Origin of the sequence: Altererythrobacter sp. H2, from assembly GCF_035319885.1 — a bacterium.
Lineage (GTDB): Bacteria > Pseudomonadota > Alphaproteobacteria > Sphingomonadales > Sphingomonadaceae > 34-65-8.
On the sequence record NZ_CP141285.1, the window covers coordinates 2,914,902 to 3,026,668 of the forward strand.

Genomic DNA, 111,767 nt, shown 5'->3' on the forward strand with positions numbered 1-111,767 from the left:
GTCGGGCTGGGGCGCAAGAATGCCGAGGAGCGTCTCGCCAGTTTCTTCGTGGCGATGGCCCAGCGGATCGGACGGCCCGAAGGCAAAGGCCTGGTACTCGAACTGCCAATGTCACGGCGGGACATCGCAGACGCGCTCGGCCTCACCATAGAAACCGTCAGCCGCCAGCTCGGGCGGCTGCGCGAACTGGGGCTGATCGAAACCTCGGGGCGGTCGGGTGTGCGGCTGCTCCAGCCGTCGGCGCTGGAAGCCCGGGCAGCCCATTTTCAACTCACCGCATAAACGAACAGATTTGACTCAGGTCAAAGTGCGCCGCGCCGGGGGCGACTAGGTATCCGGCAAACGGAGGGACGAATCCCATGGAATCAGTACTGGGCCGGGTTGGCTTGTGGTTCGGGGTTCTGCTGCTGGCAGTCGTAGCGATTGCCACCACGCAGGACGCCGGTTTTGCCGTGCATGCGACAATTGTCGCGGTCGCGGCGTTTGGGCTCATCTGGGCGACGGCGGGCAGCTATGACCCGATGGCCCGGGCGCAGAGCCTGTTCCGGATGCCGGATACCCCGTCCCGCTATGACGACGAGGTGATCCGCTGGGGTGTGCTGGCAACGATCTTCTGGGGCATTGCTGGCCTGCTGGTCGGCGTGATTATCGCGCTCCAGCTCGTTTTTCCTGACCTCAACCTCGAACCCTGGCTCAACTTCGGGCGCCTCCGCCCGCTGCACACGTCTGCAGTGATCTTCGCCTTCGGCGGCAACGCCCTGATCGCGACGAGCTTCTATGTCGTGCAGCGCACCTGCCGTGCGCAGCTGGCCTTCCCGTCGCTCGCCCGGTTCGTGTTCTGGGGCTATCAGATGTTCATCGTGCTGGCGGCCACCGGCTACCTGCTCGGCATCACCCAGTCGCGGGAATATGCCGAACCCGAGTGGTACGTCGATCTGTGGCTGACGATCGTCTGGGTCGCCTATTTCGCCGTCTTCGTGGGCACACTGATCAAGCGCAACGAGCCGCACATCTATGTCGCCAACTGGTTCTACCTTGCCTTCATCGTCACGATTGCGATGCTGCATATCGTCAACAACCTTGCGATGCCGGTCAGCCTGGTCGGCACCAAGAGCTACAGCCTGTTTGCCGGGGTGCAGGATGCACTGACCCAGTGGTGGTATGGCCATAACGCGGTGGGTTTCTTCCTCACCGCAGGCTTCTTGGCCATGATGTACTACTTCGTGCCGAAGCAGGCGGAACGGCCGGTCTATTCCTACCGCCTGTCGATCATCCACTTCTGGAGCCTGATCTTCCTCTACATCTGGGCCGGCCCGCACCACCTGCACTACACTGCCCTGCCCGACTGGGCGCAGACGCTGGGGATGGTGTTCTCGATCATGCTGTGGATGCCCAGCTGGGGCGGGATGATCAACGGCCTGATGACGCTGAACGGGGCATGGGACAAGGTCCGGACTGATCCGATCATCCGGATGATGGTGCTGGCACTCGCCTTCTACGGCATGAGCACCTTCGAAGGCCCGATGATGAGCATCAAGGCCGTCAACAGCCTGAGCCACTACACCGACTGGACCATCGGCCACGTCCATTCCGGCGCGCTGGGGTGGAACGGCATGATTACCTTCGCCTGCCTCTACTTCCTGGTGCCCCGCCTGTGGCAGCGCGAGCGGATGTATTCCCTGCGGATGATCAACTGGCACTTCTGGCTCGCGACCATCGGCATCGTGTTCTACGCGGCCAGCATGTGGGTTGCCGGCGTGACCCAGGGCCTGATGTGGCGCGAGGTCGACCCTTCGACCGGCTACCTCGTCAACAGCTTCATCGACACCGTCGCCGCACTCAAGCCGATGTATCTGCTGCGCGCCTTTGGCGGCCTGCTCTACCTCGCCGGGGCACTGGTGCTGGTCTACAACGTCTGGATGACCATCGCGGGGCGCCTGCGTGACGAAGCGCCGATGACCGATGCCGCCTATGACGAGGCGTCCGACCGCCCGATCGCCGCAGTTCCTGCCGAGTAAGGGGCCAAACCGATGAGCATGACCCAACGCCACAAGAAACTCGAAAAGAACATCACCCTGCTTTCGGTGGGTGTGTTCGTGACCGTCGCCATCGGCGGGATCGTCGAGATTGCCCCGCTGTTCTGGATCGACAACACGATCGAGAAAGTCGAAGGGGTGCGGCCCTACACCCCGCTGGAGCAGGCCGGGCGCGACATCTACGTCCGCGAGGGCTGCTACCTCTGCCACAGCCAGATGGTCCGCCCGTTCCGGGACGAAGTGGAACGCTACGGCCACTACAGCCTGGCAGCCGAGTCGATGTACGACCACCCCTTCCAGTGGGGCTCCAAGCGGACCGGGCCGGACCTGGCCCGCGTCGGCAACCGCTATTCCGACAGCTGGCATGTCCAGCATCTCAAGGATCCGCGAAGCATGGTGCCGGACAGCATCATGCCGAGCTACAGCTTCCTGGCCGAAACCGACCTCAAGCTGGCGGACCCGGCGGCGAATCTTGTTGCCCTGCGCCGCGTCGGCGTGCCCTACACCGACGAGATGGTCGAAAAGGCGCCGGACGATCTCAAGCTACAGGCCGACCAGTTCGGCAACGTGGCCGATCTCAACGCCCGTTACCCCAAGGCGCAGGTCCGCGATTTCGATGGCGACCCGACCCGGATCACGGAAATGGATGCCCTGGTTGCCTACCTCCAGATGCTCGGCACGCTGGTCGATGTGAACAGCGCAGCCGCACAGCAGGAACTCGCGCAGGAGAAGGGGCGATGACCTTTTACGAAACCCTGCGCCACTTCGCTGACAGCTGGGGCCTGCTGGCCATGATGGTCATGTTCCTGACCCTGTGCGCCTGGCCGTTCCGGCCCGGATCGAAAGCCCGCAACCGGGCCGCTGCCAACCTGATCTTCAAGGATTCCGACGATGGCGAATAAACGGATCGATCAGCCGACCGGCACCGAGACTGTCGGCCATGAATGGGACGGGATCGAGGAACTCGACACGCCGATGCCGCGCTGGTGGCTGTGGACGTTCTACCTCACGATCGCGTGGGCGATTGCCTACGTGATCGCCTACCCCGCCTGGCCACTGATCAACAAGGGCACCGAAGGGATGCTCGGCTGGACCAGCCGCGGCCAGCTCGCGCAGGAAATGTCCGCCGCTGACGCAGCCCGGTCGGGTTTGCGGGAGCAGCTGGCCGTGACCGATATCGAGAAACTGCCGGGCCAGCCTGACCTGATGCAGCAGGCGGTTGCCGGCGGGGCAGCCGCATTCAAGATCCATTGCGCCCAGTGCCATGGTGCCGGTGGCGGCGGACTGCCTGGCGGGTTCCCCAACCTGGCGGACGACGAATGGCTGTGGGGCGGCGATCTGAAGGCCATCGAATACACACTGGTCCACGGCATCCGCCAGCATGATGATCCCGCCACCCGCCAGAGCGCGATGCCCGGCTATGACGGGGTGTTCGACCAGAACCAGCTCAACGCAGTGGTCGATCATGTCCTCTCGCTGAGCGGCAAGGGGCCGGCCAACCCGGCCGGTGCCGAAATCTTCACCACCAATTGCTCGGTCTGCCACGGCCCGGCCGGCCAGGGTGACCGCACCCAGGGTGCGCCGACGCTGTCGAACGCCATCTGGCTTTACGGCAGCAGCCGCGAGCAGATTTCCCAGCAGATCCTGCGCCCCCGGATGGGCGTGATGCCCCGCTGGGCAGACAAGCTCGACGCGCCGACGATCAAGATGCTGGCAGCCTATGTCCATTCGCTGGGCGGCGGCGAGGAAACGCCGGTGATGGAGGCAGTGACCGATGCTGCTGCCCCCGCCGCCGGACCTGTGACAGAGTAAGCTGGTGAACGCCCCCGAACCCAGCCTCTACGCAGCGAGCCGGACGGTCCACAACAAGCGGATCGACGGCCCCTTCCGCCGCTTCAAGTGGCTGGTCATGCTGGTCACGCTGGGCATCTATTACGTGACGCCGTGGCTGAGGTGGGATCGCGGCCCCTACGCGCCGGATCAGGCCGTGCTGGTCGATCTGGCCAACCGCCGGTTCTACATGTTCGGCATCGAGATCTGGCCGCACGAGTTCTATTTCGTTGCCGGACTGCTGATCATGGCCGGGGTTGGCCTGTTCCTGGTCACCAGCGCCGTCGGGCGCGCCTGGTGCGGCTACGCCTGCCCGCAGACGGTCTGGACCGATCTGTTCCAGCACATCGACCGCTTCGTGGACGGTGACCGCAACGCCCGGGTCCGGCTGGACAATGCGCCCTGGGGCCCGGCGAAGATCGCGCGGCGCCTGTTCAAGTGGTCGATCTACCTCGTCATCAGCCTGCTGACCGGCGGGGCCTGGATCCTGTACTTCGCCGATGCCCCCACCCTGCTGCGGGACTTTGTCACCTTCGAAGCCGCGCCGGTTGCCTACGCCACCGTGGCGGTGCTGACAGCCACCACCTTCGTGCTCGGCGGTTTCATGCGCGAACAGGTGTGCATCTACATGTGCCCCTGGCCGCGCATCCAGACCGCCATGCTCGACGAAAAGTCCCTGATCGTCACCTACAAGGACTGGCGCGGCGAACCGCGCGGCAGCGTCAAGAAGGCGGAAAAGAACCCCGGCCAGATCGGCGACTGCATCGACTGCATGCAATGCGTCCAGGTCTGCCCGACCGGCTGGGACATCCGCAACGGGCCGGACATTGCCTGCATCACCTGCGGCCTGTGCATCGACGCCTGTGACAAGGTGATGGCGGATATCGGCCGCCCGCGCGGGCTGATCGACTATGCCACCCAGGAAGACTGCGAGGCGGAAGCTGCCGGCCATGCGCCCCGGCCAGTGTGGAAGACCCTACTGCGGCCGCGCACTCTGGTCTATACCGGGATCTGGGCCGGCATCGGCTTCGCCCTGCTGTTTGCGCTGGGGGCCCGGACCCATACCGACCTCACCGTCTCTGCCGACCGCAATCCGCCCTACATGTTGATGGGCGATGGCTCCGTGCGCAATTCCTACACCCTGCGCCTGCGCAACATGGAAAGCCGCCCGCGCGACATGGAAATCGCCCTGAACGGCCTGCCCGCCGCGGTGATGTGGACTGACACGATCTCCCGCGAACAGGCGGCAGCGCGACACACTGTCAATGTCCCTGCCGACGCCATCCGCACCGTGCGCGCCTATGTAATCGTGCCGTCCGGCGCAACCGGCGGAGACTTCGCCTTCACGCTCACCTCGCTCGACGAGCAGCGCGAAAGCGATACCGTCGAAACCAGCTTCTCAACCCCCGGAGAGCCATGATGACCCGCGAATTCACCGGCAAGCGCTTCGCCCTGATCATGGTGATCGGCTTCGGCATCGTCATCGCGGTCAACTTCACCATGGCGGGCTATGCCACCAGCGGCTTCAGCGGGGTGGTGGTGGAGAACTCCTATGTCGCCAGCCAGAAATACAATGGCTGGCTGGAACAGGCCCGCGAACAGGACAAGCTTGGCTGGAGCGGGCCGGTCATCCGCACTGGCGAAGGCGCGCTGCTACTGGAAGCACCAGCCATTCCCGCAGGCGCCAAGGTGCGCGCGGAACTGCGCCGGCCGCTTGGCCAGCGTGAGGAAATCGCCTTCCCGCTCAACGCCGACGGTGCAGGCCGCTATGTCTCCGCCGCGGCTGTCGCCCCCGGCCGCTGGACCGTGCGGGTGAACGTGACCGCGAACGGGCAGTCCGTGCGGTTCGAAACCGAAGTCCAGTGAACGCGCTGGCCGACATTGCTGCCCCGGCCGGGACCGACGCACTGGTCGACAGCCGCTTTACCGTGCCGGGCATGCGCTGCGCCGGATGTATCGGCAAGGTCGAGCGCGGGCTTGGTGCGGTGCCCGGCGTGGAAGCAGCGCGGGTGAACTTCTCCGCCAAGCGGGTGGCCGTGCGCCACAGCGCCGAGATCGACCCGTTCGCCCTGATCGGTGAGCTTGAAAAACTTGGCTTCGAAGCGCAGCTCGCGTCGGACAACCCGCTGGCGCAGGACGACCGGGAAACCCGGATGCTGCTGCGGGCCACGGCGGTCGCCGGGTTCGGCATGATGAACGTGATGCTGCTCTCGGTCAGCGTCTGGTCGGGCGCGGGCGGGGTCACCAAAGACCTGTTCCACTGGCTCTCGGCCCTGATTGCCATTCCGGTGATCGCCTATGCCGGGCGGCCGTTCTTCTCCTCGGCACTGATGGCGCTCAGCCACCGGCGGACCAACATGGACGTGCCGATCTCGATCGGCGTCCTGCTGGCGACGGGACTCAGCCTCTACGAGACGGTCACCGGCGGCCAGCACGCCTATTTCGACGGCGCGACCATGCTGTTGTTCTTCCTGCTGTGCGGCCGCGCGCTCGACGCGATGATGCGGGGCCGCACCAGGGCCGGGATTGGCGCACTGCTGGGCCGGATGGGCCGCAGCGCCAGCGTGGTCCAGGCCGATGGCAGCACCCGGCGCCTGGCGACCGATCAGCTCTTTCCCGGGATGGTGATGATCGTCGCCGCCGGGGAGGCGCTGGCCGCCGATGGCGAGGTGATCGAAGGGCACGGCGCAATCGACAACGCCATGCTGACCGGGGAGAGCGAGCCCGAACCGGTCGGCCCCGGGCAGATGGTCCACGCCGGCAGCATGAACCTGACTGCGCCGCTGACCGTGCGCATTACCGCCACCGCCAGTGACACCGTGATTGCCGAGATTGCCCGCCTGATGGACGAGGCCGGCCAGTCGCGCAGCCGCTATGTCCGCATCGCCGACCGCGCCTCGCGGCTTTATGCGCCCGCTGTCCACACGCTTGCCCTTGCGGCGTTCGCCGGCTGGATGATTGCGGGAGCGGGCTGGTACCAGTCGCTGGTGATCGCCATTGCCGTGCTGATCATCACCTGCCCCTGCGCGCTCGGCCTCGCGGTGCCCGCCGCGCAAGTAACCGCCGCCAGCGCGCTGCTGAAGCAGGGGGTGCTGGTGAAGGACGGCAGTGCGCTGGAGCGGCTGGCGCAGGTCGACATGGTGCTGTTCGACAAGACCGGCACGCTGACCCTGGGCGAGCCAGTGCCTGATCTGTCGATGCTTGATGCGGGGCAGAAATCCGCCGCGCTGGCGCTGGCAGAGCGCAGCCGCCATCCGCTGAGCGTGGGCCTGGCCAAGGCCTTGCACGACGAAGGCGTGACTGCCGCACCGGTCAAGGAGGTGCTTGAAACCGCCGGGCATGGCCTAACCGGAATGATGGGCGGCCTGGCGGTGGCGCTGGAAAAGCCGGAGCAGGCCGGGACGAGCGTGGCCAGCGAGCTGCGCCTGGGTGACCGGACAGTGATGATCCCGTTCCGCGACCGGCTGCGCGAGGATGCCGCGGAGGTGGTCGCCAGCCTCAAGCAGCAGGGCATCCCCGTCTCGATGATGTCGGGCGACCGGTCTGACGCCGTGCGCGACGTGGCGAGCGAACTAGGCCTGTTCGGGCGCTGCGGGATGAAGCCGGAAGAGAAACTGGCGGAACTGGAACGGCTCAAGGCTCTGGGGCACCTGCCGCTGATGGTCGGCGACGGGCTCAATGACGGCCCTGCCCTGGCCGCTGCTCATGCATCGATTGCGCCCGGCAGTGCCAGCGATGCGAGCCAGCAGGCCGCCGACGCCGTGTTCCTCGGCACCCGGCTTGCTCCGGTGCTGGCGGCGCTGAAAATCTCGCGCCGCACCATGCAGATCGTGAAACAGAACTTCGGACTGGCGATCGGCTACAACGTGCTGGCCGTGCCGCTGGCGCTGGCAGGCTATGTCACCCCGCTGATTGCCGCGATTGCCATGTCGACCAGTTCGCTGATCGTGGTCGCCAATTCGCTGCGCCTGGCACGAAGCGGCCGGTGACCAGCCTCGTTTTCCTGATCCCGATTGCCCTGCTGCTCGGCCTTGGGGGGCTGGCGGCGTTCTTCTGGGCCATGCGCTCCGGCCAGTTCGACGATCTGGACGGCGCCGCCAACCGCATCCTGATCGACGAAGATGAGGACGGGGACGAAGCCTCAGAGGAGGACAAGCCATGAGCCTTGCCCCGCTTGCGCTGCTCGCGCTGGTCCCGCTTGCCATCGGCCCCCTGCCCCAGGATGAGCAGCAGGCGCTGGTCGCACGTCTGTGCGGCGGCGGCACGATCGAACTTCCGGTGGGTGGGAGCGATCCGGAACTGCCTGAAGGTTGCCCGTTCAAGGCGTGCCATGCCGGGGGATGCCGCAAGAAATTTGATCTGGCGCAATGACCGGTCGGCCCGGCCCTGCGAGGCAGGTGCGCATGTGGCCCTATCACCCCGATCTGCTCGCGACCCCGGTCCCCCGTTACACCAGCTACCCGACAGCGGCCGAGTTCGGCCCGATCGCGCCGGATGCCTATCGCTCCGCGCTGGAGGGCGTGACGGGCGAGATCTCGCTCTACCTGCACATCCCGTTCTGCGACACAATCTGCTATTACTGCGGCTGCAACACCGGGGTGGCGGCGCGGCGGCAGCGGCTCGAATCCTACCTTGGCGCGCTGGAGCGGGAAATCGCCCTGGTTGCGGCCACCCTGCGGCAAAGTACACGGGTCCGGCGGATCAGCTTTGGCGGGGGAAGCCCCAACGCCCTGTCGCCGGAGGAATTTCTGCGGCTGTTCAGCACGCTCGACCGGCATTTCCACCTTGCTTCCCCGGTCCTGTCGACCGAGCTTGATCCGCGCACCATGACGGCGGAATTTGCCGGGGCTGTGCGCGAGACGGGCATTACCCGCGCAAGCCTGGGGGTGCAGACTTTCGCTGCCCACTGCCAGCAGGCGATCGGCCGGGTCCAGCCCGAAGAGGTGATCGTGCGCACGGTCGACTGGCTGCGCGATGCCGGTGTCACCTCGCTCAATTTCGACCTCATGTACGGGCTGCCGGGCCAGACTGCGGACGACCTGCGTGACAGCCTGCAGCGCACCCGGGTGCTCGGCGCGGACCGGGTGGCCCTGTTCGGCTATGCCCACGTTCCCCACGTCGTGCCGCGCCAGAAGGCGGTGGACGCGCGCAACATGCCCGACGTGGCCAAGCGTTTCGCGATGGCCGCGCTGGGCTACGAGTATTTCTGCACCCACGGCTATGTGCCGGTGGGGTTTGACCATTTCGCCCGCGCAGGGGGCGACCCGCTGGCCCATGCCGCCGTGGCTGGCATGGTCCACCGCAATTTCCAGGGCTTTACCGACGATGACGCCGAGGTGCTGATCGGCCTCGGCAGTTCCTCGATCAGCAGCTTCCCGCACCTGCTGGTCCAGAATGAGAAGAACAGCGGCCGCTACCGAATGCTGCTGTCGCAGGATTGCCTCGCGCCGGAGCGCGGGATCGTCCGCTCGGCTGCCGACCAGGAGCGGGCGCGGGTCATCGAGCAGCTGCTCTGCTCCGGCCATGCCCGGCTCGGCCCGGCGCTTTTGGCCGCAGTTTCGGGCCGCCTCTGCCCGTTCACGGTGCGCGGCCTCGCCTCGCTCGAAGGCGATTGGCTGACGATCGAGGCGGACGGCCTGCCCTATGCCCGCACCATTGCCGCGCTGTTCGATCCCTACCGTGCCGCCTCGCAGGCCCGGTTCAGCACGGCCGTGTGAGGCAATACCGCTTTACCTCTTGCGGTCGCAATGCAACCTTGGGCGCGGAGGAACGGACATGCACTTGCGAACCCTGATGATGGCGACGGCGCTGGTCGCCACAGCGACCCCTGCGTCTGCCCGCGAGGATGGCCCCGCATCGGCGGAAGCCAGCGTGCTGGAACTGGCCAAGGCGAGCATAGCCATGCGCTCGGTCCGCGGCCCCGGTAACGAGACCGGCAAGGTGGCCGAGCTGTACGCCCGGGCCCTGCGCGACGGCGGCTGGGCGGCGGGCGAGGTCGAGGTGATCCCGTTCGATGATACTGCCTACCTGATCGCAACCTGGCCCGGCAGTGATCCCGCGCTCGGCCCGGTGGTGATCTCCGCCCACATGGACGTGGTCGAGGCCGACCCGGCCGACTGGGAGCGCGATCCCTTCACCCCGGTGGTGGAGAACGGCCTGCTCTACGGGCGCGGGGCGAGCGATACCAAGTTCGATGCCGTGCAGGCGATGGTCGCGGTGATCGGGCTGCGCCGGCAGGGGTTCCGGCCGAAACGGAGCATCGTGATCGCCTATTCGGGCGACGAGGAAACCACCATGCTTACCTCCAAGGTGATCGCGGATCGCCTCAAGCATGCCAAGCTGGTGCTCAATGTCGATGGCGCATCGGGCACGCTGGACGAGAAAACCGGCCTGCCGGCGTACTGGAGCTGGCAGGGCGCGGAAAAGATCTACGGCGACTTCAAGCTGGAAGTGACCAACCCCGGGGGCCACAGCTCCGCCCCGCGCGAGGACAACGCCATCGCCCAGCTGTCCGGCGCATTGGCACGGATCGGCGCGCACCGCTTCATGCCGGAACTCAACGACATCACCCGCGACTACTTCTCAAAGGCAGCCCAGTTCGAAAGCGACCCGCTGCTCGCCGCCGCGATGCGCGCCTTTGCCGCCAATCCGGCGGACAAGGCGGCGATTGCCGTGCTGCGCGGCAACCCGGCGATGATCGGCAGGATCGGCACCACCTGTGTCCCGACCATGGTCGAAGGTGGCCATGCCCTCAATGCCCTGCCCCAGCGCGCCACCGGGTTCGTCAATTGCCGGATCTTCCCCGGCCACCCGAAAGCCTCGATCATCGCCGAGCTGAAAGAGGTGGCGGACGAGCCGGCGCTGACGATCGAGGAGATCAATCCCGAATATGTCGTCGAAGCCCCGGCCTCACCCTATGACAAGGCGTTCGTCGATGCCGCGACCAGGGCGGTGCACACCGCGTTCGGCGAAGTGCCAATCATCGCCTCGCAATCGTCCGGCGCGACCGATTCGATGTGGTACCGCGCCCTGGGTGTGCCGAGCTATGGCGCCAGCGGCACCTTCACCCGCGACAGTGACGACTATTCGCACGGCCTCAACGAACGCGTGCCGATCGGCAATGTCGCGCGCAGCCTGAAGTACTACGACGTGCTGCTGCGCGAGCTGGCGTCGAAATGACGCGGGTCGCGGCAACCTACTGAGGAGCGCCCTGGGGTGTGATCAAGGACGGGGCGCGGCTGCTGCGCTGATCCACCCGGACCCACTGGTAGTCATACCTCGACGAACCGCCCGAACCCGCCGCGATCCGCGATCACCTCGCGTGCGCAGTTATGGCCCGGGGCGCCGGTCACGCCGCCGCCGGGGTGGGTGCCTGCGCCGCACATGTAGAGCCCCTTGACCGGCCCGCGATAGGCGCTGTGGCCCAGCACCGGCCGTGCGCTCCACAGCTGGTCGAGGCTCATATGGCCGTGCATGATATCGCCGCCGACCAGCCCGAACTTGTCATAGAGGCCCTTGGGGCTGAGCACCTGCCGCCCGAGGATTGAGGCGCGGAAGCCCGGCGCGTGGGCCTCGACCGTGTCGATGATCGTGTCCGCTGCGGCGCCTTCCTCGTCGTCCCATGAGCGGCCATCGGGTAGCTCGGGCGCGAACTGCTGGCAGAACAGGCTGGCGACGTGCTGGCCCGGTGGGGCGAGGCTATCGTCCACCGTGCTGGGGATCAGCATCTCGACAATCGGCGCCTTCGACCAGCCGAACTGCTTCGCGTCGAGGAAGGCCTTGTCCATATAGGCCAGCGTCGGCGCGAGGATGATCCCGCTCTGGTGATGCTCGCCCGGCTCCGGCAGGCAGGTGAACTTCGGCAGCTCGCTCAGCGCCACGTTCATGCGGAAAGTGCCGCCACCTGCCTTGAACCCGCGCATTCGGCGGCGGAAATCCTCCGGCTGGTGGCTCTCTTCCAGCATCTTGCCATAGAGCAGCTTCGGCCCGACATTGGCGATCACGCGGCTCGCGGCGATCTCCTCGCCGCTTTCGAGCCTGACGCCGACCGCGCGATTCCCGTCGACCATGACTTCAGCCACCGGTGCCTCAAGCGTGATCTCCACCCCGCACTGGCGGCACACGTCGGCCATGATCTGCGTAATCGTGCCCATCCCGCCGATCGAGTGGCCCCAGGCGCCCTTCTTGCCGTTGACCTCGCCGAACACGTGATGGAGCAGCACATAGGCGCTGCCCGGCGTATCAGGGCTGGCGTAATTGCCGACCACGGCGTCAAACCCGAACGCGGCCTTCACCGCCTCGCTCTCGAACCACTGGCCGAGGAAGCTGGTTGCCGACTTGGTGAACAGGTCGAGCACGTCACGCTTGGCCTCGAGGCTGAGCTTCGCCATGCCCCAGCCCTGCGAGGCACCGGCGAGCAGTGTGCGCAGCCCCTCGCCGACATTGGGCGGCGATCGCAGCGCGAGGCTGCGCAGCACTTCGGCTACCCCCTCCAGCGCGTCATAGTAGGCGGGCAGCGTTTCGGCATCGCGGGCGGAGAACTTGCTGAATTCGGCCTGGGTGCGTTCCAGCCCGCCGCCGAGTTTCAAATAGCCCCCGTCCTCCTGCGGCAGGAAGTTGGAGATCGGCCGCTCGATCACGCGGTAGCCGTGGTCTGCCAACCGCATGTCGCGGATCACCTTGGGCTGGAGCAGGCTCACGGTATAGCTTGCCACCGAATTGCGGAAACCGGGGTGGAATTCCTCCGTCACGGCCGCCCCGCCGACCACGTCGCGCCGCTCGACAATGCGGACCCTGAGCCCGGCCTGCGCGAGGTAGAAGGCGCAGACCAGCCCGTTGTGGCCTGCGCCGATGATCACGGCGTCGTATCGTTTGGTCATCGTCTGCGCTCCAGTGATTTCGTTTCGCCATCCGTCATGCTGAACTTGTTTCAGCATCCATCCATCTACTCGCGCCTCTGGTCGTGGTGGAGAAATGGACCCTGAAACAAGTTCAGGGTGACGGACCTGTGCTAATTTCCGTTAAGATGGCTCCATCCCGCCGCGGGCGCCTGTTCCAGCCGCGCCTCGGGGATCAGATCGCGCATACGCTTGCAGAAGTGCTTCAGGCACACCTCCTTGTCGCTGAGCGGCCCCATCGTGAAGGTCCGGCTCTGCATCCCCTCCTGCACCCGGGTGATCAGCACAGTATCCTCGGCATTGACCTGCCGGTTGATCCGCCAGTTGAGGTAACGCGCGGCGCGCATCTCCCTGCGCCATTTATAGTCAGGGGCGTCCGGGAGCACGTAACTGATCTCGCGGATCAGGCTCTCGGTCGGGCTGACCGGCAGCCACTGCATGAAATCGACCTGATCGGGGTAGATGTCGAACGCGACATTGGGCCAGAGCTTGAAATAGAGCCAGAACCGCTGGCGTTCGTCCGGCAGGTGCGGGACTGGCGGGAGCAGGTTCTGGTACAACCGCTCCGACCAGTTATCCGACGGCCGCTCCACCATTTCGCCCCACATGCGATCCACGAAGGGCTCCGCCTCTACGCCGTAACTCTTGCCGAACAGTCGTGTGAGGCCGGGATGGGCGACGGGGATGTGCAGGCCGTCGGAATAGTTGTCGCCGATGTTCTTCCAGTTGATGCTGCGCGGGCGCAGGGTCACGCGGCCAAGCGCGCGCAGGTCTTCGAAGCGGTAGGGTTGAACCATCGCTTCATAGGGCGCCATCATCTGCGCCACGCCCGGCCCGCCATCGTCCGCCAGCCGCACGAAGGCGAAACCGCGCCAGATTTCGAGGTCGACCGGCACCAGCCCCGCCTTGCTGCGGTCGAGCGTGGGGTAGCTGGCGCTGTCGGGCACCCCGGTAAGCCGCCCGTCAAGGTCATAGGTCCAGGCGTGGTAGGGGCAGACCAGCTTCCTTGCGCAGCCGCTGGAGCCATCGACCAGCCGCGATCCGCGGTGGCGGCAGACGTTGGTGAAGGCACGCAGCACCATGTCTTTCCCGCGCACCACGATTACGCTTTCGCCCAGGTAGTCGAGCGAGTGCCAGTCACCTTCGGCCGGCACGTCGCTTTCATGGCAGACCACCTGCCAGCTGGGGCGGAACACGCGCTCCTTCTCCGCTTCGAAGAAATCGGCATCGCGATAGGTCCAGGCGGGCAGGCTCCACCCGTCGAGCGGATCGCGGGTGATGTCGTTGGCCGGTTCGTTGGCGAGGTGCGTTGCCATGCGGGAATCCTTGCTATACGTTCGTATAACAAGCCGGCGATGACCATACAACCAGCCTTTTCCCGCGCCGATCCGGACGAGCGACGCCTTAGCCTGATCGAGGCCTGCGCCCGCGTACTGTCCGACAAGGGCGCGGCGGGGGTATCGGTGCGTGCCATCTGCACCGAGGCCGGGGTCTCACCTGGCCTGCTGCGGCACTATTTCGGCGGGATTTCGGAAGCGATGGCGGAGACCTATCGCTGGACCGGGGCCCGGATCGACGCGGCGCTGGCTGAAGCGGTTGCCGCGGCCGGAACGGAGCCCCGCGCGCGCCTGCTGGCCTATCTCACCGCCAACTTCCGCCCGCCGATCGCCTCACTCGACCTGCTCGCCAGCTATGTCGCGTTCTGGAGCCTGACCCGCAGCGATGCGGTGGTGGCCGGGGCGCGGGCCGAAGTCTACGGCGCGTTCCGCACCGGGCTGGAAGACCTGATCCGCGCCTACCGCCCTGACCTGCCCGACGCCCGCCTGCCCGCCATTGCGCTGACCGCGCTGATCGACGGGCTGTGGCTGGAGCTCTCGCTCGGCAATGCCCCGTTCTCGGCCGAGGAAGCCGAGGCGCTGGCGGAGCAGTGGCTAGACAGCCTGCTCTAGCACCAGCCGCTGCTCGCGCCGGGCCCACCACCAAAGCGGCAGACCTGCGAGCATCAGCACCACGCTGTAGCCGACCGCCTCGACGCCAGCGCCCCACAGCGCCCATACGGCATAAATGCTGCCGAGGAGCACGGTCGGCAGGGCCACCCGCGCCCGGGCTGCCGCTGCCGCGCAGGCGAGGTAGAGCCAAAGGGTGGCGCAGGTCGACAGCAGCGCCATGAAGGCGAACAGGCCGCCCATGCCGCGTCCGCCGTTGGCGATGATGAGCGCGCTGGCGAGCAGGCTCGATACCAGCAGCGCGCGGCGCGGGGTGCCCGCCGGGGTTGCCGCCGCCAGCCAGCGAGGCAACAGGCCGCCGCGCGCCATGTCACGCGGGGTCTCGCCCTGGACCAGCACCCAACCGTTGAGCGCACCGATCGCGCTGATCGCTGCGAACAGGGCCACGAACGCCGCCGGGCCGGGGGACCAGAACGTCGCCACGAACAGCTCGAACGGGGCATTGGAGGCCGCGACCTCGTCTGCGGGAAGCATCAGCGCCACGCCGGAGCACACCAGCAGGTAGAACAGCCCGACCAGCGTTGCGCCGATCATGGTCGCGCGCGGGATGGTGACGCCCGGATTGTCGATCTTGTCACCCGCGGCACAGGCCGCCTCGAACCCGACCATGGCCCACAGCGCCAGGGCGGCAGCGGCATTGACCAGCGGCAGCGAGAATCCCTCGTCCGGCAGCGGCGCCAGAGCCTCGCCCCCGCGCGCGGCCAGTTGCATCACGATCAGCGCGAACACCACCACCAGCGGCACCAGCTTGAGCAGCAGGGTGACAACCTGGAAGCCGCCCGCCGCGCGCACCCCGGCGAGGTTGATCGCGGTCACCAGCCAGATCAGCGACAGCGTCGCGACCTCCGGATAGTCCCCCAGCACCGGCACCAGCGCGGAAAGGTAGCTCACCCCGCCCACCGCGATGCTGCACACCCCGGTCCAGACCGAGACCCAGAATGAAAACCCGATCAGGAAACCGGCCAGCGGCCCGAGCTCGCACTGGACCAGGGCCGCCACGCCCACCGCGTGCGGGCGCGCAGCCGCCAGGCTGGCGAGCACGTGCGCAAGGCACAGCGCACCGCCAATGGTGACGATCCAGCCCAGCACCGCGTTCCACCCGAACGGAGCCAGCTGCGCCGGCAGGAGGAACACTCCGGTGCCGATCATGTTGCCCATGACCAGGGCCAGGGTGGCGAAAAGGCCGAGCTTGCGGCCCGGCCTTTCCGTTGTGCTTGGCGATGTGGCCACGAGGCTAGAAGTCCATGCCCACCTTCAGCCCGATGATCCGCGGCTTGATCACCGCATCATAGAACACCGGTCCGGTTCCACTGACGCCGTCGGGATCACCGCAGGTGGTTTCGAGGCACTGGACCCCGGTGTTGATCACCCCGTTGCTGTTGAACAGGTTGGTGGCGAACAGTTCGACCCGGTAAATGTCGTTCTTCACCCCCAGGCTGAAATCGGCCGTGGTATAGGCATCGAGCGTGCCCTTGATACCATTCTGGAACGGGCGAAGGTCGCTCCGCCGGCTTCCGACGTGGTTGACCGCCGCCTGCACACGGGCATTCCAGGCCCCGAGCGGGAATTCGTAGCGGGCAACCGCGTTGCCCTTGAACTTCGCGGTCACCGGCAGGCGTGTGCCCGATGGGGCGAGCAGGGCATTGGTGCGCCCGTCACCCGGATCGAGCGTGCAATCGAACTGCGGGTTGGCAATGCGGCAGAAATCGCGCTGGATCTTGGCATCGTTGTAGCTGCCCCCCAGGTTGAGCGAGAAACCGCCCGAACGGTAACCCAGGTCCATCTCCAGCCCGCGGATCCGGGCGATGCCCGCATTGCGGACTTCGGACAGGCCGTTTTCGCCCAGGAATGACAGCTGGATATTGTTCCAGTCGAGCTGGTAGATCGCACCATTGAAGCGCACCGGCCCGAAGGTCGTCTTCCAGCCCAGTTCGTAGTTGTCGAGCTTGTCCGGCGTATAGGGCGGCAGTGTGCCGCGCCGGTTGACCCCGCCCGGGCGGAAGCCCTGCGACCAGGTGGCATAGACCAGCGCATCGTCGGTGATCTTGTAGGTCGCATTGAGCTTGAAGATGGAATCGGTTTCCGCCGTGGTCTTGTCCACGTTGGTACAAGGCGTGCCGTCGATCTGCGCCGGCGCGAAGCAGGCCGCCACCCCGGTGCGGCTGGAGAACCCGGCGCTGTAGCCGAAGAACCCCTCCAGCGAGTTCTTGTACCGGTACACGCGCGCGCCTGCGAGCAGGGTGAGCTTGTCGGTCAGGTCATAACTCAGCTCACCGAAGGCGGCATAGTCGCGGTCGGTGCGCTGCTGCTTGGTCAGCCAGATGTTGCTGGCCGAGCCCGGCACGGTAATCGAATCGGCGATATCGTCGATGATGTAGTTCTGTTCGATGTTGTGGCTCTGGCGCTGGGCAAATACCCCGCCGATGAACCGCAGCGGCGCATCCTGAGGCGAGGACACGCGCAATTCACCGAACGACTTGCGATAGCGGTCCACACCCTGGATGTACTGGTTGGGGTTAACCAGCGTTCCGGCATTGTCGTAGAAATAGGCCCCGTATCCGTAGAGCGCGTCATAGAAATAGGCGTAATCGGAGTAGTCCGATTCCACCGTGGTCTTGCGGCGCAGGTGGCCGCCGGTGACAACCAGATCCCAGCTGCCGATCTTGCCTTCGATGGTCATGGCGGCCTGGACCCATTTGTCCTCGCTGCCTTCGGGGTTGTACTGCACCGTCTGATATTTGCCGTTTACCGCGCTGCTGCGCTCCTGCGCGAAGCTGCCGTCAGCCTTCTGGACCTGGCCCATCAGGGTGGGCTTGATCGTCCAGTTGTCGTTGAGGTCGATCCCCAGCGCGAGACGGGCGCCGTAGGTGTCAACGTCGTTGTAGTCTTCCTCCACCAGTTCGGCGTTGTTGTCGGTGATGCCCGAGGTCGGATAGGTCCGGCTGCCGGCGATGTTGTCGATATAGCCGCCATCGCGGCGATACCAGCCAACCAGGCGCATCGCGGCATTCTCGCCCAGCGGCAGGTTCACGAACCCTTCGCCGGTATAGCCCAGATCCCCGCTCTTGACGCTATTGAGCGTCAGGTCGACCGCGCCATAGGTGTCGCCGGTATCGGGCTGGTTGGTCACCAGCTTGATCGTGCCGGCCATCGAGCTGGCACCGTAAAGGGTGCCCTGCGGCCCGGCCAGTGCTTCCACCCGGGCCAGGTCATAGGCATGAATGTCGAGCGCGCCCTGGATCGTGGTGATCGGCATTTCGTCGAGATAGGTCCCGACCGTAGGCAGCGAGGTGGAGTGGTTAGCATTCTCGCCCGACGCCACCGCACGGAAGAAGATCTGCGCGAAACCCGGCGCGCCCTGCTGGATCGTGACTGAGGGGAGGAACTTGATCACATCCTGCAGCTCGTTGACCTGAAGCTGGTCAAGCGTTTCGGTGCCCAGCGCCTGGATCGCGATCGGCACGTCCTGCAGGTTCTGCTCGCGCTTGGAAGCCGTCACGATAATGACATTGCGATCTTCCGAGGCACCCGCTTCCTGTGCGACTACCGGAGTAACCGCCGCCATGGCCGTTCCGGTCAGCAGGATGGCCGCCAGCGTGCGATTGCCGGCACAATGTCTCTTGTTCATGCACTTCCCTCCAAAAATGACCCCACGGGAAAGCGCCACAATTGCGGGAAAATGACAAGCGTGTTGCGCTGCACAATCCACCGTGGCGACTGCGCTATAGCTTTTGGGCAACAGGCCGCTCAGCCTAGCTGCGCCGGTGGTATGTTTCCGGCAGATCGCCCAGCACCGCGAACAAGGGGCCCAGCCATTCCGCATAGGGCTGCCACTGGCCCACCCCATCACGATTGATCGGGCGGCGGACCTGCTCGCTCGAGGCGGTGCGCACGGCGCGGGTGTTGCGGTGGAACTCCAGGCACTCCGGCTCGAACGGCACACCGACGTAATCGAGCAGACGGCGCACCTGCCCTTCCGGATCATGGAGCAGTTCCTCATGCACCACCCGCAGCACCCGGCCGGGCAGAACCGCGTCGTAATGGTCCATCGCCCGGACATAGTCGGCATAATAGCGCCCGATGTGGTCGAGGCTGTAGGAGAAGCCCTGACCGCGCGCGAAGTGCTGCTTGAAATTGGAGAAGCAGCAATCGAGCGGATGGCGCCGCGCATCGATGATCTTCGCGTTGGGCAGGATCGCGGCGATGAACCCGGCATAGGCCCAGTTGTTGGGCAGCTTGTCGATGTAGAACGGCTTGTCCGTCTTGCGCTGGACCCTGGTCCGGTCGAGAAATTCCGCGCCCAGCTCGGCCATCCGCGCGGGGTCCACCGCACGCAGGGCATCGGGCCAGTGCCGCCATTTCGCCCCGGCCTTGTCCGCCTCGCGCATGGCCATGGCGGGGATGTCGGGCAGCTCCATCGTGCCTTCGACCTGGCTGTGGCTGGCAAGGATCTGTTCGATCAGGGTCGACCCGGCGCGGGGCAGGCCGAGGATGAAGACGGGGTCAGGCGCCGGGCAGCCGTGCCCGGCAAGGCTAGCGGCGAAGTCCGCCGTGAACCCGGCGATGGTTGCATCGACCAGCGCGGTCGTCTCCGCCGGATCGTACGCCAGCTCTTCGCTGCGCAGCGCGTTCCCCTTGGCGTAATGCCGGAACGAAGCCTCGGCTTCGCGCCGTTCCTCCAGCGCCTTGCCCAGCGCGAAGTGCAGATGGAAACGGTCCTCGTGGCCGAGGCTGTCGTCCTCCAGCGCGCGCTCCATCACGGCGACATCGGCATCCTCGAACCGCACGGTCTTGAGGTTGGCGAGGCTCCACCATACCTCCCCCAGCCCCGGCTCGATCGCCAGTGCACGGCGATAGGCAGCAACCGCTTCGTCCTGCCGGCCGACCGTCTTGAGGATATGCGCGCGGCTCATCCACAGCTTGGCGTGATCGGGGAAGCTTTCGAGCAGCTCGGCGTAGAGCGCCAGCGCCTCGTGATAGTCCCCGGTATGGCTGAGTGCGGCGGCCTTGAGGTTCTGGTTGGCAGGATTGGCCGGATCGGCCGCCAGCACCGCGTCGAGCACTTCGGCGGCCTCGGCAAAGCGCTTCTGCTTGTAGAGCACGGTGGCAAGGTTGCCGCGCGCGGCGGTGAAACCGGGGGCGAGTTCCAGCGCGCGGCGCAGCAGGTTCTCGGCATCGGGGAAGCGCCCCAGCCGCCCGGCCAGTTCCGCCATCATGCGGATCGCCGCGACATCGAGCGGCTGCTGGCTCAGCCGGGCACGCAGGCCCTGCTCTGCCGCCGGAAGGTCATTGGCCAGCAGCGCCTGCGCAATGGCGACCATTGCCGGATCGAAGGCGGTCGCGCGGATTGCAGCCATTTCGGCCTCGGCCGCCTGCTGGTCGAGCCCGAGGCGGCGCAATGCCTGCCCCAGCCGCCGGTGGGCCGCCGGACTGCGCGGGTCCTGCTGTGCGGCTGCACGCAGGCGGTCCAGCGTGGCAGCATCGACCGGCTGCGTCATTTGCGCTCCAGCGGGATCACCGCAACGGTCAGGCGCGAGATGCACACCAGCCGCTCGGCTTCGTCGCGGATGCGGATCGACCAGACCTGGGTGGTCCGCCCCAGCGATTCCGCCGTGGCGGTTGCGGTGACCCAGCCGGAGTAGGCCGGGCGGATGTGGTTGGCGTTGATCTCCATCCCCACCGCCACAAACTGGCTGCGGTCGACGCAATAGCTTGCCGCGACCGAGCCGACTGTCTCCGCCAGCGCGACCGAGGCCCCGCCATGGAGCCGCCCGAACGGCTGGTGGGTGCGCGCGTCGACCGGCATCCGCGCGGCAATCCAGTCATCGCCGCAGGCCACGAATTCGATGCCCAGCAGCCCCGGCATGGCGTTTTCGCCCAGCAGGGTCATGGGTTCGAGCGGCGGCCGTTCGCCGCCCCACCAGATGCTTGTTCCCGTCATGGCAGCGGTGATGGACCGGGAACGCGCCCCCTGTCCAGCCCTGCCGCCAATGCTAGAAGCGCAGCAGGGCCGCCACGACGAGCGCGCCGCCCAGCACCAGCGTGAGCAGCACCCAGCCGCGCATCATGTGGGCCAGGTTGCGCAGCCAGAAATGGAAGTAGAGGTCGGAGAAAGCAATTACGGCGAGTGCCTCGAACACCATCACCGCGCCGACGGTCTTCATGATGCAGGTCAGCAGGTCAGCCGGAATCCACGGGTTGGCGAGGTAGACCGCAATCCCCAGTGCCAGCTCGAGCAAGCCGCTCAGCAACTGGAGCGCAGGCGAGCGCTCGATTTCCTCGACCATGGTCTTCCAAACCCCAGGCTTGCGCAGCGCGCCGAGCGCGGCGGCGACCGAGAACAGCCCGAGAAACAGCGCCGACCAGGTGGTCGCGTCGATCATGTCCGGCATTTCAGGCAATTCCCCCTTGTGGTTATTCCGCTGCCTCGAGCGCCGGTTCGGTGGCGGCAAAGGCGCCCTCGGCATAGACGAATTCCGTCCCATCAAGGTCGATGTTCGGGATCTCGTCCTTCTCGCGCCAGTAATCCTGGTTGTGCCGCCATTCAGGCTTGTCCCCGGCGCGGGGCAGTTTGCCCAGCCCGCGCATCAGGTAGCCGGGGTTGAAGTTGTCCGCCTCGATCCATGGCTGAAGCGCCATCCCGGCATCTTCGGGCCGCAGGGCCACCTCGACCCGCGCCGCGCCCTTGTCCCGCATGTGGTTCAGCAGGCCGCAGACGAAATCGCCCAGCATGTCGACCCGCAGGGTCCAGCTGGCGCGGAAGTAGCCCATGACCCAGGCCATGTTGGGCACGCCGGTGAACATCATCCCGCGATAGGTCACGGTATCGTGCCAGTCGATCCGCTCGTCATCGACGAAGAACGGGATATTGCCCATCACCGAGAGGTGAAATCCCGTTGCGGCAACGATCAGGTCGGCCTCGATTTCCTCGCCCGAGGTTGTGACGACGCCGGTTTCGGTGAAGCGCGCGATCGTGTCGGTCACGACGGTCAGCTTGCCCGCCACTGCCGCGCGGAACACGTCGCCTTCCGGGCAGAACGCCAGCCGTTGCTGCCACGGGCGATACTTCGGGGCAAAATGCGGCTCGAATTCGAAGTCCGGCTGGCCGGTAAAGGCCCGGACCAGTTCGCGCAGGTCCTCGACCACGGCGTCCGGCTCTTCGATGCAGCGGCGGGTGGTCACGTCCTGGTCGTGCATGATCTGGGCGCGCACGACGCGGTGAACGGTCGGCTCGTCAATCCCGATCTCGCGCAACCGGTCCGCCAGTTCGTTCTTGTTCTCGCTGCAATAGAAATAGGTCGGGGACCGCTGGAGCATGGTCACATGGGCGGCCTTGTCGGCAAAGGCCGGGACCACGGTGGCGGCCGTTGCACCGGAGCCGATGACCAGCACCCGCTTGCCGGTGTAGTCGTACTCCGGGTCCCACAGCTGGGCGTGCACGAAGTCGCCCTTGTAGTCCGCCAGCCCGCAGCTCAGCCATTCGGGCGGGATGTAGGGCGTCTGGTGGTCGTAATAGCCCTGGCACATCCACAGGAAGCGGCAGGAAAAGGTCAGCGTGGCCTTGTCCGACAGGCGGGTCGCCTCGACCGTCCACAGGTTGGTGTCGCGGCTGAAGGCACAGCGGGTGATCCTGTGGCCGTAGCGGATGTGTTCGCCAATCCCGTTCTCGTTGATCACTTCGCCCATGTAGCGCAGGATTTCACCAGCGCTGGCAATCGGCGGGCCGATCCACGGCTTGAACCGGTAGCCGAAGGTGTAGAGATCGGAATCGGAACGTACGCCGGGATATTTGTGGGTCTCCCACGTCCCGCCGAAAGTCTCCTTCATTTCCAGGATGGCATAGCTGGCCCAGGGGCACTGGTCCTGCAGGTGATAGGCCGAGCCGATTCCCGAAATCCCCGCGCCTGCGATCAGCACATCCACATGGCAGACCTCCCGATCCGCCGTCACCTCGCCCAATGCATTCATTGCCGCACTCCTCTGCCCATGGTGGCGTCATTCCACGACCATGGACAGAGGGCTTTGACCGAGATCAAATCGGGTGAAAGCGGCTACTACCTGACAGCCGCGATCCAGCGGTCAATCTTGGCTTCCAGCACCGGCAGCGGGAGAGCGCCGGTGCTCAGCACCTGGGTATGGAATTCGCGCAGGTCGAACTTATCGCCCAGGGCAGTCTCGGCCTTCTGGCGCAATTCCTGGATCTTGAGCGCGCCGACCTTGTACGCCAGCGCCTGGCTCGGGATGGCGATGTAGCGTTCGACTTCGGCCACCACTTCGGTCTCGGTCATGCCGGAGTTTTCCATCATGAACGTGATCGCCTGTTCGCGGCTCCAGCCCTTGGAATGAAGGCCGGTATCGACCACCAGCCGCATCGCGCGCAGCTGCTCGTCCTGCAGGGTGCCGTAGCGGTTCCACGGGTCCTTGAAGAAGCCCATCTCGTAGCCGAGCGTTTCGGCATAGAGCGCCCAGCCTTCGACATAGGCGGTGTTGCCGCCGTACCGCATGAAATTGGGCAGCGCTTCGTTCTCCTGCGCCAGGCTGATCTGGAAATGGTGCCCCGGCGCACCTTCGTGCAGGTAGAGCGTGACGTTGCCGGTCGTCAGGCGGCTCGGCAGGTCATAGGCGTTGAAGTAGAACGTGCCCGGGCGCGAGCCGTCAGGTGCACCCTGCTGGTAGGAGCCACCGGCGCTGAACTGCTCGATCGACTCGTCGTAGGGTTTGATCACCAGCGGCGTCTTCGGCAGGACCGAGAAGTACTTGCCGATCTGCTTGTCGACCTGCTTGCCGATATCGTAATAGCTCTGCGTCAGCGCCGCACGGCTCTTGGGCTGGAACTTGGGATCGGTGCGGGCATAGTCGAAGAACTCGTTCAGCGAGCCCTTGAAGCGCACTTCGTTGCGGATTTTCTCCAGCTCGGCCTTGATCCGGGCAACTTCGCTCAGGCCAAGGTCGTGCAGGTAATCGGCGGTGAGCGGCAGCGTCGTCGTCTGCTCGATCATCATCGCGTAGAGCTTGTCCCCGCCCTTCATCTGGCTGAGGCCCACCTGCTCGCGCGCGGCCGGCAGATATTCGTTGCGCAGGAAATCGCGCACCCGGGTGTGGGCCGCATAGAGCTCAGCCGTCTTTGCGGCATAGGCCTCGGTCAGCCGCGCCTTGTCAGCGGCGGAGAAATCGGCCGGGAAATTCTTCACCGGCTTCATGAACATCGAATCCGCCTGCGGGATCGCCAGCATGGTGTCGAACTGCGTGATCACCCGGTCGATGGTCAGCCTGGTTTCGACCACTCCGCTTGCCATGCCTTCGCGCGAACGACCGATCGCGCGATCGTTGATGATGATGTAGTCATCGTGCCGCTTCAGGTTGTCCTCGTAGTGGGCCAGCGTCCTGAAACGGGCCGCGCTGTCACCGCTGGCGAAGGTGGGATAGAAGGTGTGGAAACCGGAGAAGTGGTTGATGGGGCGCACTTCGGTCAGCGCGCGGATTTCATCGGTCTGCCCGGCCAGCGCAGTCTCCTGCTGGTACTTGAACACGTCGTAGGCAAGCTGGTCGGTCGCATTCAGATGATCCCGGTCGATCTGGGCCAGCAGGGCCAGGTTCAGCTTGGTATCGGTGCGCGCCGCAATCCACTGGGAATCGGTCAGGAAATCGCCGAGCCGGTCCGCGTCCTTGTCATCGCCCCGGAACAGGCGGCCAAGCGGATTGAGCGCCAGTTCGCGGGCGTCGGCGTCGGCGAACAGGGCATGGAGCCGGTCATGCTCGGCCTGCGGCGAGATGATGGTCGCCCCGGCTCTGGCCGAAACGGTCTGCTGGGCCAGCGCGGGCACGGCGGGCAGGACAAGCGCGGCAGCAGTGGCCAGCAGCGCGAGACGGATTGTGGTCATGAGATTCCCCCGGTTCGAGTGCGAAGTGTATTATCTAATCGCTACACCTTGCACATGGCAATGCAAGGGGGCTAGCCCGCCCGCGATACCGCTGCCCACTCCGCTCGACCAACGGCTTGGTCGCATCGACCAGACGAAATCGGCTGGCGGCAAGGAACCGGGCCCTGCCGCTTGACACCTGCTTGACGAAGCTGACACCGTGTCAAGTTCGCTGAGGCGAGCTATCGCATTGTCTTTCAACCATTTTGTGCACGCCCGGGACAAAGAGGGTGCGGGCCGCCCCCCGCCCCCGTTCAGCCAGCCGCGCGCGGCAGAATACCTTCATGGCAGATCGGGGCGCTGTAGGAAAACGGTCAGGCCGCTTTGCCCCGGCCCGCGAACGACTGCCTGCGAAACTGGCCTGCACAAAAAGAGCGCCGGGCGAAGGAACTCCTGCTGGCGCAACCGGTTGATCGGGTGCGGGAGGCAGTGAGAGAGTACCCGATATGTCCGCTTCCGAACTCGTTCCCATCCTGGGGCTGGTGACCCTGATCATCGCGTTGATTGCTGCCGCGATCGCCTTGACCAAGTTCCTGCGCAAGCCGTCCAACCGCCATCCGATGGACCACCGAGAAGAACGCAACGTGGCCGCAGACATCGACGCTGGCCGCGCCCCGAAGAACCACTCCCCGCGTCGCTGACGCGAACTGTCAGCGGGGTCTCGGGCAGCGAGGTCTCGGGCAGCGGACTTTCGGTCGCCCTGCCGCTCAGTCCATCACCCGCCCGCGGGCCATGACCCACTCCACCTTTTCCAGCACGGTGGCGTCTTCCAGCGGGTTGCCCTCGACCGCGATGATGTCCGCCGAATAGCCCACCGCAATCCGCCCGATCTCGTTTTCCAGGCCGAGCACCTTGGCCGCAACCGTGGTCGCGGCGGCCACGGCTTCGCGGCTGGACATGCCCTGGGCCAGCATCAGGGCGAACTCCTCGGCATTGCGGCCGTGCGGAAACACGCCTGCATCCGTGCCGAACGCCACCGGCACGCCGTTCTTGCGGGCGCGGGAGACCAGCGTCGCCATGAACGGTTCAACCGCGCGGATCTTGGCTTCGACCACCGGAGTGTAGGTGCCCGTGCCCACGCCTTCGCTCACGCCCTTCAGGGCCATCAGTGTCGGCACCAGCACGGTGCCTTTCTCGCGCATGACCTTGGCCGCGGCTTCATCGAGATAGGTGCCATGCTCGATGCTGTGGACGCCTGCGCGCGCCGCTGCTTCGACTCCGCGCGCACCGTGGGCATGGGCAGCGACCTTGAGGCCGAGCAGTTCCGCCGTTTCGACGATGGCAGTCATTTCGGGATCGGAGAAGTGCGCCTCCAGCCCGCGTCCCTGCTGGCTGAGCACCCCGCCCGTGGCGGTAATCTTGATCAGGTCAGCGCCATATTTCGAGGCCTTGCGCACGGTTTCGGCGCATTCGACCGGGCCGGTGCAGGTGTAATCCGAACCGAGTGCATCGTTGACATGCTCGACGAAGCCATTGACGTCGCCATGCCCGCCGACAATCGAAATGGTCCGCGCGCTGGTGACGATGCGCGGGCCCGGCACCATGCCTTCCTCGGTAGCGCGGCGCAGCATCTGGGTCACCTGGTCCGTGCGCGAGCCCAGATCGCGCACCGTGGTGAACCCGGCCTTGGCGGTGATGCGCGCGTTCTTCGCCGCAATCAGGACGAAGTATTCGGGCGGCGTGGTGGCCGCGCGCCAGAACTCGCCCGAAGGGTCGCCGGACAAGTGGGTGTGGAGATCGATCAACCCGGGCACGAGCGTCTTGCCCGCCAGATGGACCATCTTCGCGCCTTCCGGGCCCGCGGTGAACCCATCCTCGATGGCGACGATGCGCCCGTCAGTCACGATCACGGTCGACTGTCCGCGCGGCGCGCTCTGCGCATCGACGATCACGGCATCGGCATGGATGATGGTGGTGTCCGCCAAAGCGGGTGCAGCGATCAGCGCGGCAGCGGCGCCAAGCAGTGTTTTCAGGTGCATCAGGTCTCTCCCCTTGTGCGGCGGGTCATGCCCGCTCGCTCCGTCGGGCGCAAGCGGGCACCGCCCGGCCTTCCCCCGGACCCCTTGCGCCGGCCGGTTGCCCTCTGCCGATGAAGCGTTATGAATGCGTCATCCCCCAGAATTTCGAAAGGACTGCCAGAACATGATCCGTGTCGCGCTGACCACCGCCACCCTGCTTGCCAGTGTTTCGCTTGCCGCCACCGCCACTGCCCGCCCGATGACGCCGGAAGACGTGGCGCGGCTGGAAGGGGTGGGCCAGGTGGCAATCGCCCCCGACGGCAGCCGCATTGCCTACACCACCAGCCGCCTGCCCGACATCACCGAAGGCGAGGAAAACGGCGCGACCAGGTCAGAACTGTCGGTCGCCTGGGCGCCGGACAATGCCCGCCAGTTCCTGCCGCTGGACGTGAACCCCGGCAGCGTGGAATTTTCCCCCGATGGCCGGATGATCAGCTTCCTCTGGGCCAAGGGCGAGGAAAAGCGCAGCGTCTGGGGCATTCCGGTGGATGGCGGCGCACAGCGCAAGCTGGCCGAGGTCAGGGACAGCGCCGTGCGCCAGTATGCCTGGAGCCCGGATGGCGCGACGTTGTACCTCCTGACCGGAGCGGAGGAAGACAAGGCCCGCGAAAAGGCAAAGAAGGCCGGTTTCAACGCGGTGGTCTATGAGGAAGAAGAGACCATGAACCGCCTGTTCGCGGCGGCGGTGGGTGAGGAACCCGATGCCGCGCCGCGCGCAATCCCGCTGACCGGCTATGTCAGCGAAGTGCATATCCTGCCGGACGGCCGAAACGCAGTGGTCAAGTCCGCCCCCAGCCCGCGGGTGGATGACAGCTACACCTCGATGCGGGTCAACGTGATCGATCTGGCGACCGGCGCGGTGAAGGCCGTGGTCGCGACGCCGGGCAAGCTCGGCGATGTCGAAATCTCGCCCGATGGGCGCCAGCTTTCGCTGATTGCCGGCGTCGACCAGCATGACCCGGCCGACACCACCCTGCACCTGGCAGACGTTGCGACCGGCGCTTTCCGGGCGCTCAATCCCGAAGCGGCTGAAGCGACGGTCGACGCTGCATGGCTGGATGACGGGCGGCTCGCAGCGGTGATCCACGTCGGCGCGCGCAGCCTGCTCCGGGTCTACAAGCCCGATGGCACGGTCGACCACGAGCACGAGGGCGGCGAACTGATCCTGACCGGGGTGGAAACCGCCGGCGGCAAGATCGCAGTGCGCGCCAACAGCCCGCAGCACCCGACAGAACTGTTCGTGTGGGAGGGCGGCGCGTTCCAGCGCTGGACGAAGCACAACCCGTGGCTGAGCGAAATCACCTTCGGGCGGCAGTCCGCCGTGACCTACACCGCGCGCGACGGGCAGCAGATCGAAGGCGTGCTGATCGAGCCCGTCGGCGGTGCCCCCCGCGGCGGCGCGCCGCTGATCATGAACGTCCACGGCGGCCCGGAAGCGCATGAAAGCAACGGCTGGCAGACCGCCTACAGCAAGCCGGGCCAGGTCGCGGCGGGCCAGGGCTATGCCGTTTTCCTGCCCAACTATCGCGGCTCGACCGGCTACGGCGTCGCCTTCGCCAAGCAGCACCAGGGCGACTACGCCGGCAAGGAGTTCGACGACATCGTCGATGCCAAGCGGCACTTCGTGACCCAGGGCATCGCCGATCCGGATCGCGTCGGCATCACCGGCGGGTCCTATGGCGGGTTCGCCAGCGCCTGGGGTGCGACCTATTACAGCGAGGAATATGCCGCCAGCGTGATGTTCGTCGGCATATCCAACAACGTCAGCAAGTTCGGCACCACCGACATCCCCAACGAGATGTACCTGGTCCACGAACGCAAGTGGCCCTGGGAAGAATGGGACCACCTGATGGAGCGCAGCCCGATCACACACGTGGGCAAGGCCGAAACCCCGATCCTGATCATGCACGGGGCGGACGATACCCGGGTTGACCCCAGCCAGAGCTACGAACTTTACCGTCACATCAAGACCCGCAAGCCGGAAACCCCGGTGCGGCTGGTGCTCTATCCCGGTGAAGGCCATGGCAACCAGCGCGCCACCAGCCGCTATGACTACAACCTGCGGATGATGGAGTGGTTCGATACCTACCTGAAAACCGGCAACCGCAAGGCAGCCCTGCCCGCGCCGCGCCCCGCGCTGCCGGAGGGGACCACCGGCGCCGAAGCGAAGAAGGAAGACTGATTGCGCGCGGGGCAGGTCACAGGGCCTGCCCCGCCGCACGACACGTCAGAAGGTGTAACCAATCCCCAACACGACCAGCGCCTGGTCGGCGTCCCCGCGAAGCGAGGTGTAGGGCGTGCGCGCGGCATCGCCCTGAAGCCGCGAATAGGCCGCGATCATCACCAGGCCGAGGCCGCCGTTGAGGGCATTTCCATCGAGATCATAGCCCACCAGCAGGTTGGCCCCGAGCGCGTTGAGCCCGCCATCGGCGGCAAATTGCGGCAGCCCGCTGGCAGCCGCCTGCGCCGGGCTGACCGACTGGTAATAGCGGGCGTAATCGTTGCTGACGAACTCGGCCCCGGCGGACAGCTGCACGAACGCGGCGCGCGACAGCGGGCTGCCCCAGCTCACCCGCGGCTCGACCACCATGCCCGAATGCGCCCCGGCCACGTCCTGGCGCAGGTCAACCGTGAACGACAGTGTGTCGAACCGTGTCAGCACGCCGGGGATGTTGAGCCCGGCCGTGGCACCCACTTCGACCGCCCGGTCAAGCTCGCCCGCCAGTTCAACCACGGGATCCTCGATATCATCCGCCCGGTCGCTGCGCACACGGATCACCGGCCCGAACGACAACGACGGCTTGCCCCGCACTTCCGGCAGGACATTGAGCGCCAGCCCGGCCGGGCGCGGTTCGACCCGGACACCGGCCACCTTGCCCTGCACCACCGGCAACACTGCCAGGCGATAATCGTCCGACCCGCTGTAGCTGGGGCTGTAGGCCGCCCCGACACCGATCGTGACCCAGGTGTCGTCAAACACCGTCTCGCCCGGCGGCGGGATGCCTGCGGGCGGGCCTTGCGGTGCCTCCTGCGCCAGAGCGGGGGAGGCAAGCAGGGCGAGGGAACCGAAAATGATGCGCATGGTGGCCTCAATGGTTGGTAATGCTGCCCGTTCCCGCATCAGCCCGCCCCCTGCCAGACCCGGATGCTCTCCAGTGGCCAGACCAGCATGACCACGTTGAGCGTCAGATTGTCCCGCACCACCAGCGCAGTGACGATTTCCGCAGTTATGGCCAGCGCCACTGTCACCTTGACCGGCAGGCGCATGGCCAGCCAGAACCCCAGGCTCATCCAGCCGATATCGGCCATGGAATTGATCACGCTGTCGCCCGAATAGCCCCAGTTGACCGTGACCGCGCGATAGCGGTCGATCACGAACGGGGTATTCTCGACAATTTCCCACGCCGCTTCGAGGAATACCGCCAGCGCGAAGCCCCAGCGTGCGGCGCCTTGACCGCCCACCTGCCACTTGCGGAAAAGCAGCCAGGCGACACCATAGAACAGCATCCCGTGGATAATGTGGCTGGGCGTGTACCAGTCTGACAGGTGCTGGCTGTTGCCTGAGGAATTGATGTTGCCATACCACAGCTCGACCGTGCCGCAGGTGCAGATCGGCGGGCGGCCCATCGCCAGCAACACGCCGAGCGTGGTCAGCACCATGACCAGGACGGCGATCAACGCCGGGCGATGCGGACTGAGCGGAGCAGACATGGCCGGTCTTGTTGCCGTTCGCGCGGGCAAGCGCAAGCGCGCGCTCGCGCGGCCCCCCTCGCGCGGTCCCCATTGCCCGGGCCGCGCTGCTCGCCTAGGGCGGTGCTCGCATGAGCGGTCGCGCCAACAACACCACGAGAACGGAAATCGCCATCGTCGGGGGCGGCCTTGCGGGCGGGCTCATTGCGCTTGCCCTGCGTCAGGCCCGCCCGGATGTCGCGGTGCACCTCTACGAGGCAGGGCCGGCGCTGGGCGGCAACCACCGCTGGAGCTGGTTCGACAGCGATCTCGACACCGCCGGCAACGCCCTGCTTGCCCCGTTCCGCAAGATCGGCTGGCAGGGCTACGAAGTGCGCTTCCCGGCCTATCAGCGCAAACTCAAGGCCAGGTACAACTCGCTCTCCAGCGCCGATTTCGAACCGGCCCTGCGGCGCGAGCTGGGGCAGGACACGATCCGTACCGGTACCCCGGTTGCGGCACTTGACGCAGGCGGGATTATCCTGGCTGACGGCACCCGCGTGTCTGCCCGCGCGGTGATCGATTGCCGTGACATGGCAACCGACAGCACCCTGCGCGGCGGGTGGCAGGTCTTCATGGGCCGCCACTTCCGCACCCCGCGCCCGCACGGCCTCGCCCAGCCGATCGTGATGGATGCGCGCGTGGACCAGCACGGCGCTTACCGGTTCGTCTATGTCCTGCCGCTCGGGGCGGACGAGCTGTTCGTCGAGGACACCTATTACGCTGACAGCCCGGAGCTGGACCGGAGCGCCCTGTCAGCCCGGATTGACCGCTATTGCGAGGCCCAGGGCTGGGACGGCACGATCCTGCACGGCGAGGCCGGGGTCCTACCGGTCATCACCGGGGGCGACTTTGCCGCCTGGCAGCGCGCCCACGCCATCGACGGGGTGGCGCGGGCCGGGGCCGGTGGCGGGTTCGTCCACCCGCTGACCAGCTACACCCTGCCGTTCGCGGTCGAAACGGCGCTGGCGATTGCGGCCGATGCCGACCTGCCGGGCGAACAGCTGGCGGCCCTGCTGGCTGACCGGGCGCGGCGGCACTGGGCTCAGACCGGGTTCTACCGCGCGCTTGGCCGGATGCTGTTCGATGCTGCGAAGCCGGACGAGCGTTACCGCGTATTCCAGCGTTTCTACCGCCTGCGCCAGCCACTGATCGAGCGGTTCTACGCCGCCCGCTCCACCACAGCGGACAAGGCGCGCATCCTTTGCGGCAAACCACCCGTATCCATTCTGCGCGCGCTGTCGGCACTGGCCGGCCAGAGCGCCCCGCTTAGAGAAAGACACCGCCCATGACCGTCCGATCTGCCGACCCCGTGACCGCTCCCGGCATCTCTCCGGACCTCAAAACCACCGGCAAGCGCGCCTGCGTGATCGGTTCCGGCTTCGGCGGCATGGCACTGGCCCTGCGGCTGCAATCGGCCGGCATCCAGACCACCGTGGTGGAGGGCCGCGACAAGCCGGGCGGGCGGGCCTATTTCTGGGAGCGGGACGGATTTCTGTTCGATGGCGGGCCGACAGTCGTCACCGATCCCGATTGCCTCAAGGAACTGTGGGCGCTTTCAGGCCACGACATGGCGGCCGACGTCGAGCTGATGCCGGTCATGCCGTTCTACCGGCTCAACTGGCCCGATGGCACCAACTTCGACTATTCAAACGACGAGGCGCAGCTCCACAGCGAGATCGCCAAGCTCAACCCGGCTGATGTCGCGGGCTACCAGCGGTTCCTCGAATATGCTGCCGGGGTCTACGAGGAAGGCTACGTCAAGCTCGGCCATGTGCCGTTCCTCGATTTCAAGTCGATGCTCAAGGCCGCCCCGGCGATGGCCAAGAAGCAAGCCTGGCGCAGCGTCTATTCGATGGTCTCCAGCTTCGTGCAGAGCGAGAAGCTGCGCGAGGCGCTGAGCTTCCACACCCTGCTGGTCGGCGGCAACCCGATGAAGACCAGCAGCATCTACGCCCTGATCCACAAGCTGGAAAAAGACGGCGGCGTGTGGTGGACGCGCGGCGGCACCAACCGGCTGATCGCCGGCATGATCCGCCATTTCGAGCGGCTTGGCGGCACGATGCGGGTGGGCGACCCGGTGGTGCAGGTCCACACTATCGGCAACCGCGCCACCGAGGTCGAGGCGGCCAGCGGCTGGCGCGAAAAGTTCGACGCCGTCGCCAGCAACGCCGACATCATGCACTCCTATCGCGACCTGCTGGGCGGGACCAAGCGGGGCAAGGACCAGGCGAAATCGCTCGGCCGCAAGAGCTTCAGCCCCGGTCTGTTCGTGGTCCATTTCGGGCTGGAGGGCACCTGGCCCGGCATCCCGCACCACATGATCCTGTTCGGCCCGCGCTACAAAGGCTTGCTGGACGATATCTACACCCACGGCGTGCTGCCGCAGGATTTCAGCATCTACCTGCACCACCCGACCGTGACCGATCCGAGCATGGCCCCTCCGGGCAAGAGCACGTTCTACGCGCTGGTCCCGGTCGCCCACATGGGCAAGCTGGCGGTCGACTGGGACGAAGTCGGCCCGATGCTGGAAAAGCGCATCCTCGACGAAGTCGGGCGGCGGCTGATTCCTGACATCCATGACCGGATCGTGACCAAGTTCAGCTATGCGCCGAAGGATTTTGCGATCGACCTCAACGCCCACCTCGGCAGCGCCTTCAGCCTCGAGCCGGTGCTGTGGCAGAGCGCCTTCTTCCGCGGCCACAACCGCGATGACGTGATCGGCAACTTCTACCTCGTGGGCGCGGGCACGCATCCGGGCGCAGGCATCCCCGGCGTGGTCGGCAGCGCCAAGGCGACGGCGGGGCTGATGCTGGAGGATCTGGCGCGGTGAAGCGCCTCGCTGTCTATTGCGGGTCGGCCACGCCGGCCGATCCGCGCTACATGGACCTTGCCCGCGAAGTGGGGCGCACGCTGGCGACACGCGGCATCGGCGTGGTTTACGGCGGCGGGCGGCTGGGGCTGATGGGCGCGGTCGCCTCCGGCGCGCTGGAGGCGGGCGGCGAGGTGATCGGGGTGATCCCCGAGGCACTGGCCGGCAGCGAAGTGGCCAACCGGGATTGCACCGAGCTCCACGTGGTGGAGGGGATGCACGAGCGCAAGAAGGCCTTCACCGACCTTTCCGATGGCTTCGTCACCATCCCCGGCGGGGTCGGAACGATGGACGAACTGTGGGAAGCGATCAGCTGGGCGCAGCTGGGCTATCACTCCGATCCGGTCGGCCTGCTCAACGCGTTCGGCTTTTACGATCACCTGATCGCCTTCAACCGCCACATGGCCGAGGTCGGCTTCATCCGCCCGGCGCACCAGAACATCCTGATCGCGCGTGACAGCTTGCCCGACCTACTTGATGCGATGGCCTCCTACGTGCCGCACACCCCGATCTTCCGGATGAAGGCGGACGATTTGTGAGCACGCGCCGGGCCGAACTGGTCGAGCTGTCGCGGCGCTCGATCAAGCGCGGCTCGAAGAGCTTTTCCGCCGCCAGCCGCCTGTTTAACCGGCAAACGCGTGAGCGGGTGTGGCTGCTCTACGCCTGGTGCCGCCGGTGCGACGACATTGCCGACGCGCAGGAACTGGGCGGCGCGCTGGGCGACCAGTCGGGTGCCGCCGAGCGCCTCGCCCGCATCCGCGCGCTCACCGCCAAGGCCTTCGCCGGCCAAGCCACCGGCGATCCGGCGTTCGATGCGCTGGGGCTCGTGGCGAAGGAATGCGGCATTACCCCGGAGATGGCGGAAGACGTGATTGCCGGCTTCGCGCTCGATGCCGACGACTGGCGGCCGCGGAGCGAGCGCGACCTGATGCGCTATTGCTACCACGTGGCCGGCGCAGTCGGCGCGATGATGGCGCTGGTAATGGGCGTTTCCCCCCGTGACGACGACACGCTGGACCGCGCCTGCGACCTCGGCTTCGCGTTCCAGCTCGCTAATATCGCCCGCGACGTGGTGGAGGATGATGCGGCGGCGCGGTGCTACATTCCGGTCGAGTGGCTGGTCGAGGAAGACATCGAACCCGGCCAGCACACCAAGCCGCACCACCGGCAGGAACTGGCCGACATGGCGGCGAAGCTGGTCAGCCTGATGGAAACGCACGAAGCCGCCGCCCGCATCGGTGCCGCGCGCCTGCCCTTCCGCAGCCGCTGGGCAGTGCTGAGCGCGGCGCGGATCTACGGCGAAATCGGGCGCGAGGTGCGGCGACGTGGGACGGCGGCCTGGGATTACCGCGTGTCCACCACCAAGGCGGACAAGATCCGCCACGCGGCAGCGGCGCTGGTTGAGGCCCTGGTCAACCGCCCGCCCGCTCTGGCCGAGATGCCGCGCTGGACCCGGCGGGATTTCACTTCGCGGGCGTAGATCGCTGATCGGCTCTATCTCGACAGGCCCCACCGCCCGGTCTAACCCGCCAGCATGATCACCAAACTCCTGATCGCCAACCGCGGCGAGATTGCCTGCCGCATCATCCGAACCGCGCGCGAAATGGGCGTGGCGACGGTCGCGGTCTATTCCGATGCCGACGCCAAGGCGCTGCATGTGCGCCAGGCCGACGAGGCGGTGCATATCGGCCCCTCGCCTGCCGCCGAAAGCTATCTGGTGGGCGCCAAGATCATTGCGGCGGCCCAGCAGACGGGCGCGGATGCGATCCATCCCGGCTATGGCTTCCTCTCCGAGAACGCCGACTTCGCGCAGGCCGTGCTGGACGCCGGCCTCATCTGGGTCGGCCCCAAGCCTGCCAGCATCCGCGCCATGGGTCTGAAGGACGCGGCCAAGCAGCTCATGCGCGCAGCGGGCGTGCCCGTGACGCCGGGCTATGACGGCTCCGATCAATCCGTCGAGCGGCTGACCAAGGAGGCCGAGGCCATCGGCTACCCCGTCCTCATCAAGGCCGTGGCGGGCGGCGGCGGCAAGGGGATGCGCAAGGTCGATGCCCCCGCCGATTTCGCCGCCGCGCTGGAATCCTGCCGCCGTGAGGCCAAGGCAAGCTTCGGCAATGACGAGGTGCTGCTCGAAAAGTGGATCACCTCGCCCCGCCATATCGAGGTGCAGGTGTTCGGCGACGCCCACGGCAACGTCGTCCACCTGTTCGAGCGCGATTGCTCGCTCCAGCGCCGCCACCAGAAGGTGATCGAGGAAGCCCCCGCCCCCGGCATGGACGCGGCCACCCGCGAAGCGATCTGCGCCGCCGCCGTGCGCGCGGCCAAGGCGGTCGATTACGAGGGCGCAGGCACGATCGAATTCATCGCCGACGCCAGCGAAGGCCTGCGTGCCGACCGCATCTTCTTCATGGAGATGAACACGCGGCTTCAGGTGGAACACCCCGTCACCGAGGAAATCACCGGGGTCGACCTGGTCGAATGGCAACTGCGCGCGGCGAGCGGGGAGCCGCTGCCCCTCGCCCAAGAGGATCTGTCGATCAACGGTCACGCGATCGAGGCGCGGCTTTATGCGGAGGATCCGGCCAAGGGGTTCCTGCCGAGCACCGGAACACTCGAAATGTTCGCCATCGACGATGGCTACGCCCGCATCGAAACCGGGGTGGCGCAAGGCGACGCCATTTCGCCTTTCTATGATCCGATGATCGCCAAGATCGTCACACACGCCGACACCCGGGAACAGGCCGTCTGGCGGATGGAAGATTGCCTCAGCGAGCAACTTGTTTTCCCGGTCAAGACCAATGCCCCGTTCCTGCTGCGCGCACTGCTTTCGGACGGGTTTATCGGGGCGCGTCTCGACACCGGCCTGATCGGCAGGAATCCGGACTGGGCCAATGCGATTGTGCCCTCGCAGTTGGCGCTGGACCAGGCGGCGCTCTCGATGTTGCATCGGTCAGCCGACAACATGCCGATCAGGGTTCCCGGTTTCCGCCTCAACGCGCCTGACCGGAGCGAGGTGGCGATGATGCTCGGCAATGAGGTGGTCAAGGGCGATGCCTCGCAGCCCGCGGTCGGGGTTCTGCAACTGGACGACGGCGAAACGGTGTGGCTGAACGAAGCGGGAGAGACCTTCGCCCTGCGTCCTTTTGCAGCACGCGGCACAGGCCAAGCCTCCGCCGCCGATGGCGCGATCATCGCGCCGATGCCCGGCAAGGTCATTGCGGTCGATGTTGCCGAAGGCCAGACCGTCACCGCCGGGCAGCGGCTGCTGGTGCTCGAGGCGATGAAGATGGAACACGCCCTACCTGCGCCCTTCGACGGGGTGATCGAGGGGCTATCGGTCAGCGCGGGCGCGCAGGTGCAGGTTGATGCGGTGCTGTGCAAGGTGGTGCCTGCGGGGGCCTAACTCCTGTTTTCGTCATTGCGAGGAGCGAAGCGACGCGGCAATCCAGAGCTGCTGCGCACTTCCGCTCTGGATTGCTTCGCTGCGCTCGCCATGACGGGGGAGGGGAGAGGGAATGACCTGGGCCAAGGAACTCGAAGAACTGCGCCAGCGCGAGGCGCTGGCCGAGCAGATGGGCGGCGCGGACAAGGTGGCGCGGCAGCATGGGCGCGGGAAGATGGACGCCCGCGCGCGGCTGGCGGCGCTGTGTGACGAAGGCTCCTTCCGCGAAATCGGCAAGATTGCAGGTTCGGCGAAGTATGACGCCAATGGTGACCTCGCCAGCGTCACTCCCGCCCCGTTCCTGTTCGGCAAGGCGCTAATCAACGGACGGCCCGTGGTCGCCACAGCCGACGACTTCACCATTCGCGGCGGCGCGGCAGACGCGGGCATTGCGCGCAAAATGGTGCAGGCCGAGATGATGGCGCATCAGCTCAAGCTCCCGATCATCCGCATGATCGACGGCACCGGCGGCGGCGGCAGCGTCAAGACATTGGAACTGATCGGCGCGACCTATATCCCGGCGGTGCCTGGCTGGGGCGATGTGGTGACCAACCTCGACACGGTGCCGGTGGTGGCGCTGGCGCTCGGCCCCACGGCGGGCCTCGGCGCGGCGCGGACTGTCGCCAGCCATTATTCGATTATGGTCAAGGGCTTGAGCCAGATCTTCGCCGCTGGCCCCGCCGTGGTCGATGGCTTGGGCGATGCCTACAAGGGCGGCGCGGCCAATCACGAGGAGGCCAAGGAGGCGCTCGGCGGCTCGGCGATCCACACCCGCAACGGCGTGGTGGATGACGAGGTGGCGAGCGAGGCCGAAGCCTTCGCCCGCGCGCGGCATTTCCTCAGCTTCATGCCCGAATATGTCGGCCAGCCCGCCCGCCGCTCGTCTTGCGACGATCCCGCCGACCGGCGCGAGGAGGCACTGCTCAGCCTTGTCCCGCGCGCCCCGAAACAGGTCTATTCGATGCGCCGCTGCATGGAGATGCTGTTCGATTCCGGCACCGTGTTCGAAATCGGCAAGCACTGGGGCCGCGCTGCTATCACCGCCTTTGCGCGATTGGATGGCTGGCCGGTCTTCGTCATTGCCAGCGATCCGAGCTATCTGGGCGGATCGTGGGAGGCCAAAACGTCCGAAAAGGTCGAACGCTTCGTCCGCCTTGCCGACCAGTTCCGGCTCCCCATCGTCCACCTCGTCGACAACCCCGGCTTCATGATCGGGCGCGAAGCGGAAATTGCGGGGACGATCCGATACGGCGTCAACGCGATGAACGCGATCTACCGCGCCACCGTGCCGCTGGCCTCCATTGTCCTGCGCCGCGCCTATGGCATTGCGGGCAGCGCGATGAGCAATGCCGAGCGGTATCAGTACCGCTATTGCTGGCCGAGCGGAGACTGGGGCAGCCTGCCGATCGCGGGCGGGCTGGAGGTTGCCTACAAGTCGGAGATCGAAGCGGCCGACGATCCCGCCGCGCTGCTGGAGGAAATCCGCGAACGGCTGGCGAAGGTCACCTCCCCCTTCCGATCTGCCGAACGCTTCAACGTCGAGGACATCATCGACCCGCGCGACACCCGGCCCCTGTTGTGCGAATTCGCGGGCCTCGCGTGGCGGAGGCTCGAAAGCGAAGCCTAGTTCCGCAGGATATCGTGCACGATCATGTACTTGTGCGCCTCGCCCGGGCGGCGGAACAGCTTGCCCCGCTCGCTGTAGAGCACCAGCACCAGCGCGGTCACGGCGCACAGGGTCATGGCCACGCCCAGCGGGAAGGCGCTGCCGTCGTAAGCCTGCCCGATCAGAGCGCCGAGCACTGCCCCGGTCACCATCCGCACGCTGGTCTGCGCCGATGATGCGGCCCCGGCGATATGCTGGAACGGCTGCATCGCAATCGAGCTGAAATTGGCGCCGACGAACCCGAGCATGGTCATGCTCAGGGCCAACAGCGGCACGAATTCCCACAGGGTCTGCCCGCCGCGCCCGGCGGAAATCATCTGCAGCACCGCCACCACCAGGAACACCAGCAGGGCGGTATGGCTCACCCGGCGCGCGCCGAACCGTTCGACAATGCGCGAATTGGTGAAGCTGGCGATGACCATGCCGAACACCGAGGCACCGAAGATCAGCGCGAAGTAGTTGCCCGCGCCGAAGCTCTCCTCGATCAGCTGCTGGCTGGAATTGAGGAAGCCGAACAGCGATCCGAACACCAGCGCGCTGCCGACCACGTAACCGACTGCCACCCGGTTGGAGAGCGCCTCGCCCATGTTCTTCAGGATCGTGCGCGCATCGAGATCCTGCACGTTTTCCGCGGTGAGCGATTCGGGCAGCCGCCACCACACCCACAGCATGACCAGCGTGCCGGCCACCGCCATCGCGCCGAAGATCGCGCGCCAGTCTGCCACCAGCAGGATCAGCTGGCCGATTGCAGGTGCAAAGATCGGCACGGCCAGGAAGATCATGATGATCAGGCTCATCATGCTGGCCATCCGGTCCCCGCCCACCTTGTCACGCACGATGGCGGTCGGCACCACGCTGAGGCCCGCGCAGGCAATGCCCTGCACCAGCCGCAGCACCAGCAGGGTGGTAAAGTCCGTCACCAGCGCGCAGGCGAGCGACATGACGACATAGGAAACCAGCCCCACGAACAGCACCGGGCGGCGGCCGAACCGGTCAGCAAAGGCACCGGGGAAGAACGCGCCGATGCCGGAGCCGAGGAAATAGGCGCTGATCACGAACTGCCGCTCGTTGCCGGTGGCGCCCAGTTCCCCGCCCATCACGCCCAGCGCGGGGAGCATGGAATCGATCCCGAATGCCTGCAGGCTCATCAGCAGCGCCATCAGCACGATCAGCTCGCGCTGGCTGATGTCCCGTTCATGGCGGGCGGCAGGCCGGGTTGCGGGGGTGGTCATGGGGCAATCCTTGCGCGCCGCGGCGGCGCTTGGCCACCCTAATTTTGCACTGCACAACAAAAGTGCCAGTGCGCCCGGTGGTTCCCGCCCGGCGCGCCCGGCGCTATCGTCACCAGCGTGAGCGACACCCCGCCCGACCACGCCGAAGAGGCCCCCGGCCTGCGCAAGATCATCCATGTCGATATGGATGCCTTCTTCGCCAGCGTGGAGCAGCGCGACCACCCCGAGCTGCGGGGGAAGCCGGTCGCGGTGGGCGGATCGGGCGGGCGCGGGGTGGTGGCGGCGGCGAGCTACGAAGCGCGCACGTTCGGGGTACGCTCGGCCATGCCGGGGGTGACTGCGCGGCGGCTGTGCCCGGACTTGATCTTCGTGCGCCACCGGTTCGACGTTTACAAGGACGTCAGCCGCCAGATCCGGGCCGTGTTCCGCCACCACACGGACCTGGTCGAGCCACTCAGCCTCGACGAGGCCTACCTCGACGTCACCAATGACAAGCTCGGCATCGGCAGCGCCACCCGCATTGCCGAGCTGATCCGGCAGGAAATCCGCGCCAAAACCCAGCTCACCGCCAGCGCGGGGGTCAGCTACAACAAGTTCCTCGCCAAGATCGCCAGCGACCAGAACAAGCCTGACGGGCTGTGCGTGATCCGCCCGGGGCAGGGTGCGCAGTTCGTCGCGGGGTTGCCGGTGCGGCGTTTTCACGGCGTCGGCCCCAAGGGCGCGGAGAAGATGCAGCGGCTCGGCATCGCCACCGGAGCAGACCTGGCTGCCAAGGATCTCGCCTTCCTGCGCGAGCATTTCGGCAGCATGGCGGACTATCTCTACCGCGCCGCGCGCGGGATCGACCTGCGCCCCGTCCGCGCCAACCGCGTGCGCAAGTCGGTCGGCGGGGAGCGCACGCTCGCGCACGATATCTCCACCGGCGCGGCGCTGCGCGAGACGCTGGAGAGCATCATCGGGATCGTGTGGGAGAGCATCGAAAGGAGCGGCGCCAAGGGGCGCACGGTCACGCTCAAGATGAAATACACCGACTTCCGCAATGTCACCCGCGCCCATTCGCAGGGTCATGCCGTGCCAGACCGGCAGGCCTTTGCCGCGATTGCCCGCCGGCTGCTGGACGAGCTGCTGCCCCTGCCCCTGCCGATCCGGCTGATGGGGCTGACCCTGTCCAACCTTGACGGGGATCGCCCGCCGGAGCCGGAACCGGACACCGCGCAGCTATCGCTCCTGTGAGCCCCGCCACATTTCCAGCCGCCGCCGGGTGATTGCCGAAAGCGGCTCGGGCAGCGAATGGGTCGGAAAAAAGCGCGCCTCGATCACTTCGCGCCGGTCAATCACCGGCTCGCGGTCGACCACGCAGTGAAACAGGTGGGCAGTATGGAAAGAGCCCGAGACAGTTTCCTCCAGCACCCCCACCAGCGCCATGCGATAGGGCTCCAGCCCCAGTTCCTCGTGCAGTTCACGCCGCGCGCTGGCCTCGGGCGGCTCGCCCCGGCCAATCCCGCCCCCGGGCAGCGACCAGTGGCCCGAACCATAGCTGTGCCGCACCAGCAGCACCGCGCCGTCGATCCGGGTCACGATTACGCTGCACCCGGCCAGCGGCACCTTGCGCCACTGCCGCCAGCGCCGCCGCAGCCGGTGCGCCAGCGGCAGGAGCGCGCGGTGCAGCGGTGCCGGGATCAGGTGAAGCATGTGACCGGCTGCCCGCTGCCCGCGGCCAGCAACCGGGCCACGGGCAGGTCGCTCTCGCCCGCCAGGGCCGCCGAAAAGACGGCCCGCTTGTCAGCCCCGCGCATCACGAACAGCAGCGCATCGCAATCGAGCAGGGCCGGGATGGTCAGCGTGATCCGGTCAAACGGGGCGTGCGGCGGCAGGGGATCGGGCGTCAGGCGGCGCACCATGGCAGGGTCTGCCGGATCGGGATCGGTGTTGGGAAACAGCGAGGCGATGTGCCCGTCTTCTCCCATGCCGAGCCAGGTCAGCGCGAAGTGCGGCGGCAGGGCGTCCTCTGTCAAAGCGACCACCCGCGCGCCGGCCGGTTCGAGCAGCGCACGCAGCTTGCCGGTATTGGATGCCTCATGGTCCTCCGGCACGATCCGGTCATCGTTGGGCCAGACCTCCAACCGGGCAAAGTCGAGTTCGCGCCGCACCAGTTCAGCCAGGATCGGGAACGGGGTGGAACCGCCGGGGACCGTCACCGCCACAGTGCCACTGGCGCGCTCAAATGCTGCGCCAAGCGCATTTTCAAGCCAGTCCGCAATGGCACGGCTGTCGGCGTCGGCAATCAATTCTGCGGGCAGTTCTGCAGGTTTTTCCATCGCCCCTTGGTGACGCAGCCGGGCGCGGCGCGCAATCCCCTGCCCGCCCGGAAAAGCCCGGCAGGCAGGGGAATAGGTATGCGCCAGTGCCGGGGATCAGGCGGCGGTCTGAGTCAGGAACCAGACCCGTTCCTCGGCCTGGTCGGTCCAGTCGTCGATGATCCCGTCAGTGGCGTTGTCGCCAGCTTCACCAGCCAGTTCCTTGACCATGCGCAGGCGCTTGACCAGCGCCGCGTTATCACGGCGCAGTTCCTCGACCATCTTCTCTGCCGAAAGCGCGGCATCGTCCTGATCGGCGACCTGCGTATGCGCGACCACCGATCCGATCGAGGTCAGCGTGGCCGCGCCGTTCTTGCGCACACGCTCGCCGATCAGATCGACCACGCCGATCAGCTGGGCGGCCTGCTCGTCAAACAGCAGGTGCAGGTCGCGGAAGCGCGGCCCGGACACATGCCAGTGGAAGTTCTTGGTCTTGAGGTAAAGCGCCAGATAATCGGCCAGCAGGCCGTTGAGGCCTTCCACCAGCGCCTGTTTCGAATTGTGCTTGGTATCGGTCATATCGATTCCCCTTTCGGAGACTATACGCCCGTTGAGTTTTTCCGTTTCCCGATTAGTCACGATGTCATTAATCGGCTAACTCGATTATAGCAGGCCGCGTGCGCCCAGGGCCAGGATCAGGGCCGCGATCGCGCACAGCCCTGCCAGCACCAGCCGGAGCGGGCGCAGTCGCGCCGGGTCGGCCAGATCCTCCGGCGCAAGCAGAGTCACCACCAGCACTGCCGCGCCCCCAAGCCACCCACCCAGCGCGCTCAAGGGAGGGTTGGCGGTCGCCGCCGCCAGCGCGAAGACACAGAACCGGGCGGCATCACCCAGCTGCCGCGCCAGCAGGACGACGAACAGGGCAAACTGCGAATGGGTCGGCTCGCGCGGTACGGTGTCCTTGCGGGTCCAGGCCAGCTCGAATGCCGCCGCCCCCAGCGCGAAGGCGACCAGCATCGATTTCGCCGCAGGGGGCAACAGGGCCGCCACCAGCGATCCGCCCCAGGCCATCAGCCCGCTGGAAAGCGCGGTCACCACCAGCACCACCGGGATCAGCCCGGCCGCCCCGCCGCGCGCCAGCGCCAGCCGCCCGACCAGCACCTGATCGCGCGCGCCCAGCGAGAGCAGCGCGGCAGCCACAAGGGCCAGGAAAAACGCAGGCATCGGCGGTGCCGGTCAGGCGCGCCTCAGGCCCGCCAGGGCCCCGTGATCGCCAGCGTGCGGGTGGGGCTGTAGGCGTTGACGAACAGCGTCCTGCCATCGGGCGCGAAGCAGGCCCCGGCCAGCTCGGTCTGCTGCTTCAGCCGCGCCAGCGGATAGGCACGGCCAGAGGTGTCGATCCCGCGCAGGTAGTTGTCGACCGTATCGCTGTACTGGTCTTCGCACACCACCAGGTGGCCATTGGGCGCAACCACCAGGTTGTCACCATAGTTGAACTGCTCGGTGCTGTCGGATTCGAAGAACAGCTCGAGCGTGTCGGCCTTGCCGCCGCGGCCCGGCACCAGCCGGAAGATCTGGCCCAGCTTGGCCGCGCCGCCGTTGGTGCAGCAGAAGTAGAGCTCGCCCTCGCCCATCCACATGCCCTCACCCCGCGCAAACGGAACCGCGCCAGCCGCAATGCCTCGGGTGCGCAGATCGTCCTTGGGTGCTTCGACATCGTCGAGGTCGATCCAGCGCACCGGCAGTCTGGCTCCGCGTGCCACGTCCAGCCCGCTCCAGTTGCGGGTGTCGGTCACGCCCCCTTCGATCACCAGCGCCTGCAAGGTTCCGCCTTCAGCCAGCTTGCCCGCCACTTTGGGCACGAACCGGTAGAGCAAGCCGTCCTCCCGGTCCTCGGTCTGGTAGACCATGCCGCTGGCCGGATCGATGCAGGCGGCTTCGTGGTTGAAGCGGCCCATCGCCTTCAGGGGCACGGGATCGACCAGCCCGGTTGCCGTGGCCGGCACTTCGAACACATAGCCGTGGTGGGTGGTGCGGGTGAGCAGGCTGGACGGTTCCTCGCACGTGAGCCAGCTGCCCCAGGGGGTCACCCCGCCGGCACAGTTGCGGATCGTTCCGGCGAGCGAGCGGTGCTGGCGCTCGACCTTGAGGGTCCTGGCATCGAGCACAAGCGTGGTGGTGCCGCCGGGCATGAACGAACCATCCGGCATGGTGCCATACCCGCTGGTGAGCGTGGCCCCCGCCCCCTGGCCGGGGCGCAGTTCGTGGTTGCGGACCAGCGCGAGCTTGCCGCCGCCAATGTCGAAACAGCCCATGCCGTCGGCTGCGTCAGGCACAGTGCCGCCATCGTCCATCGCATCGCCGAGGCTGGAGATGACGCGGTAGGAAAAGCCCTGCGGCAGGTCGAGCAGGCCGGCCGGATCGGGCACCAGAGCGCCATAGCCGTCAGCCATCGCGCCGCTTGCCGCCATCCGGGTAGAGCAGCCGCTCGCAACCAGCGCGGCAAAGGCGCTGCCGGTCGCGGCGAGAAAGCGGCGTCGTGTGGGGGCAAGTGCGACCATCGGGAACAAGCTCATGTTGGGAATGTCGATGCGGGAATGCGGGCGCAGAGCGGCTGCGTCAATCCTCGATAGGCATCCTGTCCTATCAATCGCGCGCTTGCGCCGGGCGACCCGAGGGATAGAGTTACGCGCACTGAACAAGGGAGAGGCATTAAGATGAAGATCGGATCAGAGCTTGCCGCCGTCGTCACCGGCGGGGCTTCCGGCCTGGGCCAAGAGACTGCGCGGGCGCTGGCCGCCGCCGGGTGCAAGGTGGCCATCTTCGATATCAACGACGAGGCAGGCGAAGCCACGGCGCAGGAGATCGGCGGCAGCTTTCACCATGTCGACATCATGAGCGAGGAATCGGTCGAGGCCGGGTTCGCCGCCGCCCGCGCCGCCCACGGGCAGGAACGCCTGACCGTGCACTGTGCCATGGCCAGCCGCCGGGGCAAGACCGTGGGCTGGGACAAGGCCAGCGGCGGTTACAAGCGGCTCTCGACTGAAGACTATGCCTTCGGCGCGGAAGGCGTGCTGGTCGCCAGTTACCGCGTTGCCTCGATCTCGGCGCTCGGCATGGCCAACAGCGATCCGGTGACCGATGACGGCGAGCGCGGCGCGATTGTCCTCACCGCCAGCGTCGCGGCGCAGGACGGGCAGATCGGCCAGGTCATCTACGGCAGCTGCAAGGCCGGGGTGAATGGCCTGGTCCTGCCGATGGCGCGCGACCTGATGGACTTGGGCATCCGGGTCAATTCGATCATGCCCGGCATCTTCGCCACCCCGCTGATGCTGGGGATGAAGGATCGCAACCCGCCGATGTGGGAACAACTGAACGCCAGCGTGCCTTTCCCCAAGCGGCTCGGCCACCCGGAGGAATTCGCTTCGCTGGTGCTGGAGATTGCCCGCAACGGCTATATCAACGGCCACCAGTTCCGGCTGGATGGCGCCATAAGAATGCCGCCGAAATGATCGCTCACGGCTAGTTGGCTGCGCCAACGCCTCCGCGGGGGCGGCCTACCGGCCGGCGGGCAGTCGCCCTTGCGAGCCTGCGGCTCGTTCCAGTTCTGACCACGAAAGGTGTCGTCCATGGCTACTTCCACCAACGAATATCCCGCCAAAGGCTATGCCGCGACCTCGCCGGACAGCGGCCTCGCTCCGTTCAGCTTCACCCGCCGGGGCCTGCGTCACGACGACGTGCTGATCGACATCAGCCACTGCGGCATTTGCCATTCGGACCTGCACTCGGCCCGCAACGACTGGGGCCGTTCGACCTATCCGGTTGTTCCCGGCCACGAGATCGTCGGCACGGTGGCGGCCGTGGGCGAAGGCGTCACGCGCCATCAGATAGGCGACCGGGTGGCAATCGGCTGCATGGTCGATTCCTGCATGGAATGCCGCCACTGCGACGCCGATCTGGAGCAATACTGCCAGAACGGCGGGATGACCGGCACCTACAACGGCACTGACCGGCGCGATGGCAGCCCCACCTATGGCGGCTATTCCGACCGGATCGTGTGCCGCGAGGAGTTCGTGCTCAAGGTGCCGGCAGGCCTGCCGATGGCGGAAGCAGCGCCGCTGCTGTGCGCCGGGATCACCACCTATTCACCGCTGCGGACGTGGAAGGTCGGGCCGGGCAGCAAGGTGGCGGTGGCGGGCCTTGGCGGGCTGGGCCACATGGGGGTCAAGCTGGCGGCGGCGATGGGCGCGGAAGTGACCGTGCTGAGCCGCAGCGAAAGCAAGCGCGCCGACGCGGAAAAGCTCGGCGCGCACGCCTTCCTCAACACCACTGACCGCGTGGCGATGAAGGCGAAGACCGGTTATTTCGACCTGGTGCTCAACACCATCCCGGTGCGCCACGACGTGACGCCCTATCTCCACCTGCTGCGGATTGACGGGGTGCAGGTGCTGGTGGGCGTGATCGACATGCTCCCGGAAATGCATTCCGGCCTGCTGCTGGGCCGCAAGGTGCTGACCGGCAGCGGCATCGGCGGGCTCGCCCAAACGCAGGAAATGCTCGATTTCTGCGCCGAGCACGGCGTACTGCCGGAAATCGAGACGATCCCGATCCAGGACGTGAACCACGCCTACGACCGGATGGAAGCGAGCGACGTAAAGTACCGCTTCGTGATCGATATGGCGAGTTTGGGGTGATTGGCGGGGTTATTCGACCCCGAATGCAAAGACCCTTGCACCAGCAGTTCCTGCGCTTCCGGCAAGGCCTGGACCCACACCTCCGCCGACCGCAAAAACGAAGCCGTACTGTCCCGGCTCTAGGTCGTTCAGCGGCGTAACCTTGAACACGGAAGGTGCGATCTGCTCATAGTCAAACGCAATCTGATCTTTATCCATAACGCCCGCCTTGGCACCGCCGATGTTCATGCTGCCAATGCGCGCCTCTCGCTTGCCCTTTTTCTCCATTAGTTTCACGAGAGAAAACTCGTTTGGAGTTTGGATGGCAGCGCCAAAACCTGTCGAGAACATGCCACTCGAATTTCCGGCATCATTATCAAAATATACGTAAAAAACCGGCCGACTTACCCGTGAGGCAATTTTGGCCTTATCGCCGGGAATGACGGCTTTCACACTTGCGCTCGCGATGCCGCCCGTGAGCGCATAGCCCAATATCCCGCCGGTCTTGGTTTGAGTGGAAGATGTGGGATCGATCTTCCACATGCGCGGTTGGGCAGCCGCTTCATCGAACAGATATAGGCCTGGAAAATGCGGTGCCATGGGGTCTGCCGAACTGTCCGACATTTCCACTGGCACAACGGACCTTTTGACCATTGCCGCAATAACTGTACTCGGCACGCCCTTCTGGCGCAGTGCTAGCAAGTTGGCTGTATCCGTAAGATAATTACCATCACTGGTTTCGATCTTGGCAATGACTGCCTCTTCCCCGAGCCCAGCCTCTAATAGCATGATAACGTCATCGTTCGACAATGTTTCAGCAGACAGGGGTGCAGCCAACATTACTGGCACCAGGGCGGCCGCAAGGAACGTGCTACGCAGAAGCGATCTGATCTTCATGTTGAAACCCCGTCCATTGCCCCAGTTTTATGAGCATATCAGGCCCTTGCTAATCCGCAATGTCGATATGCCCCGCTGGTTGGAAGTGGTTGCCAGTGCTACCCGCCCAGCTTCGCCTTCAGCAGGTCGTTCACCACGGCCGGGTTGCCCTTGCCCTGGAGCGCCTTCATTGTCTGGCCGACGAAGAAGCCGAACAGCTTGTCCTTGCCGCCGCGGTATTCGGCGACCTTGTCGGCGTTGGCGGCGAGCACCTCGTCGATCACGCTTTCGATCGCGCCGGTATCGCTGAGCTGCTTGAGCCCCTCGGTTGCGGCGATTTCCTCCGGCGCGCGGCCGGTGGTGAGGACGATTTCGTAGATTTCCTTCGCCTGCCCACCGCTGATCTCGCCTGCGGCCTGCATCTTCAGGATCGCAGCCTGCGCCGCGGCCGTGCCGTGGGCCGGGTCGGCACTGTCACCCAGCGCCTTCATCACTCCGGGCGCGACCGAGAGCGACCAGTTGGCGACCTGCGTCGCCACCTCCGGCTCGCCCTTGCCCAGCACAGAGGCTGTTTCGGCCAGCAGGGTCTCGAACCGGGCAAAGGTCTCGACCTCGGCGGTCAGTTCGCGCGCGTTGTAGGGGGTGAGGCCGAGCACCTCGACGTAACGCTTGCGCTTGGCATCGGGCAGTTCCGGCAGGCTCGCGCGGCAGTCAGCGAGGAAATCCTCCTCCAGCACCAGCGGCAGCAGGTCGGGATCGGGGAAGTAGCGATAATCGTGCGCGTCTTCCTTGCTCCGCATGGAGCGGGTCTCGTTGCGGTCAGGATCGTAGAGCCGGGTTTCCTGCACCACCGTGCCGCCATCCTCGATCAGGTCGACCTGGCGGCGCGCTTCCTGTTCGATCACCGCCATGACGAAGCGGACCGAGTTGACGTTCTTGGTCTCCGTCCGGGTGCCGAACTCGTCACCCGGGCGGCGGACCGAGACGTTGACGTCCGCCCGCATCGAACCCTGCTCCATGTTGCCGTCGCACGATCCGACATAGCGCAGGATGGAGCGCAGCTTGCGCACGTAGGCCCCGGCTTCGGCAGGGCTGCGCATGTCGGGGCGGCTGACGATTTCCATCAGCGCCACGCCGCAGCGGTTCAAGTCGACATAGGACATGGTCGGATGCTGGTCATGCATCAGCTTGCCCGCATCCTGCTCCACATGGATCCGCTCGATCCCGATGATCTTGTCTTCGGGGATACCGGCCTTTTCGTCGGCTTCGATCAGCAGTTTCCCCTCGCCCACCAGCGGGTGGTAGAGCTGGCTGATCTGGTAGCCCTGCGGCAGGTCGGCGTAGAAGTAGTTCTTGCGGTCAAACCGGCTCCAGCGGTTGATCTGGGCCTCGATCGCCATGCCGGTGCGGACCGCCTGGCGGATGCATTCGGCATTGGGCACCGGCAGCATTCCCGGCATCGCCGCATCGACCAGGCTGACCTGGCTGTTCGGCTCCGCCCCGAACGCGGTGCTGGCACCGGAGAACAGCTTGGACTGGCTGGTAACCTGCGCGTGGACTTCGAGGCCGATCACGACCTCCCATTCGCCGGTTGCGCCCTGGATGCGGTAAGTGCTCATTGCTCGGTACCTGTCTTGTCAACCGGCCCGGCGCGCTTCGCAGAGCAGGCCGGTTCGCCATGGTCGGGCTCTTCGTCAGTTATCACCCTGCCGCTCGCATCAAACCGCGCCTCGCCGTGTTCGATAGTCCTGGACAGGTACATCACTACGCCGCCGATCAGCACGAAGGCGACGAGGAAAATCAAGATGAAAGTCGCGGTGCCGGTCACCTTACCACCATTTCTCCGGCTTTGCCGCGAACCCGGCGCGCTGCTCGATCGCGAGGCCGGCGTTGAGCACGGTCTGCTCGTCCATCGGCTTGCCGACAAGCTGCAGGCCGAGCGGCAGGCCATCGCGGTTGATCGTGGCGGGCACGTTCATCGCCGGGAGCCCGGCGAGCGATGCGGGCACGGCGAAGACATCGTTGAGATACATCGTCAGCGGGTCTTCATTGAGCGAGCCGAGCGGGAAGCTGGCGGTCGGCGTGGTCGGTGCGAGGATCACGTCGCATTCCGCAAAGGCGCGCTCGAAATCGCGCGCCACCAGTGCCCGCACCTTCTGCGCCTGGGTGTAATAAGCGTCATAGAACCCGGCGCTGAGCACATACGTGCCGATCAGGATGCGGCGCTTGACCTCGTCCCCGAAACCGGCGGCGCGGGTGGCGGCGTACATGTCCTGCAGGCCGGCCCCTTCGGGCAGGTCGCGCAGGCCATACCGGACACCGTCATAGCGGGCCAGGTTGCTCGAAGCCTCGGCCGGGGCGATGATGTAGTAGGCGGGCAGCGCATATTTGGTGTGCGGCAGGCTGATATCGACGATCTCTGCCCCCGCATCGCGCAGCCACTGCTTGCCGCGTTCCCAGCTGTCGAGGATCTCGGCGTCGGTCCCGTCCATGCGGTATTCGCGCGGGATGCCGACCTTCTTGCCGCGCAAGTCCGCATCGAGGCCCGCTTCCCAAGCCGGAACCGGCAGGTCGAGGCTGGTCGCATCCTTGGGATCGAACCCGGCCATGGCTTCCAGCATGATGGCGCAGTCGGCCACGTCGCGGGCCATCGGGCCGGCCTGGTCAAGGCTGGAGGCGAAGGCGACCACGCCCCAGCGGCTGCAGCGGCCATAGGTCGGCTTGATCCCGCAGATCCCGGCAAAGGCCGCCGGCTGGCGGATCGAACCGCCAGTGTCGGTACCCGTGGCCCCGGGCGCAATCCGCGCGGCAACCGCTGCGGACGACCCGCCGGAAGAGCCGCCCGGGCTCATCCCGGCATCGCTGCCTTCCTTGCGCCAGGGCGAGATGACATTGCCGAAATAGCTCGTCTCGTTCGACGAACCCATCGCGAACTGGTCAAGGTTGAGCTTGCCCAGCATGCCCGCGCCAGCGTTCCACAGGTTCCGGCTGACAGTGCTTTCGTATTCGGGCTTGAACCCTTCGAGGATATGGCTGGCCGCGGTGGTCTGCACGCCCCGGGTGGCGAACAGGTCCTTCATCCCGATCGGCACGCCGGCCATTGTGCCCAGTGGCTCGCCTTTCGCCCGCGCGGCATCGACCGCGTCGGCGGCAGCCAGCGCATGGTCCGGGGTGGTGACGATGAAGGCATTGAGCGCAGCCGCTCCGGCGACGGCGGCGTTGAAGGCTTCCGCCACTTCGCGCGCGGTGAAGTCACCCGCGGCCACGCCGTCCCGAATGGCCTTGATGCCGAGATTGGTGAGATCAGTCATTATTCGATCACCTTGGGCACGCCGAAAAAGCCATGTTCCGCCGCCGGGGCATTGGCCAGCACCGCATCGCGGCGGCCGCCGCCGGTCAGCGGATCGGCATCGATCACGTCGGCGCGCAGGCGCAGGGTGTTGGGGATGACAGCGGTCATCGGCTCCACGCCGCTGGTGTCGACCTCGCCCAGCTGCTCGACCCAGTCGAGGATACCGTTGAGTTCGGGAACCATGCGTTCCAGCGACTCATCGGTCATCCTGATGCGGGCGAGCGAGGCAATCTTCGCCACGGTAGCCTTGTCCACCGACATGGCAGTTTCCTTGCGTAAAGAATGGATAATGCGGCGCTAGCAGCGCCACCAGCCGCCTTCAAGCGGCGTGCGCTTACTGCTGCGGCGGCGGCGCAGGTTGCGGCATCGGAACCGGCTGCGCCGAGGGCGGCATCGCCCCGCCTGGCTGGCCACCCGGCGCACCGCCCTGCCGTTCCTGCTGCATCTGCATGACCTGCTGCAAGGCTTGCAGGCGGCGCTGGAAATCTTCCTCGCTCATGAAATCGATCAGTTCGACATCGAACGTCAGGTCGGCATTGGCCGGCACCTGCGAACCCGGCGGCGGGGCGTCGCCATAGGCCTTGGACGCCGGGATCTCCATCACGTACTTGCCGCCCTTCTGCATCTTCATGGCGCCCTCGCGAAAACCGGGGACGACATTGCCCATGAACAGCGGACTTCCTTCAGGGAAGAAGCCCTCGACCGGGATCGGCGGCGGGGCCCACTCGTCAAACACCGTGCCGTCAGCCAGCTTGCCGGTGTACTTGACGAACAGGACGTCGCTCTCGCCCGGGTTGACCCCGGTCCCGGCCTGGACCGTATCGACCGTGACGCCTGCCGGAACCGCGGCCCAGGCAATCCCCGCGCCGAGCGCGATGGCGGCAGCAACGCCAAGCCAGAGCTTGGTCAGGGAGCCCTTGGCGATGGGCTGGATCGGGACGCGGGTGATTTCGGCCATTGCGGATTCCTGACATGCAAAAGGGCGCGGATGGAAATTCCGCGCCCTGATGGCTTATCGCTGTGACGGGTTCAAGCGCCAAATATGGCGCCGGACAGGGTCTTACTTGCCCCCGTCGCGTTCCACCCGCTTGCGCTCCATCTTGCGGGCGCGGCGGACGGCAGCGGCCTTTTCACGGGCGCGCTTCTCGCTCGGCTTTTCGAAATGGCGGCGCAGCTTCATCTCGCGATAAACACCTTCACGCTGCAGCTTCTTCTTGAGCGCGCGCAGAGCCTGGTCGACATTGTTTTCGCGAACGATGATCTGCATAAAATACAACACCTCACAGCAAAGGCCCAGAGCCCGCATAAGCGCGGGGGTGCGCCTTGGAATACAAACGAAAATTGTGCCGAATCCATGCCGGATCGGCTCGAACAAGGGCGCGCCTAGTCGAATCGGGCCGGTTTGGCAAGTCCAAGCGCAGGCCCCAGGGCGGCTTTGCAGCGTGGCCCAACCCGGCTAAGGGGCGGCGATGACCATGCTTTCCCCGCTTGCCGCCACACTCAACGTTGCCCTTGGCGGGGCGGCCGGGGCCGTATTGCGATACCAGACCGGGCGCGGGATGACCGCGCTGCTCGGCCCACAGGCGATGACCGCCTTTCCCTGGGCCACGCTGGCCGTCAACGTCACCGGCAGCCTCGCCATGGGCCTGCTGATGGGCTGGCTGGCGCGCAATGGCCCCGACATGGGTCAGAGCGGCGACCAGTGGCGCCTGCTGATCGGGGTCGGCCTGCTCGGCGGGTTTACCACCTTTTCCAGCTTCAGCCTGGAAATGATGATGCTGATCGAACGCGGGCAGGCCTGGGCGGCGATGGCCTATGCGCTGGTCTCGGTCCTCGCCGGCCTCACCGGGCTCTATCTCGGCCTTATTGCGATGCGGGTGACGGCATGAGCGAGTCTGTCCGCCAGTTCACCATCGCGCCCGACGATGACGGCATCCGGCTGGACCGCTGGTTCAAGCGGCACCTGCCGCAGGTCGGCTTTGCCACGGTGTCGCGCTGGGCGCGGACCGGCCAGATCCGGGTCGACGGCGCACGGGCCAAGCCGGAAGATCGGCTCGAGGCGGGCCAGGTGCTGCGGGTTCCCCCCGGGGGCGAGCAGGCCGAGCGCGCGCCCCGCGCCCCCCGCGCCCTGAGCGAAGCCGATGTCGAACAGGCCCGCGCGATGGTGCTGCGCGAGACGCCGAGCGCGATCGTGCTCAACAAGCCGCCCGGCCTCGCGACGCAAGGCGGCAGCGGCACCCACCGGCACGTCGACGGCCTGCTCGATGCCTTCGTGGAAGGAGACGGGCCGCGCCCGCGCCTCGTCCACCGGCTTGACAAGGATACCTCGGGGGTCCTGCTGGTGGCCCGCACTCCGGGCAGCGCGGCAGCCTATTCCAAGCGGTTCGCCGGACGCAGTGCGAAGAAGGTCTACTGGGCGCTGGTGGTGGGCGTGCCGGACGTGCGCGAAGGAACCATCGACGCCCCGCTGGCCAAGCAGCCCGGCACCGGCGGCGAGAAGATGCACGTCGATCACGAAAACGGCCAGCCCGCCCTGACCCGCTACCGTGTGGTCGACAGCGCGGGCAAGCGCGCCGCCTGGGTCGAGCTGGAGCCCTTCACCGGCCGCACCCACCAGCTGCGCGTCCACCTGGCCGCGATGGGCCATCCGATTGTCGGTGACGGCAAGTATGGCGGGCAGGAAGCCTTCCTGACCGGCTCGATCAGCCGCAAGATGCACCTCCATGCCCGGCGTCTGGTGATCGGTGAACCCAGTGACGGAAAAGGGGGCGGCGGCACGCTCGACGTGACCGCCGATCTGCCCGAGCATTTCGCTGCCAGCATGGAGCAGCTCGGCTTCGATGAAGGGCTGAGCGATGCCGCGCCGCTGCGCGAAACGGAAGTGGCGCGCAGCCGCGAGGAAAAGAAGCAGATCGCCCGCACCCACGCCAAGCAGTATCGCAAGGCACGCAAGGGCGAGCGGCGCGGTCGCGGTGTACCCAAGGAACTCAAGCCCGGGGCGGCAACCGGCGCAGCGGCCAGGCCGAGACCGGCCGCGAAGGGCAAGCCCCCCCTGAAGTCGGCACCGAAATCTGCCCCGAAACCCGGGGCGAAAGCGCCCGCCCGGTCAGGGCCTAAGCCGGGGCCCAAACCCGCAGGCAAACCGGCCGCCCGGCCCCCCGCAAAACCCAAACCGGGGCCAAAGGCAGGTCCCAGAGAACGGCGCTGATGCACCCCAACCCGCAGTACCGCCACGATGACCGCGCCCTGCTTGAAACGCTGATCGACCAGATCGGCTTCGGCATGGTGTTCCTGACGACGCCGGATGGCCCGCGGGTGGCCCACACGCCGTTGCTCTCCACCGGCGACGGCGCGGTGCAGTTCCACCTCGCCCGGGCCAACGCCCTTGCGAAGCATCTCGACGGGGCGACCGCACTGGTCACCATCAACGGTCCGGACGCCTACGTCAGCCCGCGCTGGTATGCCCAGCGCGGCACGGTGCCGACCTGGGACTATGTCAGCCTGGAGCTGGAAGGCCGGGTGCGGCGGATGGACCAGGACGGGCTTGAGGCCCTGCTCCATACCCTGATTGAGAAGTACGAAACCGGTCTGGGCGGCGAAGGGTGGTCCGCCACGGAGACCCCGTCCGATATCTGGCGCAAGCTGCTGAGCGCCATCGCCGGTTACGAGATGGAAATCCTCGCCTGGCGGCCCACCCTGAAACTCTCGCAGAACAAGAGCGCGGACGACCGCGCGCGGATTATCGACGGGCTGGAGCAGGCTGGCTCCCCCGCGCTGGCGCACTTGATCCGGACACTGGCGCCATGACCGTCAGGCTCGCCGTGTTCGATTGCGACGGCACACTCGTGGATGGCCAGGCCGCAGTGTGCGAAGCGATGGAGGCAGCCTTTGCCTTTGCCCGCCTGCCCGGCCCGCCGCGCCCGCTGATCCGGCGCATCGTGGGCCTGAGCCTGCCGCAGGCGGTGCGCCACCTCGCCCCCGACGTGCCGGAAGACCTGCAACGGATGGTGGTGGAAGCCTACAAGGATTCGTTCCGCTCCGCCCGCACCGGCGGCACGCTGGAAGAGCCCCTGTTCGAGGGGATCGCCGAGCTGGTGGACCGTCTGGCCCAGTCGGGCTGGGCGCTGGGCGTGGCCACCGGCAAGTCCGACCGCGGGTTGAGCGCCTGCCTCGCCGGGCATGGCCTGCTCGATCGGTTCGTCACCCTGCAAACGGCGGACCGGCACCCTTCCAAGCCCCATCCCGCCATGCTCGAAGCGGCCCTGCATGAAGCGGGCGCCCTGCCCGGAGCGGCCGTCATGATTGGCGATACCAGTTTCGACATGGACATGGCCCGGGCTGCCGGGGTTCGCGCAATCGGGGTCGACTGGGGCTATCACCCGGCGGACGAGCTGGCCGCAGCCGGAGCCGAGGTGGTGGTATCGAGCGCCGCCCAACTGGGAGACTACCTGTCATGACCGACGATCACGCCCGCAACCGCTTCTTCGCAATCCAGCTGGTGCGGCTGGTGGGGGTGGCCATGGTGCTGGCCGGCCTCGCTGTCACCCAGGGTGCGCTCGACCTGCCGCAGTGGGTGGGCGGGCTGCTGCTGGTGTTCGGCCTGTTTGACGTGTTCTTCATGCCCCGCGTCCTTGCCAAGCGCTGGAAAAGCCCGGGCGCATGAAGCGGTTCTATCGCGAGGTAACCGTTGCCAGGGCCGATGGCGGCTGGCGCGTACTGCTGGACGGGCGCGCGATCCGTACCCCGCAGGGCGCGCCGCAGGTCGTTCCGACCGAGGCTCTGGCACAGGCCCTGGCGGAGGAATGGCGCGGGCAAGGCGATGACATTGACCCGGCCAGCCTGCCCTTTCGCGACATGGCCGATTACGCCATCGATGCAGTGCAGCCCGCAGCCCTGGCCCAGCAGCTGCTGCGATACGCCGAGACCGACACCCTTTGTTACCGGGCCGATCCGGACGAGCCGCTCTATCGCCGCCAGCAGGAAGTGTGGGAGCCTTTGCTGAAGGCGGTGGAGGCCCGGCTGGACGTCCGGATGGAGCGGGTCAGCGGCGTGCTCCACCGGCCGCAGCCGCCCGAAACCATGGCCGTGTTCGCCGCGCGTCTGGCCGCGATGGACCCGTTCACGCTGGCAGCGGTGCAGGCGATGGCCTCGCTTGCCGCCTCACTCTGCGTGGCACTGTCCGCGCTGGACCCGGAGGCTGACGTCGACACCCTGTGGCAGGCCGCCAGCCTGGAAGAGCTGTGGCAGGCCGAGCTGTGGGGCTGGGACGAACAGGCCGAAGCACGCCGGGTGCGGCGCGGCGGTGATTTCAGCGCAGCCGCCGCGTTCGCACGGCTTGCGCGGCTTCGTGGGGCATGAGGTTCTCGCGGCACCCGGCATAAAGCAGCAGGTTGGTGCCGCTGGCCCTGAGGCTTTGCCCCACTTCGTCAAGCCCGATTGCATCGCCCGGCCCCGGATTGGCCAGCGCATCGACATCGGGGGGCAGCAGGAAGGCGTAGCCGTCAGGCTCGATTCCGTGGCCCGTGGTGTAGATCAGCGCGCGATCATAGTTCGCGCTCGCTGCGGCAAATTCGGCCAGAGCCCCGCGGTATTCGGCAGCATTGGCAGGCACTGCCATGGCGACGGTATAGCCCGCGCCGCGCAGGGCGTTGGCCACCCGCATCGCATCGAACGCCGCACCGGGCAGCGAGGGCAGACCGGCAAGATCGCCGTAATCGGCAAACACCACCACCAGCGCCACAGCGTCTTCCGCAGGTGCCAGCCGCAGGGTCAGCTCGCCAAGCTGGCTGGCATCGGCAATCTGATAACCGCCGCTCAATTCGCCGGTGGTCACTTCAATGGCGAAGGCCCCGTCCTCACCCGCGTCGCCCAGTGCTGCGACGACCGCGCTGGCAAAAGGGTTGCCGCCAAACGGATCGGCATCGTAGGCGACCTCGCCTGCGCGGGTACCGTAGATCGTGACCGGTTCGGCCATGGCGGGCGAACCCGCCAGCGCGAACAGTGCTATCAGCCGCCAGACACCCATGCTGCTACCTCCCCTGCGACCTGGTTGGCCGCCTCGTTCAGGGCGCGGCCGACCGGTCCGGCCTCTGCCGCCACGCCCGGCACGACCGCCTCGAACCGCCGCGTCTGGACACTGTCGCCCGCCCCGGCACGGACCGCATCGTAGCGCACCACCACCGACGAGGTCCGCGCGTCATAGCCGAAGGCCCCCAGCGAGCCCTCGATCCGCGTAACAGCGCCAATGGCAGGCGTTTCGCCATCGGTCACCAGCCGGCCGGTCCGCGCCCTGACCGTTTCGGCCAGCAGACGCTGGAACAGCCGGGCGGGTTTCTCCACCCAGACGGCATCCTTGAGATAGGCGATTTCGGTGTCGTCGATCTGGACCGGGACCCGGGCCACGTCGAGGCTTTGCGGGGCGCCTGGCTCAAGGATCGCGATGGCGCTCGCCGGGTCGCCACTGGTCGCGCTGCCCGCCGGAGCCATGGCCGTGGCGGTGAGCGAGAGCAAGCTTGGCGGCGGCTCGCTGCCCAGGCTGATGCAGCCGGCCAGCGCCATGGCCAGCCCGCCTGCCAGAACGGCCTTCGATATGCGCGCCATTGCCTTTTGCCCTTTCATCGCCGCCCTCATGGCTCGTAATCCGGCAGTTTCTGCCCGCCCAGCAGACCGCCGGCGCCTTCACTCTCGATCCGCTCGGTCACCGCCCGCAGCGCCTTGCTGGTCGCTTCCAGATCCTTGATCATCGCCTCGGCCGCGGGGAGCGTGGTTTCCGCCAGCTGCCGGGTGGCAGGCCGGGCGTCTTCCAGCGTGGCCGAAAGCGACAGCGCTGCCTTGTTGGTCGCACTCAGCGTTTCACGCAGTTGGACGGCCAGCGCGGCGCCTTCCTGATTGATCAGCTGGTCGGTCGACTTGGTCGCCTGCTCGAACGCGTCAAGCGCCTCGCCCGCTTCGCGCAAGGTGGTCTGCAGCTCGGCCAGCGTGCCCTTCATCTGCGGCGTGGCCTCGGCCAGATCGGCGCTCATGCGGTTGGTGTTGCGCAGGATGCCGGTCAGTTCCGCCTGGTTCTCATCCGACAGCAGCCCGGTCAGCCGCTCAGTCAGCGTCGCCAGCCGTTCGAGCAGCAGTGGCGCATTGGCGAGGATCGCGTTGAACCCGCCCGCCTTGGGCGGGATGATCGGCACGCCTTCGGTGCAGGCGGTCGTTTCGCAGGTGATCGGCGGCTGGCCGCTGCGCGCGCCCTCCAGCAGGATGGTCGACCCGCCGGTGAACGAACCCTGGATGGTGGCGGTGGTGCCGACCAGGATCGGCACTTCCTTTTCCACTTCCACCCGCACGCGGACGAACTCCGGGTCTTCCGGGTAAAGCTCGATTTCCTTCACCTGACCCACCGGCACGCCGGAGAAAGACACCTGCGATCCCCGCGCCAGCCCGTCGACCGACTGCTTGAAGAAGATGTCGTAATCCTTGGTGCTGCCTTGCCCGAGCTGCGCCAGCCAGACGATCGCCGCCGCCAGCATGGCCAGCAGCGCCAGGGTGACGACGCCGACCCATACGTGGTTTGCCCGTGTTTCCATTGCCCTGCCTTATGCCCCGCCCGGTCCGGACTTGTCCAACGCTTTGCCTGCCTGTGTGTGCCCGCCCGGCTTGTGCCGTTCCTGCGAAGCGCGCGCCGCCCGGCCACGCGGACCGTTGAAATACTCGTCGATCCACGGGTGGTCGGTTTCGAGCAGTTCGGGGATCGTACCGACGGCAATCACCTTCTTGTCCGCCAGCACCGCCACCCGGTCACAGATTTCATAGAGCGTGTCGAGATCGTGGGTGATCAGGAACACCGTGAGGCCCAGCGTGGCTTTCAGTTCGCGGGTCAGGTGGTCAAAGGCGGCGGCCCCGATCGGGTCGAGCCCGGCGGTCGGCTCATCCAGGAACAGCAGCTCCGGATCGAGCGCCAGCGCCCGCGCCAGCCCGGCGCGCTTGCGCATCCCGCCCGAAAGCTCGGACGGAAACTTGTCGATCGCATCTTCCGGCAGGCCCGACAGCATGACCTTGTAACGGGCGATTTCCTTGAGCAGCCCGGCATCGATCTCCGGGTAGAACTGCTTGAGCGGAACCTCGACATTCTCGCCCACGGTGAGGGTGGAGAACAGCGCGCCGCCCTGAAACAGCACGCCCCAGCGGTTGCGCACGCCGAGGACTTCCTCCGGATCGCCGTCAGTCAGCGAGCGGCCGAACACCTCGATATGTCCTTCGTCCGGGATCTGGAGCCCGATGATCGAGCGCATGAGGACGGACTTGCCGGTGCCCGATCCGCCGACCACGCCGATAATCTCGCCCCGCCGCACCTTGAGGTCGAGCCCCTCGTGCACGGCGAAATCGCCGAACTTGTTGACCAGCCCCTGGACGACAATCGGGTACTCGCCGCGATAGCGGGCGTGGCGTTCGAGCCGGGCGGCGGCCTGTTCGCTCATCCCCAGCCCAGCTCGGTAAAGAACACCGCGAAGAACGCATCGAGCACGATCACCGCGAAGATGGCGGAAACCACCGCCAGCGTGGTGCGGCGGCCCACTTCTTCCGAGTTCCCCTTGACCTGCATCCCGTTGTAGCACCCCGCCAGCGCCACGATCAGGCCGAATACCGGCGCCTTGATCAGGCCGACCCACAGGTCATGCGTCGGCACGACTTCCTTGATCCGCTCAAGGAAGGTCAGGAACGGGATGCCCAGCATCACGTCGCCCACCACGGCCCCGCCGATGATGGCCACCACCGAGGCATAGAAGCCGAGCAGGATCATCATGAAGGTCGCGGCCAGGATGCGCGGGATCACCAGCGCCTCGATCGGCGAGATGCCGATGGTCCGCATGGCGTCGATTTCCTCGGTCAGCTTCATCGTGCCGAGCTGCGCGGCAAAAGCCGAGCCGGACCGGCCAGCGACCATGATCGCGGTCATCAGCACGCCCAGCTCGCGCAAGGTAATCCGCCCGACCAGGTTGACCGTGAGCGATTCGGCCCCGAACTGCTGCAACTGCACCGCGCCTTGCTGGGCAATCACGATCCCGATCAGGAAGCTCATCAGGCCGATGATCGGCAGGGAATCGACCCCGACCAGCTCAAGCTGGTGGACCAGCGCCTTGCCCCGGAAGCGCGAGGGATGCCGGATCAGCGATCCCCCCGCCACGATCACCTGGCCAAGAAACCCGACCACGCCGCGCACACCCGTGCCGAATTCGGTAATCGACTTGCCGATCCGGGCCGGGGTGCCTTCGATCAGCGAAGGGTGCAGCTGCACCTCGCTGTCCGGCTGCCCCAGCTTTTCGAGCGCGGCGATCAGCCGCATGGCCCGCTCGCTCCCGCCGGTCACCTCAGCGCCATGGTCGCTCGCCAGCGCCGAGATGACGTAGGCGCCGACCGTGTCGATCTCGCTCACCTCGGCAAGATCGATGGCCGGCACCGGATCGAGCGCGCGCAGATCATCGACCACGGCAGCAATTGTGGAAACCATGTAGGGGCCCGCGAGCACCAGCACCGAACCGGTGCCGCCGCGCTCCTCCAGCCGGTATGACGCGCCGTCGCTCATCGCCCGCACCTATGCGGACAAAAGGCAGATGGCACAAGCCGGTGTTCCACCCACGATTCCCCCATGTTGCGCCGCAGCGCGCGCGCTGGCATGGGCGCGTACTACGTTATTCAACGCGGTGCCGGCCGGCACCCGACGTGAGCATCAGCGAACAAACATCATGACCACAACGCTCGACAAGACATTCGATCCCGCGGCCATTGAGGCAAAATGGTATGCCCACTGGGAAACGCACGGCCTGTTCCGGCCCGATCGGCCCGATGCCGAGCCCTTCACCATCGTCTTGCCGCCGCCCAATGTGACGGGAAGCCTGCACATCGGCCACGCGCTCGACCACACCTTGATGGACGTGGTGATTCGGTATGAACGGCTGCGCGGCAAGGATGCCCTGTTCCTGCCTGGCATGGATCACGCCGGCATAGCCACCCAGATGGTGGTCGAACGCCAGATGGAGGCGCGCGGCGACAAGCGCACCAACTACACGCGCGAGGAATTCATCGCCAAAGTCTGGGAATGGAAGGCCGAATCCGGCGGCATGATCCTCGACCAGATGCGCCGGCTGGGCGAATCCGTGGCGTGGGATCTGGAAGCCTTCACCATGGACCCGCACTTCACCCGGGCGGTGACGAAAACCTTCGTCGATCTCCACGGCCGGGGGCTGATCTACCGCGACAAGCGGCTGGTCAACTGGGACGTCAAGCTCAAGACCGCGATCAGCGACCTCGAAGTGGAGACGCGCGAGGTCAAGGGCGGGTTCTGGCACTTCCGCTATCCGCTGGCTGACGGCGTCACCACCAGCGAGGGCAAGGACTATCTCGTCGTCGCCACCACCCGGCCCGAGACGATGCTGGCCGACATGGCAGTGGCGGTGAATCCGGCCGACGAACGGTATGCGAGCGTGGTCGGCAAGCATGTGATCCTGCCGCTGACCGGCCGGCGCATTCCGGTGGTGGCCGACGAGCACGCCGATCCGGAACTCGGCTCCGGCTGCGTCAAGATCACCCCGGGGCACGATTTCAACGACTTCGAGGTGGGCAAGCGCGCCGGGTTTGCGCCAGCCGCCATGCTCAACATGCTCGATGCCGATGGCAACGTCTGCCAGACCGCTGACGGCCTGGTGCCGGAAGAGTTCCTCGGCCTGCACCGCTTCCGGCGCGATGGTGTGGACGGCGCGCGCGAGCGGGTGGTCATGCGGATGAAGGAACACGGCTGCCTCATCCCCCACGTCGACAAGGACGGCGAAGAACACGACGCCGAGCCGCGCACGATCCAGACCCCGTTCGGGGACCGCGGCGGTGTGGTGATCGAACCCTGGCTGACCGACCAGTGGTATGTCGACGCGGAAAAGCTGGCGGTGAAGCCGATGGAGGCGGTCCGCAGCGGCGCGATCGAGATCGTGCCCAAGACCTGGGGAAAGACCTTCTTCAACTGGATGGACAACATCCAGCCGTGGTGCGTTTCCCGGCAATTGTGGTGGGGCCACCGGATTCCGGCGTGGTACGGCGACGATGGCAAGTGCTACGTCGCTGAAACTGCGGAAGCCGCACAAGCTCTGGCAGGCGCGGCGGTCACGCTGTGGCAGGACGAGGACGTGCTCGACACCTGGTTTTCCAGTGCCCTGTGGCCCTTCGCCACGCTGGGCTGGCCGGACAGCGATGCCCCGCTGCTGAACAAACACTTCCCCAACAGCCTGCTCATCTCCGGCTTCGACATCCTGTTCTTCTGGGATGCGCGGATGATGATGATGGGCCAGGCGATGACCGGGCAGAACCCGTGGCCGCGGCTCTACCTGCACGGGCTGGTGCGCGCGCCGGACGGGCAGAAGATGTCCAAGTCCAAGGGCAATGTGATCGATCCGCTCGGCCTGATCGACCAGTACGGGGCGGATGCGCTGCGGTTCTTCATGGCGGCGATGGAAAGCCAGGGCCGTGACATCAAGATGGATGAGAAGCGGGTCGAGGGATACCGCAACTTCGCCACCAAGCTGTGGAACGCGGCGCGGTTCTGCCAGTCGAACGGGATCGGTGCCTCGGCCAGCGTCAAGGCCCCGCCCGCGCGGCTTGCGGCAAACCAGTGGATCATTGGCGAGGTCGCTGCCTGCGTCACCGAGATCGAGCGCGCCATGGCGGATCTGCGCTTCGACGCGGCGGCTAACGCGATCTACCAGTTCACGTGGAGCAAGTTCTGCGACTGGTATCTGGAACTGATCAAGCCGGTCTTCGCCGGCGACGCGGACAGCCCGCCTGCCGTGGAAACCCGCGCCGTGGCCGGCTGGGCGCTCGACCAGATCCTCGTCATGCTCCACCCCTTCATGCCCTTCATCACCGAAGAGCTGTGGCACAAGCTGGGTGAGCGCCCCTACGAGCTGATCCTGGCGCAGTGGCCCGCTCCGGAAGCGGAAATCAGCAAGGAAGCAACCGACGCGATTGACTGGGTGATCGACCTCACCACCAACACCCGCAGCGCCAGGAACGAACTCGGCATTCCCCCGGGGGCCAAGCTGGCGGCCTATCTGGCCGCGCCATCTGATGTGGCGACGCGCACCATCGAGCGCTCGATCGCCGCGATTGAACGCCTCGCGCGCCTGACTCCGGTGACCATCGGTGAAGCCCCCGCCGGCCCCGCCATGCAGGTGACTGCGGGTGAGGACGTGTTCGTCATCCCGCTCGAAGGGATCGTCGACATCGCGGCCGAAAAGTCGCGGCTCGAAAAGGCGCTGGCGGCATCCGAGAAGGAAGCCAAGTCGCTAGGCGGCCGCCTCTCCAACCCCGCCTTCGCCGAAAAGGCCAAGCCCGAAGCGGTCGAAAAGGCCCGCGCCGATCTCGCCCATCATGCGGGCGAAGTCGAGCGGCTGACGGCAGCACTGGCGCGGCTGGGGTAGGCTAGACCGCCCTCGCCGCCGTTTGCACAGCGTGCCTAAATGTCCGCTTTCGGGTGTCGGTCGGCTGCGCGCAAATGGCTGCAAGTGGGTGGGTAGGCGAATGGCGGCTTTCCTAACTTCGTTGCGAGCCTCATTGGCTGGCTTGCCCCCTTGCGATCTGCCACCTCTCGCCATGCAGCTCATGCCCGGCAAAGCCGCCGTATGGCCGTGAGGTCTGCCAGGGTAAGCGTGCGATAGCTCAGGCGCACAATGCCGGCAGCCTCCCACTCCTTCAGCACCCGATTGACGGTTTGCCGCGATGCACCGAGCATATGAGCGGCCTCCTCCTGCGAGAAACGTAGCACTGGCGCATCGCCCGCCTTGCCGCCTGCATCGATCATTTGCACGATGATCCGCGCGAGGCGCTCAGGCAAAGGCAGCAGCACGGTGTCGTCCATCCGGCTCAGCACCGCCTTGTAACGCTGGCCCATCATGGCGAGGAACTGCCGTAGATAATCGGAGCGGTCGTCGATCAAGGCGTGCAGGGTGGCAGCGGGGACCATAAGCACGGTGCTGTCAACGGCGGCCACCGCATCATTGCCGCGCGGCTCGCAGGTGAACAGTGATGCCTCGCCGAACCAGTGCCCCGGCGTCACCAGACCCAGCACCGCTTCACGGCCGACAGGGCTGGTGACACTCAGGCGAATGATTCCGCGCTCGACGCAGAACAGCGCATCGGGCGGCGAGCCGCGGCCGTAAAGCGCTTCGCCTCGCGCTAGCACGCGCTGCCGCGCATGGCGGCGCAGTAGGGCATCGAGCTCCTCATCCAGTTTTCCCGGTTCGGCCAAGCACACCCTCCGCGCCGCCAGATCGTTGAAGCAACGGCCATGTGGTTACAACAAGCGGCGCACACGGCAAGAGCGCGACCCACTCACCCCGCTAGTGCAGCTTTCAAACTGTCCCGCCGCGCCTTGAACATCGGAATGTCGTCGTAGGGGATGTCGGGATTGGTGCCGTTCCCCAGATGATCGAGACGGCTTCTTACGATCGGCAGCTGTTCCGGGCTGGGGTAGATGTAGAACCGGTCTTCCTCGATCGCCTTGAAAGTGATCGCAGCCACCTCTTCGGGCGTCAGCGTGCCGTTGGCAAGATCCTTGGCGGAGATCGCCTGCGTGGCCAGCTGCGAGCGGGTCGGCCCGCTGTCATTGACCAGATCAGCGGGGCGGTTGCGGTGGCACTGGCTGATATTCGTGGACACATAAAACGGGCACAGCACCGCCGCCCGCACCTGCGGCCCGACCAGATCGAGATCGTGGTAGAGACATTCGGACAAAGCCAGCACCGCGTGCTTGGAAACGCTGTAGATGCCCATTCCCGGCGCGGTCACCAGACCCGCCATGGATGCGGTGTTCACGATGCAGCCTTCATAGCCCGGATCTGCAGCGGCTGCCGCGAGCATGCGCGGGGTAAAGCTGCGCACCCCGTTGGCGACGCCATCGACATTCACGCCGAACAGCCACTTCCAGTCCTTTTCGGTGCTTTCCCAGATCGGCCCGCCCGATGCGACACCGGCATTGTTGAACAGCAGGTTGGCCGGCCCGAAATGCTGTTCGGTCGCGACCGCCAGTGCCTCGACCGAAGCGGCACTGGTCACATCGGTCAACACGCCGATCGCCTCGGCGCCGCCTGCACGCAGGTCAGCAACGGCCTGCTCCATCGCTCCAGCCTCGACATCGGCGATCACCAACTTCATGCCGCGCCGCGCGGCCTCCTCGGCAATCGCCCTGCCAAGACCCGAAGCCCCGCCAGTGACCACGGCCACACCGCCCTTCAAGTTCTTCATCCTGCACTCCTTGCTTTTTTACTGATGGATGATGCGGGCGCGAGGTGCGCCGGTTTCATCAATGACTGTAGGCGAAAACCGGATCGGTGAGATCGATCGCAGGGATCGCCTCGCTTTCGTAGAAATAGTCCTGACTGTGCTGCCACTCAGGCGTGTCCCCGCGCCGGGGCAGCCGGTCGAGGCTGCGCAGCAGATAGCCGGGGTTCAGGTAATCGGTATCGACCCACGGCTTCAGTTCCATGCCCTGATCTTCGGGCCTGAGCACCGGCATCACGCTGCGCGCGCCGCTTTTGTGCATGTGATCGAGCAGCCGGCAGACGAAGCCCGCGACAAGATCAGCGCGCAAGGTCCAGCTGTAATGGCCATAGCCATAGACCCAAGCCATGTTGGGTATGCCGGTGAACATGATTCCGCGATAGGTTATGGTCTGCGCAAAGTTGACCGGCGCGCCGTCGATGCTGAACGGGATGTCGCCCATCACTGCCATATCGAACCCGGTGGCGGTGATCACCACGTCGGCATCGATCCGCTCGCCCGAATCAAGCACGATCCCGGTATCGTCGAAGGTGCTTATCGTATCTGTCACGACCGACGCCTTGCCCGCCGAAATGGCCTTGAACAGGTCACCGTCCGGCACAAACGCCACGCGCTGCTGCAAAGGGCGATAAGGCGGCGTGAAATGCCGTTCGACATCGAACCCTTGCGGAAGCAGCGCCTGAACACCGCCAATCAGCATCGCCTTCAGCTTGTCAGGCGATGAATGCGCGCGGTCGAGCAGATCGGCCCGGTCGCGCACCACCTTGCGCCGCATGATCTCGTGAACCCAGGTAGGGTCCACATCCAGCCTGCGCAATTCCTCGGCCAGCGCGTCAGCATTGCGGCCAGCGGCAAAATAGGTCGGCGTGCGTTGCAGCATGGTCACGTGCGCGCAGCGGTCGGCCAGCGCCGGGATCAGGGTTGCCGCGGTCGCACCCGAACCAATCACAGTTACGTTCTTACCCGCCAGATCGAGACCCTCTGGCCAGTGCTGGGGGTGGATGATCTGGCCCTTGAACCTGTCCATGCCCGGCCATTGGGGCGTGTAGCCTTTCTCATGCCGGTAGTAGCCCTGACACATCCACAAAAAGCTCGCCTCCATCTGCACGACATCGTCGGCCTCTTTGCGTTCGACCGTCAGCTGCCAGCTGGCGGTTTCGTTGGACCAGTTGGCGGACGTGACGCTGTGGCCATATCGGATGAAGGGACCAAGGCCCGCATCGGCAATCGCATCACCCAGATAGTCGAGGATCTGATCGCGCGAGGCGATCGGCTGCCCGGTCCACGGCTTGAAGCCGTAGCCGAAGGTGAACAGGTCGCTATCTGACCGGGTGCCGGGATATTTGTGGATCAGCCAGGTGCCGCCATGGCCCTCAAGCGCTTCGAGAATGGCAAAGCTCAGATCCGGGCAATGCTTGCGCAGGAGGGTCGCGCTGCCGATCCCGGAAATGCCCGCGCCGACGATGATCACATCGAACTTTTCGGGTTGCTGCGTGCCTGCTGCGATATTCTGCCGATCCGACACCATCTGCCTCTCCACTCCTTTGGGGCGCGGCCTGTCCCCAGCCTGGCGGCGTGCTAGACCGAGCTAGCAGGCAAGACTGTCGCCTTTGGGCATTCTATCGGATTGCGAGCTATCCTCCCCTCTAGGTGGGCAAATCAGAAGCGGATGTTATTGCCGCTTTGGGGTCGATACCCGAACGGCAGGTTTTTTCGCGAACAGCACCGAAGCTGCCGTGCCTGCGGCTTGTTCTGGCAATTTTCCTACTGCCGGAAATCGTGCCATAGGCCGTGCACAATGTGCGCCCATGATCACCTGAACTGCACCCACCCCCCTGTCCGTCCGCATGTCTGGTCGGGCAGTAGCCCTATGGTAAAACAGGATTTTTCTGCATTGATTGAAGGTGACAGGGTGTCACCTTTGTCACCTTGTCCGGGTCAATATCCATGAACCTCACCCTCGCCACCGACGACACCGGCGGGCCGGAGATTTTCGCGAGCCTTCAGGGCGAAGGGCCAAGCGCCGGAATACCGGTCGCCTTCGTGCGCCTGTCGCGCTGCAACCTTGCCTGCACCTGGTGTGACACGGCCTATACGTGGCGGTTCGAGGGCGACAATCGCCCGCATCGTCACGGGGTGGCCTATGACCGCAAGGCCAATCAGGTGACGCTCTCGCCCGCCGAAACGGCGGAGCGCATTGCGGCGCTGGGCCAGAACCGCCTCGTCGTCACCGGGGGCGAACCGCTGCTTCAGGCAGGCGCGCTGGCGGAGATGTTGGCGCATCTGCCGGACATGAGCGTGGAGATCGAGACCAACGGCACCGTCGCCCCGCCCGCGCCGCTGGATGTGCGGGTCGATCAGTACAATGTCAGCCCGAAGCTTGCCCATAGCGGCAACCCCGCCGATCTGGCGCTGGTCCCCGAACGGCTCGATGCATGGGCGACCGATGCCCGCGCCTTCCTCAAGTTCGTGATTGCCGAGCCCGCCGACCTCGACGAGGTACTGGCGCTGCAAGCCCGCTACCGCTTCCCGGCGGCGCGGGTGTTCCTGATGGCCGAGGGCACCGACAGCGCCACCCTGCGCGCGCGCCAGCAATGGCTCAGCGGGCTATGCCTTGAACACGGCTTCCGCCTCAGCGACCGGCTCCACATCCACCTCTACGGCGATACGCGGGGGACGTGATGACGGCGCTGCGCCAGCACCCGGGCGGCAGGCCCGCAAGCGCAGCGAAGGGAACAGCGCCGAGGACGCTCCGGTGCAGGCCGGAGCGCAAAACCAATCAGTTCCCCTGCGTGCGCCAGCGCTGGACGATGCGGTGGACCTGCTCCTCCTCGCCGCCGGACTGGTTCCACAGCTGGACGAAGCTCGGGTCTTCCGAGGCCGGGCGCTTCATCTCTTCAAGGTTGTCGAAGCTGACCCGGATCGGGATCGCCACGCCCTCGCCGCAGATGATGCATTCGCGGTTGCGCAGGGCGGGGATCGAATCGAGGAAGCCACGCGCGCCTTCCGGCATGGCGGCTTTGACGAAGGCCTGGTCGCGGTCGTTGTTGAGGCGCATCGAGATGATCGTGCCGCACTGGCTGAGCACGCCTTCGGCCAGATCGCTCGGCCGCTGGGTGATCAGGCCGAGCGAAATGCCGTACTTGCGGCCTTCCTTGGCAATCCGGCTGAGGATGCGCCCGACGCTGGAGCCATCGGCGTTCTTCTCGTTCGGCACGTACCGGTGCGCTTCCTCGCACACCAGCAGGATCGGCCGGGTCTGCTCCTCGCGGCCCCAGATGGCGAAGTCGAAGGTCAGGCGGCTGAGCACCGCGACCACCGTGCTGGTGATGTCCGACGGCACGCCCGAGACATCGATGATGCAGATCGGCTTGCCGTCGCCGGGCATGCGGAAGATGCGGCTGATGAAGTCCGCCATCGTATCGCCCACCAGCATGCCGGAGAACATGAACTGGTAGCGCGGGTCGGACTTGAGCTCGTCGAGCTTGCTCCGGATCCGCATGAACGGCGCGGTGTTGGTCGCCTTGTCGAGCTTGCCCATCTCGTTCTGGAGCTCGTTGGCGAGGTCGGACAGGAGGTAGGGGATCGGGCTGTCGACCGTGATCTTGCCGATGGTTTCCGACAGGCGGTTCTTCTGCCGCGCGCGCAGCAGGCACTTGGCCAGGATGTCGGCATCGATCTGCCGGTCATTGCCGCGCGCGGTCAGCAGGACTTCGCAGTGCTCCTCGAAGTTCATCAGCCAGTAGGGCATCGACAGGTTGGAGACGTCGAGGATCAGCCCGTTGGTCTTGAACGCGGCGGAGTATTCGCCGTGTGGATCGATCATCAGGATGTGGCCTTCGGGCGCGGCCTCGCAGATCCGGTGCAGGATCAGGGCCGCGCTGGTCGACTTGCCGGTGCCGGTCGAGCCGAGCAGGGCGAAGTGCTTGCCGAGCATGGCGTCAATATAGATGCCGGCCCGGATGTCCTTGGTCGGGTATACCGTGCCGACCTGGATGTTGGAGCGGCCGTCGCTGGCGTAGATGTGGCGCAGGTCGTTGGTCGTCGCCGGGTAGATCAGCGCCCCGGGAACCGGGTAGCGGGTCACGCCGCGGCGGAACCCGTGGATCCTGCCGGTCAGCTTCTCCTCGTTGCCTTCACCGAGAAAGTCGATGTTGGCGAGGATACCGCCGGCGCGGCGGTCCTGCCGCTGGTTGCGCACGCTGGCGAGCAGCCAGGCGTTGCCGACCCGGATCTTGATCTGGCTGCCGACCTGGCCGGCCAGTGCAATCGAGGGGTCCTCGTCCGCCATGCATTCGTTGAGGCGTTCCAGATCGAGCGCGATCTGCGAGCCCGAGCCGGCAATCTCCAGCACCACCCCGATCGGCTTTCCTGCATTGTCGGCCGGGGTTGCGCGGGCCGCACCCGGAGCGGTGCGGGATGCCGGTTCACGCCCGGGTTCACGGCCCGGTTCACGGCCCGGTTCACGTGGCGTGCTGCCGGCGTGGTCCGCTGCCCGCCGGTCGAAATTGTGGCTACCCATATCGGTCATGTGCGACCCGTCCCCTGTTCCGATGTGCAGCGGGCGTAGGTCAAAGGCGGTTAAGATCGCGTCAACGCTGGCCCCATCTGCCTGTCAAACAAGGGCAAACAGCCGCCCCGCCATCCATCCCATGCCAACCGACATCAGCACCGCCAGCAAGCCATAGAGCAGGGCCTGCTGCTGCGAGAAGACCTCGATGAAGCGTTCGAACCCGACCTTGCGCACCTCCACCTCGGCAATTGCGGAGGCGATCACCCGGCCCCGGGTAATGGCAAAGGTTTCAGCGGTGTAGGTTCCGGTCTGGACTGTCGAGGGCAGCGTGATCCGCGCCTGGTAGAGCACCTGTTCGCTGATCTGCACCCCGGCCATGTCCTGCTTGTAGAGGCCTTGCCGGGTGCGCAGGTCGACCAGCCCGGCGGCAAAGCGCTGCTGCTCTTCGAGCTCCAGCAAGCCGGTCGGCGACAGCTGGATGAATTCGGTGCCCAGTTCGTAAATCGCCGCAGTGCGCTCGTCGACGATCTCGCTGACCGGAGCGGACGAGGACACCGCAAAGAACGACGGGGCCGAGCGGAAGGCCGTGCTGTCAGCGTTGATCCAGATGCCCGCAACCCGCTGCTTCTCGCGCACCTGCACGGGCACGGTCGGTCCTTTGAGCACCACCACGATTTCATAATCCTCGCCCGCCCGGCGGCCACCGGGATCGAGAATCGCGCCGAACAGCAGCAGCTCGGTCCCGGTAAAGCCCTGGCGCACCTGCACTTCGTGCTGCGACACTTCGGGCACCAGGATCGGATCGCGCTGGGCCGACAGCATCAGCAGGGCAACCAGGAGGAACAGCCGTTTCACAGGTTGAGCACCGTGAAAATCTCTTCCGGCTGGTAGAACAGCCCGAGGAACATGCGCGCCGCCACCAGCAGCACGATGGCCGCCAGCACCAGCCGAAGCAGCTCCGGCTTGGCCTTCTGCGCCAGCTGGGTGCCATATTGCGCCCCGGTGACCGAACCCAACAGCAGCAGCGCCACCAGCACCAGATCGACCGCCTTGGTCGTAAGCGCGTGGACCATGGTGGTCGCCATGGTTACGAACAGGATGTTGAACAGCGAGGTGCCGACGACCACGCTGGCGCTCATGCCCAGGATGTAGAGCATTGCCGGCACCAGAATGAAGCCGCCGCCCACCCCCATCAGCATGGTCAGAATGCCGACCATGACCCCGAGCAGGACCGGCGCCAGCGGCGAGATGTAGAGGCCCGAGCGATAGAACCGCCAGCGCATCGGCAGCGCGGCGATCAGCGGATGATGGCGGCGCTTGCGGGCCTGCGACGCTTCACTGGTCTGGCGCTTGCGGATGGTGTCGATCGCCTCGCGCAGCATGATGGTGCCGATCGACCCCAGCATCACGACATAGAGTACGCTGATGACCACATCGATCTGGCCGACCGACTGGAAGAAACGGAACAGGAGCGAGCCGATCCCCGCGCCGAACACCCCGCCGACGATGGTCAGCCCGCCCATGCGGTAATCGACCCCGTTGCGGCGACGGTGCGCAAGCACCCCCGAGACGCTGGCGCCGGTCACCTGAGTAGAGGCAGAAGCAGCCGCAACCGTTGGCGGCACGCCGTAGAAGATCAGCAAGGGCGTGGTCAGAAACCCGCCGCCGACCCCGAACAGACCCGAAAGAACGCCGGTCAGCGCACCAAGCGCGACGATAACCAGCCCGTTGACCGAAAGATTGGCAATGGGAAGGTAGACGTCCATCTGCCTGCCCTATCGCAGCATGGCCCGGCGTTAAAGGCGTTGCGGTTCAGAAACCGGTCGATAGCGTCACGGCCAGCCCCGAACCGGGCGCGGCATCGCCCGCCACCCGCAGGCGATAATCCAGCGCGACCCGCGCCGGGACCGGGCCCAGGGTCAGGTCCACTTGCGCGGTCGGCCCGACATCGAGCCGGGCAGCGCCTTTCTGGGCACCGCCCCATGCCCCGGCCCCGGCCCGCACCGCGCCGAGATCGAACCGGGCGAGCGGAGCCGTCACCCGCACCTGCCCGTCTGCGAATGCAGTGGCATCCTTGCCGCCGACATAGCCGGCCTGGGCATAGGCTTCTGCCTGCACCGCGCGCGGCAGCCCGAGCGGGGCCAGTTCGGTGACCGCCAGCACGGCCGGACGGATGCCGGGCCGCCCGCCCTGCTCACGCAGCCTGCCTTCCCCCAGCAGCGCCAGAGGCACTTTCGGAAAGGGCCGCAGCGACAGGCCCATGGCGGCCTCCCGATCGCCCGGGCTCCGGCCCAGGTCGCGCAAGGCCCCGCTCAATCTCAGATAGGCTGCCGGTTCTCGCCGGCTTCCCGGGGCCAGCCGGTAGCGCAGCACACCGCCCGCCTGGCTGGCCCCATAGGAGGAGGGCTGGAGACCGCTGCCGGTCCCTCCACTCGCCCCCTGCCGAACCAGCAGCCAGCCGGAGAAGGACCAGCGGTCCACTCCGGCGGGAGGAACAGACTGGGGCGGTGCAAACGCGGCGGCTCGCGCCGCCATGGCAGGAACAGTGCGCGGCGCAGCGGGCCCTTCGCCCAGCGCCGCCAGCCACATCAGCTGGTGGGCACTGCTCGCGTCGATCGGCGGGCCGCGCGAGGCGAGCGCACCGGCCTCGAAAATCTCGAAGGGGGCGGCGGCCATCGGGGGCGGAGACAGCTGCGTGCGGGGCGGCGGAGGCGGTTTCACGGCCTCAACCGATTGCGGCACGTTCTGCGCCGGGGCCGACCTGTCCGCCAAGGCGGCTTCTCCGGCGAGCACACGCGGCAGAGGCGGAAGGGCCAGCGGAAAGGGCGATTGCCACAGCAAGGCACGCCCCGCCAGCCACAGCGCAAGGATACCGCCGAGCACTGCAAGCGGCTGGCCGGTCCGCCCGGTCAGCACGGTCATGCGCGGGCCTCCACAAGTCCGCCCGCTGCGGGATGATCGCTATGCTCGGTCTTGTCCCACTTCACCGGCGCCCCGGCGAGCGTGCGGACATAGCCGAGCAAAGCGCGGCGGCCGGCCATGATTGCGATCACGTTGGCCACCGGGATCCGCAGCACGGCGCGAAAACCCTCCCGCGCTCCGTGTTCGCGTGCGGTGAAGGCGAAGCGCATCGCGATGCGCCACAACAGGCTGGCCAGGTTGAGCCACAGCACTGTTTCCAGCAGGGGCGAGATCACGAGCGGCTGCGCCAGGCCGGTGAGCGAAATGGCCCAGATCACGCCCGAGATCACCAGCAGGAGGTAAGCCAGAGCCAGCACCAGCGCGGTGAACGGGCCGCGCCGGTCACGGATCCGCATCCAGATATCGCCCGGATGGGTGCGCCAGCCAAGTCGGTCCCACCCCTGAAAGGCGATGCCGTGAATCCACCGGGTCTTCTGCCGGACGGCCTGATCGAGCCGGGAGGGGAAATAGGCCCGTGTCCCGATCAACCGGCCATCGGGTGTGCGGGCACGCAGGAAGCGCGACCGCCCCCCTTGGGCGGCCACCACCAGCCCGAGTTCGTAATCCTCGGTCAGGCACTCAGCGGCGAAGGGCCCGTCGGTCGCACGGACGCGGGGCATGCGGGCCAGAGCGCCCCGCGAAATCGCGCATCCCACCCCGGCGAGCGGCACCCCGACGCCCAGCGCATCGCGCACCACCAGAGCCTTGCCATGCTGCTCTGCAAACTCTTCCACGTAGTGGCTGCCGATCCAGCGTGAGTGCGGCTGCGGCAAGGCGATCACCGGCAGCTGGACCATGTCCGCCCCGTCGATCGCCCGGTCCAGCAGAGCCAGCGCGGCCGGATCGACCATGTCTTCGGCATCATGCATCAGGACCATGCGGAAGGGCACACCCTGTCGCCGCTCATCCAGTTCCAGCGCGCGATAGAGCCGGTTGAGGCAGTCCGCCTTGGTGGTCGGCCCGTGCTGGTTGTGGATCACGATCCTCAGCCGGCGATCGCCGCATCCCGCCAGCAGCGCCGCTTCGAGGGTGGCCGCGTCGTTGCCGTAGCAGCCGAGATAGACCCGCAGGTCGTCCTGCGGCCAGACGCGCAGCATATGACGCAGGGTAGCGCCGATGACCCGTGGTTCATCCCACGCCGGAATGAACACGGCTGCTCTGCCCTTCAGCGGGTCACAGCCTGTCATGTCAGCAGATGGCCACACGTCCTGCGCCCGCCTGGTCAGCCGAAGCCATATCCAGGCCAGATCGACTGAAAAGTCGTCCACGGCTCCGGCAAGAAAGAAGATGGCCGCGAACAGCAGCAATTCGTGCTGGACCAGCGCCAGCCACTGTAATGCCGTGAAACCAAAGAGTTCCAAGCCGCGACCCCCTGCTGACTTGGTAAACCGGCATGGGCAGAGTTGCAACGCGCAAACTTTTGCGGAAGAGGGGCGGCAATGGCTCAGGATAACAGACCGCTTCGCGCTTTCTTCGCTCCGGTACGGGCACTGTTCGTCGGCGACGCCTCGGCAGGTGTGCTGCTGATCGTGGTTGCCGCGATGGCGATGATCGCTGCCAACTCCGCGCTGGCGCAGGACTACCACTACCTGTTCAACGGCGAACTGGGCTGGACGCCGATTCCCAAGCTCGACACGCTGCACCTGTGGATCAACGACGGGCTGATGGCGGTTTTCTTCTTCGTCGTCGGTCTGGAAGTGAAGCGTGAGTGGATCGAGGGCCAGCTATCCTCGGCTGAACAGCGCCGCCTGCCGATCCTTGCCGCGGTGGCGGGCATGGCTGTCCCGGCTGTGGTCTACCTCTTTTTTGTCCAGAGCGGGCCGGACCGGCTGGTCCAGGGCTGGGCGATCCCGGCGGCGACTGACATCGCCTTTGCGATGGGTGTCCTCGGCCTGCTGGGCAATCGCGTTCCGGCCTCGCTGCGGCTGTTCCTGCTGACGGTGGCGATTGTTGACGATATCGGCGCCGTGATGGTGATTGCGCTGTTCTACACCGCCGGGATCAAGCTGGTCTGGCTGGTGGCGGCGCTGGTGGTGGTCGCGGTCATGTTCGGGCTCAACCGGATGCGGGTGGGCAGCGTGGCGCCGTTCATCCTGCTGGCGCTGGTGCTGTGGTACTTCGTGCTCAATTCCGGCATCCACGCCACCATTGCGGGCGTAGTTGCTGCGCTCACCATCCCGATGGTCGGCAAGAACGATGACACCATGCTCGAACGGCTCGAGCACGGGCTGGCCCCGTGGAGCGCCTATCTGGTGGTGCCGATTTTCGGTTTCGCCAATGCCGGGGTCAACCTATCCGGTCTGGGTATTGAGGGCGTGCTAGCCCCGCTCCCGATCGCGATTGCTGCCGGCCTGTTCCTGGGCAAGCAGATCGGCATCTTCAGCGCCATCTGGGTGGCCGACCGGATCGGCTTCGCCAAGAGGCCTTATGGCGCGCGCTGGCCCGAAATCTGGGGCGTGACCGTGCTGTGCGGGATCGGCTTCACCATGTCGCTGTTCATCGGCGAACTGGCCTTCCCCGGCTACCGCGAACTGATCGACGAGGCCAAGATCGGTATTCTGGGCGGGTCGCTGCTTTCCGCAATCGTCGGATACACCGTCCTCCGGCTTGCGACCGATCCGGCGCGCAAGCCGGACGCGGAAGAACCGGCGCCGAACTGAGCGCCCCCGTCTTTACCAGGTGCCGGTGTTTTCCATGCTGGCCCAGGGCTCCTGGGGCGGCAGGTGGCCCTCCTGCAGCAGTTCCACTGAAATGCCATCGGGCGACTTGACGAAGGCCATGTGCCCGTCCCGCGGCGGGCGGTGGATCGTGTGGCCGGCTTCCTGCAGCCGCTGGCAGGTCGCATAGATGTCATCGACCCGGTAGGCCAGGTGCCCGAAGTTCCGCCCCGCGCCATAGGTTTCGCCCGGGCTGCCGTGTTCGGGCGGCCAGTTGTAGGTCAGTTCCACCTCGGCCAGCCCTTCCTGCCCCGGAGCGGCCAGGAAGATCAGGGTAAATCGCCCCGCCGCGACCTCGAACCGGCGGACTTCTTCCAGCCCGATCAGCTTGAAGAAGGCGACCGTCGCCTCGGGATCGGTCACCCGGATCATGCTGTGGAGATATTTGACCATAAGGCGCCTCGTTCAAAAACAGTTCATCGACCATATTGCACATTTCATCGCATCGGCACGATGTTGAGGGGGATGCAATGACCGAAGAAACTGTGGCGGATACCGACGCGGGATGGAAGCCCTTCATGAAGGACCCGGGAACCCGGCGCTGGTTCGGCACTGCCGCCATCCTCGCCGTGGGGCTGGTGGCGGGCGGTTACCTGCTGGGTAACGGATTGGTCCGGGCCAAGGATGCGGATCGTTCGGTCACAGTACGCGGGCTGGCCGAGCGCGACGTTACTGCCGATCTGGCTACCTGGACAATCTCGTACTCGTCCTCCTCGACCGACCTGGCCGCTGCCCAGGCGAAAGTGCGCGAGGATACGGCGGCGATCGAGACCTTTTTCGCCGGGCTCGGATTCCCGGAGGATACGCTGCAGCCGACCGGTGCCAACGTGACCAGCTTCACCAATGAAGGCCTGACGACGTTCACCGTGCGCCAGCGGCTGGCGCTGCGTACCAACGACGTGGAGAAGGCACAGAAGGCAGTGGCGCGGCAATTCGACCTGGTGAACCGCGGCGTGTTCCTGGAAGAAGGCTCGGCCATGGCCTACACCTTTACCAGGCTGAACGACATCAAACCGGAAATGGTGGCCGAGGCGACCAGGGATGCCCGTGCTTCTGCCGAACAGTTCGCCAATGACAGCGGCGCGAACGTCGGCGCCATCAAGGAAGCGACCCAGGGCTATTTCACCATCGAAGGGCGGGACGGTGATGCGGGCGGCTGGGGCGTGAGCGATTCGCCGTTCAAGAAAGTCCGCGTGGTGACCACCGTCACCTTCCTGATTGACTGAGCGGCCCGAGCAATACGCACTCTGCACAGAAAAGGCCCGCCCTGCCGGATGGCGAGGCGGGCCTGAATGTACCGGTTTCCGGCTGGCTTACATGCTGTAGGACAGCGTGAAGAAGAGGCCGGGGTCGGTGAAGTTCTCGATGCTGGGCCCCTGGGTATCGACGTAGTTGACGCCCAGGCTCAGGCTGTCGGTCACCGCGTAGGAAGCGCCCACACCCCAGTCGATCGAGGTTCCGTCAGCCGTGGTGGCGAAAACGCCATCGGTGTACCCGAGGTGCGCTGTAAGGGTGACGGGCGTGTTGGGAACGCCAAGCTCGAAATCGGTGTAGAGGTAGAGGTTGTCCTCGTCACCGAGCGAGGCCTGATCCCACGAATAGCCGATCCCGACGGTCGCGCCGACCGGGCCGATGGTGGTGCCGATCGAGGCGAGCGCCTCGAAATAGTCGGTGTCGGCACCGGTGTCCTCGGTCGGGTACATGTAATAGAGCAGGCCGACATCGACGCTGACGCCTTCGGCGACATCACCGGCCCAGCCGCCATAAACGTCGAGCTCCATTTCGCCGAAACCCGCATCGGCATCGATGGTCGATGCCCAGGTGCCGACGTAGAAACCGCTTGAGTGTGCAAGGTCGATCCCGCCCTGCAGGGCAATGTCACCGCCCGAGAACGAAACCCCGCGGAAGCGGTAGTCACTGACGAGAGCTACGTTGCCGGAGAGCGTCAGCTCTTCCTCGGCCTCGGCTTCATCCTGCGCGAAAGCAGGGGCTGCAAATACGGAAAGTGCGAAAACTGATGCGGCTGCGAGGCCGCGGATGGACGTGAGCATGACAAACTTCCTTGCGTTTGTGGTGTTGCTTCGTCCCGCCTGCTGAAGAACCGGGACGCCTCGTTTGATGTGCGCCCTCTGATTTATCTGAAACGTTCGTGCCGATTCTTGCTGCGGCGCACAAGGAAAATTGCGGGTGCAGCTATTTCGTCGCACCCGGTGTGTCCTTTTCGCACCAGCCGCCATTCTGAGGCAGCGCACATTTGTTGCCGTAGGGTGCGCGCTCGCCTAAAGCGCCGACACATCAAAGCTGTCCGCACCAGATCATGTTCGAAACACTCCGCACGTTCTTCGGCAAGAAGGACCAGCCGCCCCGGCCCGCCCTGCCCGCAGGCGAGCGCGTCTATGCCATCGGCGACATCCACGGCCGACTCGACCTGTTCGAGGAACTGATCCACGCCATCGAGCGCGATGAACTGGATGAACCCGCCTCGGGGCAGACCACCGTTGTCCTGCTGGGTGACCTGATCGACCGCGGGCCGCAGAGCGCCCAGGTGGTCGCCCGCGCCCGCGAATGGCAAGCCCGGCGGCCGCTCCGCATTCTGGCAGGCAACCACGAGGAAATGTTCCTCGAATCGTTCGACAGCGCGGATGTCCTGCGCCATTTCCTGAAGCACGGCGGCAAGGAAACGGTGCTGAGCTATGGCCTGCCCGAGGCCGTCTGCAACAACGCGACGCTCGAGGAAATTCAGGCGCACATGCACGGGTGCGTACCGAAGCAGGACCGCGACTTCATTGACGGGTTCGAATCGTGTGTTTCGATCGGGGACTACCTGTTCGTCCATGCAGGCATCCGGCCAGGGGTGCCGCTGGAAGCACAGGTGCGCCGCGACATGCTGTGGATCCGCGATCCCTTCCTGCGCTATCAGGATATGCATCCGCAGTTCGTCATCCACGGGCACACCATCTGCGAAACAATTGACGAACACAGTAACCGGACCGGCATTGATACAGGCGCCTTTCGGTCTGGCATCTTGACCGCGATCGTGCTGGAGGGCGAGCGACGCCGCTACATCCAGGCAGTCGAGGAAGCGGGCATGATCGCAATCCACAAAGAGGAACAGACGGTATGAAGATCGCAATGGTTGGGTCGGGCTATGTCGGCCTGGTGTCGGGTGCGTGCTTCGCCGATTTCGGCCACGATGTGGTGTGCATCGACAAGGACCAGGGCAAGATCGACCGCCTGCACGCAGGGGTGATGCCGATCTACGAGCCCGGCCTTGACGCGCTGGTTGACAGCAATGTGAAAGCGGGCCGCCTGTCCTTCACCACCAGTCTGGCTGAGGGCATCCAGGGGGCATCGGCCATCTTCATCGCGGTGGGAACCCCCAGCCGGCGCGGGGACGGCCATGCCGACCTGTCCTACGTTCATGCAGTGGCGCGCGAAGTGGGCGAAACGCTGGCCAACGATGCCGTGGTGGTGACCAAGTCGACGGTTCCGGTCGGCACCGGTGACGAGGTCGAACGGATCATCCGCGACTGCGCCCCGTCTCATCGCTTCGCAGTGGTCTCGAACCCCGAGTTTCTGCGCGAAGGGGCGGCGATCGGGGATTTCAAGCGTCCGGACCGGATCGTGATTGGCGCGGAGGACGAATTCGGCCGGGACGTGATGCGCGAAGTCTATCGCCCGCTGTTCCTGAATGAATCGCCGATCCTGTTCACCAGCCGCCGGTCGAGCGAGCTGATCAAGTATGCGGCCAACGCCTTTCTTGCGACGAAGATCACCTTCATCAACGAAATGGCCGACCTCTGCGAGAAGACGGGCGCCAACGTGCAGGATGTGGCGCGCGGGATCGGGATGGACGGGCGGATCGGCGCCAAGTTCCTCCATGCAGGGCCTGGCTATGGGGGCTCATGCTTCCCGAAGGATACCCTGGCGCTGCTGAAAACCGCCGAGGATTATGACAGCCCCGTCAGGATCGTGGAAGCGGTGGTCAAGGCCAACGACAGCCGCAAGCGCGCCATGGGCCGCAAGGTGCTGGAAGCGCTGGGCGGAATGGAAACGGCGCGCGGCAAGAAGGCCGCCCTGCTGGGCCTGACCTTCAAACCCAACACGGATGACATGCGTGACAGCCCGGCAATTGCCATTGCCCAGACGCTGGTGGATGCGGGCGTCATCGTGACAGCCTATGATCCCGAAGGCATGGAACAGGCCAGCCCCCTGATGCCTGACGTGACCATGTGCGACAGCCCCTATGCCGCCATCGAAGGGGCCGATGCCGTGGCCATCGTGACCGAGTGGGACGCCTTCCGCGCACTCGATCTCGACCGGGTCAAGGCGCTCGCCCACCGGCCGGTGCTGGTGGATCTGCGCAACATTTACCGCCCTGACGACATGCGCGCCGCCGGATTTGCTTACAGCAGCATCGGTCGCGGCTGACCGGGAGACCGGGCCTTCGGCTCGCTTCCCGACCCTGTCAGAAACTGATTGACCTGGCGCGCATTTCTGCCGACACCTGTTAACATAACATAAGCATGGGTCGGTGAATCGAAATCGCGAACGACGCGGGGTTTCCCCGTGCCGGGGTGCTTGTTGTTATACAGGGGTAAATCATGAGAAAGCATCGGTATCTGGTTGGCGCCGGCGTGGTCGGCCTTGCTTCAGCAATGGCAGCGACGCCTGCCCTCGCCACTGAAACAGGCGGCGGCGAATCTGCCGAACAGGAAGTGGCCAGCGAAGCGATCGGCACCTTTTCCGGCTTCCGTGTCGTGGCGAGCGAAGAGACGATTCGCGCCGCCCGCCTCAGCTTCCAGGCTGATGAGGTTCCCGTTGCCACCCGCTTGCACAATCGCTTCATTCAGCCCACCCCCGAACTGATCGCGCGCGACGATATCGGCATCGGCGGCTCGGTCGATGTCGACAACACCCTGCCTGCGGTGGTCCAGCTGTTCATCGCCAACAACGCCACGGGGCAGGTATTCCTCAACTGCACCGGTACGCTGATTAACCCGCGCACCGTGCTGACTGCGGCGCACTGCATGAACAGCCGATCGTCCGAGGCCTATGGTCAGCTCGGCGGCGCTTCGGAGTTCTCGATGCTGATCGGGACCGGGGTTGATACTTCGACCAGGCTGTTCAACACGCTCAACAACGGCGCCGGTTATGCTGCGGGCGGCGTGGCCAGCAGCACCGACGTGATCCTTCACCCGTCGGGCTCTCCGGCCCAGGGCACGCTCGATTTCCCCTATGCCGACGTCGTTTTCATTGCGCTCGATGCACCGATTACCGACGTGCAGGCCATGCCGATCCTGCTCTCGCCGCTGACCCAGCTGACCCATGTGATCCTGACCGGGTACGGCACCAACGGCACCGGCGATCTGGGCGCAGTCAATACCGGCGGCCGCTTCCTGCGCCGCGTGGGCGAGAACATGATGGGCATGATCGGCTCGAACGCCGATTTCATTGACGGGATCTTCTTTGCAGAAGCCCCGACTGCCGATACCTTCGGTATCGAAACCCAGGTCATGTACTGGGTGGACTTCGACGATCCGAACCGGACTCAGGCGGACGTGGATAACTGTGCTTTCACCGGCACCAACATAAGCTGTACCACGTTTGCTGGTGTGGATGCGATCGACTGGTTCCCGGGCGATGCCCTGCCGCGCGAATCCGGTACCGCGCCCGGTGACAGCGGATCGCCGATCATCGTCGATCAGCTTTATGATTTCCCGGTTGTCGCGGGCGTATTGAGCGGCGGCTACGACTTCTTCGGACGCAACAACCGCTACGGCGACACAAGCTTCTACAACCCGCTGTTCCCGTTTTTCGAGTTCATCACCGAGAACACGCCCTACAAGTATGTCTCGGCCAAGGGCGGCAACGGTAACTGGTCCAACACCAATTACTGGACCCAGGATCTCGATCCCGGTTTCTTCATCGATGACGGAACGGGCAAGCTGGTCAACGGCATCCCCGGCGGGTCCGAACAAGGCGTTTACGCCACCGGGCCGAAACTCGGCACGATCATCAACGATGATGTGTCGGACAATTCGACCGCACCTTCGCAGTTCCTGCCCCCGCAGGGCACGCCGGGCTTCGGTGCCAACCTGCCCGAATCCTCGGTCCTGCTCGGGCCGGGTTCGACCGGGTTCGTACCCAACAACACCGATGGCGAAGTCGGTACCGCGTTCGACAATCCGGCGCAGTATTTCGATGTGCTGCTCAACCGGCAGGGCACCACCACTGTCGATATGGCGGTGACAATCGACAAGCTGGCGCTGGACCACCGGAACGCACGCTTCATCCTGCCATCGGCTTTCACCTTCGATACCATCATCGGTTTCGAACAGTTCAACGGCACCTCGGTCATCGAAGGCACGTTGAATGCCGGCGTGGCGGCCATGTTCGGTGGGCGGATGGCCGGCACCGGAACGATTTCGACCGAGGCCTTCTTCAACCTGGGCGGCCAGCTGCTGCCGGGTGGCACCAACCGCGCCCGCACCTTCACCGTTGACGGCGATTACGTGCAGGTTGGCAACGGGGTCTACATTGCCGACATCGGCCTGCTCCGTGGTCCGCAGGTTCAGGATCTGCTGGTGGTGACCGGTGAAGCGGTCCTCGGCGGGCATCTGGTGGTCAACCCGATCAACCGGGTCTCGCCGCGTTATGGCGCCAAGTTCACGGTCCTTTCGGCAGGCCTGGTCGACGGAAACTTCGACACGGTCACGCTCATCACTGATTCCCCGCTGCTGTTTGCCACCAGCACGGTGGTCGAGAACGACGTGGTCGTGGAAATCGGGGCAAGGTCGATCAACGCCGTCGTGGGTGCCAGCAGTGGCCTCGCTTCGGTCGGCTCTGCCCTCGATGCCCTGCGCTTCACCGGGCGCTACAGCGCGTACCAGCACCTGTTCGGCGTGATCGACAGCGCCGGCTTCCAGAGCTTCGGCCAGACGCTTGCCAGCCTCACCCCGACCAGCGGCTTCCGCCAGTCGGCTTCGGCCAACGGCTTTGCGCAACGCTTTACCGGGCACATTGCCCAGCGCACGATCAACCTGCGCGGGGCCGATCCGGCCGCGTCGGGCTTCTCAGCTGCCGGCAATGCCACCTTCGCGCAGGCCGGCACCGCGCCGGTGGAGCCGGGCAAGCTCGGCTTCTTCGGATCGGTCAGCGGCTCGTTCCTGAACATGGCGGAAAACGGCAAGTCGCCCGGCTCGACCGGACTGGAAGACGTCGCATTCCTGCAGGCAGGCGAACTGACCATCGGGGCTGACTACCGCGTGTCTGACGGCATCACCGTCGGCCTGGCCATGACCAACATCCGCAACAGCGCGCAGAGCGTGTCGGGCTTCCGTCCGAACGAGGATGAAAGCGTGGCCACCGCCGCCTATGCCGCCGCCACCTTCGGCAAGGGTTTTGCCGACATGTACGTCGGCTATGCCAGCCAGGACTACGGCGTGGAGCGGACCAGCCAGGGCGACTTCACCACCTCCTATCGCAGCGCCCTCGGCTCTGCCGATGGCGAGCAGACCTTTGCCGGTCTGCGGATGGGCTATGCGATGGAGCCGGCCAAGGGCCTGACCGTCGGGCCGGTGGTCAGCCTCGACTACGTTCGGTCGGACCTGGGCGGCTTCACCGAGTACGGTGCAGGCGTGTTCGGCCTCAACGTGCGGGAGCGGACCTTCACCTCGCTCGGGGCCAAGCTGGGTGCCATGGCCTCGCTTGACATGAACGTGGGCCGCAAGGGCAAGCTGACAGCGTTCGGCTCGGTCGCCTACGCGCGGGAACTGGCTGACAAGGAAGACGTGATCACCGCAGCCTTCCTCGGTGCCGAGGACGTGCCGTTCACGATCGCCAACCAGCTCGATCCGCAGTGGGTCTCGGTCAATGCCGGGGCAGAGCTGTCGATCTCCGATCGCCTGAGCACCAAGATGAGCATGACCTCCGACCTCGGCCGGGGCGTGCTCACCAACAACCAGGCCAACCTGTCGCTGAACTGGAAGTTCTGACGGGTCTGCCCTGCAGCCGACATAAAAAGGCGCCTCCGGAGCGATCCGGGGGCGCCTTTCGTTTTGCAGGCTTGACTTGGTCGGACCGGATTATCCGAACCAGCGCCGCCGGTTGGCTGGATCGCGCAATCCGGCCAGCGTGGCGATCACCACCAGCACGGCGGCAGCGGCGCAGGCCAGCGCGATGAGGTCGGACTGTTGCCCCCCGCGCAGGTAGATAGCCGCCAGCGCCCAGCAGAACACTCCGGCATACCACGGGTTGCCCTTGCTGCGATGCACGGCCAGCGCCGCGATCAGACCGCCGACCAGCACCATCACGGCGGTGATCTGAGGATAGGCCAGCCCGCCGCCAATGCCATGATAGACCAGCGAGGCGCTCACATTGACGATGGTCGCGGCGGTCAGCCAGGCGGCCAGCGCACTGAACACCAGCGCCACGATCCAGCGCTCGAAACCGGTAAAAGCCGGTGCATAGCGCACCAGCGTGCTCAGGATCACCAGCAGCGCCACGAGCGAAGTGGCGATGATGATAACGCTGACGAATGTAAGGCTCGCAAACTGGGTGTAGATTGCCCAGACCCCTTGCGCCGCCAGGGCAATGGCAGCCCACCAGCCGATGCGGTGAACCAGGGCATTGCGGCGCTGCCTGGGCAGGGCCTGCCACACGGCAAACACCGCCGATCCCAGAAACAGCGGGCCCCAGATGGCGAAGGCCCAGCCGGCGGGCGTGATCAGGGTGCGGGTGCTGTCCGACCGCTCCCCGATCGGCTCGCCAAGCCCCAACTGGGGCAGGAAGGTTGCACCAATCTGCAGGCACACCGCCAGCACGATGGCAATCCGCTGGGCGGGCGAGCGTTCGATCGTCTGAGTCATGATGCAGGAAGTCCCGTGTTGTGGCCTGGGTTCCTGCAACGCGCGATCATGCCGGGCCGGTAAGCTGTGCCAGGGGGCCTGTAAGCCGGGTTCTGTCCCGCCGACGGTATCCCAAGGGGGACCGTATCGGCGGGGGCAGCCATTCATCTGGGCCATGGATTGCTCCATGGCTCGAGCAGCCAACCCGGGCCTCTTGGGGCGAAACACCCCTGCCTTTCGGCACGAGGCCCCTATTTGGCCTTGCTCCGGGTGGGGTTTGCCATGCGGGCGCTGTTGCCAGAACCCCGGTGCGCTCTTGCCGCACCCTTTCACCCTTACCTGTGCCCGGACCAGGTCCGGGCCATCGGCGGTCTGCTCTCTGTGGCACTTTCCCTTTACCGGAAACCGAAATCCCCGGCACGGCGGGCGTTACCCGCCACCCTTGTTTCGTGGAGCCCGGACTTTCCTCGGCACTTGCGTGACGCGGCTGCCCGGCCCCCTGGCACCGCGCCTTATAGACCGGCGCGGGCACACAGGGAAGCGGGCGTCGCGGTCAGTTGCCCTCGCCGCCGATATTGGCCAGCGATTCGTCGGGGGACAGCAGGTAGCACCACAGCAACGCCCCGATCGCAGCGCCCACCAGCGGAGCCAGCCAGAACAGCCACAGCTGCCCGACCGCGCCGGTTTCGGCATAGAACGCCACGCTGGTCGAACGCGCCGGATTGACCGAGGTGTTGGTGACCGGAATCGAGATCAGGTGGATCAGGGTCAGTGCGAGACCGATCGATATCGGGGCAAAGCCACCGGGCACCTTGGTAGAGGTGGAGCCGAGGATGACCAGCAGGAAACCGGCGGTGAGCACGATCTCGATCACCAGCGCGGCCTGCATCGAATAGCCGCCCGGCGACAGGTCGCCATAGCCGTTCGAGGCGAACCCGCCGGGCGTCCAGCCTTCCATTCCCGAAGCGATCACGAACAGCGTGCCCGCCGCGATGAATGCCCCCAGCACCTGCGCCGCCCAGTAGGGCGCCAGCTCGCCCCATCCGTGCCGTCCGGCCACGCACAGGCCCAGCGTGACCGCCGGATTGAAGTGCCCGCCGGAAATCCCGCCCACGGCATAGGCCATGGTCAGCACGGTGAGGCCGAACGCCAGCGACACTCCTGCAAAACCGATGCCGAGCTCTGGAAATGCTGCAGCGAGCACCGCCGAACCGCACCCCCCGAATACCAGCCAGAACGTGCCGAGTGCCTCGGCAGACATCTTGCGGATCATGGAACCCCTCCCCTTTTTCTTGTCCGAAATCAGGAGAGTGCGCGTTTTTCAGCGCTTTGCAAGCCGGTTAACGATTGCAGATCGTTCGCCCGCTCACCCCGCTGACCCCGCTGCCTGGTCGGCATACTGGTCGAAGGCTTCCAGTGCCTGCGCCGCATACATCGCGCTGGGGCCGGCCCCCATGTAGACCGCCAGGCCGAGCGTCTCGGCGATTTCCTCGCGCGTGGCGCCGTGCTTGCGCGCGCCTTCGACATGGTAGGTCACGCACGGATCGCACCGGACCGCGACCGAGATCGCCACCGCCAGCAATTCCTTGGTCTTGGCATCGAGCGCGCCGCCTTCGTGCGCCGCCGCCCCCATTTCGCGGAACGCCTTCATCACGCCCGGCGCGCCCTTGTGCAGTTCCCGGATCGCCGGGATAAGATTGGCGGCCATCGCGGGCCAGTCCTTGAAATTGGTGTGCGCCATGTGGGGTTCCTTGCTGTGAGAAACCCCGTCTAGGCGTCGGGCCGGCCGCCAACCTTGACCTGCATCAAAAATCAGCGGGTTGCACCGCGATCCCGGTCAAGCAGCAACTGGAACAGGATCGCGCGGACCTCGCCATCGACCACGCCGTCAATCCGGTGCGGGCGCCAGCGGCGCTGGAAAGCGGCCACCGCCTTGGCGGGATCGGTGATATCGTATCCGTACCGCTCCAGCGCGAGGAAGAAGGCGCCATCGTTATCGAACGGATCGCCCAGCTGCACGCCCGGGCGCGGCAGGCACAGGCGATACTCCGCCAGCCATTCCCACGGGAACAGCTCGCCCGGATCGACCTTGCGCGCCGGGGCCACATCGGAATGGCCGACCACGTTGGCCCGGGGAATGTCGTGGGTGCGCAGGATGCGGGCCAGCAGCGGCACCAGCGCCTCCACCTGCGCTTCTGCGAAGGGGCGATAGCCCAGTGCATGGCCCGGATGGTCAAGCTCGATCCCGATGCTGGCCGAATTGACATCGCGCACGCCGCGCCAGCACGATGCCCCCGCGTGCCAGGCGCGTTTGTCTTCCGGCACCAGCCGGATCACCTCGCCCTCTTCGGTAATGCAGTAATGCGCGCTGACCTCGGCCGCCGGATCGCACATCCGCTCCAGCGCGGTGTCCACCGGCTTCATCTCGGTATAGTGCAGCACCACCATGGAGATGGGCAGCTTGCGCTCGTTCCAGTTGGGCGAAGGGCATTCGCGGTGGACGAGCGGGTCGGTCATCAGCCAATCAGGCCCTCAGGTTGCGGCAGCACCGCCCCCAGGACAAGCGCTTCGTCGGTCAGGTGATACTGCAACCCGCCGCCGGTCTGTTCCGCCAGCAAGCCCATCAGGTGAGCCGGCGCGGTGCGGCTGGTCAGTTCCGCGGGCGAAAGTTCGCCCTGCAAGGCCTGCCCGACAACCGGGTCAAAGGCGATTTTCGGGCCGGTGGCGCGCACCACGATTTCATAGTCCGAATCGCGCCGTTCGACCCCGACATCGAGCGTGCCGCCCCGCACCAGGGTGTCGAGCCCGATCTGCGCGAGGTTGAGCAGGATCTTGACCGCCGGCTTGGGCAGCTTGGCTTCATCGAGCGCCCAGTTGATCGTGATCCGCTTGGCATCACCCACCAGCGCCTGGATCAACGCCCTGGGCTCGGCCACTTCGACCATTTCGCCGAATCCGCCCGCTGCGCCAAAGGCGAGCCGGAAGAACTTCAGCTTGTCGGTGCTGATACGGGCGCTCTGCTCCAGCAGTTCAAAACAGCGCTGGCGCATCTCCGGGTCGTTTTCACTGGCAAGCAGTTCGAGCCCGTTGCTGAGTGCGCCCACCGGCGAAAGCATGTCATGGCACAGGCGCGAGCATAGCAGGCTGGCGAGATCGATGGCGTCCTGGTTGTTCATGGCACCTCTCCTAAGCGTCCCGGACGACATAGGAAAGTGCTTCGAAACCATCCGGCGCGTCCCGCCAGAAACTGACCGCATTTCCGGCGATGATCGCCCAGACCCGGCCATCGTGCGCTGCCTCCGCCCGGTCGGTCGGGGACGGCGCGGGCGCGCCGACCGGATGGGAGTGATAATATCCCAGCACCTGCGGCCCGCCCGCCCTTCCAGCCCGGAAGGCGTCGATCAGGGCCCGGGGGTCGATTTCGAAATGCCGGTCGGGCTGCGGGTGAACGTTGCGCGCAGGCTCCAGCCGGGTCACCGCCAAGCCCTCCCCCAGCAGCAAGCCACAGCATTCGTGCGGATGGGCAGCGGCGGCCTCAGCCCGCAATCGCCCCAGCACGGCACTTGAGACTTCCAGTTCCATCGCCCATGGCCCTAGCATGGCCGAGCCCGAAATCATCAGTGGAACGCTTGCCAGCGGTGGCCGCCTCGACAAGGCGCTGGCCGAGGCGAGCGGATTGTCGCGGGAGCGGATCAAGGCCCTGATGGGGGAAGGTGCGATCATGGTCGGCAAGACCATCGCCACCAACCCCTCGGCCAAGATGCAGCCCGGCGCGCATTTCACGATTACCTTGCCCCCCACGGCCGAGCCGGCAGCGCAGCCGCAGGACATCCCGCTGGTCGTGGTGTTCGAGGACGAGCACCTGATCGTGATCGACAAGCCCGCCGGAATGGTCGTCCATCCCGCTGCCGGCAATGCGGATGGCACGCTGGTCAACGCCCTGCTCCATCACTGTGCCGGCCAGCTTTCCGGCATTGGCGGGATCGCCCGGCCGGGGATTGTCCACCGGATCGACAAGGACACGTCAGGCCTGCTGGTCGCCGCCAAGACCACCGCCGCGCACGAAGGGCTGGCCCGCCAGTTCGCCGACCACACGATCGAACGGCGCTACCTGGCAGTCTGTGCAGGCCATCCGGCACCGGCAGAGGGCACGATCAGCGGGCGCCTCGGCCGGTCCGAGAGCGACCGCAAGAAGATGGCGGTGCTCCACGACAAGTCACCGCGCGGGAAGCACGCCGTCACGCATTTCCGCACCCTTGAGCAACTCGACGGATGCGCGCTGCTCGAATGCCGGCTGGAGACCGGGAGAACCCACCAGGTGCGCGTTCACTGCGCGTCAATCGGACATCCGCTATTGGGGGATCCGGTCTATGGACGCACACCCAAATCACTCCGCCCGCTCCTTGAGCGGCTCGGTTTTGCCCGGCAGGCGCTCCATGCGGCCAGCCTCGGTTTCCAGCACCCGGTTACGGGGGAATTGCACCGGTTCGAGGCGCCCGTTCCCGCCGACATGCGGGAACTCATCGATGAAACCGCTCGTTGAAATCGACGAAACGCACTGCAGAACGCAGCAGAAACGTGTATAAATACGGATGTGGCCCGAAATGCCGGATGCCCATCAGGGGTCCGAGCGCCAGTGGTCGACAGAAAGGTTAAGGGAAAAGTGACCAAATCCAAGGCAATGAGCGTCCCGGCGCTCGGCGGTGAGCAGAGCCTCAACCGCTATCTCTCCGAAATCCGCAAATATCCCGTGCTGACGGCCGAGCAGGAATACATGCTCGCCAAGCGCTATGCCGAACATGAAGATCCGGAAGCAGCCGCCCAGCTGGTGACCAGCCACCTGCGGCTCGTGGCCAAGATCGCGATGGGTTATCGCGGCTATGGCCTGCCGGTCAGCGACCTCATTTCCGAAGGTAACGTCGGGCTGATGCAGGGCGTGAAGAAGTTCGAGCCCGATCGCGGTTTCCGCCTCGCCACCTATGCCATGTGGTGGATCAAGGCCAGCATCCAGGAATTCATCCTGCGCAGCTGGTCGCTGGTCAAGATGGGCACCACCGCGGCGCAGAAGAAGCTGTTCTTCAACCTGCGCCGGATGAAGAAGAATCTCGACGCCTATGAAGAAGGCGACCTGCATCCCGATGACGTGAAGAAGATCGCGACCGACCTTGGCGTGTCGGAGCAGGAAGTCGTCAACATGAACCGCCGGATGATGATGGGCGGTGACGGCTCGCTCAACACGCCGATGCGCGGGGGCGAGGAAGGCTCGGGCGAATGGCAGGACTGGCTGACCGATGACCGGCCGCTGCAGGACGAAACCGTCGCTGAAGCGGAAGAGGCCAACCTGCGCCACGTCATGCTGGCCGAAGCTCTCGGCAGCCTGAACGAACGCGAGCGCCACATCCTGACCGAGCGGCGCCTGACCGATAATCCCCAGACGCTCGAAGAACTGAGCCAGGTCTACGATGTCAGCCGCGAACGCATCCGCCAGATCGAGGTGCGCGCGTTCGAGAAGCTGCAGAAGGCCATGATGCGGATCGCCGGGGAGCGGCTGCTTCCCGCCCAGTAACAGCTGACGGCCGGCGCCATCGCTCAGCGGTGGCGCCGGTGCGGCTTCTGTTGGGCGTCAGGCCGCAACCGGGTCAGACACCGGCTTGCCCGGTTCGTGCGGACGGTGCGGGGGCTTGCGGGCTTCGCGCTCCCGATCTGCACACAGCGCGCGATCAGCCAGGTCAGGGTTGATGATGTCGCCCCAGCACCAGACATGCTTGGCCATCGGAACACTCCTTGTCGTTAATCCGGTGTTACCGCGCGATCAGGCTTGCGGGATAGGAAGTTTCGGACAGCGGTCGGCTCGCAGCGCGGCATAGATGCAGGAAGGCATTTTCATGGCCGTCAATCACCGCTAAGTCGCAAACCATGCTCCGACTGACCCGGATCCTCGCCAAGATCATCCTGTGGTTCATCGGGCTCAGCCTGGTGCTCGTGCTGCTGTTCCGCTTTGTCCCGCCGCCGGTCACCGCCACCATGCTGATGGACGCAAACGGCATCACCAAGGACTGGGAGCCGCTCAGCAATATCGACCGGAACCTGGTGACGGCGGTGATCGCAGCCGAGGACGGCAAGTTCTGCCAGCACACCGGATTTGACGCTGAAGCGATCGAGCAGGCGATCGAGCGGAACGCCGCAGGCGGGCGCATCCGGGGCGGCTCCACCATCAGCCAGCAGACCGCCAAGAACGTGTTCCTGTGGCAAGGCGGCGGCTATGTGCGCAAGGGCTTCGAAGCCTGGTTCACCTTCCTGATCGAGCACCTGTGGGGCAAGCGGCGGATCATGGAGGTCTACCTCAATGTCGCCGAAACCGGCATCGGCACCTATGGCGCAGAGGCCGGGGCGCAGCGCTATTTCAACAAGTCCGCCGCCAGCCTGACCCGTCCCGAGGCGGCGCGCATGGCAGCCGCCCTGCCGCTCCCCAAGAAGCGCTCAGTCAGCAACCCGACCGGGTTCACCCGCCGCTATGGCAATACCATAGCCGCGCGGATGGGCGTGGTGCGGCGCGACGGGCTTGACGCCTGCGTGTACGAATAGCCTTCATGGGGGCTGCTCACTCTCACGCCCATCCGAAAGGGCACGGGCACGGGCATGACCATCATGGCCCGGCCGACTTCGGGCGCGCCTTCCTGATCGGGATCGTGCTCAACACCGCCTTCGTGATCGTCGAGGCGACCTACGGCATCCTCTCCGGCTCCATGGCCCTGGTGGCGGATGCCGGGCACAACCTGTCGGACGTGCTGGCGCTGATCCTCGCATGGGGTGCCAGTGTGGCGGCGCGCCGCCCGGCCCGTTCGCGCTACACCTATGGCTACAAGAGCTCCACCATCCTTGCCGCGCTCGCCAATGCCGCGCTGCTGATGGTCGCCATCGGCGCGATCCTGTTCGAGACGCTCAACCGGATCATGGATCCGCAGCCGGTACAGGGCATGACCATGGTGGTGGTGGCGGGCATCGGCATTGCGATCAACACGCTCACCGCGCTGCTCTTCCTGCGCGGCAGGCACGATGACCTGAACATCCGGGGTGCCTTTCTCCACATGGCGGCCGACGCGCTGGTTTCCCTCGGGGTCGTGATTGCGGGTCTGGCCATCCTTCTGACCGGGCAAAGCTGGATCGACCCTGTCACCAGCCTGGTGATTATCGCCGTGATTGCCTGGGGCACCTGGGGCCTCGCGCGTGACAGTGTCCGCCTGGGGCTCAACGGCGTGCCGCAGGGTATCGACGAGGATGCCGTGCGCCATTACCTCGCCGGCCTGCCCGGGGTGGAAGCGGTGGACGATCTCCACATCTGGCCGATGAGCACCACCGAAACCGCGCTCACCGCCCACCTTGTCATGCCGGGCGGCCAGCCCGATGACGCCTTCCTGCGTGAAATTGCGCATGAGCTTGCCCATCATCACCGCATCGTCCATGTGACTGTCCAGATTGTCCGCGAACGAGGCTGCAGGACCGGATGCTGATTCAATGACCGCTGCAGACGCTGCCCGCGAACGGCTGAAAACCGCGATGATCCGCCTCGCCGCCGGTGAGCGCGCGGCGCTGGAAGAGGTCTACCGCGCAACCTCGGTGAAGCTATTCGGGATCTGCTATCGTATCTTGGGTGACCGGAAGGAGGCCGAAGACGCATTGCAGGATGTTTACGTGAACCTCTGGCGCAGGGCCGACCGTTACGACCCCGCGCGCGCGAGCCCGATTTCCTGGCTCGCCGTGTTCGCGCGCAACCGTGCGATCGACCGGCTGCGCTCGGGCCGGGTGCAGCGCGAGGCTGCCCCGCTTGAGGCTGCCGCCGAAATCGCCGATGCCGCTCCGCTTGCCGAAGACCTGTTGATCGATGCCGAGCGCACCGCGCGCGTCCATCACTGCCTCGGCGAACTGGAAGCCAACCAGCGTGACAGCATCCGCGCCGCCTTCTTCGACGGGCGGACCTATGCCGACCTTGCCGAGCAGCAGGACGTGCCGCTGGGAACCATGAAAAGCTGGATCCGGCGCGGCATGATGCGGCTCAAAGCCTGCCTGGAGGACGCGGCATGACCGAGCGCGACCAACTCGCTGCCGAATATGCGCTGGGCCTGCTGGAAGGCGAAGAGCTGCTGGGCGCGCGCGGCCTGATGGCGAGCGATCCGGCTTTTGCCGGACAGGTGGCGTTCTGGGAATCGCGCCTGGCACCCCTGCTGGACGACATAGCCGGGGCACAGCCCGACGAATCGCTCTGGGCCCGGATCAGCGCGCAGATCGATGCGGTGCCAGGGGGAGAAGTGGTCTCGCTCAAGGCGCGGGTGCGCTTCTGGCAGCGCGCCGCGGCAGGTGCTGCCATTGCCGCAACAGGTGCGGTGGCCCTGCTGGTGGTGCAGCCCCAGTCACCGGGCCTCCAGTCTCCCGGAACCGTCAGCCCGACCATGGCGCAACGGCCCCTGGTCGCCTCGATCCCAATCGGCGACACGCCTCTGCGACTGGGTGTGACCTACCTGCCTGACCGGCAGGAAATGCTGGTATCCGCCAGCGGCCTCAGCGCTGACGGGGTTCACGATCACGAACTGTGGCTGGTCCCGCCCGAAGGCGAGCTGCGGTCGCTGGGCGTGGTGCGCCCGGGCGAGGAAGCCCGTGTGCGCCTCGATCCGGAACTTGCCGGCCTGATCCGCGATGGCATTCCCATGGTCCTGACCCGCGAGCCATTGGGCGGCAAGCCCGCCGGGCAGAGCGCCGGGCCCGTGGTGGCCGAAGGCGCTTTCCGCACGATCTGAACTTTTTCTGGCGTCCGGGTGCATCCGCACCGCCGGAGCCTGCGTAACTCCTCCCGACAAGCAGGACGGGGCTTGTTCCCACTGAAGGAGTTACCGATGCCGAAAATGACCACTTTCAAGGCCGCCTCGCTGGCAGCCGTTGCTGCCATGGGCACCTTTGCCATCGCCACCGCCGCACCGCTGCTGGCCCATGATCACAAGGCTGCCGCCAAGGCCACGCCGAACATTGTTGCCACCGCCCAGAGCACCGGCGTTCACGGAACCCTGGTCGCAGCCGTCCAGGCTGCCGGTCTGGTCGAGACTCTCTCGGGCCCCGGTCCGTTCACGGTCTTCGCCCCGGTTGACGAAGCGTTCGCCGCGCTGCCCGATGGCACCGTTGCCACGCTGCTCAAGCCGGAAAACAAGGGCACGCTGACCAAGGTCCTGACCTATCATGCAGTCGCCGGCAAGGTCATGGCCGCTGACGTGGTCAAGCTGATCGAAGCCGGTGGCGGCACGGCCATGATCGACACCATTGCGGGCCAGAAGCTGACCGCGCGGCTGGTCGATGGCAAGGTGGTGATCACCGATGCCGCCGGCCGCCAGACCACGGTTGTCCAGACCGACGTCAAGACCTCGAACGGCGTGATCCACGTGACCAACGGGGTCTTCCTGCCGGCATAACGGACTTTCCCGCGGCGTCGCCACCCTGCACCCCCCCTCACTGGCGGCGCCCACTTGACCCCGCCCGGCATTCCTCCTGCCGGGCGGGGTTTTTCGTGCAATTTCGGCAAGCCTATGAAACGGCGGGTGAGCAGGTCCGGCACAGGGCTGCCCCTGATGCGACAGGTAGCCGCTACGCCGTGGCAGGCAGAAAGGGGGGGCGACACTGATCGCGGGGCTACGGCCCCTCTGACCTACCTGGGGGCAGGCCGCCTCCCCCCGAGAGGGAAGGCTCACCGGATGAAACGAGCCGAAGCGGGCGGGTTCAGGCCGCCTCTTCCTTTTCTTCGCCGTCATGCACGCGGATCGGGTCCTTGCGGCCTTCGACCACGTCCTTGTCGACCACGATCTCGCCTACGTCATCGAGGTCAGGCAGGTCGAACATGGTATCGAGCAGCAGACCTTCGACAATCGAGCGCAGGCCGCGTGCGCCTGTCTTGCGCTTGATCGCCTTCTCGGCAATCGCCTGGAGCGCGTCGTCGGTGAATGTAAGCTCGACATCCTCAAGCTCGAACAGCTTGCGGTACTGCTTGACGATGGCGTTCTTGGGCTCGGTCAGGATCTGCACCAGCGCCGGCACATCGAGATCGTGCAGCGTGGCGATCACCGGCAGGCGGCCGACGAATTCGGGGATCAGGCCGAACTTGAGCAGGTCTTCCGGCTCGCTCTTTTCCAGCAGCTCGCCCACGCGGCGCTGGTCCGGATCGGCCACATTGGCGCCGAACCCGATGCTGCGCTTCTGCAGGCGGTCACCGATGATCTTGTCCAGCCCGGCAAAGGCACCGCCGCAGATGAACAGGATGTTGGTGGTGTCGACCTGCAGGAACTCCTGCTGCGGATGCTTGCGTCCGCCCTGCGGCGGCACCGAAGCGGTGGTGCCTTCCATCAGCTTGAGCAGCGCCTGCTGCACGCCTTCGCCGCTCACATCGCGGGTGATCGAGGGGTTTTCCGCCTTGCGCGTGATCTTGTCGATCTCGTCGATGTAGACGATGCCCTGCTGCGCCTTGTCGACATTGTAGTCGCTCGCCTGGAGCAGCTTGAGGATGATGTTCTCCACGTCCTCGCCCACGTAACCGGCTTCGGTCAGCGTGGTGGCGTCGGCCATGGTGAAGGGCACGTCGAAAGTCTTGGCCAGCGTCTGGGCCAGCAGGGTCTTGCCCGAACCGGTCGGCCCGACCAGCAGGATGTTCGACTTCTGCAGTTCGACATCGCCGCCCTTGCCGCTGTGCTTCAGGCGCTTGTAGTGGTTGTGCACCGCGACCGAGAGCACGCGCTTGGCCCGGTCCTGCCCGATCACGTAATCGTTGAGCGTGGTGAAGATGTCCATCGGGGTCGGCACTTCGCCGTCCTTGCGCCCGGACAGCCCGGCCTTGGTTTCCTCACGGATGATGTCGTTGCACAGCTCGACGCATTCATCGCAGATGAACACGGTCGGGCCGGCGATAAGCTTGCGCACCTCGTGCTGCGACTTCCCGCAGAAGCTGCAGTACAGGGTGCTCTTGCTGTCAGTTCCGCTCAACTTTGTCATTTCCCGTAAGGTCCTGAATCCCCCTCCGGATGGATTTCCGTCAGGGGATTCGTCCAGTTGTAAGGCCGGACGGTCATTAATCAACAGCCTGCGTCTAGCACGCGTGCCTTGCTACAAGCTGAAATGGCAGGGTTGCCAAAAAGCTACAGTTAACGTCCCGCCGCGGGGCGGAACGTGAACCGGCAACCGCCGTGCCGCTTAATCAGGCGCGCCGCCGCTGCCCTTTTCGCCGTCCGAGCTGTCGCTTTCCGGGCGCGTCTCGAACACCTTGTCGACAATGCCGAATTTCAGGGCTTCGTCCGCTTCGAGGAAAGTGTCGCGGTCCATCGCCTTCTCGATATCGGTCAGGCTCTTGCCGGTGTACTTCACATAGAGCGCGTTCATCCGTTCACGGATGCGCAGGATCTCGCGCGCCTGGATTTCGATGTCGCTGGCCATGCCGCGGGCCCCGCCGGACGGCTGGTGGACCATGATCCGGGCGTTGGGCAGCGCGATTCGCATCCCCGGCTCTCCCGCAGCGAGCAGAAAGCTGCCCATGCTGGCGGCCTGGCCGATGCACACGGTCGAGACGCGCGGCTTGATGTACTGCATGGTGTCATGGATCGCCATGCCGGCCGTCACCACCCCGCCGGGCGAGTTGATGTACATGCTGATCGGCTTGGACGGATTCTCGCTTTCGAGGAACAGCAACTGGGCCACGATCAGGCTGGCCATGCCATCTTCCACCTGGCCGGTCACGAACACGATCCGCTCGCGCAGCAGGCGGCTGAAGATGTCGAAGCTGCGCTCGCCCCGGCTGGTCTGCTCGACCACCATCGGCACCAGCGCCCCGGTCACCGGATCGTGGGTGAACTGGCCCTGGGTGGAGTAGGTGTCGGAACCGAACAGGTCGATCATGGGAATCCCTTCTTGCGTCGTGTCAGCGCCGCTATGTCGCGATGACTGGCCCACTATGCAAGGGGGTTAACCCTTGCATAGTGTGAAACCGCTGGCAGTGTGCAGGGCATGACCAGAACCACCGCCCTGCTCCTCGCACTCGTCACCACCAGCAGCCTCGCTGCACCGGCCTCGGCCCAGCCCCATCAGGACACCCAGACCTACGTCGACCGGATCGAGGCACTGGATGATGCCGGCCCGATGATCGGGGCGGTGATCGTGCACGATTCCGATGCAGCGGCGAAGTCGCAGGCACTGCTCGGCACTCCGCTGCAGGGCCGGGCCGTGCTGGTGAAAGACAATATCGAAACCCGCGAATGGCCGACCACGGCGGGTAGCCTGGCGCTCAAGGACAACATGACCGGCCGCGATGCCCCGCTCATCACCCGCCTGCGCGCAGCCGGCGGCGTGGTGCTGGGCAAGACCAACCTGAGCGAATGGGCCAATATCCGCGACAACGATTCGAGCAGCGGGTGGAGCGCGGTCGGCGGGCTGACCCGCAACCCGCACGCGACCGACCGCAATGCCTGCGGCTCGTCTTCGGGCAGCGGCGCGGCGGTGGCCGCCGGGTTCGCCTGGGCCGCGATCGGAACCGAAACCAACGGCTCGATCACCTGCCCCGCCAGCGTCAACGGGATCGTCGGCTTCAAGCCAACCGTCGGCCTGGTCAGCCGCACCCACGTGGTGCCGATTTCGAGCACGCAGGACACCGCCGGGCCGATGGCGCGCACCGTGGAGGACGCCGCGATGCTGCTCACCGCCATCGCCGGGAGCGACCCGCTCGACCCAGCCACCGCCGAAGCCGACGCGCGCAAGGTCGATTTCGCAGCCGGGCTCGGCACCGCCTCGCTCGCAGGTGTGCGGATCGGGGTCATGCGCAAGCAGATCGGCAACCGGGCTGACCTGACGGCCGTGTTCGAACAGGCCCTGGCCGACATGGAGCGGGCGGGCGCGGTGCTGGTCGATATCGAGTTCGAGCCGAACAACCAGATGTACAGCGACAGCTTCACCGTGCTGATGTTCGAACTGCGCGAGGACATGGGCAAGTATCTCGCCAGCCTCCCCCAGCCGGCCGGGCGCGACACGCTGCCGCGCACCCTGGCCGATCTGATCGCCTTCAACCAGGCCAACGACGGGGCCGAGATGCGCTGGTTCGGGCAGGACCTGTTCGAGCTGGCCGAGACCACCACCGACCGGGAAGCCTATGAAAAAGCCCGCGCCGACGCGCTGCGGATTGCCGGGCCGGAGACGCTCGACACACTGCTGGCCGAACACAATGTCACCCTGCTGGTCGCCCCGACGCGCGGCCCGACATGGACCACCGACCTCGTCAATGGTGACAACTTCAACGGCAGCATGGGGTTCGGCTCGCCGCCCGCGATTGCCGGGTATCCGCACCTGACCGTGCCGATGGGCGCGGTCGAGCGGCTGCCGGTGGGGATCAGCTTCATCGGCGCCAAATGGGCTGACCATGACGTGCTGAAAGCAGGCGCCGCCTACGAAAAGGCGCGGACAGCCGAACTGCCCGCGCCCTCGTTCAAGCCATGGAGCGCGGGCGACTGACACGCGCCGCCGGGCTGATTACTTCTTCGCCGCAGCCTTCTTGGCCGGGGCCTTCTTGGCAGCCGGCTTTTCTTCGCCGTCAGCCTTCGGGGCAGCCTTCTTGGCCGGGGCCTTCTTCGGCTTCGGGGCTTCCTCAGCCGGAGCGTCGTCCTTGGCGGCAGCTTTCTTGGCCGGAGCCTTCTTCGCCGCAGCCTTCTTTGCCGGCTTGGCCGCCGGAGCGGTTTCTTCCGCTTCGATCGCGGCTTCCAGTTCCTCGCGGGTCACTTCCCGCTCGGTGACTTCGGCCTTGTCGAACAGGAAATCGACCACCTTGTCTTCATAGAGCGGGGCGCGCAGCTGGGCGGCGGCCATCGGCTCCGAACGGACATAGTCAAGGAACCGCTGGCGATCTTCCGGGCGATACTGCTGGGCAGCCTGCTGCAGCAGCATGTTCATTTCCTGGGCCGAGACTTCGACCCCGTTCTTCTGGCCGATCTCGCTCAGCAGCAGGCCGAGGCGCACGCGGCGCTCGGCAATCGCGCGGTAATCGTCCTTTTCCGCCTCGATGTCCTTCATCGCCTGCTCGGGGTTCTCATCCCGCGCGGCTTCCTGCTGGAGCTGGGCCCAGATCTGCTCGAATTCGGCTTCAACCATCTTCTGCGGCACAGCGAAATCATGCCCTGCGGCCAGGTGGTCGAGCAGCTGGCGCTTCATCTGGGTACGGGTCAGCCCGGCAGTTTCCTGCTCCAGCTGGCCGCGCAGCAGGCCGCGCAGCTGGTCGATGCCTTCGAGGCCCAGGTTCTTGGCGAACTCGTCGTCGACCTTGGTCTCGCTCTCGACCTTGACCTGCTTCACGGTGATGGCGAACTGGGCTTCCTTGCCCTTGAGATTCTCGGCCGGATAATCTTCCGGGAAGGTGACCGTGATGGTCTTTTCCTCACCCGTCTTCACGCCGGTCAGCTGCTCTTCGAAGCCGGGGATGAACTGGCCCGATCCGATCACCAGCGGCGCGTCTTCCGCCTTGCCGCCTTCGAACTCGACCCCGTCGAGCGAGCCGGTGAAATCGATGATCAGCTGGTCGCCGTCCTGCGCCTTGCGGGTCTTGGGGGCGTCCTTGTAGCTCTTCTGCTGGCCGGCAATGCGCAGCACCGCCTCGTCAACCGCCTCGTCCGATACCGGGACCACCAGCCGCTCCAGCGCCAGGCCGTCAAGATCCGGCGTATCGATCACGGGCAGCACTTCGACCTCGACCGCAAGGACCGCGTCCTTGCCCTGGTCATAGCCGTCCTGCAGCGTAACCGAAGGCTGCATTGCCGGGCGCAACTGCTGCTCGGCCATCAGCTTGTCGACCGATTCGCGGATCACGTCGTTGACCGCCTGCGCGTGCATCTGGTCGCCGTGCATCTTGCGCACCAGGTTGGCCGGAACCTTGCCCGGGCGGAAACCCGGCATCCGGATCTGGGGGGCAACCTTCCTGATTTCCGCATCGACGCGGGCTTCGATTTCAGCGGCCGGAACAGTCACCTCAAAGGCGCGCTGCAGTCCCTCGTTGACGGTCTCTTTGATCTGCATGGTGGAAAATCAAACCTTCTTAAAAACACTGCCGATAACACTGCGTACCGCAGGATGCCGGGCGGGGACTGGTGCGGGCGAAGGGACTCGAACCCCCACATCTTGCGATACTGGTACCTAAAACCAGCGCGTCTACCAATTCCGCCACGCCCGCAATTCGAACGAAGCCGCGCGCCGGGGCGCACGCACCCCACGCGAACAGGGCTGCGCCCTTAATCGGGCGGGCGCAAAAGGGCAAGCGGCGATGGTACGGGGTATGGTGAGGGGAACGTATCGGAGCCGCAGGACGTTGGCCGGATGAAAGGAACCTGACATGGCCACCACGCCCGCACCCGATACGATCGAGCCAATCTCGCCGCCGGAAACCCCCGCTTTCCCCACCCCTGACGAGGCACCCGGGCGCCTGCCCGGCGAAATCCAGCCGCCCCAGCCCGATACTGACAATCCCGGCCGCGGCCCGGACGAGACCCCGCCGCCCCCGGACTGATCGCACCGGATTGATATTGCGGCGGGGGGCCGCGCGCTTTAGGGGCGCGGCATGACCGACGAAAACACACCTGATACCCCGCCCGCCAGCGCCAGCACCGCTGGCGACACCCCGCCTGATCGCCTGTCGGTCAACCCGCGCAGCGAATTCTTCGATGCCGAGAAGCTCCGCCGCGGCGTGGGCATCCGGTTCAAGGACCGGGTGCGGACCGATATCGAGGAATACTCGGTCTCCGAAGGCTGGGTGCGGGTCCAGGCCGGCAAGGCGCTCGACCGCAAGGGCCAGCCGATCACCCTCAAGCTGACAGGCCCGGTCGAGGCATGGTACGAGGACCTGGGCGAGAACCCGCCGGTTATCCGGAAGGGGTGATTTAGGGCGTGACAAACCTGCCAGCTTCAAGGTGCGGACGAGAGCGACTTAGGATAGTCACTTCGGAATACGCAAACGCGCTCAATCCCCATTTCCGGATTCGAGCTCGACAATCCGAGCAAGCAGGGCCTTCTGATGCTGATAGATATCAACCGGCTCGGTTACAGGCAAACGCGTCTCATCCTTCCCAGCGAAAACGCCCAAGTAGCGTGAGGTCGGACTGTTGAAGTGCATGCGGGCGATCGTGCGACGATTGTTATTGTCGAGCAGCACCGCACAGTAGGACTTTGCATCCCGCATGACGATTCGGGCGGGCGAAACCTTGCTAGCGCAGATAGCTCGAATGATATTGAAACCATCAATTTCTGCTTCGCTAGTTTCTACACCATCATCATCCGCTGGCGCAGGAGGGACCTCCTCGATAGCGCCGCCATGGCTGATGGCGTTCTCAAGCCGCTCGTTTATGCCGTCGCGGATAAGCGATGAAATTGAGTTGGCGATTGCATTGCGGAACCGCTCCCGTACGGCCTCTGTCAGGCGCCCGTCATGAAGCCGACCTGCGATGAGCCGGATAAGATCGTCCGAAGGATCGGCAAACTCTTTGCGCAATTCGGCCGTGACTTCGGATTGCAGCTTAAGAGCACCGGCGTGCGAAACGATCCGCTCTAGGTTGAAGTCCGCCCGTTGGAACGCAGCTAGGGTGCGCAGGTCTGATTTTTTGTAATTGTCCAAGTCGAATGTGAAAAACGGGCGGTCATCCATCATGTTTGCCTTCTCCGCATCCGTGAAGAAGCGATAGAGGACTCCGTTTGTCAAAAGCGCAATTCGCGCATCAGTTGCCGCAAAATAGCGGTAAAGTTGACTTGCGTGTTTGATTGAGAGGTCGCCGTTGGCGGGTTTGCACTCCACAAGCACTTGGATCTCGCCACTAACGCAGATCGCATAATCGACCTTCTCGCCTTTTTTCGTTCCAACGTCGCAGACGAATTCGGGAATCACCTCGTCAGGGTTAAAAATGTCATAGCCCAGTGCTCGTAAGAAGGGCAGGACGAGTGTGGTCTTTGCAGCCTCTTCAGTGAGCAGCTTCGCGCGGTGCTTGCGCAGCGTAGCCTGCAATTCAGAAATAGTGTTCTCAAATTCCATATGACCACCCTGTGTTGCTGACGGTCAAGCTATCGCCATATTCCATCGATTGAAATAAGGATTTGCAGGATCATAGCTGTCACGACGCTCCAAATACGGAGCAATAATCCAAACACGGTAATCCGGTAATTGCGCAGACAGCACACCCCATTCCGTCACCCCGGAGTTGATCCGGGTTCCCGCTTGTTGGCAGCGGGGCGTCACAGGACAAAGAGCAGCGGGACCCCGGCTCTTCGGCCGGGGTGACGGGGAGCGGGTTGGCTTACGGCGTGGTCCCCCAAGCGGCGGCAGGCATGACGCCGACGATCCGTTTTCCTACACCGCCACCATGCGCTAGCCAGTGTGTCGGCCGTTTCGACGGGCCGCGCGCTCTTTGACCTCGTCTGCTTGATCCTTGCACCCTGCCGCTGGCGGCGTGCGGGCGGTTTTGCGCGCGGCGCGCGTGTCCGTCCGGCCCGGAGAGGAGGGCCTTAATCGCTTCAATACAGAAGGTTAGGCCCCATGACAGAAGGTGACGCGGTGTCACCTTTGTCACCCTGCACCCCATCCCCGGTTCGGCGGGCCCAACTCCGGCGAGGCCGACGATTGGGCAGGATTTTACCGGCTGTACCGCGCCAGCGCCGCATTGATCGGGTCGATATTGGCTGGCGAACTGGCAGGTCGGCTGGCGGGGCGGCTGGCAGGGAGGGCCTGCGGTGCCAGGGCGCGGCGCTGCTGCGCGGCTGGTTGGGCTTGCGGCTGGGCCGTGCGCTGGGCCGTGCGCTGTGGCGCGGCCAGAGCGGCCTGCGCGGACAGGTTCTGCCTCGCGCCGCCCTGCCCCGCATTACCTTGGGCTGGCGCGCTGCCGAATCCGGCGAAGGCGCTGGCGAATGCGCGGGAGGGCTCGGCCCGCACCGGGGCGCTGAGCGGAGCCGCCGCAACGGACGCCGGGCGCGCTGCCGGGGCAGCGGCGATCTGCATGTGGTCCAGCTTTGCCCGCTTGCTGTAAATGAAGCCGTGCACCGGCCAGCTGCTGGTGCCCAGCCCGCCCTGCGGCGCATACCACACGCGCACTTCGCTCCAGTCGTTACCGGGGGAGACGTCGACCGCCATGACATCGCGCTCGATCTGCCCGCGCCGCCCGTCGATCGGCGACCAGTTGGCATGGTCGAGCAGCACGGTGCGCTGGTCGACCACCTTGCTCACCGCCGCCACGTGCCCCAGCTGCATGTTGCGGTGCGGCCGGAACGCCATCACCGCGCCGACCTTGGGCGTGCGCCCGCGCTCGTAGCGGCCGGCGGCCTGATCCCACCAGGTGTGGGCATCGCCGAAAATCTGGATGCCGCTGAGCTGCCGCGCATAGGGCACGCATTGCAGGTAGGGCGGCAGTTCGCGCGCCGACGTTTCAGGGCGCTCGAAGCCCACGCTGGCGCTCGCCAGCAGGGGCGATGCGGCAGCAGCCAGGCTGGCAGCGGCGAGGAGGGCGGCGGTCCGTTTCATCGGTGGCAGTTATTTGCCGGTTTACCTTAGGAACGCCCTCCCATGCGTGGTTAAGGCAAATTCACCATGATTCGGCCCCGGACAGCCGCAACGCTTGCCAAACCGCCCGCCAGCCGCCACCTGCACGGCGAGAGCCATGAAACCGCAAGTCATCATCATCGGGCGCCCCAATGTGGGCAAGTCCACCCTGTTCAACCGGCTGGTGGGCAAGAAGCTCGCGCTGGTTGACGATCAGCCCGGCGTGACGCGGGACCGACGGCTGGGCGACGCCCGGATTGCCGGGCTGGAGTTCACCGTGGTCGATACCGCCGGGTGGGAGGACGAGGACGCCGAGAGCCTGCCGGGCCGGATGCGGGCCCAGACCGAGGTCAGCCTGGAAGGCGCCGATGCGGCAATGTTCGTGATCGACGCGCGGGCCGGGATTACTCCGCTCGACGAGGAAATCGGTCGCTGGCTGCGGGAGCAGAAAGTGCCGGTGGTGCTGGTGGCGAACAAGGCCGAGGGCAACGCCGGGGAAGCGGGTGTGTACGAATCCTATGCGCTCGGTTTCGGTGAGCCGGTGCCCCTTTCGGCCGAGCATGGCGAAGGCATTGCCGACCTGTTCGGCGCGCTGTGGCCGATCATCGGCGAACAGGCCGATGCAGCCGAGGCCGCTGCGAACGAACCGCTGGAAGAGGGCGAGGATGCACCGCTCGGCCCGCTCAAGCTGGCCATCGTCGGCCGGCCCAATGCGGGCAAATCGACCCTGATCAACCGGATGCTTGGTGAAAACCGGCTGCTGACCGGGCCCGAGGCCGGCATCACCCGCGATTCGATTGCGGTCGACTGGGAATGGACCGATCCGAAGACGGGCGAGGCGCGCCCCGTCCGCCTGATCGACACTGCCGGGATGCGCAAGCGGGCCAAGGTGCAGGACAAGCTGGAAAAGCTGTCGGTCGCAGATGCCCGCCGCGCGGTCGATTTCGCCGAAGTGGTGGTGCTGCTGCTCGATGCGACCAAGGGCCTGGAGCACCAGGACCTCAAGATTGCCGACATGGTGCTGCAGGAAGGCCGCGCCCTGATGGTCGCGATCAACAAGTGGGACGTGGCCGAAGACGCGAGCGGGCTGTTCAACGGCATACGCACGGCACTTGACGAAGGGCTGGCGCAGGTGCGCGGGGTGCCGCTGCTCGCCGTCAGCGCGATTACCGGCAAGGGGCTGGACCAATTGCTGGCGGCGGCGTTCGATATCCGCGAAAGCTGGTCCCGCCGGGTATCGACAGCGGCGCTCAACCGCTGGTTCGATCATGCGATGGAAGCCAATCCGCCCCCCGCCCCCGGCGGCAAGCGGATCAAGCTGCGCTACATCACCCAGGCCAGCACCCGCCCGCCCCGCTTCGTGGTGTTCGGCACCCGGCTGGAGCTGCTGCCGAAGAGCTACGAGCGGTACCTGGTCAACGGCATCCGGCGCGAACTGGGCTTTGATGCGGTGCCGGTCCGGGTCGTGCTCAAGAGCGCAAAGAACCCTTTCGCGAAGGACTGACCATGCTCGATCTGCTGGTAGAAAGCGGCGGTCTGGCGAGTGATCTGGTGGCCCGGACTTCAAGCACTCTGGTGGTGCAGGAAATCGTTCGCCTGAGCCTGGCCCCGGCCTTCCTGCTGGCCGCAATCGGCGCCGTCATGAACGTGATGATGAGCCGCCTGATCTGGGTGGCTGACCGGATCGAGCGGCTCGAATCACGGCTCGAAGCGGGCGAGGCGCGCGAGCGGCTGGGCGAACTGCACGTGCTGCACCGGCGCCGGAGGCTGGCGCAGCGGGCAGTCATGCTGAGCACGGCGGCGGCCCTCACCATCTGCGTCGTGATTGCGCTGCTGTTCATCAGCGCCTTCATTACGCCGCAGATCGGCACCCTGACCGCGCTCGCCTGGATCGCGACGATGGGCCTGCTGATCGGGGCCCTGATGCTGTTCGTCACCGAAACGCTGGTCGCCGCCCGGGGTCACCGCACGCGCGAAGACCTGCACGCCCCTCCTGCCGGAGAGGCCGAGGATTAGTCCCCGGCCGGCTTGCTCTGCAGCTGGACGTAGTTTTCGAGGCCCATCCGCTCGATCATGTCGAACTGGGTTTCCAGGAAATCGACGTGCTCTTCTTCGCTGGCGAGGATGGCGGCAAACAGGTCACGGGTGACGAAGTCCCGCACGCTTTCGCAGTGCGCGATGGCATCGCGCAGCAAGGGAATGGCTTCATGCTCCACCGCCAGATCGGCGCGGAGGATTTCCTCGACCGTTTCCCCGACCTTGAGTTTGTGGATCGCCTGGAAGTTGGGCAGGCCGCCAAGGAACAGTACCCGCTCGGCCAGCTGGTCGGCGTGCTTCATCTCGTCGATCGATTCGTGCCGCTCGTATTCCGCCAGCCGGTCAACACCCCAGTCCTTCAGCACGCGGTAGTGCAGCCAATACTGGTTGATAGCGGTGAGCTCGTTGGTCATCGCCTTGTTGAGATAATCGATTACGGTTGCATCGCCCTTCACGGCCGGTCTCCAGTTGTCCTCACGCAGCGCAGCCTATGCGGCAAACCTTGCTTTAAAGCAAGGGAGGCGAAGAAAAAGCCAATATAAATCCGTTAGTTGCGAGCGATTAGCGTTAGCGTGGGATCAGGCCGCGACGGCCGGACAGAGGGCATGTTCGCGCTCGTGCCGCAGCACTTCTTCCGCTTCGCACAAGCAGTTACCGCAGTTGGGCCGCTTGCCCAGCGCCGCGTAAGCCGTCTCTGCATCACCACTGGTGACCCGCGCAACGCGGCGCAGTTCGCTTTCGCGGATGGCATTGCAGATGCAGACATACATGGTCCGGACCTCCTGCGATTGATTCGCAGTAACCAGACTATGCGAATTACTCGCAATAGCAAGCGGAAATCGTGGACCTCGTCATCGCCGCATCGGAAACAGCTTGCCGTAGGTCAGGCAGCGCCAGAGCCAGTCAAGCGGGCCATAGCGGAACCGCTCCAGCCACGGCTTCGACCACGCCAGCATCAGCGCGCAGGTGAGCGCCACCACAACGTAGAGCCCCACCCGGTCAAGTTTCCCGAACAGGCCAAGCGCCCAGCCATGAAACACGAACATCATCACGATCGAAGTGCCGAGATAATTGGTGAAGGCCGCCCGTCCCGCAGCCGTTACCCGCTGGCCGAGCCAGCCGGTGGCAGTCGGTGCCCAGACGGTCAGCAGTGCCGCCATGCCCACCACCATCATCAGCCTGGGAACGGGGCTGATCCCGACGAAGGCTGCCAGAGTGCCGTAGTAGGAATAGCCGATGCCCTTGACCCAGAGCCCGATCAGCAGGTGAAGCCCACCGCCCAGGAGCAGGCCCGCCCAACCCCACACCAGCATGCGGCGACGGTCCAGCTGCCCGCTGAAAAACCCGATGCGGAACAACCCCACCCCCAGCAGCATGAGAGGAAAGGTCTCGAACCCGAACAGCAGGAGATTGGTCAGTTGTTCGTCGCCATGCGCTGCGAACCGGTGCGCGGTAAGGCCGGCGTAGTCTCCGGCGACGGTCAGGTCGGTATCAGTCTGGTCCTCGGTCAGGATGCTCTCCTGCTCGGCCAGCAGGCCGCTGCGCATTTCGCTGTAGTCGGGCTGCTTGCCGAAATCGGTTTCAGCAATGAAATGCAGCGGAGCCAGCATGGCCGCGTAAAGCAGAGCCCCGACAAGATAGCCGAGCACGCCGACCACCAGTTGCGTCCTGGCGGACCAGCCGAGGCACAGCAGCACCCCGAGGCCGAGCAGAGCGTAGTAAGTCAGGATGTCGCCGCGCCAGATGAAGAAGAAGTGGAACATCCCAAACAGCAACAGCCAGAACAGCCGCCGCGCCTGCAGCCAGCGAGAGGCCCCGCGCGCCCAGGCCTTCTCCATGAAGAGGTACATACCTGCCCCGAACAGCAGGGTGAACAGGCCGCGCATCTTGCCATCGATCAGCACAAACTGCGCAATCCATAACCAGTTCGATGACTCACCGTGATCAGTAAGGAAAGCGGCGGGGTACATGTAGGCGGAAAATGGCTGCCCGAATGCGACAATGTTCGCCGCCAGAATGCCCATCACCGCTATGCCGCGGGTGAAATCAAGCGATCCGATCCGGCCTGTGCCCGCCACCGGTGCAACGGCACCCTCCGAAACCGCTTGCCCCTGCTCCATCCCGTCGCTCCCTCAGTGCCCCAAGGAGGTGCTTTAGCAGAATAATACGGCCGGGAAAGGCGGTTTCAGCGCGTTACCAGGCAATCCTGGCCAGACCGCTTGAGGCTGTTGCAGGCCGACTGCGCCTCACCCTGACTGGCAAACCCGCCGGCCAGAAGCTTGGTCACGTTGCCAGCCGGCACGAGCAGCCTCTCCCTTCCGGCGATTGCCGGGTTGGCGGAGAGCCGGCTCCACAGACGTTCCGCATTGCCCTTGACCCCGAAAGCACCGAGCTGGACCTTCCAGGGCCCGCCCGTGGCAGACCGCGCCGCAGCGGGTGCCGGAACGACAGCAGGCGCAGGGGCGGGCCGCGAGGGCGCGGAAGCCGCACCGGCGACGCGCGGCAGAGTTGCCAGCACGGTGACTGGCGCAGAGCCGCGAGGAATGAAGTCCGCCCCCGCACTTTCCGGACTCTCGGTGCCGGTCACCCGCTCCGCCTCGGCAACCGCCGCCTGCGCTGCAGCGACCGAAGGCGCGACGCCGACCGAGGCAATTCTTCGCGGAATCTGCGAGGCGCCGCGCGGCGCTATAACCGGGGGAGGCGGAGCGGCGTCGCTCGCTTCCCTGCCCATGGCAAGATCCACCGCGGCCAGCTGCTGGCCGCGCCGAACATCCGATTCCTGCTTTATCTGCCCCGCCAGAACCTGCGCTTCCTGCCGCTGGGTGAGGGGGATGAAGGTGTCCATCTGCTGCAGTGCAGGCGCGGCCTGCGGAAGCTCGGCACTGTTAGCCAGTGTCAGCAGGGCATAGGCCCTGACCCAGTCCTTCTCCACCATGTCGCCATTGAAGTGGGCAATGCCGAGAAGGTACTGCGCGCGCGGATCCCCGCGTTCGGCAGCGGCGGTAATGTAGGGCATGGCCTCTGCCTGCCGGCCATCCTGAAACAGCAGCAAGCCATAGTTGTCGGCGGCCTTGATATGGCCCTGCGCCGCCGCCTTGGCGTAGAACACCTCAGCCTGCTTCGCATTGGCTTCGACCCCGCGGCCAAGACGATAGGCCTGCGCCATGTTGAACTGCGCATCGGGATCGCCCTGCGCCGCCGGACCCTGCCATTCCCGCACGGCCGCCGCGTAATCGCCCTGAGCCCAGGCATCGACGCCGCGCTTGACATCGGCGAGCGCCGGGGCCGCCACGGCCATCAGGCCGCCACCGGCAAGCAGCAACAAGGTTTTTCGGATCGACATACCGGTCATTTCGCCCCTTCGAACACGGTCGAGTAGGAGCCTGTCATAGTGAATGCCCCGTTAGCAAAAGGTTTCTTGTGACCGGTCTTCCCGATCCGGCACACAACCGCAGCACAATTTACCCGCAGGCCTGGCCCGCATGGCTCGATGTTAACCCTAAATTAGGGGTATCCTGCGATCCCATCGCTCGATCCCGCATTTTACGCGGGAAAGCACGGCAGCTTTTAACGGGGGACCAGCCTTGCGGGTACTGGCTTTGGCATCGCAGAAGGGCGGCTCGGGAAAGACCACTCTTTCCGGGCATCTCGCAGTTCAGGCGCAGCGCGCCGGTGCGGGGCCTGTTGTCCTGATCGACATCGATCCGCAAGGATCGCTGGCCGACTGGTGGAACGAGCGCGAGGCGGAATATCCCGCCTTCGCCCAGACCACCGTGGCCCGGCTTGCCAGCGACCTTCAGGTCCTGCGCCAGCAGGGCTTCAAGCTGGCAGTCATCGACACCCCCCCGGCCATCACTATGGCAATCCAGTCAGTCATCGGTGTTGCGGAACTGATCGTGGTGCCCACCCGCCCGAGCCCGCATGACCTGCGCGCCGTGGGTGCCACCGTCGATCTTTGCGAACGGGCCGGTAAGCCGCTGGTGTTCGTGGTCAATGCCGCGACACCCAAGGCCAAGATTACCTCCGAAGCCGCTGTCGCGCTCAGCCAGCACGGCACGGTTGCGCCGATCACGCTTCACCACCGGACGGATTTTGCCGCCTCGATGATCGATGGCCGCACCGTGATGGAAGTCGATCCTGACGGGCGCAGCGCTGCCGAAGTGGCCGCCCTGTGGAAGTACATCAACGACCGGCTGGAAAAGAACTTCCGCCGCACGGTGTTTGCGGCTCCCAATACGGTATCGCAGATGCCCGGCGCGCAGCGCCCGATGGGCGGCTTCGGTCGCCGGGTCGCCCAGTAGGGGACCGGGCCATGGCCGAGCCGACTTTCGCCTCTCTCAATCCCTCGCTTCTGGCGCGCAAGGGCGGCGCCAAGCCTGCCATGCGCCCGCAGCACGGCCTGGTGAACACCCCTGCGCCATCGCCCGACCATCTCGAGGACCTCGGCTGGAACGACATGGGCGGCTCCGAGCCCACGGTGTCGGCTTCACCGGCACAGGACGTGTCGAACGTGGTCAACCTGACGCCGCAAGACAATGAAGTTCATCGCCAGCAGCACGAGATCGCCGAACGGGTGGCACGGCCAGCGCGCAAGCGCAAACCGGCCCTCGAACGGGGCAAGCGGGCAGCGTTCACTTTGCGGCTCGATGCCGAGCGCCACCTCAAGCTGCGGCTGGCCTGCACGATCCGTAACCGCAGCGCGCAGCAGATCGTAACCGACGCACTCGACCGCCTGCTCGGCGATATGCCCGACGTGGCCTCGCTCGCTGCGCACGTGAACAAGAATTGACCGGACTGATTTCCAGGGGGAAGATACGATGACCCGTACGGCCGCAAGCACCCGCATGATCGCCCTGGTGGCATCGACCGCGCTCGCCTCGCTCGCGCTGGGCGGTTGCGCAACCAATGCTGCCCCGCGCGCCGACCTTTCGGCCAGCAAGGCCCAGCAGGCCTTGCAGAAGGGCCGCGGCGACCAGGCCGTGACTCATGCCGAAGCCGCTGTGCTGGCAGAGCCCCAGAACGCCGGTTATCGCGCGATGCTGGGCGCTGCCTATATGGAAGCCGGCCGCTTCCAGTCCGCGGCGACCAGTTTTCAGGACGCGCTGACGCTGGGCGACAGCTCGCCCAAGACCGCCCTCAGCCTGTCGCTGGCGCAGATCGCAGGCGGCAACAACCGCGCGGCGGTCAGCACGCTGGAACAGTGGCAGGATTCAATCGATGCGGCAGACCTCGGCCTCGCCTTTGCGCTCGCCGGAGAGGCCCGGCGCGGGGTGGAAGTGCTCGGCTCGCAGCTCCGCGCAGGCAACAACACGCCCAAGGTTCGCCAGAACCTGGCCTACTCCTACGCCCTCATGGGTGACTGGCGCGCTGCCCGGCTGATGGCCGCGGAAGACGTTCCCGCAGACCAGCTTGATGCCCGGCTGAGCGAATGGGCAGCCGTTGCCACCCCGGAAGACCATCACCGGCGCGTTGCGACGCTGCTCTCGGTCCCGGTGGTGGGCGACAGCGGGCAGCCGGCTGCACTTGCCCTCAACAACAACCCCGGCACCACCGGCCTCGCCATGGAAGCCGTGCGCGAGCTGCCCGGCAGCGGAGAGCTCCCCCCTGTTGGTACCCCGGCCCTGGCCGAAGCATCCGCCCCAACGGGCTACCCCATGGCAGTGCCCGCTGCGCCTGTAGCCAGCGATTTCCGCACCGCTTTTGCCGAACCGGAAAAAGTGGCAGCCCCGGCGCCGGTCCAGTCGGCTTACGAAACGCGCCCGGTGGTCCAGCCTGCCGCGCCGACGACCACCGGCACACCGCGTCGCAGCGGGCGCAGCGCCCTCGCTACCGCACCTGTAACCGAGCAGACCCGCAGCAGTGCATCTGCCCCGGTCACGGCGCAGGCGGGGACGCACCTGATCCAGCTCGGATCCTTCTCCAGCGAAGCCAGCGCCAAGCGTGCCTGGGGCATCTACGCCAAGCGGTATCCGCAACTGTCCGCGCATGACATGGTCATCACCAAGGCCGTGGTGCGGGGCAAGAGTTACTGGCGCGTCTCTGCGGCCGGTTTCGAGCGCGCCAGTGCCGGATCGATGTGTTCGACCGTCAAGCGCAGCGGCGAAGGCTGCATCACCTGGGCAGCCAACAAACCGCTTCCCGGTGCTGTCGACAGCGGTGTCCGCATGGCCGCGCGCTAACGCATAGTCTTCCGCGACATTCCAGCGAGTGGAATCGCACCTTCACCCCTCCCGGCAACGGGAGGGGTTTTCTTATCCGATCGCCACACCGCCCTTGTAGAGCGCGAGCACGCGCCCTTGCGCAGGCTGCCCGTCGAACGGCGTATTCCCGGCGGTCGCGGCCATCCGGGCACTGCTCACGATCCACGGCTTTTCCGGATCGACCAGCGCGATATCCGCTTCGTATCCGGCCCGCAGCACACCGGCTTCGACCCCCAGCAGTCGGGCAGGGGTGGCAGCCAGCAGTTCGAACGCCCTGACCAGGTCGATCACGCCGTCGCGCACCAGAGTGAGGGTCATCGCCAACAGCGTTTCCGCCCCCGCCATGCCCGGCTCCGCATCGACGAACGGCAGTCGCTTGTCCTCCGGCCCGCGCGGGTCGTGGCCTGAGGCGATCACGTCGATCGTACCGTCGCCGATGGCCTCGACCACTGCTTTGCGGTCCTCGTCGGTGCGCAGTGGCGGGGAGAGCCGCGCAAAAGTGCGGAATCCGACCAGGGCGAGGTCCGACAGCATGAAATGGGCAGGCGTTACCCCGCAGGTCACCGCCACGCCGCGCCCTTTGGCAGAACGGACAAGGTCGAGCGCCGCCCGCGTCGTGACCTGCCGCAAATGCAGCCGCGCACCGCTCATCTCCGCCAGGGCGAGATCGCGCGCCACCGCCAGCGCCTCTGCCTCTGCCGGCGCGCTGGGCAGGCCGAGGCGGGTCGCCATCTCCCCTGCGGTAGCCACGCCTTCGCCGGCCAGG

At 65.9% G+C, this 111,767-nt stretch carries 109 protein-coding genes, 1 tRNA gene and 1 other RNA gene (2 of these 111 cut by a window edge); 52 read left to right on the plus strand and 59 right to left on the minus strand.

Features of this window, described 5'->3' with window-relative positions; translation table 11 throughout:
- From U4960_RS14480 to U4960_RS14535, 12 genes are all read left to right on the plus strand, one after another.
- Positions 1-282, plus strand: the 3' end of a protein-coding gene (locus U4960_RS14480; RefSeq protein ID WP_324261317.1) for a Crp/Fnr family transcriptional regulator. Its footprint begins 447 nt before the window's first position; 282 of the gene's 729 nt are visible here — the last part of the coding sequence; its start codon lies off the left edge, out of view; the stop codon is at positions 280-282.
- Positions 283-359: 77 nt separating this feature from the next.
- Positions 360-2,018, plus strand: a complete 1,659-nt coding sequence (gene ccoN, locus U4960_RS14485) for a cytochrome-c oxidase, cbb3-type subunit I (protein ID WP_324261318.1) — start codon at positions 360-362, stop codon at positions 2,016-2,018.
- 12 nt (positions 2,019-2,030) lie between these two features.
- Positions 2,031-2,777: a cytochrome-c oxidase, cbb3-type subunit II gene (gene ccoO / locus U4960_RS14490; protein WP_324261319.1), complete on the plus strand. Its 747-nt coding sequence runs from the start codon at positions 2,031-2,033 to the stop codon at positions 2,775-2,777.
- Entirely contained in the window at positions 2,774-2,938 is a 165-nt protein-coding gene (locus tag U4960_RS14495) for a cbb3-type cytochrome oxidase subunit 3 (RefSeq protein WP_324261320.1), read from the plus strand. Before ccoO ends, U4960_RS14495 begins: the two co-directional genes overlap by 4 nt.
- Complete coding sequence (gene ccoP / locus U4960_RS14500) at positions 2,928-3,848, plus strand: cytochrome-c oxidase, cbb3-type subunit III (RefSeq protein ID WP_324261321.1); 921 nt, start codon at positions 2,928-2,930, stop codon at positions 3,846-3,848. Before U4960_RS14495 ends, ccoP begins: the two co-directional genes overlap by 11 nt.
- Position 3,849: 1 nt before the next feature.
- Positions 3,850-5,286, plus strand: a complete 1,437-nt coding sequence (gene ccoG, locus U4960_RS14505; RefSeq protein WP_324263122.1) for a cytochrome c oxidase accessory protein CcoG — start codon at positions 3,850-3,852, stop codon at positions 5,284-5,286.
- On the plus strand, positions 5,283-5,732 hold the full coding sequence (locus tag U4960_RS14510) for a FixH family protein (RefSeq protein ID WP_324261322.1): 450 nt from the start codon (positions 5,283-5,285) through the stop codon (positions 5,730-5,732). The genes ccoG and U4960_RS14510 overlap by 4 nt, the downstream gene beginning before the upstream one ends.
- Positions 5,729-7,855 (plus strand): heavy metal translocating P-type ATPase, encoded by a 2,127-nt coding sequence (locus U4960_RS14515; RefSeq protein ID WP_324261323.1) that lies wholly within the window; start codon positions 5,729-5,731, stop codon positions 7,853-7,855. The genes U4960_RS14510 and U4960_RS14515 overlap by 4 nt, the downstream gene beginning before the upstream one ends.
- Positions 7,852-8,028, plus strand: a complete 177-nt coding sequence (gene ccoS, locus U4960_RS14520; RefSeq protein WP_324261324.1) for a cbb3-type cytochrome oxidase assembly protein CcoS — start codon at positions 7,852-7,854, stop codon at positions 8,026-8,028. The genes U4960_RS14515 and ccoS overlap by 4 nt, the downstream gene beginning before the upstream one ends.
- The gene (locus tag U4960_RS14525; RefSeq protein WP_324261325.1) at positions 8,025-8,237 is read left to right on the plus strand and encodes a hypothetical protein; all 213 of its coding nucleotides are present in this window, start codon (positions 8,025-8,027) and stop codon (positions 8,235-8,237) included. Before ccoS ends, U4960_RS14525 begins: the two co-directional genes overlap by 4 nt.
- Before the next feature lie 32 nt (positions 8,238-8,269).
- A complete protein-coding gene (locus U4960_RS14530; RefSeq protein WP_324263123.1) occupies positions 8,270-9,583 on the plus strand; it encodes a radical SAM protein in 1,314 nt (437 codons plus the stop codon).
- Positions 9,584-9,641: 58 nt separating this feature from the next.
- The gene (locus U4960_RS14535; RefSeq protein WP_324261326.1) at positions 9,642-11,045 is read left to right on the plus strand and encodes a M20/M25/M40 family metallo-hydrolase; all 1,404 of its coding nucleotides are present in this window, start codon (positions 9,642-9,644) and stop codon (positions 11,043-11,045) included.
- A gap of 92 nt (positions 11,046-11,137) precedes the next feature.
- On the opposite strand, the gene U4960_RS14540 is transcribed toward U4960_RS14535, so the two are convergent.
- Together U4960_RS14540 and U4960_RS14545 are read right to left on the minus strand one after the other, a co-directional pair.
- Complete coding sequence (locus U4960_RS14540; protein ID WP_324261327.1) at positions 11,138-12,745, minus strand: phytoene desaturase family protein; 1,608 nt, start codon at positions 12,743-12,745, stop codon at positions 11,138-11,140.
- A gap of 131 nt (positions 12,746-12,876) precedes the next feature.
- Positions 12,877-14,079, minus strand: coding sequence for an aromatic ring-hydroxylating oxygenase subunit alpha (locus tag U4960_RS14545; RefSeq protein WP_324261328.1), 1,203 nt, complete (start codon positions 14,077-14,079; stop codon positions 12,877-12,879).
- 39 nt (positions 14,080-14,118) lie between these two features.
- Here U4960_RS14545 and U4960_RS14550 point away from each other — a divergent pair, with 39 nt between their 5' ends.
- Positions 14,119-14,712 carry a TetR/AcrR family transcriptional regulator gene (locus U4960_RS14550; protein ID WP_324261329.1) on the plus strand — a complete coding sequence of 198 codons (594 nt, stop codon included), beginning with the start codon at positions 14,119-14,121 and terminating at the stop codon, positions 14,710-14,712.
- Here U4960_RS14550 and U4960_RS14555 read toward each other — a convergent pair.
- The 7 genes from U4960_RS14555 to U4960_RS14585 all read right to left on the minus strand — a co-directional run bounded on the left by U4960_RS14555 (position 14,695) and on the right by U4960_RS14585 (position 24,650).
- A complete protein-coding gene (locus U4960_RS14555; protein ID WP_324261330.1) occupies positions 14,695-15,999 on the minus strand; it encodes an APC family permease in 1,305 nt (434 codons plus the stop codon). The two genes, U4960_RS14550 and U4960_RS14555, sit on opposite strands and share 18 nt — an antisense overlap.
- Positions 16,000-16,003: 4 nt before the next feature.
- Positions 16,004-18,397, minus strand: coding sequence for a TonB-dependent receptor (locus U4960_RS14560; RefSeq protein ID WP_324261331.1), 2,394 nt, complete (start codon positions 18,395-18,397; stop codon positions 16,004-16,006).
- 124 nt (positions 18,398-18,521) lie between these two features.
- Complete coding sequence (locus tag U4960_RS14565) at positions 18,522-20,267, minus strand: tetratricopeptide repeat-containing sulfotransferase family protein (RefSeq protein ID WP_324261332.1); 1,746 nt, start codon at positions 20,265-20,267, stop codon at positions 18,522-18,524.
- Complete coding sequence (locus U4960_RS14570; protein WP_324261333.1) at positions 20,264-20,710, minus strand: hotdog fold thioesterase; 447 nt, start codon at positions 20,708-20,710, stop codon at positions 20,264-20,266. Before U4960_RS14570 ends, U4960_RS14565 begins: the two co-directional genes overlap by 4 nt.
- A 52-nt stretch (positions 20,711-20,762) precedes the next feature.
- The gene (locus tag U4960_RS14575; protein ID WP_324261334.1) at positions 20,763-21,152 is read right to left on the minus strand and encodes a hypothetical protein; all 390 of its coding nucleotides are present in this window, start codon (positions 21,150-21,152) and stop codon (positions 20,763-20,765) included.
- A 31-nt stretch (positions 21,153-21,183) separates the two neighbouring features.
- The gene (locus U4960_RS14580) at positions 21,184-22,737 is read right to left on the minus strand and encodes a flavin-containing monooxygenase (protein ID WP_324261335.1); all 1,554 of its coding nucleotides are present in this window, start codon (positions 22,735-22,737) and stop codon (positions 21,184-21,186) included.
- An 86-nt stretch (positions 22,738-22,823) separates the two neighbouring features.
- Positions 22,824-24,650: a DUF885 domain-containing protein gene (locus tag U4960_RS14585; RefSeq protein WP_324261336.1), complete on the minus strand. Its 1,827-nt coding sequence runs from the start codon at positions 24,648-24,650 to the stop codon at positions 22,824-22,826.
- 485 nt (positions 24,651-25,135) lie between these two features.
- On the opposite strand from U4960_RS14585, the gene U4960_RS14590 reads away from it, so the two are divergent.
- Positions 25,136-25,330, plus strand: a complete 195-nt coding sequence (locus U4960_RS14590; protein WP_324261337.1) for a hypothetical protein — start codon at positions 25,136-25,138, stop codon at positions 25,328-25,330.
- Positions 25,331-25,396: 66 nt separating this feature from the next.
- Here U4960_RS14590 and U4960_RS14595 read toward each other — a convergent pair whose 3' ends face one another.
- Positions 25,397-26,668, minus strand: coding sequence for a metal-dependent hydrolase family protein (locus U4960_RS14595; RefSeq protein WP_324261338.1), 1,272 nt, complete (start codon positions 26,666-26,668; stop codon positions 25,397-25,399).
- Between the two features lie 163 nt (positions 26,669-26,831).
- Here U4960_RS14595 and U4960_RS14600 point away from each other — a divergent pair, with 163 nt between their 5' ends.
- Positions 26,832-28,889 (plus strand): S9 family peptidase, encoded by a 2,058-nt coding sequence (locus U4960_RS14600; protein ID WP_324261339.1) that lies wholly within the window; start codon positions 26,832-26,834, stop codon positions 28,887-28,889.
- Between the two features lie 45 nt (positions 28,890-28,934).
- On the opposite strand, the gene U4960_RS14605 is transcribed toward U4960_RS14600, so the two are convergent.
- Positions 28,935-29,789 carry a MipA/OmpV family protein gene (locus U4960_RS14605; RefSeq protein WP_324261340.1) on the minus strand — a complete coding sequence of 285 codons (855 nt, stop codon included), beginning with the start codon at positions 29,787-29,789 and terminating at the stop codon, positions 28,935-28,937.
- Between the two features lie 38 nt (positions 29,790-29,827).
- A complete protein-coding gene (locus U4960_RS14610; RefSeq protein WP_324261341.1) occupies positions 29,828-30,418 on the minus strand; it encodes a DUF2585 domain-containing protein in 591 nt (196 codons plus the stop codon).
- A 110-nt stretch (positions 30,419-30,528) separates the two neighbouring features.
- Here U4960_RS14610 and crtY point away from each other — a divergent pair, with 110 nt between their 5' ends.
- From crtY to U4960_RS14640, 6 genes are all read left to right on the plus strand, one after another.
- Complete coding sequence (crtY, locus tag U4960_RS14615; protein WP_324261342.1) at positions 30,529-31,728, plus strand: lycopene beta-cyclase CrtY; 1,200 nt, start codon at positions 30,529-30,531, stop codon at positions 31,726-31,728.
- Positions 31,725-33,269: a phytoene desaturase gene (locus U4960_RS14620; protein ID WP_324261343.1), complete on the plus strand. Its 1,545-nt coding sequence runs from the start codon at positions 31,725-31,727 to the stop codon at positions 33,267-33,269. The genes crtY and U4960_RS14620 overlap by 4 nt, the downstream gene beginning before the upstream one ends.
- Entirely contained in the window at positions 33,266-33,847 is a 582-nt protein-coding gene (locus U4960_RS14625; protein WP_324261344.1) for a TIGR00730 family Rossman fold protein, read from the plus strand. The genes U4960_RS14620 and U4960_RS14625 overlap by 4 nt, the downstream gene beginning before the upstream one ends.
- A complete protein-coding gene (locus U4960_RS14630; protein WP_324261345.1) occupies positions 33,844-34,788 on the plus strand; it encodes a phytoene/squalene synthase family protein in 945 nt (314 codons plus the stop codon). Before U4960_RS14625 ends, U4960_RS14630 begins: the two co-directional genes overlap by 4 nt.
- A gap of 54 nt (positions 34,789-34,842) precedes the next feature.
- A complete protein-coding gene (locus U4960_RS14635; RefSeq protein WP_324261346.1) occupies positions 34,843-36,711 on the plus strand; it encodes an acetyl/propionyl/methylcrotonyl-CoA carboxylase subunit alpha in 1,869 nt (622 codons plus the stop codon).
- Between the two features lie 112 nt (positions 36,712-36,823).
- A complete protein-coding gene (locus U4960_RS14640) occupies positions 36,824-38,377 on the plus strand; it encodes an acyl-CoA carboxylase subunit beta (protein ID WP_324261347.1) in 1,554 nt (517 codons plus the stop codon).
- Here the strand turns inward: U4960_RS14640 and U4960_RS14645 are convergent.
- A complete protein-coding gene (locus U4960_RS14645) occupies positions 38,374-39,648 on the minus strand; it encodes a multidrug effflux MFS transporter (RefSeq protein ID WP_324261348.1) in 1,275 nt (424 codons plus the stop codon). The two genes, U4960_RS14640 and U4960_RS14645, sit on opposite strands and share 4 nt — an antisense overlap.
- 117 nt (positions 39,649-39,765) lie before the next feature.
- Here U4960_RS14645 and dinB point away from each other — a divergent pair, with 117 nt between their 5' ends.
- Complete coding sequence (gene dinB, locus U4960_RS14650) at positions 39,766-40,881, plus strand: DNA polymerase IV (protein ID WP_324261349.1); 1,116 nt, start codon at positions 39,766-39,768, stop codon at positions 40,879-40,881.
- Here dinB and U4960_RS14655 read toward each other — a convergent pair.
- The 5 genes from U4960_RS14655 to U4960_RS14675 all read right to left on the minus strand — a co-directional run bounded on the left by U4960_RS14655 (position 40,867) and on the right by U4960_RS14675 (position 44,521).
- Positions 40,867-41,340: an NUDIX domain-containing protein gene (locus U4960_RS14655; RefSeq protein WP_324261350.1), complete on the minus strand. Its 474-nt coding sequence runs from the start codon at positions 41,338-41,340 to the stop codon at positions 40,867-40,869. The two genes, dinB and U4960_RS14655, sit on opposite strands and share 15 nt — an antisense overlap.
- The gene (locus U4960_RS14660; protein WP_324261351.1) at positions 41,328-41,966 is read right to left on the minus strand and encodes a 6-phosphogluconolactonase; all 639 of its coding nucleotides are present in this window, start codon (positions 41,964-41,966) and stop codon (positions 41,328-41,330) included. The genes U4960_RS14655 and U4960_RS14660 overlap by 13 nt, the downstream gene beginning before the upstream one ends.
- A gap of 96 nt (positions 41,967-42,062) precedes the next feature.
- The gene (locus U4960_RS14665; RefSeq protein ID WP_324261352.1) at positions 42,063-42,524 is read right to left on the minus strand and encodes a Dps family protein; all 462 of its coding nucleotides are present in this window, start codon (positions 42,522-42,524) and stop codon (positions 42,063-42,065) included.
- 84 nt (positions 42,525-42,608) lie between these two features.
- The gene (locus U4960_RS14670) at positions 42,609-43,169 is read right to left on the minus strand and encodes a hypothetical protein (RefSeq protein ID WP_324261353.1); all 561 of its coding nucleotides are present in this window, start codon (positions 43,167-43,169) and stop codon (positions 42,609-42,611) included.
- A 23-nt stretch (positions 43,170-43,192) separates the two neighbouring features.
- Positions 43,193-44,521, minus strand: a complete 1,329-nt coding sequence (locus U4960_RS14675; RefSeq protein WP_324261354.1) for an alkaline phosphatase PhoX — start codon at positions 44,519-44,521, stop codon at positions 43,193-43,195.
- Between the two features lie 141 nt (positions 44,522-44,662).
- Between U4960_RS14675 and U4960_RS14680 the strand changes: the two genes are divergently transcribed.
- Entirely contained in the window at positions 44,663-45,457 is a 795-nt protein-coding gene (locus U4960_RS14680) for an SDR family oxidoreductase (RefSeq protein WP_324261355.1), read from the plus strand.
- Positions 45,458-45,574: 117 nt separating this feature from the next.
- Complete coding sequence (locus U4960_RS14685; RefSeq protein ID WP_324261356.1) at positions 45,575-46,639, plus strand: NAD(P)-dependent alcohol dehydrogenase; 1,065 nt, start codon at positions 45,575-45,577, stop codon at positions 46,637-46,639.
- A 9-nt stretch (positions 46,640-46,648) separates the two neighbouring features.
- Here the strand turns inward: U4960_RS14685 and U4960_RS14690 are convergent, their stop codons facing one another.
- From U4960_RS14690 to rpsU, 7 genes are all read right to left on the minus strand, one after another.
- A complete protein-coding gene (locus U4960_RS14690; protein ID WP_324261357.1) occupies positions 46,649-47,515 on the minus strand; it encodes a hypothetical protein in 867 nt (288 codons plus the stop codon).
- Between the two features lie 98 nt (positions 47,516-47,613).
- Positions 47,614-49,113, minus strand: coding sequence for an Asp-tRNA(Asn)/Glu-tRNA(Gln) amidotransferase subunit GatB (gene gatB / locus U4960_RS14695; RefSeq protein WP_324261358.1), 1,500 nt, complete (start codon positions 49,111-49,113; stop codon positions 47,614-47,616).
- Positions 49,110-49,322, minus strand: a complete 213-nt coding sequence (locus tag U4960_RS14700; protein ID WP_324261359.1) for a hypothetical protein — start codon at positions 49,320-49,322, stop codon at positions 49,110-49,112. The genes gatB and U4960_RS14700 overlap by 4 nt, the downstream gene beginning before the upstream one ends.
- 1 nt (position 49,323) lies before the next feature.
- Positions 49,324-50,805: an Asp-tRNA(Asn)/Glu-tRNA(Gln) amidotransferase subunit GatA gene (gatA, locus tag U4960_RS14705; RefSeq protein WP_324261360.1), complete on the minus strand. Its 1,482-nt coding sequence runs from the start codon at positions 50,803-50,805 to the stop codon at positions 49,324-49,326.
- Positions 50,805-51,107, minus strand: a complete 303-nt coding sequence (gene gatC / locus U4960_RS14710) for an Asp-tRNA(Asn)/Glu-tRNA(Gln) amidotransferase subunit GatC (protein WP_324261361.1) — start codon at positions 51,105-51,107, stop codon at positions 50,805-50,807. Before gatC ends, gatA begins: the two co-directional genes overlap by 1 nt.
- 73 nt (positions 51,108-51,180) lie before the next feature.
- Positions 51,181-51,804: an FKBP-type peptidyl-prolyl cis-trans isomerase gene (locus U4960_RS14715; RefSeq protein WP_324261362.1), complete on the minus strand. Its 624-nt coding sequence runs from the start codon at positions 51,802-51,804 to the stop codon at positions 51,181-51,183.
- Between the two features lie 102 nt (positions 51,805-51,906).
- Complete coding sequence (rpsU, locus tag U4960_RS14720; protein ID WP_324263124.1) at positions 51,907-52,113, minus strand: 30S ribosomal protein S21; 207 nt, start codon at positions 52,111-52,113, stop codon at positions 51,907-51,909.
- Positions 52,114-52,315: 202 nt separating this feature from the next.
- On the opposite strand from rpsU, the gene crcB reads away from it, so the two are divergent.
- Genes crcB through U4960_RS14750 form a run of 6 tightly spaced genes read left to right on the plus strand, consistent with a single transcriptional unit; the run spans position 52,316 to position 56,204 of the window.
- Positions 52,316-52,735, plus strand: coding sequence for a fluoride efflux transporter CrcB (gene crcB / locus U4960_RS14725; protein WP_324261363.1), 420 nt, complete (start codon positions 52,316-52,318; stop codon positions 52,733-52,735).
- Positions 52,732-54,054, plus strand: coding sequence for an RluA family pseudouridine synthase (locus tag U4960_RS14730; RefSeq protein ID WP_324261364.1), 1,323 nt, complete (start codon positions 52,732-52,734; stop codon positions 54,052-54,054). Before crcB ends, U4960_RS14730 begins: the two co-directional genes overlap by 4 nt.
- On the plus strand, positions 54,054-54,653 hold the full coding sequence (locus tag U4960_RS14735; protein ID WP_324261365.1) for an FMN-binding negative transcriptional regulator: 600 nt from the start codon (positions 54,054-54,056) through the stop codon (positions 54,651-54,653). Before U4960_RS14730 ends, U4960_RS14735 begins: the two co-directional genes overlap by 1 nt.
- On the plus strand, positions 54,650-55,303 hold the full coding sequence (locus tag U4960_RS14740; RefSeq protein WP_324261366.1) for an HAD-IA family hydrolase: 654 nt from the start codon (positions 54,650-54,652) through the stop codon (positions 55,301-55,303). Before U4960_RS14735 ends, U4960_RS14740 begins: the two co-directional genes overlap by 4 nt.
- Entirely contained in the window at positions 55,300-55,509 is a 210-nt protein-coding gene (locus tag U4960_RS14745; RefSeq protein WP_324261367.1) for a hypothetical protein, read from the plus strand. Before U4960_RS14740 ends, U4960_RS14745 begins: the two co-directional genes overlap by 4 nt.
- Positions 55,506-56,204, plus strand: coding sequence for an ATP12 family chaperone protein (locus tag U4960_RS14750; protein WP_324261368.1), 699 nt, complete (start codon positions 55,506-55,508; stop codon positions 56,202-56,204). Before U4960_RS14745 ends, U4960_RS14750 begins: the two co-directional genes overlap by 4 nt.
- Here U4960_RS14750 and U4960_RS14755 read toward each other — a convergent pair.
- The 5 genes from U4960_RS14755 to U4960_RS14775 are packed head-to-tail and all read right to left on the minus strand — an operon-like array spanning position 56,155 to position 60,417.
- A complete protein-coding gene (locus U4960_RS14755; RefSeq protein ID WP_324261369.1) occupies positions 56,155-56,871 on the minus strand; it encodes a caspase family protein in 717 nt (238 codons plus the stop codon). The two genes, U4960_RS14750 and U4960_RS14755, sit on opposite strands and share 50 nt — an antisense overlap.
- Positions 56,853-57,446 carry an ABC-type transport auxiliary lipoprotein family protein gene (locus tag U4960_RS14760; RefSeq protein ID WP_324261370.1) on the minus strand — a complete coding sequence of 198 codons (594 nt, stop codon included), beginning with the start codon at positions 57,444-57,446 and terminating at the stop codon, positions 56,853-56,855. Before U4960_RS14760 ends, U4960_RS14755 begins: the two co-directional genes overlap by 19 nt.
- Positions 57,447-57,472: 26 nt before the next feature.
- A complete protein-coding gene (locus U4960_RS14765) occupies positions 57,473-58,420 on the minus strand; it encodes an MlaD family protein (protein ID WP_324261371.1) in 948 nt (315 codons plus the stop codon).
- 9 nt (positions 58,421-58,429) lie between these two features.
- Positions 58,430-59,311 carry an ABC transporter ATP-binding protein gene (locus U4960_RS14770; RefSeq protein WP_324261372.1) on the minus strand — a complete coding sequence of 294 codons (882 nt, stop codon included), beginning with the start codon at positions 59,309-59,311 and terminating at the stop codon, positions 58,430-58,432.
- On the minus strand, positions 59,308-60,417 hold the full coding sequence (locus U4960_RS14775) for an MlaE family ABC transporter permease (RefSeq protein ID WP_324261373.1): 1,110 nt from the start codon (positions 60,415-60,417) through the stop codon (positions 59,308-59,310). Before U4960_RS14775 ends, U4960_RS14770 begins: the two co-directional genes overlap by 4 nt.
- A gap of 160 nt (positions 60,418-60,577) precedes the next feature.
- Between U4960_RS14775 and U4960_RS14780 the strand changes: the two genes are divergently transcribed.
- Entirely contained in the window at positions 60,578-63,298 is a 2,721-nt protein-coding gene (locus U4960_RS14780; protein WP_324261374.1) for a valine--tRNA ligase, read from the plus strand.
- A gap of 179 nt (positions 63,299-63,477) precedes the next feature.
- Here the strand turns inward: U4960_RS14780 and U4960_RS14785 are convergent, their stop codons facing one another.
- The 3 genes from U4960_RS14785 to U4960_RS14795 all read right to left on the minus strand — a co-directional run bounded on the left by U4960_RS14785 (position 63,478) and on the right by U4960_RS14795 (position 66,684).
- The gene (locus tag U4960_RS14785) at positions 63,478-64,131 is read right to left on the minus strand and encodes a Crp/Fnr family transcriptional regulator (protein ID WP_324261375.1); all 654 of its coding nucleotides are present in this window, start codon (positions 64,129-64,131) and stop codon (positions 63,478-63,480) included.
- A 77-nt stretch (positions 64,132-64,208) separates the two neighbouring features.
- Positions 64,209-65,120, minus strand: coding sequence for an SDR family oxidoreductase (locus tag U4960_RS14790; protein WP_069050842.1), 912 nt, complete (start codon positions 65,118-65,120; stop codon positions 64,209-64,211).
- 58 nt (positions 65,121-65,178) lie between these two features.
- Positions 65,179-66,684 (minus strand): flavin-containing monooxygenase, encoded by a 1,506-nt coding sequence (locus tag U4960_RS14795; protein WP_324261376.1) that lies wholly within the window; start codon positions 66,682-66,684, stop codon positions 65,179-65,181.
- Positions 66,685-67,103: 419 nt separating this feature from the next.
- Here U4960_RS14795 and U4960_RS14800 point away from each other — a divergent pair, with 419 nt between their 5' ends.
- Complete coding sequence (locus U4960_RS14800) at positions 67,104-67,838, plus strand: 7-carboxy-7-deazaguanine synthase QueE (protein WP_324261377.1); 735 nt, start codon at positions 67,104-67,106, stop codon at positions 67,836-67,838.
- A gap of 97 nt (positions 67,839-67,935) precedes the next feature.
- On the opposite strand, the gene U4960_RS14805 is transcribed toward U4960_RS14800, so the two are convergent.
- From U4960_RS14805 to U4960_RS14825, 5 genes are all read right to left on the minus strand, one after another.
- Positions 67,936-69,687, minus strand: a complete 1,752-nt coding sequence (locus tag U4960_RS14805; RefSeq protein ID WP_324261378.1) for an ATP-binding protein — start codon at positions 69,685-69,687, stop codon at positions 67,936-67,938.
- An 84-nt stretch (positions 69,688-69,771) separates the two neighbouring features.
- On the minus strand, positions 69,772-70,491 hold the full coding sequence (locus U4960_RS14810) for a TIGR02186 family protein (protein WP_324263125.1): 720 nt from the start codon (positions 70,489-70,491) through the stop codon (positions 69,772-69,774).
- Positions 70,492-70,520: 29 nt separating this feature from the next.
- Positions 70,521-71,435 carry a sulfite exporter TauE/SafE family protein gene (locus U4960_RS14815; RefSeq protein WP_324261379.1) on the minus strand — a complete coding sequence of 305 codons (915 nt, stop codon included), beginning with the start codon at positions 71,433-71,435 and terminating at the stop codon, positions 70,521-70,523.
- A 46-nt stretch (positions 71,436-71,481) separates the two neighbouring features.
- A complete protein-coding gene (locus tag U4960_RS14820; protein WP_324261380.1) occupies positions 71,482-72,591 on the minus strand; it encodes a hypothetical protein in 1,110 nt (369 codons plus the stop codon).
- Positions 72,588-73,991 carry a glycosyl transferase family protein gene (locus U4960_RS14825; protein ID WP_324261381.1) on the minus strand — a complete coding sequence of 468 codons (1,404 nt, stop codon included), beginning with the start codon at positions 73,989-73,991 and terminating at the stop codon, positions 72,588-72,590. Before U4960_RS14825 ends, U4960_RS14820 begins: the two co-directional genes overlap by 4 nt.
- Positions 73,992-74,069: 78 nt before the next feature.
- Between U4960_RS14825 and nhaA the strand changes: the two genes are divergently transcribed.
- Positions 74,070-75,290 carry a Na+/H+ antiporter NhaA gene (gene nhaA, locus U4960_RS14830; protein ID WP_324261382.1) on the plus strand — a complete coding sequence of 407 codons (1,221 nt, stop codon included), beginning with the start codon at positions 74,070-74,072 and terminating at the stop codon, positions 75,288-75,290.
- Positions 75,291-75,302: 12 nt separating this feature from the next.
- Here the strand turns inward: nhaA and U4960_RS14835 are convergent, their stop codons facing one another.
- Positions 75,303-75,740, minus strand: a complete 438-nt coding sequence (locus tag U4960_RS14835; protein ID WP_324261383.1) for a VOC family protein — start codon at positions 75,738-75,740, stop codon at positions 75,303-75,305.
- 125 nt (positions 75,741-75,865) lie between these two features.
- On the opposite strand from U4960_RS14835, the gene U4960_RS14840 reads away from it, so the two are divergent.
- Positions 75,866-76,573 carry an SIMPL domain-containing protein gene (locus U4960_RS14840; RefSeq protein WP_416379124.1) on the plus strand — a complete coding sequence of 236 codons (708 nt, stop codon included), beginning with the start codon at positions 75,866-75,868 and terminating at the stop codon, positions 76,571-76,573.
- Between the two features lie 87 nt (positions 76,574-76,660).
- Here U4960_RS14840 and U4960_RS14845 read toward each other — a convergent pair whose 3' ends face one another.
- A complete protein-coding gene (locus U4960_RS14845) occupies positions 76,661-77,398 on the minus strand; it encodes a TorF family putative porin (protein ID WP_324261385.1) in 738 nt (245 codons plus the stop codon).
- Positions 77,399-77,664: 266 nt separating this feature from the next.
- Here U4960_RS14845 and U4960_RS14850 point away from each other — a divergent pair, with 266 nt between their 5' ends.
- The 3 genes from U4960_RS14850 (at position 77,665) to U4960_RS14860 (ending at position 83,344) form a co-directional block, all read left to right on the plus strand.
- Complete coding sequence (locus U4960_RS14850) at positions 77,665-78,471, plus strand: metallophosphoesterase family protein (RefSeq protein ID WP_324261386.1); 807 nt, start codon at positions 77,665-77,667, stop codon at positions 78,469-78,471.
- On the plus strand, positions 78,468-79,778 hold the full coding sequence (locus U4960_RS14855) for a UDP-glucose dehydrogenase family protein (RefSeq protein WP_324261387.1): 1,311 nt from the start codon (positions 78,468-78,470) through the stop codon (positions 79,776-79,778). The genes U4960_RS14850 and U4960_RS14855 overlap by 4 nt, the downstream gene beginning before the upstream one ends.
- A 173-nt stretch (positions 79,779-79,951) precedes the next feature.
- A complete protein-coding gene (locus tag U4960_RS14860; RefSeq protein WP_324261388.1) occupies positions 79,952-83,344 on the plus strand; it encodes an autotransporter domain-containing protein in 3,393 nt (1,130 codons plus the stop codon).
- Between the two features lie 90 nt (positions 83,345-83,434).
- Here U4960_RS14860 and U4960_RS14865 read toward each other — a convergent pair whose 3' ends face one another.
- The 7 genes from U4960_RS14865 to U4960_RS14895 all read right to left on the minus strand — a co-directional run bounded on the left by U4960_RS14865 (position 83,435) and on the right by U4960_RS14895 (position 87,814).
- Positions 83,435-84,217 carry a hypothetical protein gene (locus U4960_RS14865; RefSeq protein WP_324261389.1) on the minus strand — a complete coding sequence of 261 codons (783 nt, stop codon included), beginning with the start codon at positions 84,215-84,217 and terminating at the stop codon, positions 83,435-83,437.
- A 65-nt stretch (positions 84,218-84,282) separates the two neighbouring features.
- Positions 84,283-84,699, minus strand: an RNA gene (gene rnpB / locus U4960_RS14870) — RNase P RNA component class A.
- Between the two features lie 50 nt (positions 84,700-84,749).
- Entirely contained in the window at positions 84,750-85,469 is a 720-nt protein-coding gene (gene aqpZ / locus U4960_RS14875) for an aquaporin Z (protein ID WP_324261390.1), read from the minus strand.
- Positions 85,470-85,562: 93 nt separating this feature from the next.
- A complete protein-coding gene (locus tag U4960_RS14880) occupies positions 85,563-85,937 on the minus strand; it encodes a carboxymuconolactone decarboxylase family protein (RefSeq protein WP_324261391.1) in 375 nt (124 codons plus the stop codon).
- A gap of 71 nt (positions 85,938-86,008) precedes the next feature.
- Positions 86,009-86,713, minus strand: coding sequence for an N-acetylmuramoyl-L-alanine amidase (locus U4960_RS14885; RefSeq protein ID WP_324261392.1), 705 nt, complete (start codon positions 86,711-86,713; stop codon positions 86,009-86,011).
- The gene (locus U4960_RS14890) at positions 86,713-87,372 is read right to left on the minus strand and encodes a histidine phosphotransferase family protein (RefSeq protein WP_324261393.1); all 660 of its coding nucleotides are present in this window, start codon (positions 87,370-87,372) and stop codon (positions 86,713-86,715) included. The genes U4960_RS14885 and U4960_RS14890 overlap by 1 nt, the downstream gene beginning before the upstream one ends.
- Before the next feature lie 10 nt (positions 87,373-87,382).
- A complete protein-coding gene (locus tag U4960_RS14895) occupies positions 87,383-87,814 on the minus strand; it encodes a M67 family metallopeptidase (protein WP_416379075.1) in 432 nt (143 codons plus the stop codon).
- On the opposite strand from U4960_RS14895, the gene U4960_RS14900 reads away from it, so the two are divergent.
- Positions 87,795-88,739 (plus strand): RluA family pseudouridine synthase, encoded by a 945-nt coding sequence (locus tag U4960_RS14900; protein WP_324261394.1) that lies wholly within the window; start codon positions 87,795-87,797, stop codon positions 88,737-88,739. The genes U4960_RS14895 and U4960_RS14900 overlap by 20 nt on opposite strands.
- A gap of 138 nt (positions 88,740-88,877) precedes the next feature.
- Positions 88,878-89,762 carry an RNA polymerase sigma factor RpoH gene (gene rpoH / locus U4960_RS14905; RefSeq protein ID WP_324263127.1) on the plus strand — a complete coding sequence of 295 codons (885 nt, stop codon included), beginning with the start codon at positions 88,878-88,880 and terminating at the stop codon, positions 89,760-89,762.
- A 57-nt stretch (positions 89,763-89,819) separates the two neighbouring features.
- On the opposite strand, the gene U4960_RS14910 is transcribed toward rpoH, so the two are convergent.
- Positions 89,820-89,969 carry a hypothetical protein gene (locus U4960_RS14910; RefSeq protein ID WP_324261395.1) on the minus strand — a complete coding sequence of 50 codons (150 nt, stop codon included), beginning with the start codon at positions 89,967-89,969 and terminating at the stop codon, positions 89,820-89,822.
- 143 nt (positions 89,970-90,112) lie between these two features.
- Between U4960_RS14910 and mtgA the strand changes: the two genes are divergently transcribed.
- The 5 genes from mtgA to U4960_RS14935 all read left to right on the plus strand — a co-directional run bounded on the left by mtgA (position 90,113) and on the right by U4960_RS14935 (position 93,651).
- Positions 90,113-90,781, plus strand: coding sequence for a monofunctional biosynthetic peptidoglycan transglycosylase (gene mtgA, locus U4960_RS14915; RefSeq protein WP_324261396.1), 669 nt, complete (start codon positions 90,113-90,115; stop codon positions 90,779-90,781).
- Positions 90,782-90,786: 5 nt separating this feature from the next.
- The gene (locus U4960_RS14920) at positions 90,787-91,707 is read left to right on the plus strand and encodes a cation diffusion facilitator family transporter (RefSeq protein WP_324261397.1); all 921 of its coding nucleotides are present in this window, start codon (positions 90,787-90,789) and stop codon (positions 91,705-91,707) included.
- Between the two features lie 4 nt (positions 91,708-91,711).
- Positions 91,712-92,278, plus strand: a complete 567-nt coding sequence (locus tag U4960_RS14925) for a sigma-70 family RNA polymerase sigma factor (RefSeq protein ID WP_324261398.1) — start codon at positions 91,712-91,714, stop codon at positions 92,276-92,278.
- Positions 92,275-92,988, plus strand: coding sequence for an anti-sigma factor (locus tag U4960_RS14930; RefSeq protein WP_324261399.1), 714 nt, complete (start codon positions 92,275-92,277; stop codon positions 92,986-92,988). The genes U4960_RS14925 and U4960_RS14930 overlap by 4 nt, the downstream gene beginning before the upstream one ends.
- A 96-nt stretch (positions 92,989-93,084) precedes the next feature.
- Positions 93,085-93,651: a fasciclin domain-containing protein gene (locus tag U4960_RS14935; protein ID WP_324261400.1), complete on the plus strand. Its 567-nt coding sequence runs from the start codon at positions 93,085-93,087 to the stop codon at positions 93,649-93,651.
- 304 nt (positions 93,652-93,955) lie between these two features.
- Here U4960_RS14935 and clpX read toward each other — a convergent pair whose 3' ends face one another.
- Both clpX and U4960_RS14945 read right to left on the minus strand, forming a co-directional pair.
- On the minus strand, positions 93,956-95,218 hold the full coding sequence (gene clpX, locus U4960_RS14940; RefSeq protein WP_324261401.1) for an ATP-dependent Clp protease ATP-binding subunit ClpX: 1,263 nt from the start codon (positions 95,216-95,218) through the stop codon (positions 93,956-93,958).
- A gap of 198 nt (positions 95,219-95,416) precedes the next feature.
- Positions 95,417-96,115: an ATP-dependent Clp protease proteolytic subunit gene (locus U4960_RS14945; protein WP_324261402.1), complete on the minus strand. Its 699-nt coding sequence runs from the start codon at positions 96,113-96,115 to the stop codon at positions 95,417-95,419.
- 108 nt (positions 96,116-96,223) lie between these two features.
- Here U4960_RS14945 and U4960_RS14950 point away from each other — a divergent pair, with 108 nt between their 5' ends.
- On the plus strand, positions 96,224-97,717 hold the full coding sequence (locus U4960_RS14950) for an amidase (RefSeq protein ID WP_324261403.1): 1,494 nt from the start codon (positions 96,224-96,226) through the stop codon (positions 97,715-97,717).
- 18 nt (positions 97,718-97,735) lie between these two features.
- Here the strand turns inward: U4960_RS14950 and tig are convergent, their stop codons facing one another.
- Positions 97,736-99,268: a trigger factor gene (tig, locus tag U4960_RS14955; protein ID WP_324261404.1), complete on the minus strand. Its 1,533-nt coding sequence runs from the start codon at positions 99,266-99,268 to the stop codon at positions 97,736-97,738.
- Between the two features lie 69 nt (positions 99,269-99,337).
- Positions 99,338-99,422 (minus strand) — tRNA-Leu (locus tag U4960_RS14960).
- A 159-nt stretch (positions 99,423-99,581) separates the two neighbouring features.
- Here U4960_RS14960 and U4960_RS14965 point away from each other — a divergent pair.
- Together U4960_RS14965 and U4960_RS14970 are read left to right on the plus strand one after the other, a co-directional pair.
- Complete coding sequence (locus U4960_RS14965) at positions 99,582-99,755, plus strand: hypothetical protein (RefSeq protein ID WP_324261405.1); 174 nt, start codon at positions 99,582-99,584, stop codon at positions 99,753-99,755.
- Positions 99,756-99,806: 51 nt separating this feature from the next.
- Positions 99,807-100,124, plus strand: coding sequence for a DUF3297 family protein (locus U4960_RS14970; protein WP_324261406.1), 318 nt, complete (start codon positions 99,807-99,809; stop codon positions 100,122-100,124).
- A gap of 81 nt (positions 100,125-100,205) precedes the next feature.
- Here the strand turns inward: U4960_RS14970 and U4960_RS14975 are convergent, their stop codons facing one another.
- Entirely contained in the window at positions 100,206-101,267 is a 1,062-nt protein-coding gene (locus tag U4960_RS14975) for a type I restriction endonuclease (protein ID WP_324261407.1), read from the minus strand.
- A 597-nt stretch (positions 101,268-101,864) separates the two neighbouring features.
- Positions 101,865-102,746 (minus strand): CHAP domain-containing protein, encoded by an 882-nt coding sequence (locus U4960_RS14980; RefSeq protein WP_324261408.1) that lies wholly within the window; start codon positions 102,744-102,746, stop codon positions 101,865-101,867.
- Positions 102,747-102,882: 136 nt separating this feature from the next.
- Here U4960_RS14980 and der point away from each other — a divergent pair, with 136 nt between their 5' ends.
- Both der and U4960_RS14990 read left to right on the plus strand, forming a co-directional pair.
- On the plus strand, positions 102,883-104,268 hold the full coding sequence (gene der, locus U4960_RS14985; protein WP_324261409.1) for a ribosome biogenesis GTPase Der: 1,386 nt from the start codon (positions 102,883-102,885) through the stop codon (positions 104,266-104,268).
- Between the two features lie 2 nt (positions 104,269-104,270).
- Positions 104,271-104,780: a DUF2721 domain-containing protein gene (locus tag U4960_RS14990; protein ID WP_324261410.1), complete on the plus strand. Its 510-nt coding sequence runs from the start codon at positions 104,271-104,273 to the stop codon at positions 104,778-104,780.
- Here the strand turns inward: U4960_RS14990 and bfr are convergent.
- From bfr to U4960_RS15010, 4 genes are all read right to left on the minus strand, one after another.
- Entirely contained in the window at positions 104,777-105,256 is a 480-nt protein-coding gene (gene bfr / locus U4960_RS14995; protein ID WP_324261411.1) for a bacterioferritin, read from the minus strand. The genes U4960_RS14990 and bfr overlap by 4 nt on opposite strands.
- 123 nt (positions 105,257-105,379) lie before the next feature.
- Positions 105,380-105,571 carry a (2Fe-2S)-binding protein gene (locus U4960_RS15000; protein WP_324261412.1) on the minus strand — a complete coding sequence of 64 codons (192 nt, stop codon included), beginning with the start codon at positions 105,569-105,571 and terminating at the stop codon, positions 105,380-105,382.
- Between the two features lie 81 nt (positions 105,572-105,652).
- Positions 105,653-106,921 (minus strand): DUF418 domain-containing protein, encoded by a 1,269-nt coding sequence (locus U4960_RS15005; protein WP_324261413.1) that lies wholly within the window; start codon positions 106,919-106,921, stop codon positions 105,653-105,655.
- A 65-nt stretch (positions 106,922-106,986) separates the two neighbouring features.
- The gene (locus U4960_RS15010; protein ID WP_324261414.1) at positions 106,987-108,144 is read right to left on the minus strand and encodes an SPOR domain-containing protein; all 1,158 of its coding nucleotides are present in this window, start codon (positions 108,142-108,144) and stop codon (positions 106,987-106,989) included.
- Between the two features lie 241 nt (positions 108,145-108,385).
- Here U4960_RS15010 and U4960_RS15015 point away from each other — a divergent pair, with 241 nt between their 5' ends.
- The 3 genes from U4960_RS15015 to U4960_RS15025 are packed head-to-tail and all read left to right on the plus strand — an operon-like array spanning position 108,386 to position 110,980.
- Positions 108,386-109,102: a ParA family protein gene (locus U4960_RS15015; RefSeq protein ID WP_324261415.1), complete on the plus strand. Its 717-nt coding sequence runs from the start codon at positions 108,386-108,388 to the stop codon at positions 109,100-109,102.
- 11 nt (positions 109,103-109,113) lie between these two features.
- Positions 109,114-109,590 carry a hypothetical protein gene (locus U4960_RS15020; RefSeq protein ID WP_324261416.1) on the plus strand — a complete coding sequence of 159 codons (477 nt, stop codon included), beginning with the start codon at positions 109,114-109,116 and terminating at the stop codon, positions 109,588-109,590.
- Between the two features lie 28 nt (positions 109,591-109,618).
- Positions 109,619-110,980 carry an SPOR domain-containing protein gene (locus tag U4960_RS15025; protein ID WP_324261417.1) on the plus strand — a complete coding sequence of 454 codons (1,362 nt, stop codon included), beginning with the start codon at positions 109,619-109,621 and terminating at the stop codon, positions 110,978-110,980.
- A gap of 72 nt (positions 110,981-111,052) precedes the next feature.
- Here the strand turns inward: U4960_RS15025 and U4960_RS15030 are convergent, their stop codons facing one another.
- A protein-coding gene (locus U4960_RS15030; RefSeq protein ID WP_324261418.1) for a dihydroorotase crosses the window boundary here: on the minus strand, positions 111,053-111,767 show its 3' portion. It continues 515 nt past the right edge of the window; the window shows 715 of its 1,230 coding nt (coding positions 516-1,230); its start codon lies beyond the right edge, outside the window; it ends in the stop codon at positions 111,053-111,055.

What these genes read in the sequence shown, in the direction of transcription:
- U4960_RS14665 (WP_324261352.1), bottom strand. Translation starts at nt 42,524, where the DNA reads ATGACCGATACCAAGCACAATTCGAAACAGGCGCTGGTGGAAGGCCTC.
- U4960_RS14970 (WP_324261406.1), top strand. Translation starts at nt 99,807, where the DNA reads ATGACCGACGAAAACACACCTGATACCCCGCCCGCCAGCGCCAGCACC.
- U4960_RS14775 (WP_324261373.1), bottom strand. Translation starts at nt 60,417, where the DNA reads ATGAGCGACGGCGCGTCATACCGGCTGGAGGAGCGCGGCGGCACCGGT.
- mtgA (WP_324261396.1), top strand. Translation starts at nt 90,113, where the DNA reads ATGCTCCGACTGACCCGGATCCTCGCCAAGATCATCCTGTGGTTCATC.
- U4960_RS14930 (WP_324261399.1), top strand. Translation starts at nt 92,275, where the DNA reads ATGACCGAGCGCGACCAACTCGCTGCCGAATATGCGCTGGGCCTGCTG.
- U4960_RS14670 (WP_324261353.1), bottom strand. Translation starts at nt 43,169, where the DNA reads ATGCCTGCGTTTTTCCTGGCCCTTGTGGCTGCCGCGCTGCTCTCGCTG.
- rpoH (WP_324263127.1), top strand. Translation starts at nt 88,878, where the DNA reads ATGAGCGTCCCGGCGCTCGGCGGTGAGCAGAGCCTCAACCGCTATCTC.
- U4960_RS14800 (WP_324261377.1), top strand. Translation starts at nt 67,104, where the DNA reads ATGAACCTCACCCTCGCCACCGACGACACCGGCGGGCCGGAGATTTTC.
- U4960_RS15005 (WP_324261413.1), bottom strand. Translation starts at nt 106,921, where the DNA reads ATGGAGCAGGGGCAAGCGGTTTCGGAGGGTGCCGTTGCACCGGTGGCG.
- U4960_RS15025 (WP_324261417.1), top strand. Translation starts at nt 109,619, where the DNA reads ATGACCCGTACGGCCGCAAGCACCCGCATGATCGCCCTGGTGGCATCG.
- nhaA (WP_324261382.1), top strand. Translation starts at nt 74,070, where the DNA reads ATGGCTCAGGATAACAGACCGCTTCGCGCTTTCTTCGCTCCGGTACGG.
- U4960_RS14965 (WP_324261405.1), top strand. Translation starts at nt 99,582, where the DNA reads ATGGCCACCACGCCCGCACCCGATACGATCGAGCCAATCTCGCCGCCG.
- U4960_RS14560 (WP_324261331.1), bottom strand. Translation starts at nt 18,397, where the DNA reads ATGAACAAGAGACATTGTGCCGGCAATCGCACGCTGGCGGCCATCCTG.
- U4960_RS14535 (WP_324261326.1), top strand. Translation starts at nt 9,642, where the DNA reads ATGCACTTGCGAACCCTGATGATGGCGACGGCGCTGGTCGCCACAGCG.
- U4960_RS14735 (WP_324261365.1), top strand. Translation starts at nt 54,054, where the DNA reads ATGCACCCCAACCCGCAGTACCGCCACGATGACCGCGCCCTGCTTGAA.
- gatC (WP_324261361.1), bottom strand. Translation starts at nt 51,107, where the DNA reads ATGTCGGTGGACAAGGCTACCGTGGCGAAGATTGCCTCGCTCGCCCGC.
- U4960_RS14680 (WP_324261355.1), top strand. Translation starts at nt 44,663, where the DNA reads ATGAAGATCGGATCAGAGCTTGCCGCCGTCGTCACCGGCGGGGCTTCC.
- U4960_RS15020 (WP_324261416.1), top strand. Translation starts at nt 109,114, where the DNA reads ATGGCCGAGCCGACTTTCGCCTCTCTCAATCCCTCGCTTCTGGCGCGC.
- U4960_RS14820 (WP_324261380.1), bottom strand. Translation starts at nt 72,591, where the DNA reads ATGACCGTGCTGACCGGGCGGACCGGCCAGCCGCTTGCAGTGCTCGGC.
- U4960_RS14885 (WP_324261392.1), bottom strand. Translation starts at nt 86,713, where the DNA reads ATGACCGACCCGCTCGTCCACCGCGAATGCCCTTCGCCCAACTGGAAC.
- U4960_RS14755 (WP_324261369.1), bottom strand. Translation starts at nt 56,871, where the DNA reads ATGGGTGTCTGGCGGCTGATAGCACTGTTCGCGCTGGCGGGTTCGCCC.
- U4960_RS14685 (WP_324261356.1), top strand. Translation starts at nt 45,575, where the DNA reads ATGGCTACTTCCACCAACGAATATCCCGCCAAAGGCTATGCCGCGACC.
- aqpZ (WP_324261390.1), bottom strand. Translation starts at nt 85,469, where the DNA reads ATGATCCGCAAGATGTCTGCCGAGGCACTCGGCACGTTCTGGCTGGTA.
- U4960_RS14795 (WP_324261376.1), bottom strand. Translation starts at nt 66,684, where the DNA reads ATGGTGTCGGATCGGCAGAATATCGCAGCAGGCACGCAGCAACCCGAA.
- U4960_RS14690 (WP_324261357.1), bottom strand. Translation starts at nt 47,515, where the DNA reads ATGAAGATCAGATCGCTTCTGCGTAGCACGTTCCTTGCGGCCGCCCTG.
- U4960_RS14810 (WP_324263125.1), bottom strand. Translation starts at nt 70,491, where the DNA reads ATGCTGTCGGCCCAGCGCGATCCGATCCTGGTGCCCGAAGTGTCGCAG.
- U4960_RS14595 (WP_324261338.1), bottom strand. Translation starts at nt 26,668, where the DNA reads ATGCACCTGAAAACACTGCTTGGCGCCGCTGCCGCGCTGATCGCTGCA.
- U4960_RS14900 (WP_324261394.1), top strand. Translation starts at nt 87,795, where the DNA reads ATGGCCGAGCCCGAAATCATCAGTGGAACGCTTGCCAGCGGTGGCCGC.
- U4960_RS14620 (WP_324261343.1), top strand. Translation starts at nt 31,725, where the DNA reads ATGACCGTCCGATCTGCCGACCCCGTGACCGCTCCCGGCATCTCTCCG.
- U4960_RS14760 (WP_324261370.1), bottom strand. Translation starts at nt 57,446, where the DNA reads ATGGCGCGCATATCGAAGGCCGTTCTGGCAGGCGGGCTGGCCATGGCG.
- U4960_RS14880 (WP_324261391.1), bottom strand. Translation starts at nt 85,937, where the DNA reads ATGGCGCACACCAATTTCAAGGACTGGCCCGCGATGGCCGCCAATCTT.
- ccoO (WP_324261319.1), top strand. Translation starts at nt 2,031, where the DNA reads ATGAGCATGACCCAACGCCACAAGAAACTCGAAAAGAACATCACCCTG.
- U4960_RS14765 (WP_324261371.1), bottom strand. Translation starts at nt 58,420, where the DNA reads ATGGAAACACGGGCAAACCACGTATGGGTCGGCGTCGTCACCCTGGCG.
- crcB (WP_324261363.1), top strand. Translation starts at nt 52,316, where the DNA reads ATGACCATGCTTTCCCCGCTTGCCGCCACACTCAACGTTGCCCTTGGC.
- U4960_RS14730 (WP_324261364.1), top strand. Translation starts at nt 52,732, where the DNA reads ATGAGCGAGTCTGTCCGCCAGTTCACCATCGCGCCCGACGATGACGGC.
- U4960_RS14935 (WP_324261400.1), top strand. Translation starts at nt 93,085, where the DNA reads ATGCCGAAAATGACCACTTTCAAGGCCGCCTCGCTGGCAGCCGTTGCT.
- U4960_RS14605 (WP_324261340.1), bottom strand. Translation starts at nt 29,789, where the DNA reads ATGCGCATCATTTTCGGTTCCCTCGCCCTGCTTGCCTCCCCCGCTCTG.
- U4960_RS15010 (WP_324261414.1), bottom strand. Translation starts at nt 108,144, where the DNA reads ATGTCGATCCGAAAAACCTTGTTGCTGCTTGCCGGTGGCGGCCTGATG.
- U4960_RS14635 (WP_324261346.1), top strand. Translation starts at nt 34,843, where the DNA reads ATGATCACCAAACTCCTGATCGCCAACCGCGGCGAGATTGCCTGCCGC.
- U4960_RS14835 (WP_324261383.1), bottom strand. Translation starts at nt 75,740, where the DNA reads ATGGTCAAATATCTCCACAGCATGATCCGGGTGACCGATCCCGAGGCG.
- U4960_RS14860 (WP_324261388.1), top strand. Translation starts at nt 79,952, where the DNA reads ATGAGAAAGCATCGGTATCTGGTTGGCGCCGGCGTGGTCGGCCTTGCT.
- U4960_RS14610 (WP_324261341.1), bottom strand. Translation starts at nt 30,418, where the DNA reads ATGTCTGCTCCGCTCAGTCCGCATCGCCCGGCGTTGATCGCCGTCCTG.
- U4960_RS14750 (WP_324261368.1), top strand. Translation starts at nt 55,506, where the DNA reads ATGAAGCGGTTCTATCGCGAGGTAACCGTTGCCAGGGCCGATGGCGGC.
- gatA (WP_324261360.1), bottom strand. Translation starts at nt 50,805, where the DNA reads ATGACTGATCTCACCAATCTCGGCATCAAGGCCATTCGGGACGGCGTG.
- U4960_RS14980 (WP_324261408.1), bottom strand. Translation starts at nt 102,746, where the DNA reads ATGAAACGGACCGCCGCCCTCCTCGCCGCTGCCAGCCTGGCTGCTGCC.
- tig (WP_324261404.1), bottom strand. Translation starts at nt 99,268, where the DNA reads ATGCAGATCAAAGAGACCGTCAACGAGGGACTGCAGCGCGCCTTTGAG.
- U4960_RS14545 (WP_324261328.1), bottom strand. Translation starts at nt 14,079, where the DNA reads ATGGCAACGCACCTCGCCAACGAACCGGCCAACGACATCACCCGCGAT.
- U4960_RS14600 (WP_324261339.1), top strand. Translation starts at nt 26,832, where the DNA reads ATGATCCGTGTCGCGCTGACCACCGCCACCCTGCTTGCCAGTGTTTCG.
- U4960_RS14845 (WP_324261385.1), bottom strand. Translation starts at nt 77,398, where the DNA reads ATGCTCACGTCCATCCGCGGCCTCGCAGCCGCATCAGTTTTCGCACTT.
- U4960_RS14815 (WP_324261379.1), bottom strand. Translation starts at nt 71,435, where the DNA reads ATGGACGTCTACCTTCCCATTGCCAATCTTTCGGTCAACGGGCTGGTT.
- U4960_RS14655 (WP_324261350.1), bottom strand. Translation starts at nt 41,340, where the DNA reads ATGCTTCACCTGATCCCGGCACCGCTGCACCGCGCGCTCCTGCCGCTG.
- U4960_RS14990 (WP_324261410.1), top strand. Translation starts at nt 104,271, where the DNA reads ATGCTCGATCTGCTGGTAGAAAGCGGCGGTCTGGCGAGTGATCTGGTG.
- U4960_RS14865 (WP_324261389.1), bottom strand. Translation starts at nt 84,217, where the DNA reads ATGACTCAGACGATCGAACGCTCGCCCGCCCAGCGGATTGCCATCGTG.
- U4960_RS14550 (WP_324261329.1), top strand. Translation starts at nt 14,119, where the DNA reads ATGACCATACAACCAGCCTTTTCCCGCGCCGATCCGGACGAGCGACGC.
- U4960_RS14640 (WP_324261347.1), top strand. Translation starts at nt 36,824, where the DNA reads ATGACCTGGGCCAAGGAACTCGAAGAACTGCGCCAGCGCGAGGCGCTG.
- U4960_RS14950 (WP_324261403.1), top strand. Translation starts at nt 96,224, where the DNA reads ATGACCAGAACCACCGCCCTGCTCCTCGCACTCGTCACCACCAGCAGC.
- U4960_RS14840 (WP_416379124.1), top strand. Translation starts at nt 75,866, where the DNA reads ATGAAGGACCCGGGAACCCGGCGCTGGTTCGGCACTGCCGCCATCCTC.
- U4960_RS14850 (WP_324261386.1), top strand. Translation starts at nt 77,665, where the DNA reads ATGTTCGAAACACTCCGCACGTTCTTCGGCAAGAAGGACCAGCCGCCC.
- U4960_RS14660 (WP_324261351.1), bottom strand. Translation starts at nt 41,966, where the DNA reads ATGGAAAAACCTGCAGAACTGCCCGCAGAATTGATTGCCGACGCCGAC.
- U4960_RS14780 (WP_324261374.1), top strand. Translation starts at nt 60,578, where the DNA reads ATGACCACAACGCTCGACAAGACATTCGATCCCGCGGCCATTGAGGCA.
- rpsU (WP_324263124.1), bottom strand. Translation starts at nt 52,113, where the DNA reads ATGCAGATCATCGTTCGCGAAAACAATGTCGACCAGGCTCTGCGCGCG.
- U4960_RS14770 (WP_324261372.1), bottom strand. Translation starts at nt 59,311, where the DNA reads ATGAGCGAACAGGCCGCCGCCCGGCTCGAACGCCACGCCCGCTATCGC.
- U4960_RS14575 (WP_324261334.1), bottom strand. Translation starts at nt 21,152, where the DNA reads ATGATCGACGCGACCACCTGGTCGGCGCTGTTTCTCGGGCTGTTCTCG.
- U4960_RS14510 (WP_324261322.1), top strand. Translation starts at nt 5,283, where the DNA reads ATGATGACCCGCGAATTCACCGGCAAGCGCTTCGCCCTGATCATGGTG.
- U4960_RS14540 (WP_324261327.1), bottom strand. Translation starts at nt 12,745, where the DNA reads ATGACCAAACGATACGACGCCGTGATCATCGGCGCAGGCCACAACGGG.
- U4960_RS14580 (WP_324261335.1), bottom strand. Translation starts at nt 22,737, where the DNA reads ATGAATGCATTGGGCGAGGTGACGGCGGATCGGGAGGTCTGCCATGTG.
- U4960_RS14525 (WP_324261325.1), top strand. Translation starts at nt 8,025, where the DNA reads ATGAGCCTTGCCCCGCTTGCGCTGCTCGCGCTGGTCCCGCTTGCCATC.
- U4960_RS14855 (WP_324261387.1), top strand. Translation starts at nt 78,468, where the DNA reads ATGAAGATCGCAATGGTTGGGTCGGGCTATGTCGGCCTGGTGTCGGGT.
- U4960_RS14530 (WP_324263123.1), top strand. Translation starts at nt 8,270, where the DNA reads ATGTGGCCCTATCACCCCGATCTGCTCGCGACCCCGGTCCCCCGTTAC.
- U4960_RS14895 (WP_416379075.1), bottom strand. Translation starts at nt 87,814, where the DNA reads ATGATTTCGGGCTCGGCCATGCTAGGGCCATGGGCGATGGAACTGGAA.
- U4960_RS14715 (WP_324261362.1), bottom strand. Translation starts at nt 51,804, where the DNA reads ATGGCCGAAATCACCCGCGTCCCGATCCAGCCCATCGCCAAGGGCTCC.
- U4960_RS14790 (WP_069050842.1), bottom strand. Translation starts at nt 65,120, where the DNA reads ATGAAGAACTTGAAGGGCGGTGTGGCCGTGGTCACTGGCGGGGCTTCG.
- U4960_RS14910 (WP_324261395.1), bottom strand. Translation starts at nt 89,969, where the DNA reads ATGGCCAAGCATGTCTGGTGCTGGGGCGACATCATCAACCCTGACCTG.
- clpX (WP_324261401.1), bottom strand. Translation starts at nt 95,218, where the DNA reads ATGACAAAGTTGAGCGGAACTGACAGCAAGAGCACCCTGTACTGCAGC.
- U4960_RS14740 (WP_324261366.1), top strand. Translation starts at nt 54,650, where the DNA reads ATGACCGTCAGGCTCGCCGTGTTCGATTGCGACGGCACACTCGTGGAT.
- U4960_RS14590 (WP_324261337.1), top strand. Translation starts at nt 25,136, where the DNA reads ATGTCCGCTTCCGAACTCGTTCCCATCCTGGGGCTGGTGACCCTGATC.
- U4960_RS14645 (WP_324261348.1), bottom strand. Translation starts at nt 39,648, where the DNA reads ATGACCACCCCCGCAACCCGGCCTGCCGCCCGCCATGAACGGGACATC.
- crtY (WP_324261342.1), top strand. Translation starts at nt 30,529, where the DNA reads ATGAGCGGTCGCGCCAACAACACCACGAGAACGGAAATCGCCATCGTC.
- U4960_RS14495 (WP_324261320.1), top strand. Translation starts at nt 2,774, where the DNA reads ATGACCTTTTACGAAACCCTGCGCCACTTCGCTGACAGCTGGGGCCTG.
- U4960_RS14570 (WP_324261333.1), bottom strand. Translation starts at nt 20,710, where the DNA reads ATGACGGGAACAAGCATCTGGTGGGGCGGCGAACGGCCGCCGCTCGAA.
- U4960_RS14975 (WP_324261407.1), bottom strand. Translation starts at nt 101,267, where the DNA reads ATGGAATTTGAGAACACTATTTCTGAATTGCAGGCTACGCTGCGCAAG.
- ccoN (WP_324261318.1), top strand. Translation starts at nt 360, where the DNA reads ATGGAATCAGTACTGGGCCGGGTTGGCTTGTGGTTCGGGGTTCTGCTG.
- gatB (WP_324261358.1), bottom strand. Translation starts at nt 49,113, where the DNA reads ATGAGCACTTACCGCATCCAGGGCGCAACCGGCGAATGGGAGGTCGTG.
- U4960_RS14565 (WP_324261332.1), bottom strand. Translation starts at nt 20,267, where the DNA reads ATGACGCAGCCGGTCGATGCTGCCACGCTGGACCGCCTGCGTGCAGCC.
- U4960_RS14920 (WP_324261397.1), top strand. Translation starts at nt 90,787, where the DNA reads ATGGGGGCTGCTCACTCTCACGCCCATCCGAAAGGGCACGGGCACGGG.
- U4960_RS14585 (WP_324261336.1), bottom strand. Translation starts at nt 24,650, where the DNA reads ATGACCACAATCCGTCTCGCGCTGCTGGCCACTGCTGCCGCGCTTGTC.
- U4960_RS14675 (WP_324261354.1), bottom strand. Translation starts at nt 44,521, where the DNA reads ATGAGCTTGTTCCCGATGGTCGCACTTGCCCCCACACGACGCCGCTTT.
- U4960_RS14890 (WP_324261393.1), bottom strand. Translation starts at nt 87,372, where the DNA reads ATGAACAACCAGGACGCCATCGATCTCGCCAGCCTGCTATGCTCGCGC.
- U4960_RS14925 (WP_324261398.1), top strand. Translation starts at nt 91,712, where the DNA reads ATGACCGCTGCAGACGCTGCCCGCGAACGGCTGAAAACCGCGATGATC.
- U4960_RS14745 (WP_324261367.1), top strand. Translation starts at nt 55,300, where the DNA reads ATGACCGACGATCACGCCCGCAACCGCTTCTTCGCAATCCAGCTGGTG.
- U4960_RS15000 (WP_324261412.1), bottom strand. Translation starts at nt 105,571, where the DNA reads ATGTATGTCTGCATCTGCAATGCCATCCGCGAAAGCGAACTGCGCCGC.
- der (WP_324261409.1), top strand. Translation starts at nt 102,883, where the DNA reads ATGAAACCGCAAGTCATCATCATCGGGCGCCCCAATGTGGGCAAGTCC.
- U4960_RS14805 (WP_324261378.1), bottom strand. Translation starts at nt 69,687, where the DNA reads ATGACCGATATGGGTAGCCACAATTTCGACCGGCGGGCAGCGGACCAC.
- ccoP (WP_324261321.1), top strand. Translation starts at nt 2,928, where the DNA reads ATGGCGAATAAACGGATCGATCAGCCGACCGGCACCGAGACTGTCGGC.
- U4960_RS14945 (WP_324261402.1), bottom strand. Translation starts at nt 96,115, where the DNA reads ATGATCGACCTGTTCGGTTCCGACACCTACTCCACCCAGGGCCAGTTC.